The sequence below is a fragment of the Microbacterium sp. Se5.02b genome (assembly GCF_019464375.1).
In the GTDB taxonomy this organism is placed as follows: domain Bacteria; phylum Actinomycetota; class Actinomycetes; order Actinomycetales; family Microbacteriaceae; genus Microbacterium.
Genome location: NZ_CP080491.1, coordinates 3858081 through 3968860, shown reverse-complemented (window position 1 = coordinate 3968860; position 110780 = coordinate 3858081). Strand labels below are relative to the sequence as shown.

At 69.3% G+C, this 110780-nt stretch carries 108 protein-coding genes, 1 tRNA gene and 15 pseudogenes (1 of these 124 only partly in view); 67 read left to right on the top strand and 57 right to left on the bottom strand.

The genetic code is table 11. The features are described 5' to 3' along the window. Nucleotides 1-43 precede the first annotated feature (43 nt). Nucleotides 44-220, top strand: coding sequence for a hypothetical protein (locus tag K1X59_RS19915; protein WP_183151310.1), 177 nt, complete (start codon nucleotides 44-46; stop codon nucleotides 218-220). On the opposite strand, the gene K1X59_RS22170 is transcribed toward K1X59_RS19915, so the two are convergent. Further along, a complete protein-coding gene (locus K1X59_RS22170; RefSeq protein ID WP_258566958.1) occupies nucleotides 199-486 on the bottom strand; it encodes a hypothetical protein in 288 nt (95 codons plus the stop codon). The two genes, K1X59_RS19915 and K1X59_RS22170, sit on opposite strands and share 22 nt — an antisense overlap. After that, nucleotides 438-950 carry a DeoR/GlpR family DNA-binding transcription regulator gene (locus K1X59_RS19910; RefSeq protein WP_258566957.1) on the bottom strand — a complete coding sequence of 171 codons (513 nt, stop codon included), beginning with the start codon at nucleotides 948-950 and terminating at the stop codon, nucleotides 438-440. The genes K1X59_RS22170 and K1X59_RS19910 overlap by 49 nt, the downstream gene beginning before the upstream one ends. A gap of 54 nt (nucleotides 951-1004) precedes the next feature. Here K1X59_RS19910 and K1X59_RS19905 point away from each other — a divergent pair, with 54 nt between their 5' ends. Then, complete coding sequence (locus K1X59_RS19905; RefSeq protein WP_183151309.1) at nucleotides 1005-1370, top strand: DUF4406 domain-containing protein; 366 nt, start codon at nucleotides 1005-1007, stop codon at nucleotides 1368-1370. A 9-nt stretch (nucleotides 1371-1379) separates the two neighbouring features. Continuing rightward, on the top strand, nucleotides 1380-1556 hold the full coding sequence (locus tag K1X59_RS19900; protein WP_029264313.1) for a hypothetical protein: 177 nt from the start codon (nucleotides 1380-1382) through the stop codon (nucleotides 1554-1556). A gap of 10 nt (nucleotides 1557-1566) precedes the next feature. On the opposite strand, the pseudogene K1X59_RS19895 reads toward K1X59_RS19900, so the two are convergent. Then, nucleotides 1567-2507, bottom strand: a pseudogene (locus tag K1X59_RS19895) (SDR family oxidoreductase). Nucleotides 2508-2630: 123 nt separating this feature from the next. Between K1X59_RS19895 and K1X59_RS19890 the strand changes: the two are divergent. Continuing rightward, nucleotides 2631-3473: a helix-turn-helix transcriptional regulator gene (locus K1X59_RS19890; protein ID WP_220173776.1), complete on the top strand. Its 843-nt coding sequence runs from the start codon at nucleotides 2631-2633 to the stop codon at nucleotides 3471-3473. Nucleotides 3474-3551: 78 nt separating this feature from the next. On the opposite strand, the gene K1X59_RS19885 is transcribed toward K1X59_RS19890, so the two are convergent. From K1X59_RS19885 to K1X59_RS19875, 3 genes are all read right to left on the bottom strand, one after another. After that, the gene (locus K1X59_RS19885) at nucleotides 3552-4934 is read right to left on the bottom strand and encodes an LLM class flavin-dependent oxidoreductase (RefSeq protein WP_183151308.1); all 1383 of its coding nucleotides are present in this window, start codon (nucleotides 4932-4934) and stop codon (nucleotides 3552-3554) included. Between the two features lie 91 nt (nucleotides 4935-5025). Next, nucleotides 5026-5739 (bottom strand): nicotinamide riboside transporter PnuC, encoded by a 714-nt coding sequence (gene pnuC / locus K1X59_RS19880; protein ID WP_220173775.1) that lies wholly within the window; start codon nucleotides 5737-5739, stop codon nucleotides 5026-5028. Nucleotides 5740-5743: 4 nt separating this feature from the next. Next, nucleotides 5744-6271, bottom strand: coding sequence for a GNAT family N-acetyltransferase (locus K1X59_RS19875; protein ID WP_220173774.1), 528 nt, complete (start codon nucleotides 6269-6271; stop codon nucleotides 5744-5746). Between the two features lie 141 nt (nucleotides 6272-6412). On the opposite strand from K1X59_RS19875, the gene K1X59_RS22165 reads away from it, so the two are divergent. Then, entirely contained in the window at nucleotides 6413-6832 is a 420-nt protein-coding gene (locus K1X59_RS22165) for a hypothetical protein (RefSeq protein WP_258566956.1), read from the top strand. A 103-nt stretch (nucleotides 6833-6935) separates the two neighbouring features. Continuing rightward, nucleotides 6936-7760 carry a DUF222 domain-containing protein gene (locus K1X59_RS22160; RefSeq protein WP_258566955.1) on the top strand — a complete coding sequence of 275 codons (825 nt, stop codon included), beginning with the start codon at nucleotides 6936-6938 and terminating at the stop codon, nucleotides 7758-7760. Between the two features lie 83 nt (nucleotides 7761-7843). Here the strand turns inward: K1X59_RS22160 and K1X59_RS19865 are convergent, their stop codons facing one another. Beyond that, on the bottom strand, nucleotides 7844-8761 hold the full coding sequence (locus K1X59_RS19865) for a DUF808 domain-containing protein (protein ID WP_183151307.1): 918 nt from the start codon (nucleotides 8759-8761) through the stop codon (nucleotides 7844-7846). A gap of 157 nt (nucleotides 8762-8918) precedes the next feature. On the opposite strand from K1X59_RS19865, the gene msrB reads away from it, so the two are divergent. Together msrB and msrA are read left to right on the top strand one after the other, a co-directional pair. After that, complete coding sequence (gene msrB, locus K1X59_RS19860; protein WP_220173773.1) at nucleotides 8919-9410, top strand: peptide-methionine (R)-S-oxide reductase MsrB; 492 nt, start codon at nucleotides 8919-8921, stop codon at nucleotides 9408-9410. Continuing rightward, nucleotides 9407-9949 carry a peptide-methionine (S)-S-oxide reductase MsrA gene (gene msrA / locus K1X59_RS19855; RefSeq protein ID WP_183151305.1) on the top strand — a complete coding sequence of 181 codons (543 nt, stop codon included), beginning with the start codon at nucleotides 9407-9409 and terminating at the stop codon, nucleotides 9947-9949. Before msrB ends, msrA begins: the two co-directional genes overlap by 4 nt. Before the next feature lie 13 nt (nucleotides 9950-9962). Here msrA and K1X59_RS19850 read toward each other — a convergent pair whose 3' ends face one another. The 6 genes and pseudogenes from K1X59_RS19850 to K1X59_RS19825 all read right to left on the bottom strand — a co-directional run bounded on the left by K1X59_RS19850 (nucleotide 9963) and on the right by K1X59_RS19825 (nucleotide 15758). Next, the gene (locus K1X59_RS19850) at nucleotides 9963-10763 is read right to left on the bottom strand and encodes an alpha/beta fold hydrolase (protein WP_220173772.1); all 801 of its coding nucleotides are present in this window, start codon (nucleotides 10761-10763) and stop codon (nucleotides 9963-9965) included. 161 nt (nucleotides 10764-10924) lie between these two features. Continuing rightward, nucleotides 10925-12406 (bottom strand): catalase, encoded by a 1482-nt coding sequence (locus K1X59_RS19845; protein ID WP_183151303.1) that lies wholly within the window; start codon nucleotides 12404-12406, stop codon nucleotides 10925-10927. A 64-nt stretch (nucleotides 12407-12470) separates the two neighbouring features. Next, nucleotides 12471-12893, bottom strand: a complete 423-nt coding sequence (locus tag K1X59_RS19840; RefSeq protein WP_183151302.1) for a Fur family transcriptional regulator — start codon at nucleotides 12891-12893, stop codon at nucleotides 12471-12473. A gap of 197 nt (nucleotides 12894-13090) precedes the next feature. After that, nucleotides 13091-14010: pseudogene (locus K1X59_RS19835) on the bottom strand (J domain-containing protein). Between the two features lie 77 nt (nucleotides 14011-14087). Further along, nucleotides 14088-14741, bottom strand: coding sequence for a YigZ family protein (locus K1X59_RS19830; protein ID WP_183151301.1), 654 nt, complete (start codon nucleotides 14739-14741; stop codon nucleotides 14088-14090). A gap of 30 nt (nucleotides 14742-14771) precedes the next feature. Then, nucleotides 14772-15758, bottom strand: a complete 987-nt coding sequence (locus tag K1X59_RS19825) for an aldo/keto reductase (RefSeq protein WP_183151300.1) — start codon at nucleotides 15756-15758, stop codon at nucleotides 14772-14774. 177 nt (nucleotides 15759-15935) lie between these two features. Between K1X59_RS19825 and K1X59_RS19820 the strand changes: the two genes are divergently transcribed. After that, entirely contained in the window at nucleotides 15936-17273 is a 1338-nt protein-coding gene (locus K1X59_RS19820) for a sensor histidine kinase (RefSeq protein ID WP_220173771.1), read from the top strand. Beyond that, a pseudogene (locus K1X59_RS19815) lies at nucleotides 17194-17818 on the top strand (response regulator). The gene K1X59_RS19820 and the pseudogene K1X59_RS19815 overlap by 80 nt, the downstream one beginning before the upstream one ends. A gap of 19 nt (nucleotides 17819-17837) precedes the next feature. Here K1X59_RS19815 and K1X59_RS19810 read toward each other — a convergent pair. Further along, entirely contained in the window at nucleotides 17838-18446 is a 609-nt protein-coding gene (locus tag K1X59_RS19810; RefSeq protein ID WP_183151299.1) for a hypothetical protein, read from the bottom strand. A gap of 120 nt (nucleotides 18447-18566) precedes the next feature. On the opposite strand from K1X59_RS19810, the gene K1X59_RS19805 reads away from it, so the two are divergent. Beyond that, the gene (locus K1X59_RS19805) at nucleotides 18567-19010 is read left to right on the top strand and encodes a DUF2871 domain-containing protein (protein WP_183151298.1); all 444 of its coding nucleotides are present in this window, start codon (nucleotides 18567-18569) and stop codon (nucleotides 19008-19010) included. A 5-nt stretch (nucleotides 19011-19015) separates the two neighbouring features. Here the strand turns inward: K1X59_RS19805 and cycA are convergent, their stop codons facing one another. Beyond that, nucleotides 19016-20482: a D-serine/D-alanine/glycine transporter gene (gene cycA, locus K1X59_RS19800; protein WP_183151297.1), complete on the bottom strand. Its 1467-nt coding sequence runs from the start codon at nucleotides 20480-20482 to the stop codon at nucleotides 19016-19018. A 151-nt stretch (nucleotides 20483-20633) separates the two neighbouring features. Here cycA and K1X59_RS19795 point away from each other — a divergent pair, with 151 nt between their 5' ends. Beyond that, the gene (locus K1X59_RS19795; protein WP_220173770.1) at nucleotides 20634-22106 is read left to right on the top strand and encodes an MATE family efflux transporter; all 1473 of its coding nucleotides are present in this window, start codon (nucleotides 20634-20636) and stop codon (nucleotides 22104-22106) included. Between the two features lie 132 nt (nucleotides 22107-22238). After that, the gene (locus tag K1X59_RS19790; protein ID WP_183151296.1) at nucleotides 22239-22643 is read left to right on the top strand and encodes a hypothetical protein; all 405 of its coding nucleotides are present in this window, start codon (nucleotides 22239-22241) and stop codon (nucleotides 22641-22643) included. A gap of 4 nt (nucleotides 22644-22647) precedes the next feature. Here K1X59_RS19790 and K1X59_RS19785 read toward each other — a convergent pair whose 3' ends face one another. Together K1X59_RS19785 and K1X59_RS19780 are read right to left on the bottom strand one after the other, a co-directional pair. Next, nucleotides 22648-24357, bottom strand: coding sequence for an AMP-binding protein (locus K1X59_RS19785; RefSeq protein WP_183151295.1), 1710 nt, complete (start codon nucleotides 24355-24357; stop codon nucleotides 22648-22650). A 72-nt stretch (nucleotides 24358-24429) separates the two neighbouring features. After that, complete coding sequence (locus K1X59_RS19780; protein WP_244632228.1) at nucleotides 24430-24900, bottom strand: Lrp/AsnC family transcriptional regulator; 471 nt, start codon at nucleotides 24898-24900, stop codon at nucleotides 24430-24432. Between the two features lie 109 nt (nucleotides 24901-25009). Between K1X59_RS19780 and K1X59_RS19775 the strand changes: the two are divergent. Then, nucleotides 25010-26249: pseudogene (locus K1X59_RS19775) on the top strand (trans-sulfuration enzyme family protein). Here K1X59_RS19775 and K1X59_RS19770 read toward each other — a convergent pair. Continuing rightward, nucleotides 26183-26650, bottom strand: coding sequence for an acyl-CoA thioesterase (locus tag K1X59_RS19770; protein ID WP_183151293.1), 468 nt, complete (start codon nucleotides 26648-26650; stop codon nucleotides 26183-26185). The pseudogene K1X59_RS19775 and the gene K1X59_RS19770 overlap by 67 nt on opposite strands. Before the next feature lie 213 nt (nucleotides 26651-26863). On the opposite strand from K1X59_RS19770, the gene K1X59_RS22155 reads away from it, so the two are divergent. The 4 genes from K1X59_RS22155 (at nucleotide 26864) to K1X59_RS19750 (ending at nucleotide 29627) form a co-directional block, all read left to right on the top strand. After that, the gene (locus tag K1X59_RS22155) at nucleotides 26864-27442 is read left to right on the top strand and encodes a hypothetical protein (RefSeq protein WP_258566954.1); all 579 of its coding nucleotides are present in this window, start codon (nucleotides 26864-26866) and stop codon (nucleotides 27440-27442) included. Further along, nucleotides 27439-28290, top strand: a complete 852-nt coding sequence (locus tag K1X59_RS22150; RefSeq protein WP_309491664.1) for a hypothetical protein — start codon at nucleotides 27439-27441, stop codon at nucleotides 28288-28290. Before K1X59_RS22155 ends, K1X59_RS22150 begins: the two co-directional genes overlap by 4 nt. Nucleotides 28291-28422: 132 nt before the next feature. Next, complete coding sequence (locus K1X59_RS19755) at nucleotides 28423-29037, top strand: ClpP family protease (protein WP_220173768.1); 615 nt, start codon at nucleotides 28423-28425, stop codon at nucleotides 29035-29037. Then, nucleotides 29034-29627: a ClpP family protease gene (locus tag K1X59_RS19750; protein WP_183151291.1), complete on the top strand. Its 594-nt coding sequence runs from the start codon at nucleotides 29034-29036 to the stop codon at nucleotides 29625-29627. The genes K1X59_RS19755 and K1X59_RS19750 overlap by 4 nt, the downstream gene beginning before the upstream one ends. A 35-nt stretch (nucleotides 29628-29662) precedes the next feature. On the opposite strand, the gene K1X59_RS19745 is transcribed toward K1X59_RS19750, so the two are convergent. The 4 genes from K1X59_RS19745 to K1X59_RS19730 form a co-directional block, all read right to left on the bottom strand. Then, nucleotides 29663-30016 carry a helix-turn-helix domain-containing protein gene (locus K1X59_RS19745; RefSeq protein WP_220173767.1) on the bottom strand — a complete coding sequence of 118 codons (354 nt, stop codon included), beginning with the start codon at nucleotides 30014-30016 and terminating at the stop codon, nucleotides 29663-29665. Between the two features lie 78 nt (nucleotides 30017-30094). Further along, complete coding sequence (locus K1X59_RS19740) at nucleotides 30095-30565, bottom strand: MarR family winged helix-turn-helix transcriptional regulator (protein ID WP_220173766.1); 471 nt, start codon at nucleotides 30563-30565, stop codon at nucleotides 30095-30097. A gap of 17 nt (nucleotides 30566-30582) precedes the next feature. Then, on the bottom strand, nucleotides 30583-31242 hold the full coding sequence (gene ribA / locus K1X59_RS19735; protein WP_183151290.1) for a GTP cyclohydrolase II: 660 nt from the start codon (nucleotides 31240-31242) through the stop codon (nucleotides 30583-30585). Nucleotides 31243-31282: 40 nt separating this feature from the next. Next, the gene (locus tag K1X59_RS19730; protein ID WP_244632226.1) at nucleotides 31283-32179 is read right to left on the bottom strand and encodes a DMT family transporter; all 897 of its coding nucleotides are present in this window, start codon (nucleotides 32177-32179) and stop codon (nucleotides 31283-31285) included. 103 nt (nucleotides 32180-32282) lie between these two features. Here K1X59_RS19730 and K1X59_RS19725 point away from each other — a divergent pair, with 103 nt between their 5' ends. Continuing rightward, nucleotides 32283-33122, top strand: a complete 840-nt coding sequence (locus K1X59_RS19725) for a sulfurtransferase (protein ID WP_220173765.1) — start codon at nucleotides 32283-32285, stop codon at nucleotides 33120-33122. Here K1X59_RS19725 and K1X59_RS19720 read toward each other — a convergent pair. After that, entirely contained in the window at nucleotides 33110-34033 is a 924-nt protein-coding gene (locus K1X59_RS19720) for a hypothetical protein (RefSeq protein ID WP_183151289.1), read from the bottom strand. The genes K1X59_RS19725 and K1X59_RS19720 overlap by 13 nt on opposite strands. A 302-nt stretch (nucleotides 34034-34335) precedes the next feature. Between K1X59_RS19720 and K1X59_RS19715 the strand changes: the two genes are divergently transcribed. After that, nucleotides 34336-34986: an acyl-CoA synthetase gene (locus tag K1X59_RS19715; protein ID WP_183151288.1), complete on the top strand. Its 651-nt coding sequence runs from the start codon at nucleotides 34336-34338 to the stop codon at nucleotides 34984-34986. 386 nt (nucleotides 34987-35372) lie between these two features. Beyond that, complete coding sequence (locus K1X59_RS19710) at nucleotides 35373-36806, top strand: MFS transporter (RefSeq protein ID WP_183151286.1); 1434 nt, start codon at nucleotides 35373-35375, stop codon at nucleotides 36804-36806. Here K1X59_RS19710 and K1X59_RS19705 read toward each other — a convergent pair. From K1X59_RS19705 to K1X59_RS19680, 6 genes are read right to left on the bottom strand one after another with little or no spacing between them, the layout of a single operon-like run. Continuing rightward, on the bottom strand, nucleotides 36757-38949 hold the full coding sequence (locus K1X59_RS19705) for an alpha-N-acetylglucosaminidase (protein WP_220173764.1): 2193 nt from the start codon (nucleotides 38947-38949) through the stop codon (nucleotides 36757-36759). The genes K1X59_RS19710 and K1X59_RS19705 overlap by 50 nt on opposite strands. Continuing rightward, nucleotides 38946-39413, bottom strand: coding sequence for a hypothetical protein (locus tag K1X59_RS19700; protein ID WP_220173763.1), 468 nt, complete (start codon nucleotides 39411-39413; stop codon nucleotides 38946-38948). The genes K1X59_RS19705 and K1X59_RS19700 overlap by 4 nt, the downstream gene beginning before the upstream one ends. Beyond that, nucleotides 39410-40333: a Gfo/Idh/MocA family protein gene (locus tag K1X59_RS19695; protein ID WP_202045404.1), complete on the bottom strand. Its 924-nt coding sequence runs from the start codon at nucleotides 40331-40333 to the stop codon at nucleotides 39410-39412. The genes K1X59_RS19700 and K1X59_RS19695 overlap by 4 nt, the downstream gene beginning before the upstream one ends. Next, nucleotides 40330-41199 carry a carbohydrate ABC transporter permease gene (locus tag K1X59_RS19690; protein ID WP_183151282.1) on the bottom strand — a complete coding sequence of 290 codons (870 nt, stop codon included), beginning with the start codon at nucleotides 41197-41199 and terminating at the stop codon, nucleotides 40330-40332. The genes K1X59_RS19695 and K1X59_RS19690 overlap by 4 nt, the downstream gene beginning before the upstream one ends. After that, a complete protein-coding gene (locus K1X59_RS19685; protein ID WP_183151281.1) occupies nucleotides 41196-42155 on the bottom strand; it encodes a carbohydrate ABC transporter permease in 960 nt (319 codons plus the stop codon). The genes K1X59_RS19690 and K1X59_RS19685 overlap by 4 nt, the downstream gene beginning before the upstream one ends. Further along, on the bottom strand, nucleotides 42152-43411 hold the full coding sequence (locus K1X59_RS19680) for an ABC transporter substrate-binding protein (RefSeq protein WP_220173762.1): 1260 nt from the start codon (nucleotides 43409-43411) through the stop codon (nucleotides 42152-42154). The genes K1X59_RS19685 and K1X59_RS19680 overlap by 4 nt, the downstream gene beginning before the upstream one ends. Before the next feature lie 287 nt (nucleotides 43412-43698). Between K1X59_RS19680 and K1X59_RS19675 the strand changes: the two genes are divergently transcribed. Continuing rightward, complete coding sequence (locus tag K1X59_RS19675; protein ID WP_183151279.1) at nucleotides 43699-44709, top strand: Lrp/AsnC family transcriptional regulator; 1011 nt, start codon at nucleotides 43699-43701, stop codon at nucleotides 44707-44709. Between the two features lie 99 nt (nucleotides 44710-44808). Here the strand turns inward: K1X59_RS19675 and K1X59_RS19670 are convergent, their stop codons facing one another. Continuing rightward, complete coding sequence (locus tag K1X59_RS19670) at nucleotides 44809-46890, bottom strand: PQQ-binding-like beta-propeller repeat protein (protein WP_220173761.1); 2082 nt, start codon at nucleotides 46888-46890, stop codon at nucleotides 44809-44811. A gap of 319 nt (nucleotides 46891-47209) precedes the next feature. On the opposite strand from K1X59_RS19670, the gene K1X59_RS19665 reads away from it, so the two are divergent. Then, on the top strand, nucleotides 47210-48535 hold the full coding sequence (locus K1X59_RS19665) for an alkaline phosphatase family protein (RefSeq protein ID WP_183151277.1): 1326 nt from the start codon (nucleotides 47210-47212) through the stop codon (nucleotides 48533-48535). A 22-nt stretch (nucleotides 48536-48557) separates the two neighbouring features. Here K1X59_RS19665 and purB read toward each other — a convergent pair. Together purB and K1X59_RS19655 are read right to left on the bottom strand one after the other, a co-directional pair. After that, a pseudogene (purB, locus tag K1X59_RS19660) lies at nucleotides 48558-49939 on the bottom strand (adenylosuccinate lyase). Beyond that, nucleotides 49936-50410 (bottom strand): annotated as a pseudogene (locus K1X59_RS19655) (low molecular weight protein-tyrosine-phosphatase). Before K1X59_RS19655 ends, purB begins: the two co-directional pseudogenes overlap by 4 nt. Nucleotides 50411-50629: 219 nt before the next feature. Between K1X59_RS19655 and K1X59_RS19650 the strand changes: the two are divergent. From K1X59_RS19650 to K1X59_RS19640, 3 genes are read left to right on the top strand one after another with little or no spacing between them, the layout of a single operon-like run. Further along, nucleotides 50630-50893 (top strand): hypothetical protein, encoded by a 264-nt coding sequence (locus K1X59_RS19650; RefSeq protein ID WP_220173760.1) that lies wholly within the window; start codon nucleotides 50630-50632, stop codon nucleotides 50891-50893. Next, nucleotides 50890-51393 carry a hypothetical protein gene (locus K1X59_RS19645; protein ID WP_183151275.1) on the top strand — a complete coding sequence of 168 codons (504 nt, stop codon included), beginning with the start codon at nucleotides 50890-50892 and terminating at the stop codon, nucleotides 51391-51393. Before K1X59_RS19650 ends, K1X59_RS19645 begins: the two co-directional genes overlap by 4 nt. Continuing rightward, nucleotides 51351-52169 carry a hypothetical protein gene (locus K1X59_RS19640; RefSeq protein WP_220173759.1) on the top strand — a complete coding sequence of 273 codons (819 nt, stop codon included), beginning with the start codon at nucleotides 51351-51353 and terminating at the stop codon, nucleotides 52167-52169. Before K1X59_RS19645 ends, K1X59_RS19640 begins: the two co-directional genes overlap by 43 nt. Nucleotides 52170-52183: 14 nt before the next feature. Here K1X59_RS19640 and K1X59_RS19635 read toward each other — a convergent pair whose 3' ends face one another. The 3 genes from K1X59_RS19635 to K1X59_RS19625 are packed head-to-tail and all read right to left on the bottom strand — an operon-like array spanning nucleotide 52184 to nucleotide 53213. Further along, nucleotides 52184-52588 (bottom strand): phage holin family protein, encoded by a 405-nt coding sequence (locus K1X59_RS19635; protein WP_183151273.1) that lies wholly within the window; start codon nucleotides 52586-52588, stop codon nucleotides 52184-52186. Between the two features lie 34 nt (nucleotides 52589-52622). Continuing rightward, a complete protein-coding gene (locus K1X59_RS19630) occupies nucleotides 52623-53003 on the bottom strand; it encodes a type II toxin-antitoxin system death-on-curing family toxin (protein ID WP_183151272.1) in 381 nt (126 codons plus the stop codon). Between the two features lie 3 nt (nucleotides 53004-53006). After that, the gene (locus K1X59_RS19625) at nucleotides 53007-53213 is read right to left on the bottom strand and encodes a ribbon-helix-helix protein, CopG family (RefSeq protein ID WP_183151271.1); all 207 of its coding nucleotides are present in this window, start codon (nucleotides 53211-53213) and stop codon (nucleotides 53007-53009) included. Between the two features lie 83 nt (nucleotides 53214-53296). Here K1X59_RS19625 and K1X59_RS19620 point away from each other — a divergent pair. The 15 genes and pseudogenes from K1X59_RS19620 (at nucleotide 53297) to rpsN (ending at nucleotide 66553) form a co-directional block, all read left to right on the top strand. Then, nucleotides 53297-54363 (top strand): annotated as a pseudogene (locus K1X59_RS19620) (histidinol-phosphate transaminase). Nucleotides 54364-54480: 117 nt separating this feature from the next. After that, entirely contained in the window at nucleotides 54481-55608 is a 1128-nt protein-coding gene (locus K1X59_RS19615; RefSeq protein WP_183151269.1) for a thiamine pyrophosphate-dependent dehydrogenase E1 component subunit alpha, read from the top strand. A gap of 11 nt (nucleotides 55609-55619) precedes the next feature. After that, complete coding sequence (locus K1X59_RS19610) at nucleotides 55620-56585, top strand: alpha-ketoacid dehydrogenase subunit beta (protein WP_183152906.1); 966 nt, start codon at nucleotides 55620-55622, stop codon at nucleotides 56583-56585. A 28-nt stretch (nucleotides 56586-56613) separates the two neighbouring features. Beyond that, nucleotides 56614-57965 (top strand): annotated as a pseudogene (locus K1X59_RS19605) (dihydrolipoamide acetyltransferase family protein). A 58-nt stretch (nucleotides 57966-58023) separates the two neighbouring features. Continuing rightward, nucleotides 58024-59046, top strand: coding sequence for a metal ABC transporter solute-binding protein, Zn/Mn family (locus K1X59_RS19600; RefSeq protein ID WP_220173758.1), 1023 nt, complete (start codon nucleotides 58024-58026; stop codon nucleotides 59044-59046). Next, nucleotides 59043-59875, top strand: a pseudogene (locus tag K1X59_RS19595) (metal ABC transporter ATP-binding protein). Before K1X59_RS19600 ends, K1X59_RS19595 begins: the two are co-directional and overlap by 4 nt. Then, nucleotides 59872-60732 carry a metal ABC transporter permease gene (locus tag K1X59_RS19590; protein ID WP_183151268.1) on the top strand — a complete coding sequence of 287 codons (861 nt, stop codon included), beginning with the start codon at nucleotides 59872-59874 and terminating at the stop codon, nucleotides 60730-60732. Before K1X59_RS19595 ends, K1X59_RS19590 begins: the two are co-directional and overlap by 4 nt. Before the next feature lie 141 nt (nucleotides 60733-60873). Next, on the top strand, nucleotides 60874-61290 hold the full coding sequence (locus K1X59_RS19585) for a Fur family transcriptional regulator (protein ID WP_183151267.1): 417 nt from the start codon (nucleotides 60874-60876) through the stop codon (nucleotides 61288-61290). Further along, the gene (locus tag K1X59_RS19580; RefSeq protein ID WP_183151266.1) at nucleotides 61287-62327 is read left to right on the top strand and encodes a permease; all 1041 of its coding nucleotides are present in this window, start codon (nucleotides 61287-61289) and stop codon (nucleotides 62325-62327) included. Before K1X59_RS19585 ends, K1X59_RS19580 begins: the two co-directional genes overlap by 4 nt. After that, entirely contained in the window at nucleotides 62320-63126 is an 807-nt protein-coding gene (locus K1X59_RS19575; RefSeq protein WP_183151265.1) for a TIGR03943 family putative permease subunit, read from the top strand. The genes K1X59_RS19580 and K1X59_RS19575 overlap by 8 nt, the downstream gene beginning before the upstream one ends. Further along, entirely contained in the window at nucleotides 63116-64891 is a 1776-nt protein-coding gene (locus K1X59_RS19570) for a hypothetical protein (protein WP_244632225.1), read from the top strand. The genes K1X59_RS19575 and K1X59_RS19570 overlap by 11 nt, the downstream gene beginning before the upstream one ends. An 81-nt stretch (nucleotides 64892-64972) precedes the next feature. Further along, a pseudogene (locus K1X59_RS19565) lies at nucleotides 64973-65697 on the top strand (DNA-3-methyladenine glycosylase). Between the two features lie 140 nt (nucleotides 65698-65837). Then, nucleotides 65838-66074: a 50S ribosomal protein L28 gene (rpmB, locus tag K1X59_RS19560; RefSeq protein WP_017203559.1), complete on the top strand. Its 237-nt coding sequence runs from the start codon at nucleotides 65838-65840 to the stop codon at nucleotides 66072-66074. Next, nucleotides 66074-66244: a 50S ribosomal protein L33 gene (gene rpmG / locus K1X59_RS19555; RefSeq protein WP_017203558.1), complete on the top strand. Its 171-nt coding sequence runs from the start codon at nucleotides 66074-66076 to the stop codon at nucleotides 66242-66244. Before rpmB ends, rpmG begins: the two co-directional genes overlap by 1 nt. Nucleotides 66245-66247: 3 nt before the next feature. Continuing rightward, nucleotides 66248-66553, top strand: a complete 306-nt coding sequence (gene rpsN / locus K1X59_RS19550; RefSeq protein WP_017203557.1) for a 30S ribosomal protein S14 — start codon at nucleotides 66248-66250, stop codon at nucleotides 66551-66553. An 83-nt stretch (nucleotides 66554-66636) separates the two neighbouring features. Here the strand turns inward: rpsN and K1X59_RS22145 are convergent, their stop codons facing one another. Both K1X59_RS22145 and K1X59_RS22140 read right to left on the bottom strand, forming a co-directional pair. Next, entirely contained in the window at nucleotides 66637-66954 is a 318-nt protein-coding gene (locus K1X59_RS22145; protein ID WP_244632224.1) for a hypothetical protein, read from the bottom strand. Then, nucleotides 66951-67463: a triacylglycerol lipase gene (locus K1X59_RS22140; RefSeq protein ID WP_244632223.1), complete on the bottom strand. Its 513-nt coding sequence runs from the start codon at nucleotides 67461-67463 to the stop codon at nucleotides 66951-66953. The genes K1X59_RS22145 and K1X59_RS22140 overlap by 4 nt, the downstream gene beginning before the upstream one ends. A 150-nt stretch (nucleotides 67464-67613) precedes the next feature. On the opposite strand from K1X59_RS22140, the gene K1X59_RS19540 reads away from it, so the two are divergent. The 3 genes from K1X59_RS19540 to K1X59_RS19530 all read left to right on the top strand — a co-directional run bounded on the left by K1X59_RS19540 (nucleotide 67614) and on the right by K1X59_RS19530 (nucleotide 70877). Further along, nucleotides 67614-68210, top strand: a complete 597-nt coding sequence (locus tag K1X59_RS19540) for a TetR/AcrR family transcriptional regulator (RefSeq protein ID WP_183151264.1) — start codon at nucleotides 67614-67616, stop codon at nucleotides 68208-68210. 280 nt (nucleotides 68211-68490) lie between these two features. Further along, nucleotides 68491-68778, top strand: coding sequence for an HU family DNA-binding protein (locus K1X59_RS19535; RefSeq protein ID WP_017203554.1), 288 nt, complete (start codon nucleotides 68491-68493; stop codon nucleotides 68776-68778). A gap of 86 nt (nucleotides 68779-68864) precedes the next feature. Further along, complete coding sequence (locus K1X59_RS19530) at nucleotides 68865-70877, top strand: cytochrome c oxidase assembly protein (RefSeq protein WP_220173757.1); 2013 nt, start codon at nucleotides 68865-68867, stop codon at nucleotides 70875-70877. Nucleotides 70878-70895: 18 nt separating this feature from the next. Here K1X59_RS19530 and K1X59_RS19525 read toward each other — a convergent pair whose 3' ends face one another. Beyond that, on the bottom strand, nucleotides 70896-71978 hold the full coding sequence (locus tag K1X59_RS19525; RefSeq protein ID WP_220173756.1) for a hypothetical protein: 1083 nt from the start codon (nucleotides 71976-71978) through the stop codon (nucleotides 70896-70898). A 115-nt stretch (nucleotides 71979-72093) separates the two neighbouring features. Here K1X59_RS19525 and K1X59_RS22615 point away from each other — a divergent pair. Beyond that, nucleotides 72094-73478, top strand: a pseudogene (locus tag K1X59_RS22615) (ATP-dependent RecD-like DNA helicase). A gap of 6 nt (nucleotides 73479-73484) precedes the next feature. Here the strand turns inward: K1X59_RS22615 and K1X59_RS19515 are convergent. Together K1X59_RS19515 and K1X59_RS19510 are read right to left on the bottom strand one after the other, a co-directional pair. Further along, nucleotides 73485-74132, bottom strand: a complete 648-nt coding sequence (locus K1X59_RS19515; protein WP_183151263.1) for a heme oxygenase (biliverdin-producing) — start codon at nucleotides 74130-74132, stop codon at nucleotides 73485-73487. A 48-nt stretch (nucleotides 74133-74180) separates the two neighbouring features. Continuing rightward, nucleotides 74181-74492: a DUF2470 domain-containing protein gene (locus K1X59_RS19510; protein WP_183151262.1), complete on the bottom strand. Its 312-nt coding sequence runs from the start codon at nucleotides 74490-74492 to the stop codon at nucleotides 74181-74183. Nucleotides 74493-74590: 98 nt separating this feature from the next. On the opposite strand from K1X59_RS19510, the gene K1X59_RS19505 reads away from it, so the two are divergent. The 3 genes from K1X59_RS19505 (at nucleotide 74591) to K1X59_RS19495 (ending at nucleotide 77594) form a co-directional block, all read left to right on the top strand. Further along, nucleotides 74591-75883 (top strand): serine hydrolase, encoded by a 1293-nt coding sequence (locus K1X59_RS19505; protein WP_220173755.1) that lies wholly within the window; start codon nucleotides 74591-74593, stop codon nucleotides 75881-75883. A gap of 37 nt (nucleotides 75884-75920) precedes the next feature. Then, nucleotides 75921-76937: a magnesium/cobalt transporter CorA gene (corA, locus tag K1X59_RS19500; RefSeq protein WP_183151261.1), complete on the top strand. Its 1017-nt coding sequence runs from the start codon at nucleotides 75921-75923 to the stop codon at nucleotides 76935-76937. Nucleotides 76938-77018: 81 nt separating this feature from the next. Further along, nucleotides 77019-77594 (top strand): isochorismatase family protein, encoded by a 576-nt coding sequence (locus K1X59_RS19495; protein ID WP_183151260.1) that lies wholly within the window; start codon nucleotides 77019-77021, stop codon nucleotides 77592-77594. Between the two features lie 253 nt (nucleotides 77595-77847). On the opposite strand, the gene K1X59_RS19490 is transcribed toward K1X59_RS19495, so the two are convergent. Next, nucleotides 77848-79224, bottom strand: a complete 1377-nt coding sequence (locus K1X59_RS19490; protein ID WP_220173754.1) for an APC family permease — start codon at nucleotides 79222-79224, stop codon at nucleotides 77848-77850. Nucleotides 79225-79461: 237 nt separating this feature from the next. On the opposite strand from K1X59_RS19490, the gene K1X59_RS19485 reads away from it, so the two are divergent. Further along, a complete protein-coding gene (locus K1X59_RS19485; protein WP_183151259.1) occupies nucleotides 79462-80112 on the top strand; it encodes an MIP/aquaporin family protein in 651 nt (216 codons plus the stop codon). A 74-nt stretch (nucleotides 80113-80186) separates the two neighbouring features. On the opposite strand, the gene K1X59_RS19480 is transcribed toward K1X59_RS19485, so the two are convergent. Next, nucleotides 80187-81173, bottom strand: a complete 987-nt coding sequence (locus K1X59_RS19480; RefSeq protein WP_220173753.1) for a LacI family DNA-binding transcriptional regulator — start codon at nucleotides 81171-81173, stop codon at nucleotides 80187-80189. Between the two features lie 113 nt (nucleotides 81174-81286). Between K1X59_RS19480 and K1X59_RS19475 the strand changes: the two genes are divergently transcribed. Both K1X59_RS19475 and K1X59_RS19470 read left to right on the top strand, forming a co-directional pair. Beyond that, nucleotides 81287-82612: an MFS transporter gene (locus tag K1X59_RS19475; protein ID WP_220173752.1), complete on the top strand. Its 1326-nt coding sequence runs from the start codon at nucleotides 81287-81289 to the stop codon at nucleotides 82610-82612. After that, complete coding sequence (locus K1X59_RS19470; RefSeq protein ID WP_183151257.1) at nucleotides 82609-84378, top strand: glycoside hydrolase family 2 protein; 1770 nt, start codon at nucleotides 82609-82611, stop codon at nucleotides 84376-84378. The genes K1X59_RS19475 and K1X59_RS19470 overlap by 4 nt, the downstream gene beginning before the upstream one ends. Before the next feature lie 14 nt (nucleotides 84379-84392). On the opposite strand, the pseudogene K1X59_RS19465 reads toward K1X59_RS19470, so the two are convergent. The 5 genes and pseudogenes from K1X59_RS19465 to K1X59_RS19455 form a co-directional block, all read right to left on the bottom strand. Continuing rightward, a pseudogene (locus K1X59_RS19465) lies at nucleotides 84393-85573 on the bottom strand (thiolase family protein). Next, nucleotides 85570-85683 (bottom strand): SDR family oxidoreductase, encoded by a 114-nt coding sequence (locus K1X59_RS22125; RefSeq protein ID WP_258567239.1) that lies wholly within the window; start codon nucleotides 85681-85683, stop codon nucleotides 85570-85572. Before K1X59_RS22125 ends, K1X59_RS19465 begins: the two are co-directional and overlap by 4 nt. A gap of 115 nt (nucleotides 85684-85798) precedes the next feature. After that, nucleotides 85799-86140, bottom strand: a pseudogene (locus tag K1X59_RS22120) (SDR family NAD(P)-dependent oxidoreductase); the annotation flags it as partial. Continuing rightward, nucleotides 86137-86343, bottom strand: coding sequence for an SDR family NAD(P)-dependent oxidoreductase (locus tag K1X59_RS22115; RefSeq protein WP_258566953.1), 207 nt, complete (start codon nucleotides 86341-86343; stop codon nucleotides 86137-86139). The pseudogene K1X59_RS22120 and the gene K1X59_RS22115, both read right to left, overlap by 4 nt. Nucleotides 86344-86394: 51 nt before the next feature. Continuing rightward, a complete protein-coding gene (locus K1X59_RS19455; protein WP_183151256.1) occupies nucleotides 86395-87594 on the bottom strand; it encodes an acyl-CoA dehydrogenase family protein in 1200 nt (399 codons plus the stop codon). 119 nt (nucleotides 87595-87713) lie between these two features. Between K1X59_RS19455 and K1X59_RS19450 the strand changes: the two genes are divergently transcribed. From K1X59_RS19450 to K1X59_RS19415, 8 genes are all read left to right on the top strand, one after another. Next, a complete protein-coding gene (locus tag K1X59_RS19450; protein ID WP_258566952.1) occupies nucleotides 87714-88196 on the top strand; it encodes a MaoC family dehydratase in 483 nt (160 codons plus the stop codon). Then, nucleotides 88171-89346, top strand: a complete 1176-nt coding sequence (locus K1X59_RS19445; RefSeq protein ID WP_220173751.1) for a CaiB/BaiF CoA-transferase family protein — start codon at nucleotides 88171-88173, stop codon at nucleotides 89344-89346. Before K1X59_RS19450 ends, K1X59_RS19445 begins: the two co-directional genes overlap by 26 nt. After that, the gene (locus K1X59_RS19440) at nucleotides 89343-90515 is read left to right on the top strand and encodes an acyl-CoA dehydrogenase family protein (RefSeq protein WP_183151254.1); all 1173 of its coding nucleotides are present in this window, start codon (nucleotides 89343-89345) and stop codon (nucleotides 90513-90515) included. Before K1X59_RS19445 ends, K1X59_RS19440 begins: the two co-directional genes overlap by 4 nt. 8 nt (nucleotides 90516-90523) lie before the next feature. Next, nucleotides 90524-91495, top strand: a complete 972-nt coding sequence (locus K1X59_RS19435; RefSeq protein ID WP_183151253.1) for a sugar-binding transcriptional regulator — start codon at nucleotides 90524-90526, stop codon at nucleotides 91493-91495. A gap of 113 nt (nucleotides 91496-91608) precedes the next feature. Beyond that, complete coding sequence (locus K1X59_RS19430) at nucleotides 91609-92967, top strand: sugar ABC transporter substrate-binding protein (RefSeq protein WP_210274209.1); 1359 nt, start codon at nucleotides 91609-91611, stop codon at nucleotides 92965-92967. A gap of 39 nt (nucleotides 92968-93006) precedes the next feature. Next, nucleotides 93007-93891: a carbohydrate ABC transporter permease gene (locus K1X59_RS19425; RefSeq protein WP_202045398.1), complete on the top strand. Its 885-nt coding sequence runs from the start codon at nucleotides 93007-93009 to the stop codon at nucleotides 93889-93891. Further along, a complete protein-coding gene (locus tag K1X59_RS19420) occupies nucleotides 93888-94796 on the top strand; it encodes a carbohydrate ABC transporter permease (protein WP_202045396.1) in 909 nt (302 codons plus the stop codon). The genes K1X59_RS19425 and K1X59_RS19420 overlap by 4 nt, the downstream gene beginning before the upstream one ends. A gap of 4 nt (nucleotides 94797-94800) precedes the next feature. Further along, complete coding sequence (locus K1X59_RS19415) at nucleotides 94801-95820, top strand: DUF2804 domain-containing protein (RefSeq protein WP_183151251.1); 1020 nt, start codon at nucleotides 94801-94803, stop codon at nucleotides 95818-95820. 30 nt (nucleotides 95821-95850) lie between these two features. Here the strand turns inward: K1X59_RS19415 and K1X59_RS19410 are convergent, their stop codons facing one another. Together K1X59_RS19410 and K1X59_RS22110 are read right to left on the bottom strand one after the other, a co-directional pair. Next, nucleotides 95851-96573, bottom strand: coding sequence for a FadR/GntR family transcriptional regulator (locus K1X59_RS19410; RefSeq protein WP_220173750.1), 723 nt, complete (start codon nucleotides 96571-96573; stop codon nucleotides 95851-95853). A 23-nt stretch (nucleotides 96574-96596) separates the two neighbouring features. After that, a pseudogene (locus K1X59_RS22110) lies at nucleotides 96597-98053 on the bottom strand (NAD-dependent succinate-semialdehyde dehydrogenase). Nucleotides 98054-98355: 302 nt separating this feature from the next. Here K1X59_RS22110 and K1X59_RS19395 point away from each other — a divergent pair. After that, nucleotides 98356-99195: a sugar nucleotide-binding protein gene (locus K1X59_RS19395; protein ID WP_220173748.1), complete on the top strand. Its 840-nt coding sequence runs from the start codon at nucleotides 98356-98358 to the stop codon at nucleotides 99193-99195. 9 nt (nucleotides 99196-99204) lie between these two features. Further along, the gene (locus tag K1X59_RS19390; protein WP_183151249.1) at nucleotides 99205-99843 is read left to right on the top strand and encodes a DUF1684 domain-containing protein; all 639 of its coding nucleotides are present in this window, start codon (nucleotides 99205-99207) and stop codon (nucleotides 99841-99843) included. Nucleotides 99844-99880: 37 nt separating this feature from the next. On the opposite strand, the gene K1X59_RS19385 is transcribed toward K1X59_RS19390, so the two are convergent. The 4 genes from K1X59_RS19385 to K1X59_RS19370 form a co-directional block, all read right to left on the bottom strand. Then, nucleotides 99881-99954, bottom strand: a tRNA-Gly gene (locus K1X59_RS19385). An 80-nt stretch (nucleotides 99955-100034) separates the two neighbouring features. Beyond that, nucleotides 100035-101213, bottom strand: a complete 1179-nt coding sequence (rhmD, locus tag K1X59_RS19380) for an L-rhamnonate dehydratase (RefSeq protein ID WP_183151248.1) — start codon at nucleotides 101211-101213, stop codon at nucleotides 100035-100037. After that, complete coding sequence (locus K1X59_RS19375) at nucleotides 101210-102157, bottom strand: zinc-binding dehydrogenase (protein WP_210274208.1); 948 nt, start codon at nucleotides 102155-102157, stop codon at nucleotides 101210-101212. The genes rhmD and K1X59_RS19375 overlap by 4 nt, the downstream gene beginning before the upstream one ends. A gap of 118 nt (nucleotides 102158-102275) precedes the next feature. After that, the gene (locus tag K1X59_RS19370) at nucleotides 102276-103619 is read right to left on the bottom strand and encodes an MFS transporter (protein ID WP_183151247.1); all 1344 of its coding nucleotides are present in this window, start codon (nucleotides 103617-103619) and stop codon (nucleotides 102276-102278) included. Nucleotides 103620-103744: 125 nt separating this feature from the next. Between K1X59_RS19370 and K1X59_RS19365 the strand changes: the two genes are divergently transcribed. From K1X59_RS19365 to K1X59_RS22105, 4 genes are read left to right on the top strand one after another with little or no spacing between them, the layout of a single operon-like run. Then, complete coding sequence (locus K1X59_RS19365; protein WP_183151246.1) at nucleotides 103745-104545, top strand: IclR family transcriptional regulator; 801 nt, start codon at nucleotides 103745-103747, stop codon at nucleotides 104543-104545. A 9-nt stretch (nucleotides 104546-104554) separates the two neighbouring features. Continuing rightward, entirely contained in the window at nucleotides 104555-105160 is a 606-nt protein-coding gene (gene dcd / locus K1X59_RS19360; RefSeq protein WP_183151245.1) for a dCTP deaminase, read from the top strand. A 1-nt stretch (nucleotide 105161) separates the two neighbouring features. Beyond that, nucleotides 105162-105506, top strand: coding sequence for a hypothetical protein (locus K1X59_RS19355; RefSeq protein WP_220173747.1), 345 nt, complete (start codon nucleotides 105162-105164; stop codon nucleotides 105504-105506). Continuing rightward, a complete protein-coding gene (locus tag K1X59_RS22105) occupies nucleotides 105503-105634 on the top strand; it encodes a hypothetical protein (protein ID WP_258566951.1) in 132 nt (43 codons plus the stop codon). Before K1X59_RS19355 ends, K1X59_RS22105 begins: the two co-directional genes overlap by 4 nt. A gap of 24 nt (nucleotides 105635-105658) precedes the next feature. Here the strand turns inward: K1X59_RS22105 and K1X59_RS19350 are convergent, their stop codons facing one another. The 3 genes from K1X59_RS19350 to K1X59_RS19340 all read right to left on the bottom strand — a co-directional run bounded on the left by K1X59_RS19350 (nucleotide 105659) and on the right by K1X59_RS19340 (nucleotide 108655). Further along, entirely contained in the window at nucleotides 105659-106684 is a 1026-nt protein-coding gene (locus K1X59_RS19350; RefSeq protein WP_183151243.1) for an FUSC family protein, read from the bottom strand. Nucleotides 106685-106728: 44 nt separating this feature from the next. Next, complete coding sequence (locus tag K1X59_RS19345; protein ID WP_220173746.1) at nucleotides 106729-107133, bottom strand: hypothetical protein; 405 nt, start codon at nucleotides 107131-107133, stop codon at nucleotides 106729-106731. Between the two features lie 64 nt (nucleotides 107134-107197). After that, on the bottom strand, nucleotides 107198-108655 hold the full coding sequence (locus K1X59_RS19340; protein ID WP_220173745.1) for an MFS transporter: 1458 nt from the start codon (nucleotides 108653-108655) through the stop codon (nucleotides 107198-107200). A 95-nt stretch (nucleotides 108656-108750) separates the two neighbouring features. Between K1X59_RS19340 and soxR the strand changes: the two genes are divergently transcribed. Next, nucleotides 108751-109191, top strand: a complete 441-nt coding sequence (gene soxR, locus K1X59_RS19335) for a redox-sensitive transcriptional activator SoxR (protein WP_183151240.1) — start codon at nucleotides 108751-108753, stop codon at nucleotides 109189-109191. 30 nt (nucleotides 109192-109221) lie between these two features. Here soxR and K1X59_RS19330 read toward each other — a convergent pair whose 3' ends face one another. Next, on the bottom strand, nucleotides 109222-109632 hold the full coding sequence (locus tag K1X59_RS19330) for a helix-turn-helix domain-containing protein (protein WP_220173744.1): 411 nt from the start codon (nucleotides 109630-109632) through the stop codon (nucleotides 109222-109224). A gap of 44 nt (nucleotides 109633-109676) precedes the next feature. On the opposite strand from K1X59_RS19330, the pseudogene K1X59_RS22100 reads away from it, so the two are divergent. Next, nucleotides 109677-110780 (top strand): annotated as a pseudogene (locus K1X59_RS22100) (MFS transporter); its annotated part runs 99 nt beyond the window's last position; the annotation flags it as partial.

Genomic DNA, 110780 nt, shown 5'->3' with positions numbered 1-110780 from the left:
TGGCGGATCGCGACGCGAATGATGAGGCAAGCCGGAGGATGATGTGAATTCCGTCGCAGGAGTCGCGGGTTCCGCGACCGTGTTCGAGATCTCCAGCGAGGTGCTCTTCGTCATCCTGCTCGGCGTCGTCGCGTTCGTCCTCTGGCGGATCGACAGGACCGACCCTCCCCGGAAAGATGGGGAGAAGGTCGGCTCGGGTCACGGCCGAGGGAAGTCGTAGCGCGCCTCGAGTTCGGCGGCGAGAGGATTCGCGTCGAGCGGATCGGTGACGATCGCGGATACCGCGTCGAGCGGCAGGACCGGGTACCGCGGGGCGACACCGATCTTCTCCTCGCTGGCGAGCACCACCGTCTCGGTGCAGCGCGACGCGATCGCCCGCTTCGCCACGGCGTCGTCGATCTCGCCGGTGGTCAGGCCGTGCTCCGGGTCGACGCCGGTCACGCCGAGGAAGAACACATCCGCCGCGAGGTGCTGGAGCGCCTCCATGGCGAGCGCACCCCCGCGACCATCGAATGGCGGGAGAGCTCTCCACCGATCATGATCACCCTGGCGTCGGAGTGCTCCGCGACCGCGAGCGCCACGGCAGGACTGGCCGTGATGACGGTGAGGCCCTGGCCGGACGGCAGGGATCGCGCCATCGCGAGAGTCGTCGTCCCGGCGTCGAGCACGATGGTGGCACCGGGGCGGATGTGCTCGACCGCTCGGCGGGCGACGCGCTCCTTGCTCTCGGTGGCGACATCCCGACGTTCGCTCACGGGTCGTTCGACGGCGGGGGCCGGCAGAGCGCCTCCGTAGACCCGCAGGAGCTTCCCCTCCTCCGCGAGGTCGCGGAGGTCGCGGCGGATCGCATCCTCCGAGACGCCCAGCTCGTCGGCGACGGTCTTCGCCACCACGCGGCCGTCTCGGGCGAGCAGGGCGAGCAGGTGATCTTTGCGCTGAGCGGCAAGCATATGTTTCCTCACGAAGTTGCACGTTTATGCATGATTCAGATTACAGTGTCCCTCATGACAAAACCACTCCTGATCCTGATCGCCGGCCCCTACCGCTCCGGAACCGACGGCGATCCCGACCTCATCGCGCAGAACCTGGCCCGCCTCGAAGAGGCATCCGGTCCGATCTTCCGCCGGGGCCACGTGCCGATGATCGGCGAATGGGTCGCGCTGCCGGTGCTGCGGACCCTCGATGCCACCGAAGCCGGAGACGGCGACGTGATGTACGAGACGGCGCGCCGACTGCTGCAGCACTGCGACGCCGTCCTGCGCCTCCCCGGAGAATCCTCGGGTGCGGACAAGGACGTCGAGATCGCGCAGGAACTCGGGCTGCCGGTCTACTGGTCCCCGGAGGAGATCCCCACCGCTGCGACTCCGTAGGCTGGAGGCATGACCAAGAACATCTGGACCATCCTCGGCGTCATCCTCGCCGTCGTGATCGCGTGGTGGATCGTGAGCGCGCTGTTCTCGGTGCTCGCCTTCATCTTCAAGCTCGCGATCGTCGCGGTGGTGGCCGTGGTGGTCTTCCTCATCCTCCGCGGGATCTTCAGCCGCAGCGACGACTGAAAGCGGCCGCTCACCGCGGGTACGTGACGCCGCTCATCTGCTCCGAGAGATCCCAGCTGCGCGCGGCATCGACCGCACTTCGGAGCGGGCGGTACAGACTCTGCTCGGCCGGAGCCCCGCCCATGCGGCCCGGACCGCGCGGTCCGTACATGCGGCCGGGAAGCGCCGAGGAGAGGCCGCCGCATACAGGGCGGGCAGCGCGGCGCTCTCGGCCGTGCCGACGATCAGCCCGCGCTGCGAGGCCCACCGGATCACCCTCACCTCGACCGTGTCGTCCGCGCGTCCGAGCTCCGGGCGGGCGGCGAGCAGGCTCGTGGGGGCGACCCCGGGGTGGGACAGGTTCGACGTGAGGCCCCACTCGAGCTCCCGGCTGCGTCGATCGAGTTCGAGCCCGAACAGGCCGAACGCGATCTTCGACTGCCGGTAGGCCCGCATCCCGTCATAGGACTGCTCCCCGTTCGGGTCCTGCCAGTCGATCGATCCGCGGGCGGCGGCCACGCTCACCTGGGACGTCACGCGCGCCTGCCCTGCGCGGAGCAGGGGCAGGAGGTGTGCGACCAGGGCGAAGTGCCCGAGATGGTTCGTGCCGTACTGCACCTCGAAACCGTCGACCGTCGTCTGCCGGGCCGGAGGGTTCATCACACCCGCGTTGTTGATGAGCAGATGCACCGGGCTGCCGTCCCGCCGCATCGCCTCGCCGAACGCCGCCACGGAGTCGAGTGACGAGAGGTCGAGTGACGACGTCTGCACCTGCGCATCCGGCGCGGCCGCCCTGATGGTCGCGGCGGCGGCATCCCCCTTTCGCGGATTGCGCACCGGCAGCACGATCTCGGCACCGGCGCGGGCGAGACGGGTGGCGATGTGCAGGCCGATGCCGTCGCTCCCGCCCGTCACCACCGCCCGGCGGCCGGCGAGTGAGGGGATGCGGATGTCGGGGATGCGCGGATTCATGAGGTGCTCCTTCGGGTCTCTCCCAGCGTGCGTGCTGTGCGTCGCCGCAACCAGGACTCCTCATGCAGTGGATACACGCAGCGGCCGGATGCGAGGATCGGGACGTCGGGAGGAGGGCCGGACGTGGCCATCGACAGGACGGCGCTCGCAGGGTTCCTGCGGTTGCGACGAGACGATCTGCAACCGGAGGACGTGGGGTTGGCGCGGGGCACGCGACGCCGCACGGAAGGACTCCGTCGCGAAGAGGTGGCCGCGCTCAGCCACATGTCGGCCGACTACTACGCGCGACTCGAACGAGCAGACGGGCCGCTGCCCTCGGAGCAGATGCTCGCCGCGATCGCCCAGGGACTGCATCTCACGATCGACGAGCGCGACCATCTGTTCCGCCTCGCCGGACACCAGCCGCCCGCACGGGGAGGGGGCAGCGACCACATCGGACCGGGAATGCTGCGGATCCTCGACCGGCTGCAGGACACTCCGGCCGAGATCGTGAGCGAGCTCGGAGAGACCCTGCGCCAGACGCCCCTGGGTGTGGCGCTCACGGGTGACACGGCCCACCTCACCGGCATGGAGCGGAGCCTCGGCTATCGCTGGTTCCGCGACCCGTCGACCAGGGACCTGTACGACCCGGGCGAGCACGAGTTCCTGTCACGGCTGTGGGTGTCGGGTCTGCGCGAGGTCATCGCGCGGCGGGGTCCGTCGTCGCGGGCTGCCCGGATGGCCGATTCGCTGCAGGAGCACAGCGCCGAGTTCCGCGAGATCTGGGACCGTCACGAGGTCGGGTTGCGCCCCCGTGACGCGAAGCGCTTCGTGCATCCGAGCGTCGGGCCGCTCGAGCTGGCGTGTCAGAGTCTCATCGACCCCGAGCAGTCGCACTTCTTGCTCGTGTACACCGCGGCGCCGGGGTCACCCAGTCACGAGAAGCTCGCGCTGCTCTCCGCACTGGCCCCTCGCGCCCTCGTGTGACCTCGCGGGGCCTTCCGATCGCGCAGACTGCGGGGAACGACGCCCGAGGCGACCGGGTGCGCGATCGAGAGCGGCCGCTCACGCCCGAGCGAAGGCCCCGACGCGGTACTTCGCGGCGCGGTGCGAGTCCTGCACGCGGTCGCCGCGACCGTGGAGCTTGTTGCGGAGCGTGCCCGGTGCATACTCCTCCGGGTACGCTCCCCGTTCCCGCAGCACCGGGATCACGTGCTCGATGATGTCCTGCCACGTGCCGGGCGTGACCGCGTAGGCGAGGTTGAAACCGTCGATGTCGGTCTCGTCGACCCACGACTGCAGCTCGTCGGCGATCTCGACACCGGACCCGACGATGGTGGGGCCGAGGCCGCCGATCGCGTTGTGGCGGCCGAAGTCGCCGACGGTCCACTCGCGACCGAGATCGGCCTCCTCCTTCAGGTGCTGCAGCACCGACTGGATCGCGTTCGACTCGACGTTCCCCACCGGCTCGTCCTCGGCGTACTGCGACAGGTCCACGCCCATCCACCCCGACATGAAGGTGAGCGCCCCCTCCGGGCTCGCGTACGAGAGGTACTCGGCGTGCTTGGCGGTCGCCTCTTCGCTGGTGGCGGCGGTGATCACGGTGAGCAGGGTGTAGATGCGCGCGTCGTATCGGTCACGGCCCGCAGCCTCGAGGGCATCGCGGATGCGCTTCACGGTGCCGGCGAGCACCTCCTTCGACGGGGCCGCGACGAAGATGGCCTCGGCGTTCTCGGCCGCGAACTTCACGCCGCGCGGGCTCGCCCCGGCCTGGTAGATGACGGGGGTGCGCTGCGGTGAGGGCTCGGAGATGTGGATGCCGGGAACGCTGAAGTGCTTGCCCTCATGCCCGATGGGGTGCACCTTGGCGGGGTCGGTGAAGATGCCGCGTTCGCGGTCCTCGACCACGGCGTCGTCCTCCCACGAGCCCTCCCAGAGCTTGTAGAGCACCTCGACGTACTCGTCCGCGTGGTCGTAGCGGTCGTCGTGCGCGAGCTGGTCCTCCTGACCCATGTTTCGCGCGGCGCTGGGCAGGTATCCGGTCACGACGTTCCAGCCGATCCGGCCCTGTGTCAGGTGGTCGAGCGTGCTCAACCGGCGCGCGAACGGGTAGGGGTGCTCGAACGCGGTGCCCGCGGTGATGCCGAAGCCGAGGTTCTCGGTCACGGCGGCCATCGCGCTCACCAGCAGGATCGGGTCGTTCACGGGCACCTGGGCGCCGTTGCGGATCGCGGCCTCGTTCGTGCCGCCGTACACGTCGTAGGTGCCGAGCACGTCGGCGATGAAGATGCCGTCGAAGGTCGCGCTCTCCAGCAGCTTCGCCAGGTCGGTCCAGTACGAGATCGTGTTGTACTGACGGGAACGGTCGTCGGGGTGACGCCACAGGCCGGACGACTGGTGGGCGACGCAGTTCATGTCGAAGGCGTTGAAACGGATCTGACGGGTCATGGGGTCCATGAAACGACAGGTCGCATCGCGGGGTCGAGCCTCCCCGACACGCACGGACACATTCCGGGCCCCACATCCTGCGCGGGCGCCGTCAGCTCGTGGTTCCCTCGTCGGGTCGGCGGGGACTCGGATCGGGCGGCAGGATCTCGATCGGCTGCGCGGCCCTCCGCTGCGCGCGCCACCAGATGAAGAACCCGGTCGCGGTGAAGCCGCCGTAGAAGACGTACATGAGGCCCGTGGCGTAGTAGCCCGAGCTGAACAGGAGGGGCACCCCGACCACGTCGACGGCGATCCAGATGAGCCAGAACTCGGTCCACCCCTTGGCCATGCCGTACGTGGCGAGCAACGACCCGACGAAGGTCCAGGCGTCGGCCCACACCGGCTCCCATGATCCGAGCGCCCGGAAGAGCGGTGTCAGAGCGATCGTGCCGGCGATCATCACCACCACGAGGCCGATGCGGGCCCGGGTCGGCGCCCACCTCGGTACGACCCGTCCGCCCTCCGCGTTGCGCCAGCGCACCCATCCGTAGATCGCGACGGCGATGAACATGACCTGCCGGCCGGCTTGCCCGAGCAGATGCGGCAGGGAGGGATCGGGACTCAGCGCGGAGCCCAGGAAGACGGTGAGCAGCAGGACGTTGCCGACGATGCCGACCGGCCAGGCCCAGACCTTGCGCCGCATGCCCCCGAGAGCGCTCGCGAGACCGAAGGCGTTGCCGACGACCTCACGGACGAGGAGGGTCTGTCCGCCGGGAAGCACCCACTGCGAGGTGAAGGCCTCGACGAACCACTGCACCAGGTCCATCGGGTCAGGCTGCGGGGTCGGGCGAAGGGCGGTCGTCGAGCACGAGCTGCAGCATGCTCAGGTCGAGCCAGCGCCCGAACTTGGCACCGACCTGCGGCATCCGCCCGACCTCGACGAAGCCCAGGCGTTCGTGGAGGGCGATCGAGGCGGCGTTCCCGCTCTCGATGCCGGCGATCATGACGTGCATCCCTGCGGCGCGGGCGCGCTCGACGAGTGCGGCCATCAGCGCGGTGCCGATGCCGCGGCCCTGCTGGCCGTCGAGGACGTACACGGAGTGCTCGACCGTGTGCCGGTAGCCGCTGTGCGGACGCCACTGCGCGTATGACGCGTAGCCCAGCACGCCCGAATCGTCGGTCGCGACGATCACCGGGTAGCCGCGGGAGGTGCGGTCGGCGAGCCAGGCGATGCGGTCGGCGAGGTCGACCGCATCCTCGTTCCAGATCGCGGTGGTGTGCAGCACGGCGTGGTTGTGGATCGCGGTGATCGTGTCGAGGTCGGCGGTCTCGGCATCCCTGATTCGGACGTCTGTCATCGGCGGGTGGTCTCTCTTCTGCTGCACGGGGTGCGCATCGTGCTGCCGCGCTTCGGGTGCGCATCGCCGACGCTAGCAGGATGCCGGAACCTCGGGTTCCGCACCCTCCAGAATATCGAAGATATGTTCTAAACTGGGAGCATGGCGAACCCGCATCTGACCCCGCTTCTCGAGGCTGTGGAGCGCCTCGAGAGCGCATGGGCCGATGCCGGGAACGCGGCCGAGTTCTCCCGGGCGCAACTGCTCGAGGCCCACAGCGCGATGGGACTGGTGCAGCGTCGGCTCGACGGCATCCACGCCGAGCTGGCAGCGAGCATCGCGCGGGAATCCCGGCCCGAGCTGGGGGCGGCGAGCCTGGCGAAGGAACAGGGCTTCCGCAGCCCGGCCACCATGATCGCCGCGACGACGGGCGGATCCACGGGTGATGCGGCCCGACTGGTGAAGGTGGGTGAGGCGACGGCGCCGCGGGCGAACCTCATCGGCGAGGCGCTGCCGCCACGGTATCCCGAGGTGCAGCGCGCGATCGGCGAGGGGCGCTCAGCGCGGCAGCGGCGGCATTGATCGTCACCCTGCTCGACCGTGCGCGGCTGAAGGTCGACATCGAGCGGATCGGGAGGCCGAGCGCCTCCTGGTCGACAGGGCGGCGGGCCTGTCGCTCGACGACGTGCGCAAGCTTGTCGTGCACGCAGAGGCCTGGCTCGACCCCGACGGTGTGGCCCCGCGTGAAGACGAGGCGCGGTCCCGGCGGTCTCTGACGATGTTCGAGCGCGACGGATCGCTGCATCTGACGTTGCAGACCGATGTCGCCTCCGGCGCACCCGTGAAGGCCGCGATCCAGGCGTACGTCAGTGCGACGTTCCAGGCGCGATCGCACGTGCTCGATCCCGAGGCGCCGGATGCCGACCGGCGCACGGTCGCGATGCTGCAGGCCGATGCGCTCGCCGAGATCTGCGCGCACGTGAGCGGATGCGACAACGGCGGGCTTCCGGTGTCCGGCGCGACCGTCGTGGTGCGCGTCGGGCTCGACGACCTGACCGCCGGCACCGGCTTCGCGACGGTCGACGGTGTCGATGAGCCGGTCAGCATCTCCGCGTGTCGTCGGATGGCGGCCGGCGGGGGCATCATCCCGGCTGTCCTCGGCGGTGGCGGCGAGATCCTCGAGTGGGGCCGCGAGAAGCGCCTGTTCACCCGAGCCCAGCGGCTGGCGCTCGTGGAGCGCGACGGCGGGTGCGTGATGTGCGGACTGCCTCCGCAGATGACCAGGGCACATCATCTGCGTTGGTGGCAGCGCGACGCCGGACCGACCGACCTCGGCAACGGTGTGCTGCTCTGCGAGAGCTGTCACCACCGCATCCACGACAACGACTGGGAGATCAGGATCGAGGGATGCGGGTTCGCCGCGCGGGTGTGGCTGATCCCGCCGCCGAACGTCGACCCCGACCGCAGACCGAGGCTCGGGGGCAGGGCGCGCTACGACATCGCGGCGTGAGCGTGAGCTTGCGCGTGAGCGTCAGCGCGTGTGCGTGTGCGTGTGCGTGTGCGCGTGGGCTTGGGCGTGAGCGCGCGCCCGGTTCAGACGTGTACGTCGGTGGGCGATTCCTCGCCCTCGTGGAAGTTCGGCTCCTTGCCGAACAGCTTCGCGATACCCAGCACGATCCCGACGATGAGCAGCCCCAGGATGAGACCGGCGATCGCGGAGATGATCGTGTCGACGACCCAGACGACGACGGGGCCGAGGCCGTGGAGCGCGTGCTCCACCGCGTGCAGCACATCGACCGGGAAGTGCCAGCCGACCTCGCCCAGGTTCACGAGCACGAGGTGGCCGCCGACCCAGAGCATCGCGACCGTGCCGAGCACACTGATGAAGCGGAACACCGCGGGCATGGAGCGCACGATCCTGGTGCCGGTATGGCGCACCCGTCGCACCGGGTTCTTCGCCATCTTCAGCCCGATGTCGTCGATCTTCACCAGCAGCGCCACGGCGCCGTAGACCACGCCCGTCATCAGGAGCGCGATCACGGCGAGGATGGCGAGGGTCGCCCACACATCGAGCCCCTTCTCGAGGCTCGCCAGCGAGATGAGCATGATCTCGGTCGACAGGATCAGGTCGGTCCGCACCGCGCCCAGGACCAGCTTCTTCTCGTCGCGGGCGCCCTCATCGGCATGGCCGTGCTGCACACCGAACCACTCCAGCACCTTCTCGGCGCCCTCGAAGCACAGGTACGCTCCGCCGAGGATCAGCAGATAAGGGAGCACCCACGGCGCGAACGCGGTCAGCAGCAGCGCCGCCGGGATGATGATGAGGAACTTGTTCGCGAGCGAGCCGAGCGCGATCTTGCCGACCACCGGCAGCTCGCGCGCCGGGGTGATGCCCTGCACGTACTGCGGAGTGACCGCGGCGTCGTCGATCACGACGCCCGCCGCCTTGGCCGAGGCCTTCATCGCGGCGCTCAGGATGTCGTCGACGACGGCGAGCAGTCCTACGGACATGAGCGGTTCCCCCCGGGCGGTGTGCGGTGCGGAGGCAACTCTATCGACTCGGCAGAAACTCACAGCGCGCTCCCAGCCCTGAGGGACCAAAACAGCGCCGTCCGCGGTTCTCCTTCTGTGACGCCGCAGCCAGCGACGTCGGATAAGGAGTCAGATCATGTCGAACGACTACGGCAAGACCCCCGAGGCCGTCAGCGGCCTCACCGCGCTGCAGTACGAGGTGACGCAGCAGGACGCGACCGAACCGCCGTTCCGCAACGCCTACTGGAACAACCATGACGACGGCATCTACGTCGACGTCGTCTCCGGCGAGCCGCTGTTCTCGTCGACCGACAAGTTCGACAGCGGCACCGGGTGGCCGAGCTTCACCAAGCCGATCGACGCGGATGCCGTGACCACGCGGACCGACCGCTCGCTGTGGATGAAGCGCACCGAGGCGCGCTCCGCGGTCGCCGACAGCCACCTCGGGCACGTCTTCGACGACGGCCCCCGCGCCGAGGGAGGACTGCGCTACTGCATGAACTCCGCCGCCGCGCTCCGCTTCGTCCCGGCGGAGAACCTCGAGCAGGAGGGGTACGGTCGCTACAGCCCCCTCTTCGCACAGACACCAGACGCCGCGACCACCGACACCTCCGAGGAGCAGTCATGACCGACACCGGAACCATCACCCGCACACCAGGGACCGAGACCGCCGTTCTCGCCGGCGGCTGTTTCTGGGGCATGGAAGACCTGATCCGCCGCCAGCCCGGCGTGCTCGACACCCGCGTCGGCTACACCGGCGGCTCGAACGACCACGCGACCTACCGCAACCACCCCGGTCACGCCGAGGCCGTGGAGATCGTGTTCGACCCGACCAAGACGACGTACCGCGACATCCTCGCGTTCTTCTTCCAGATCCACGACCCGTCGACGAAGGACCGTCAGGGCAACGACATCGGCTCGAGCTACCGCTCGGCGATCTTCCCGCTCAGCCCCGAGCAGGAGACGGTCGCCCGCGACACGATCGCCGACGTCGACGCTTCGGGTCTGTGGCCGGGCAAGGCCGTCACCACGATCGAGCCGGCCGGCCCGTTCTGGCGGGCCGAGGAAGAGCACCAGGACTACCTGATCAAGTACCCCAACGGCTACACCTGCCACTTCCCGCGTGCGGGATGGGTGCTGCCGAAGCGCGACGAAGCCGTCGTCTGACGCCAGGCGACCGCTACCCCTCGGACAGGAAGGCCACCGCGGCCTCCTTGAAGTCCCGCGAGCCCGGAGCGTTGAAGTGATTCCGGTTCGGGATCTCGAAGAAGCGACCGTCGGGGGCCGCGTCCGCCAACGCGCGCGAGCCCTCGATGATCGCATCCTTCGAACCGGTGGCGAAGAGGATCGGTCGGACCGGCGCATCCGCGGGATCGGGGTCGATCATCCCCGACGATCGCATGCCCTCCGCGAGGGCGACCAACGCCTGCAGGTCGTTCCCCGGCACCCGCTCCGTCAGGGCGATGTAGTTCTGCGTCGTCGGGTCGGCGACCGGGGTGCCGTCGGCGATGTAGGCGCGCACCTGGTCGAGATCGAGCCGGGCGAGCGGGATGCCGTCGGGCACGCCGCCGAGCACCGCGCGTCCGATACGGTGCGGGAGTTCACGCACGACCTCCCAGCCCACACGCGCACCGAGTGAGTACCCGACGTAGACCGCGTCATCCACGAGGTACGTGTCCATGACGGTCTCGACATCGGTCACGAGCGTCCGGATGCGGTAGCCGGCCGGGTCGTGCGGCTTCTCGCTCATCCCGTGCCCGCGCTGGTCGAGCGCCAGCACGCGGTACCCGGCGCGAAGCAGCTCGCGCACCCAGCCGGTCAGGACCCAGTTGTCACGCGCGTTGGATGCGAAGCCGTGCACGATCACCACGACGGGCGCGTCGAGTTCGCCCCAGGTGTATGTCGCGAGGCGGGTGCCGTCGGCCGCGTACACGTGCTGCGGGTCGGGCATGCGGTTCAGGTCGGAGAGGGGGACGGCCACCTCTCCATCTTGGCCCTCTCGCCCGCCGCGGGGTCCGCGCAGCACGCCGAAGCCGATGACCCGGGTGCCGGGATCGCTCGCCTCGAACGCCGAGACCCCCTCCTGCGGGGTGCGGGAGGGGGTCTCGGCGAGAACGCGGCGTCTCGATGTGCCGCCGTCGGTCAGACGCGGTCGCGCAGCGCGGCGCCGAGCTCGGCGTCGACGTTCGTCCAGTACTGGAAGAACCGCTCACGGATCTCGTCGATCGTGATCGAACGGCCCTGACCGGTCAGCGTCTCGAGGAACCGGACGCGCTGCTCGCCGTCGAAGACCTCGCGATACAGGGTCCCGGCCTGGCCGAAGTCGTCGTCCTCGGCGTGCAGGGTCGCCGCCGAGCGCATGAGCTCGCCGTCGGCCTCCCAGCTCGCCTCGACGCCTGCCACGGGATCCGCTGCCGGACCGCCGGCCGCACCGTAGGAGTTCGGCGTGTACGTGCGGTGCTCCGCGGGATTGAAGCGGTACTGCATCTGACCCTCGTGCATGTAGTTGCGGGTCTCGGCGGCGTGGGGCTGGTTCACCGGAAGCTGGTTGTAGTTCGCACCGATGCGGTAGCGCTGCGCATCGGAGTACGCGAACACCCGCGCCATCAGCATCTTGTCGGGGGAGATCCCGGTGCCGGGCACCTGGTTCCCCGGCGAGAACGCGGCCTGCTCGATCTCGGCGAAGAAGTTCTGCGGATTGCGGTTCAGGGTGAACGTGCCCACCTTGATGCGCGGGTAGTCCTTCTTCGACCAGGTCTTCGTGAGGTCGAACGGGTTGAACCGGTAGGCCTTGGCCTCGTCGTAGGGCATGATCTGCACGTACATGTCCCACGACGGGTGCTCGCCGCGGCCGATCGCGTCGAACAGGTCGCGACGGTAGTGATCGGCATCCGATCCGGCGAGCTGCTCGGCCTCGTCGGCGCCCATGGCCTCGACGCCCTGCGCGGAGAGGAAGTGGTACTGCACCCAGAAGCGCTCGCCTGCGGCGTTCACCCACTGGTACGTGTGCGAGCCGTAGCCGTTCATGTGCCGCCAGCTGCGGGGGAGTCCGCGGTCACCCATGAGGTAGGTGACCTGGTGGGCGGTCTCGGGCGAGAGGGTCCAGAAGTCCCACTGCATGTCGGCGTCGCGGAGACCGGAGTCGCCGAGGCGCTTCTGCGAGTGGATGAAGTCCGGGAACTTCATGGCATCGCGGAGGAAGAACGTCGGGGTGTTGTTGCCGACGATGTCGAGGTTGCCCTCTGTCGAGTAGAAGCGCAGCGAGAAGCCGCGCACATCGCGCCAGGTGTCGGGGGATCCCTGCTCGCCGGCGACGGACGAGAAGCGGATGAGCGTCTCGCTCTCGGCTCCGGGCTGGAACACGGCAGCCCGCGTGTAGGCAGACACATCTTCGGTGACGACGAACGTGCCGAAGGCGCCGCCGCCCTTGGCGTGCGGGTTGCGCTCCGGCACCCGCTCGCGGTTGAACGAGGCGAGCTTCTCGACCAGGTAACGGTCGTGGAGCACGGTGGGGCCGTCGGCGCCGACCGTCAGGGAGTGCGCGTCGCTGGCGACCGGGGTGCCGGTCTGCGTCGTGGTGGCGGGTGTCGGAGCGGCAGGGTTCGGGGTGGCAGGGTTCGTCATGGTGTTCTCCTTCTCCGCGCAGGCGCGACGAACACCCCCTCTCGTGGAGGAGTGATCGGCCGGACTACTGCGCGGCGTTCTGGCAGCTGGGGCACAGGCCCCAGAAGGTGACTTCGGCTGTCTGGACGGTGAATCCCCCCGCTGATGACGGGGTGAGGCACGGCGCCTCGCCGACGACGCAGTCCACATCGCCGACGGCACCGCAGGAGGTGCAGACGACGTGGTGGTGGTTGTCGCCGATGCGCCGCTCATAGAGCGCTGCGGAGCCTGCCGGTTCGATCCGGCGGATGAGTCCCGCCGTCGTCAGGTCCGCGAGGATGTTGTGCACCGACTGGATCGACGTGGTCGGCAGCACTTCGGACACGCTGCGGTAGACCCGCTCCGCATCCGTATGGGCCATGGAGTCCAGAGCCTCGAGCACGGCGACGCGGCCCGCGGTCGCCCGAAGCCCGGCGTCGCGAAGCGCCGAGTCGAGTTCTGTCTCCATATCTCGAGCATACCCGTCTTTTGAATAGTTCAAAAGAACAGCATGCCGGGATGTCGTCGCGCCGGCGATGCGCACCGCGACGATTCGCCGAGGACACGACGATATGCCGAGGATTCGCCTCAAATCCGTCGGGAAGTGTCGGCGGGTCCGGGACTCGTCGGCAGGTCCGGGAATCGTCGGGGAGAGCCGGGGACGCGTCAGACGAAGCGCACGGTCTGCTGCAGCCGGGTGCGCACGTCGAACAGCTCGTTGCCGCCGATGGCCCTGGCCTGCGGGACGCCTTGGCGCAGCACCATCGCGAGGGCGCTCCGGCGCACGACGACGACCGGGACGCCACGGCTCGTTCCCAGGGGGTCACGGCCTGGGCGAGGTCGTCGTCGGGGAGCACGATGATCGCGCCGCTGAATCTGATCCGCGCCGCCTTCGCGATCGTGCGCATGCGGCCGAGCGCCGCCGTGACGGGTGCGCAGGTGCCGAGGCTCGGGCCGGTGATCTCGCCGCGGCGGAAGCCGACGACGCCGCCGAAGTCCTCCGACATCACGCCGTACAGACCGGAGGGGCCGAGCACCACATGGTCGAGCTTGTCGTCGGCCGTGGCCCCGGCCACCACGTCGTGCCACACCGTGAAGCCCATGCCCAGGTCGGAGACCGTCCGTGCGGTGGCCTCTTCCGCGAGGGCGTCGGCGAGGAGGCGGCGCAGATCCCGCGGGGCCGAACGCACCATCGCGGGGTCGTAGGGATCGGGCACGTCGACGCCGCGGCCCGCCCACTCGCGGATGAGAGCCAGGTAGCGCTCGCGGCGCCAGCCGCCTGGGTGGCCGTACGACCGGGCGCGTGGACGCGTGTCGGTGCGCGCGGCCTGCGGTCGCCACCCGCTCCATCCGGCCCCGGTCTCGTGGGTCACGCCGGTGCGCCGGTCGTAGGCGGCGCGACCCTCCACGGTGCCGATCAGCTCCCACGCACGCTGCACCTGGATGAAGATCGCCGCATCGCCGCCGGTGTCGGGGTGCGTCTGGCGCAACCGCAGACGGTAGGCGCGGCGCAGCTCGACGTCATCGACCGTGCGGTCGACGCCGAGGATCTCGTAGGCCGAGGCCGAGAGCGGACTGTCGAACATCGCTCTCCCTCCGCGACCGCGGCATCCAGGATATCCGCCGCTCTGTATGGGTGGGCTCGGAGCGCTCGCGGAAGGGGTCAGTCGGGCACGTCGACGATGCGTTCGACGCCGATGACGGGGACGACCGAACCGGCGGATGCCGCGGCCAGGTCGGCGGCGAGGCGAGCGAGTTCGGCCTCGGGCGCCCACAGCTCGAGCGTGGCGGTCGCCGCGTACGTCGGCTCGCCCAGCGTCGCGCCGTGATGCGACGCCCAGTCGCGCAGCAGGTTGTCGTAGCGCCCGGCGTCGGCATGCGGAACCTCGAGCGTCACCTGCCGGAGCGCCGCGCGACGTACGAGCGCGGCGAGGTCGAGAGCCTCCGACACCGCCGAGGAGTACGCGCGGACGAGACCGCCCGCCCCGAGCTTCACACCGCCGAAGTAGCGCGTCACCACCGCGACGACGTCGGTCAGCTCGCGCCGGCGCAGCACCTCGAGCATGGGGACACCAGCGGTCCCCGACGGCTCCCCGTCATCCGACGACCTCGCCTGGTCGCCGAGCAGCCCGGTGACCATCGCGGTGCAGTTGTGGTTGGCATCCCACGCGCGCCTGCGGATGCCGGCGATCACGACCTCGGCCTGTGCGACCGACGAGACGGGTTCGATGCGGGTGAGGAAGCGCGACTTGCGGATGACGCTCTCGTGCTCGACCGCGGCCGCGATGGTCGCGGGGTAGCTGCGAGCGGAGGTCACCCGCCTCACGATACCGACGCGTCGCGCGACTCACCGATCGAGGTAGGCCATGTGCTGTGGGGTGTAGCGCTCGCCGCGCACGCCGATGCGCGTGGCCAGGTCGGTGAGGTCGGCGACCTCATCGGCGGAGAGGGCGACCTTCGTGCTTTCGGCGTTCTCGGCGATGCGCGCCGTGCGCCGTGTCCCGGGGATGGGCACGATCCACGGCTGCCGGGCGAGCAGCCAGGCGAGCGCGATCTGCCCCGGAGCGACCTCTTTCGCCGCGGCGAGTCGGGCGACGTGGGCGACCAGCGCCTGGTTCGCGGCGCGGTTGTCCGCCGCGAAGCGCGGGAGCGTGGCGCGGATGTCGCCGGCGGTGAAGTCCGTGTCCTGGCCGACGGTGCCGGTGAGGAATCCCTTGCCGAGTGGACTGAACGGAACGAACCCGATGCCCAGCTCCGCCAGCACGGGCAGCACTTCGGCTTCGGGATCGCGGGTCCACAACGAGTACTCGCTCTGGAGCGCGGTGACCGGATGCACGGCGTGGGCGCGGCGGATGGTGTCTGCCGAGGCCTCGGAGAGTCCGAAGTGGCGGACCTTGCCCTCGCGGATCAGGTCGCCGACGGTTCCGGCGACGTCCTCGATCGGCACGTCCGGGTCGACGCGGTGCTGGTAGAAGAGGTCGATCACGTCGGTGCGCAGCCGGCGCAGCGATGCCTCGGCCACCCGCCTGATCTGATCCGGTCGACTGTTCAGACCGACGCTCTTCCCGTCCTGGATATCCCATCCGAACTTGGTCGCGAGCACGACACGGTCGCGGATCGGCTCCAGCGCCTCGCCGACGAGTTCCTCGTTCACGTAGGGTCCGTACACCTCGGCGGTGTCGAAGAAGTCCACACCGTGGTCGAGCGCCGACCGCAGCACCGCGATCATGTCGTCACGGCTTCCGGGGTTGGGGCCGTAACTCTGCGACATGCCCATGCAGCCGAGTCCGATGGCCGAGACTCGAAGGCCCTGTCCGAGTGTGCGTGCATGCATGTGCGGTCCTTTCGTCGTGGCCTCCGACGGGTCGGTGGCCGTGGGGTCGACGTTACGCGCGAGCGGGGCCGCGAGGGAGGGGTCTGTGAGTACCCCCTTTCCTCGGAGCCCCTCCGGCGGATCGGATCGACCGAACGATGGAGGTGCGGTCGGCGCGTTCGGGGGAAGAATGTGAGCATGCCGTCCATCGACCCCCCACCCCTGCGGCCCGCGCGCACCTGGGCGAGCCTGGTCGGGTCGATCCGGATCGGTCAGGCCCTCATCACCGTGGTGCTGGTGGTGATCGGCGCCTGGCGTGCGGTGGGCGACGGGGTGCCGTTGCCGTGGGTGCTCTCGCTCTCTCTCGTGTTCCTCGGCTGGTACGGCGGCGGTCTCCTGGTGAGCGATCGCACAGGCGATCGCACAGGCGATCGCACATCGGATCGCCGTCTGGCGACCTGGTGGCTGCTCGGACTGACCCTCATCTGGCTCGGAGCCGTCGTCGTGTCGCCGGAGTTCGTCTGGCTCGCGTTCCCGCTGTGGCTGCTCGCGGGATTCGTGATGCCGTTGCGGTGGGCCGTGGCGCTGAGCGTGTTGATCTTCGCCATCGTGGTCGCAGCACCCGTGGTGCACACGGGCGCGACGAGCTATGCGAACGTGATCGGTCCTCTCGTCGGCGGGGTCTTCGCGCTGGGCATCTCGCGCGGATATCTGGAGCTCGTACGCGACGGACGCGAACGACGTCAGCTGATCGCCTCGCTCGTGGCGACGCAGGAGGAGATGTCGGCGCTGCAGGACGAGCTCGCCCGCACGCAGCGCGAGTCCGGCGCCAGCGCGGAACGCACGCGGGTGTCGCGTGACATCCACGACACCGTCGCGCAGGGCCTGTCATCGATCGGCATGCTGGCGCGCTCGGCCCTCGCCTCCGACGACCCTTCGCAGCGCGCGCGTGCCCTGGGACAGATCGATGCGCTCGCCGCCGAGGGTCTCGCCGATGCACGGCGCATCGTGAACGCGCTGATGCCCGCGGAGCTCGAGTCCACCGCTCTGGGGGATGCCCTCGCCCGGATGCTCGAACGCCTCGCCGACGAGACCGGGATCGCGGTGACGCTCCACGCCGACGACGCCCTGCCGTCGCTCGGCATCGACGCGGAGATCGCCCTGCTGCGGACCGCGCAGTCCGCCCTCGCGAACGTCCGTACCCACGCCGACGCGTCGCGCGTCGTGGTCACCTTGGCCGACGCGGGCGACGCGGTGCGGCTCGACATCGTCGACGACGGGGTGGGCTTCGACGCCGCCCGCTGGGATGCCCGGGGCGGGGTGGGCGCCCGTGGGGGCGGCTACGGTCTGCGTTCGATGCGCGCGCGGCTCCGCGAGCTCGGCGGGGGCCTCGACGTCGAGAGCGCACCCGGTGACGGCACCGCGCTCTCAGCCCACCTTCCCTATCGGGGGTGTCATGACCGCCGTGCGGGTGCTGCTCGTCGACGATCATCCGATCGTGCGCGCGGGTGTGCGCTCGCTGTTCGACCGTCGTGACGACATCGACGTGGTCGGCGAGGCGTCCTCCGGGCGAGGAGGCCGTGGTGCTCGCACGGCATCTGCACCCGGATGTCGTGCTCTGCGACCTGCGGCTGGGAGAGGGGATGGACGGCGTGCAGACGACCGCTGCGCTGCGAGCGGACAGCCCGGCACCGGCCGTCATCATCCTGACGACGTTCGACCGCGACGCCGAGATCCTCGGGGCGATCGAGGCGGGTGCTGCCGGCTACCTCGTGAAAGACGTCGCTCCCGATGACATCGTGCGCGCGATCCGACAGGCGGCCTCGGGTGGGCTCGTGCTCACGCCGGAACTCAGTGAACGCGTCGTGCAGGTCCTGCGCGCGCCACGGGTGCGCCTGACCGATCGGGAGCTCGATGTGCTGCGGCTGCTCGACACCGGAGCCTCGAACCGCGAGATCGCGAAGACCCTGTTCGTCACAGAGGCGACTGTGAAGACCCACCTCGTGCACGTGTTCGAGAAGCTCGGCGCCGACAGTCGCGCCCGCGCTATCGCCATCGCCCGCGACACCGGACTGCTCTGACGCGGTCCGAGGATCCCGCTCAGTCCCAGAACCGCTGCACACGCGTGGCGAGTTCGCGCATCGCGGAGCCGTCGAGCACGATGCGCCGCTCATCGACGTCGAGCGCGGGCCACTGCATCACGAACTCGATCGGGCCCTCCGGCGGCAGGGGCCACAGCCACAGACGATCGGTCGACGAGTAGCTGTGGCTTCCGCCGCTCGCGCCCGCGCTGTTGCGCGAGAGGGAGTGCGCGGTCGTGTCCGACGCAGGCGCATCTCCGCCGAAGTACGGGAAGCCCTCCACGAGGACCTTCTCGCCGTCGCCGAGCACCAGGCCGAAGCGCAGGCGGCCGTCCGGGTTCGTCGGTCCGCCCATCGGGCCGTGTCCCACGAAATCGGCGCACAGCTCGTTCCATTCGGCCGCCGGAAGCCCGTCGCGTCGAAGCCGTCCCTCCAGCCGGAACTCCACCCCGTCGCTGTACACCGCGACGCCGATGAGCCCCAACGCCAGGTGGTCGTTGACCGCCAAGGTCTCCGAGACGGGAAGCAGCACCGGCAACTCGTCCTCGGGGGCCTGCCACCATGGCTGCCGCTCCGACTCGTTCTCCTCGGGCTCCGGGATCTCGGGGTCGGGAGGGAAGAAGGTCATGCCCACAGGTCACCACATCTCCTGTCGGGCGCGCAAGGGGCGGGCGCCGCGTCTCAACCGTTCGATGGATCCGTGACGCGCGCACGGCGCGGAGGCTGGAAGAGACTCGAAAGGACCACCATGCGCAGACTCTTCTACGCCGCGTTCGCCTCCATGCTCGTGGGCGTCGCCTCCGGACTCTTCTACCGGGAGTTCACCAAGATCAACGGCTTCCCGGAGGGGGAGTCCACGCAGTTGGGGCTCGTGCACACGCACCTGCTCGTGCTGGGCTTCGTCGTGCTGTTGATCGTGCTGCTGCTCGAGAAGGTTTTCGCGCTCTCCGAGAGCCGTCTGTTCGGCTGGTTCTTCTGGACCTATATCGCCGGACTCGTGCTGACCTCCGCGACGCTGTTCTGGCACGGCTGCCTCACGGTGCTCGGGCAGGAGTCGTCGAAGATGATCGCCGGCATCGCGGGCATGGGGCACATCCTGCTCAGCGCCGGGATGGTGCTGCTGTTCCTCGCTCTGCGCACGCGTCTGTCCGCCGCGAAGCCTGCCGTTCCGGCTGACTCTGTCCTTGCCTGATCGGACTACTCCTCGACGGACTCGTCGCGGAGGTGGGCGATGTGCGCCTCGTGGCGTGCGAGATGGTCCGGCGACCGGCGGACGAACAGCCACGCCACGATGAGCAGCACGAACCAGATCGGCGTCACGAGCAGCGCGGTCAGCGTGTCGGGCTGCGTCGTGAGAGCCCACAGGATGAACACGAAGAACGCGAACACGACGAAGACCATGAACACGCCGCCCGGCATCCGGAACGTCGATGCCGCGACCTTGTCCTTGCGGGTGCGCCGGTACACGAGGTAGCTGCACAGGAAGATCGTCCAGACGAACATGAAGCACAGCGCCGAGACCGTGGTGACCATGTCGAAGGCGGTGCCGATGTCTTTGCCCGCATAGAGCAGCACCACGCCGGACAGCAGCAGGATGCACGAGAGGAACAGGGCGTTCTGCGGCACGCGGCGGCGGGAGAGGCGGGCGAACACGCGCGGGGCGTCGCCGTCCCGAGCCAGGCCGAAGACCATGCGAGAGGTCGAGTAAATCCCGGAGTTCGCGCTCGACATCGCCGAGGTCAGCACCACGAGGTTCACGACGGTGGCGGCGATGCCGAGTCCGGCGAGGGCGAACATCGCGATGAACGGACTCTCGCCGGCCACGTACTCGGTCCATGGGGTGACGGACATCAGCACGATGAGCGCTCCCACGTAGAACAGCAGCACCCGGATCGGGATCGCGTTGATGGCCTTGGGGAGGTTGCGCTTCGGATCCTTCGTCTCGGCCGCGGCCGTGCCGACGAGCTCGATCCCGACGAACGCGAACACCGCGATTTGGAATCCGGCGACGAAACCCAGGAAGCCGTGCGGGAACATGCCTCCGTGATCCCACAGGTTCGAGAAGCTCGCGGTCCCGGCGCCATGCTGGAATCCGGTGAAGATCATCACGAGCCCCGTGAGGATGAGCGCCACGATCGCGACGATCTTGATCAGCGCGAACCAGAACTCCATCTCGCCGAACGCGGCGACCGTCGGCAGGTTGAGGGCCAGCAGGATCACGACCACCAGCACGCCGGGGATCCACAGCGGGATGCCGGGGATCAGCGCATCCGTATACCCGGCGATCGCGATCACGTCGGCCACGCCGGTCACGACCCAGCAGAACCAGTAGGTCCATCCCGTGAAGAATCCTGCCCACGGTCCGAGCAGGTCGCTCGCGAAGTCGCTGAACGACGTGTACTTCAGGTTCGACAGCAGCAGCTCGCCCATCGCCCGCATGACGAAGAACAGCATGAACCCGATGATCATGTAGACGAAGATCACCGACGGGCCCGCGACAGAGATCGTCTTCCCGCTGCCCATGAACAGGCCGGTGCCGATGGCTCCGCCGATCGCGAGCAGCTGGATGTGGCGGTTGCTCAGCGCTCGCCGCAGCTGCCGTCCCTCGCCGTCGTCCGTGGCGTCGCGGTCGCGTCCGGTCCCGCCGGTATGGTGCTTCGTCACGTGCTTCCTCCGGTCGTCGTCGACGGTGTCGCTCCGACGGTACCTGCGTCCGTCCGCGACCTTTCGAACCGCGATCCGGCATACTGCGCCGAAACGATTCGATAAGCTGGGACGGCCCCGATCCACCCCTCAGTTCTGCGAGCCTCCCTCCATGGCCACCTCCCTCACCACGGGCCGCCCGTGGCGCGTCATCCTTGCCTTCTCCATCCCGCTCCTCCTCGGCAACGTGGTGCAGCAGCTCTACCAGTTCGCCGACGCGATCGTCGTCGGCAGACACCTCGGCGTCACGTCGCTCGCCGCGGTCGGTGCGACCGGTAGCCTGCTGTTCCTGCTGCTGGGATTCGCCTGGGGTCTGACCAGCGGTTTCGCGATCCCGATCGCTCAGGCGTTCGGTGCCCGCGACGATGCCGCCGTGCGGCGATCCGTCGCGACGGGTGTGATCCTCAGCGCGATCACGAGCGTGATCCTGACGGTCGCCGCTCCGCTCCTCGCCGGGCCGATCCTGGCTCTTCTGCAGACGCCGGCCGAGCTCATGCCGGAGGCGACGGTCTTCACGCAGATCAGCTTCCTCGGCGCGAGCGCGACGATGTTCTTCAACTACCTCTCGGCGATCATCCGCGCGATCGGCGACTCCCGGACGCCGCTCGTCTTCCTCACCGTGTCCTGTGCACTCAACGTCGGCCTCGTGGTGCTGATGGTCGGTCCCCTCGAATGGGGCGTCGCCGGTGCAGCGCTGGCGACGGTGATCGCGCAGGCCGTCTCGGTCGCGCTCTGCCTGGAGTTCGTCCGCCGCCGCCTGCCGATGCTGCACCTGCGTCGCGCGGACTGGCGCGTCAGCCGCGCCGACATCGCCGAGCACCTGCGTCTCGGGCTGCCCATGGGGTTCCAGGCGTCGATCATCGCGATCGGAACGCTCACGGTGCAGGTGGCTCTGAACACCCTCGGCGCCGACGCCGTCGCCGCCTACACGACCGGATCCCGCGTCGACAGCCTCGCCGTGGCGCTGCTGTCTTCGCTCGGCCTCGCGGTCTCGATGTACGCGGCGCAGAACCACGGGGGCCGACGCCCCGATCGCATCCGTCGCGGTGTGGTCGAGGCGACCTGGATGTCGGTCGGCGCCGGCGTGGTGCTCGGCGGTCTGCTGATCGCTTTCGGCGCCCCCATGGTCCGCCTGTTCATCGGCGACGGCTCGGACGACGTGGTCGACATGGCGCACCGGATGCTCATCATCAACGGATGCGGCTACTGGGCGCTCGGCATGCTCTTCGTGCTGCGCGGCGCGCTCCAGGGCCTTGGCCACACGCTCGTGCCGACCGTGACGGGTGTGATCGAACTGGTCATGCGCGTCGGGGCGGCCATCGTGCTGGGCGCCTGGATCGGGTTCGACGGGGTGGCCCTCAGCAACCCGCTCGCGTGGGTCGGGGCGATCGTGCTGCTGGTGCCGGCGTACGTCCGCGCGCACCGGGCACTCGGCAGGCTGCCCATCGCCCCGGCGGAGGCGACCGAGACCTCGGCGATCGCGATCCTCGGGCCGACAGACGGCTCCATGGTCGTCGACGCCGTGGTCACCCAGCCGGTGCGGGTCGTGCGGCCGCGTCGTCTGCGCTGGCCGAGCCGCGGCTGAGCCCACGCCCGCGGCTCGCCGTCGCGCGGATATCCGTCTCGAGGATGATGCGGATGGGACTTGAGACGGATGGCCTTTCCGCGACACACTTCTACTGTCGAGGTAGCGGGGTTTCCGCTGACGGGGGTCGTCATGACGACAATGAGAGTGGCCAGCGATCTGGCTGCGGTGATGGTGCCGATCGGATACGTGGGAGCGGCAGTCGCCGGCGTCTGCGCGATCGTCGCGGCGGTCGCGATCATCCGCGGGTCCGGAGCGGTCACGGGCGGTGCTGTCGGGCTCTGGATCGTGGGTGCGCTGATGAGCGTCACGGCATCGTTCGCTCAGCAGTGGCTGCCGTTGATCCTGGCGTGCGCGGCGCTCGTCGCCATGCTGACGATCGGCGGCGTCGTGCGGGCCCTCGTGAACGCGTCGGGTGTCGAGCGCCCGCAGCGCACGCCCGACGAACCGCTCCCGGCCCCGGTGAAGCCGACCGTCGCCGTGTCCAAGCCCGCGCGAGCGACCACGGCGACCGCCTCGATCGCGATCGTGCCCTGAGCGCTCAGCGGTAGTCGCGGTCGCGGTGCTGTCCCGACTCGTCACCGGAGTCCACTCGCGCGGCTTCTCGTGCGCGCAGTTCGACACGACGGATCTTGCCGGAGATCGTCTTCGGCAGCTCGGGCACGAACTCGATGATCCGCACCCACAGGTGCGACGACAGTCGCTCGTGCGCGTAGGCGAAGATGGCGCGTGCCGCGTCCGACTCCGCAGCGCCGGCAGCGGGGGCCAGGCAGACGTAGGCCTTCGGCACGGCCAGCCGCGTGCGGTCCGGACTCGGGATCACAGCCGCCTCGACCACGAGGTCGTGCTCCAGCAGCACCGACTCGAGCTCGAACGGCGAGATCTTGTAGTCGGAGGCCTTGAACACGTCATCGGAGCGTCCGACATAGGTCAGGTATCCGTCGTCGTCGCGCACCGCGATATCACCCGTGTGGTGGAAGCCGCCGATACGTGACTCGGCGGTCTTCTCGGGGTCGTCGTAGTACCCGGCCATCAGCCCGAGCGGCGGGTGCGAGAGGTCGAGGGCGATCTCGCCCTCACCGTCGACCACTTCTCCGGTGACGGGATCGAGCAGGACGACCGGGTAGCCGGGCAGCGGTCGTCCCATGGATCCGACCTTGACGGTCTGGCCGGGGGAGTTCCCGATGCAGGCGGTCATCTCGGTCTGCCCGAACCCGTCGCGGATCGTGCCGCCCCAGGCGTCGCGCACGCGGTCGATGACCTCGGGGTTCAGGGGCTCGCCCGCGCCGACGAGTTCGCGCGGGGGATGACCGAGCCTGGTGAGGTCGGCCTGGATGAGCATCCGCCACACGGTCGGCGGCGCGCAGAACGTCGACACGTGGTGGGTGTCCATGACCTGCATGAGCGCGTTCGCGTCGAAGCGGTCGTAGTTGTAGACGAAGACCGTGGCCCCGGCGAGGAACGGCGAGTAGAAGCTCGACCATGCGTGCTTGGCCCAGCCGGGGGACGAGATGTTGAGGTGCACGTCGTCCGGCCGCACGCCGAGCCACCACATGGTGGACAGATGACCGATCGGATACGAGACGTGCGTGTGCTGCACGAGCTTGGGACGGTTGGTCGTTCCCGAGGTGAAGTACAGCAGTGCGGTGTCCGATGCCGGCGTCGGGCCGTCGGGCTCGAAGTCCGTCGGCGCGGAGGACGAGTCGTGGAAGCGCGCCCATCCGGCAGGGATGTCCGCGCCGACGCCGATGCGCAGGACGCGGCTGTCGATGCCGTCGAGGCGGTCGGCGAGTGTTCCGAGCGTCACGACCGCGCCGGCACGTCCGTGTTGCACGCGGTACTCGAGGTCGGAGGAGGAGAGCAGGGTGGAGGTCGGGATCGACACGGCGCCGACTTTCGTGATCGCCAGCATCACCTCCCACAGCTCGATGGTGTTGTTCAGCATCACGATCACGTGGTCGCCACGGCGGATGCCGAGTCCCGTGAGCCAGGCGGCGACCTGATCGGACCGGGTGGAGAGCTCCCCGTACGTCCAGGCGTGCAGGCTGAGGTCGGCCTCGACGATCTGCACCGCAGGGCGATCCGGCGCCTCGGCGGCCACCACGTCGAACCACTCCAGCGCGAAGTTGAACTCGTCGACGTCGGGCCAGGAGAAACCGGCGCGGGCTGCCGCGTAGTCGGTCGCATTCGCGAAGAGGAAGTCCCGCATCTCGCGGATCTTCGCGGTGGCTGCGGTGGCGCTGCGGCTCATGGTGCTCCTCTGCTCCTGTGCGGACGTGCATTCCATCTTCGCGCACGACGAGGACGCCGTGACATCCGGGCGTCAGGCGGGAAGGAGACCGGTGCCGTCGCGAAGCTCGAACACCAGCTGGGTCTCGGTGCCGCGCACCACAGGGTGGATCGTGATGTGCTCGAGCACGATGTCGCGGAGCGCCGTCGCGTCCTCCACCGCCACGTGCACGAGGAAGTCGTCGACACCGGCGACGTGGAACACCTGCAGCACCCGTGGGATGCCCGCGAGTGCGTCGAACAGTGCCGTGACCTTCGCGCCGGTGTGATTCGCCAGGCGCACCTTGATGATCGCCTGCAACGGGTAGCCGAGGGCGGCACCGTCCACCCGGATGCGGGTGTCGCGGATGACGCCTCGCTCGCGGAGCGCCCGCACGCGGTGGGCGCAGGTCGAGTCGGCGAGACCCAGCCGATGCGCGAGCGCCTTGTTCGTGATCTCGGCGTCGCGGGTGAGGACCGCGAGCAGCTCGAGGTCGATCTCGTCGAGTTGTGCTTTCGCCAACACGGTCCCCTTTCATCGGCCAGATCTCGCTCAGAATAGCGTCAGCGGGCAGATCTCCGGCGGCTTCTGTCGACTTCGTGCGGATTCATCGTGATTCCGGCAACGTGGAGGCATGACTGCACCGCTGCATCCTGACACCGTCGCCGTCCACAGCGGCCGCTCCGACCTCGAGGGTCTCGGAGTGCACGCGCTGCCGATCGACCTGTCGACGACGAACCCGCTGCCCGACATCGAACGCGGCGGCGACTCCTACGAGGCCATGGCAACGGGGGCCGACCGCCCGCCGACGGCAGCATGGTCTACGCGCGACTGTGGAACCCCACGGTCGCCCGCTTCGAGGCGGCTCTCGCCGAGCTCGAGCACGCCGAGGCCGCCGTGGCCTTCGCGTCGGGCATGGCCGCGATGACGGCGGTGATCCTCGCCCACACCGGCGCGTCCGGGGTGCGGCACGTGGTGGCCGTCCGCCCGCTCTACGGCGGCACCGACCACCTCCTCGGTTCCGGGCTGCTCGGCGTCGAGACCACCTACTGCCACCCCGATGAGGTGGCGGCGAGCATGCGCCCGGACACCGGGCTGGTCGTGGTGGAGACCCCGGCGAACCCCACGCTCGACATCGCCGACATCGCCGACGTCGTGCGCCAGGCCGGCGCCGTGCCTGTCGTGGTGGACAACACCTTCGCCACTCCGGTGCTGCAGAACCCGATCGACCTGGGCGCCGCGATGTCGCTGCACAGCGCCACGAAGTACCTCGGCGGGCACGGGGATGTGATCGCCGGCGTCGTCGCCTGCAGCGAAGAGACCGCCGAGGCGCTGCGCCGCGTGCGTGCGGTCACCGGGGGCTGCTGCATCCGCTCGGGGCGTACCTGCTGCACCGCGGACTCACGACCCTGCCGGTGCGGGTGCGCCACCAGCAGGAGAGCGCGCGGCGGGTGGTGCAGTGGCTGATCGACCGTCCGGAGGTCGCCGAGGTCTTCTATCCGGGGCTCGACGGTGACCCGCGCGGCATCCTCGACCGGCAGATGCGCGGGACGGGCGCGATGATCGCGATGCGGATGCGGGGCGGGTTCGCTGCGGCGTCAGCGGTGACGACGGCGACGTCGCTCTTCACGCACGCGGTGTCCCTCGGTGGGGTGGACTCGCTGATCCAGCATCCGGCCGCGCTCACGCACCGTCCGGTTCCGCCCGAGGCTCGCCCCGGCGCCGATGTGCTCCGCCTCTCGATCGGGCTGGAGGATGTGGACGACCTGATCGCCGACCTCGCCCGGGCCTTCCGGGCGCTCGACGCTCAGAGCGCCGGGAGCCGGATGGTGCCCGTCGCGACCCGTTCGGTCGGCATGCGGTCACGGTCGTAGGTGATCTCCCGATAGCCGTGCGGGGTCGGCGTCCCGTCGTCGTCGAGGCTCACGAACACGATCTTGTCGATCGTCAGGATGCGCCTGCGCGTGATCATGTTGCGCGCCACGGCGCGCATCGTGAGTGAGGTCGTGCCGAAGCGCGTGGCCTGCAGGCCGATCTCGATGAGGTCGCCCTGCACGGCCGACGCCTCGAAGTTGATCTCCGAGATGTGCTTCGTGACGGCGCGGTAGTTGCCGAGCTGCACGATCGCGTAGATCGCGGCCTCCTCGTCGATCCACTTGAGCAGGCTCCCGCCGAACAGCGAGCCGTTCGCATTGAGGTCCTCTGGGCGCACCCACTTGCGGGTGCGGAAGGTGAGTCCGTCTTCCGACCAGGCCGGTGTCTTCTGCTTCGCCATGGACACGAGGGTACGAGCCCCGTGAGTCGACGATGTTACGGGCCGTTTTCCTGGAGCGCACAGCCGTTTCGGACAGGAATTGTGCACTCACCACAAGAAACTGAGTATCGACTGTGGTGAGACTTGGTTTCGACCGGCAAATCCTGAAGGGGAGTGTCGGCGCGCCCATACAGTCGCCCGTGGCAACGACGCCACTGACCCTGGGAGTCCTCGATGACGAGTGCAAAACCCCACGCGCACGGAACCGGCATGCGCATCGCCGTGATCGTGCTCAGCCTGCTGCTGGCCGCGATGGTGATCCTGTTCCTCGTGACGACGAGCAAGATCGCCGCCGGAGCATCCGAGCTCGCCGACGGCACCGTGGCCGCGAAGGACGGCTCTGCCGACCTCGCCGCCGGAGCCGACGACCTCGCCGTCGGAGCCGACCGGCTCGCCGACGGCAGCGACGACCTCGCGGCGGGTGCCGCAGCCGCGCACTCCGGTTCGCAGAAGCTGAGCGATGGCGCCACGAAGGCGGCAGTCGGAGCGACCACCCTGGCCGAGGGTGCAGGAAACCTCGCGGCCGGTGCATCGACCGCCGTCGACGGCGCCGGCCGGGTCAGCGGGGAGCGCAGACGGCGCTCGCCGGGGCGCAGGAACTCTCGACCACGCTGGTGCAGGCCGACGCCGGTGCGGCGACGGTCGCGGCTGGGGCGGCGAAGCTCTCCGCAGGAGTCGACGGCGCACACCGCTACGCGAACGGTGTCCTCGCCGGTGCGAGCACGCTCAGCGACACTCTGCGCGCCGGTGTGACGCCGTCGGTGCTGACGCTCGCCCACCCCGACACGAAGGCCGCGCTCCAGGGCGTCGCCGCGACGGCGCCCGGTCACTCCCAGCAGCTCGCCGACGGCCTCGCCGGCCTTCTCTCAGCCGACCCCACGAACCCGCAGCTGCAGGCGCTCGCCCGGCTCGCGGCCGGCGTCGATCAGGAGGTCGACGCACTGGCGGTACCCGCAGCCGCAGCTCCCGCTCTCGCCCAGGGACTCGTCGGCGCGGCCGACGGTGCGGCGAAGGTCACCGCCGGTGTCGGGGCGATCGTGCATGGCGACCCCTCGAAGGGCTGGCCGGGAACCGTCGCACTCGTCGCTCCCGAGGGTGCTCCCGCACTCGCGGCCGGGGCGCAGAAACTCCACTCCGGAACCTCGCAGCTCTCCGCGGGCGCCGAGCGGTTGGCATCCGGGCTGCAGACGCTCTCCACCGGCGCGTCGGCCCTCTCCTCGGGAACCGTGAACCTCAGCGCGGGTGCGGCGCGCCTGAACGAGGGTGCGAGTGCGCTCGCCGTCGGGGTCGGAGAGCTGCAATCAGGCTCCGGCGCCCTCGACACGGGCATCGGGAAGCTCTCCGACGGCGCGACGACGCTCGCGGACGGCTCCGACGACCTCGCGGCAGGCGGGGACGCGCTGCAGGCCGGGGCGGCCGACCTCGCCGTCGGCACCGGCCTGATCGCGGACGGCTCCGGCGCCCTCGCCACCGCCACGGCCGGAGCGGCCCCGTCGACGCTGCCCTGGATCCTCGGCATCGCCCTGGCCGGACTGATCGCGATCGGCTTCTGGGTCGGCCACCGCATCTCCCATCGCCGCGCCCTGGCCCTGGCCGCCTGACCCCATCCCCTGACCCCTCCCCCACCCCACCCCCCGCCTGAGCGGATGCCGCCCCACCGGCATCCGCTCAGGGCAGAGCCGCCGAGGGCGGAAACGGCCGCGGGTGACCCGGCGCAGACGGATGCTGGGGGCATGAGCGAAGACAACTCCCTCCCGCAGTTCGGCCCCGAAGCCCGGCGCGCGCTGTTCCACGAGCGGGTGCTCGTGCTGGACGGCGCCCTCGACGACGACAACGGCACGCTGCTGATGACGCAGCTGCTCGCGCTGTCGGCCGAGGACCCGACGGCCGACATCGCCCTCTGGATCCACTCGCCGGGCGGCTCGGTGCCGTCGATGCTCGGAATCCGCGACATCATGCGACTCGTCCCCAACGACGTCGCGACACTCGCGCTCGGACTCGCGTGCAGCGCAGGGCAGTTCCTGCTCTCGGCCGGCACTCCGGGAAAACGCAGGGCACTCCCGCACGCACGCATCCTCATGCATCAGGGATCGGCGGGCATCGGCGGTTCGGCGGTCGAGATCGAGACGCAGGCCGACGACCTGCGACACATGCGCGACACGGTGCTCGGACTCATCGCCGACGACACCGGCCAGCCGATCGAGCGCATCTTCGAAGACTCCCTGCACGACCGCTGGTACACCGCAACGCAGGCGCGGGAGTACGGGTTCATCGACGAGATCGTCGCCTCGATCGGCGACGTGATGCCGCGTCGACGCGCGCACGTCGGGCTGGGGGCGGGCGCATGAGCGGCTACACGATCCCCAACGTCATCGCGCAGCACCCGCGGGGTGAGCGCATCATGGACGTCTACTCGCACCTGCTCGCCGAGCGCGTCATCTACCTCGGCACCGGGATCGACGCGGGGGTCGCGAACGCCCTGATCGCCCAGCTGCTGCACCTCGACGCGGACAGTCCCGAATCGGGCATCCAGTTCTACATCAACAGCGAGGGCGGTGATCCCGGCGCCGCGCTCGCGATCTACGACACCATGCAGCACATCCGTCCGGCCATCGCGACCACGTGCGTCGGACAGGCGATCGGCCCGGCTGCGCTGCTCGTCGCGGCGGGTGCTCCAGGGGAGCGTGCGGCCCTCTCGCACGCGCGCATCGTGCTGCACCAGCCGGCCGGGCAGTCGCGCGGTGCGATCCCCGACCTGATCCTCGCAGCGGACGAGGTGGTGCGGGTGCGCTCGGACATGGAGGAGATCCTCGCCAGGCACAGCGGCCGGACGGTCGAGGAGCTGCGTGCGGACACCGACCGTGACCGCGTGTTCACGGCATCCGCCGCGCAGGACTACGGCCTCATCGACAGGGTGCTCGGCGCGCGCACCGTGTGACCCCGGGAGCCAGGCGGACGGACGGAACGAACGGGTCAGGCGGCGAGGGCGAAGGAAGTGCGCGATGCCGACACGGCCGCGGATGCCGGAACCGTGGCGGAGCGGAGTTCGTCGGCCACGGCGCTCGTCAGCTCGATCAGGCTGGTGTCGAGTGCTCCGGCGATCGCGGCGATCATCTCGCTCGACGGCTCCTTCAGCCCGCGTTCGACCTCGGAGAGGTACTGGGGAGAGACGCCGGCCTTCTCCGCGGTCGCGGTGAGGGTCTCCTCACGATCGTGTCGACGTCGACGCAGCTGGTCGCCCAGGAGGTGGCGCCACAACGGCTCGGGGTCGTGGCGCTTCGGGCGGTCGGAGCGGGGAGCGGGCGGGAACGAGAGGAGGTCGGCCATGCCTCACGATATGCCGCCCGTTCCGGAGGCTTCGAGCGGTTCTGCTCAGAGCAGAACGCCGAAGCTCGGCCGATGCCGTCACAGGGCCGCGGTCACTCCTGGCAGCAGTTTGCCGAGGATCGACGCGAGCTGCTCCCGCTCCTCCGGGCTGAGCGGATCGAGCACCAGTTCCCGCACCTGTTCGACGTGCACGGGTGCGGCGGTGCGCAGCATCTCCCGGCCTTCCGGAGTGAGCGCGGCCGAGAGCGTGCGCTTGTCGGTGCCGCACGAGGTGCGCTCCACCCAGCCGCGCTCCTCCAGGGAGTCCAGGGCGTGGCTGAGACGCGAGCGGCTGAGGCCGGCGATGCGGGCGAGTTCCGTCATCGTGACGGCTCCCTCGCCTTGACCTGCGAGCGTGACGAGGATCGCGTACCTGGCGTGGTTGAGGCCGACCTCGTCCTTCAGGGTGCGGTCGAGCACCTGGGGCAGCAACTGTACGAACCGGATGACGGGGAGCCAGGTCGCCATCTCGGTGTCGTCGAGTCGCCGTCGATGCTGCTCCGCTGTCATGGTGCCCTCCTGGGGTGTCACGCCGCCGACAGGTCGAGGGTGTGCGCCGTGTGGTCGCGCTTGGCCTGGAGGTAGCGCGAGTTGGACTCCGACAGGTGCACCTCGGTGCGGACCCGCTCGGTCACGCGGATGCCGAGGGCCTCGAGCTGCACGGCCTTGTCGGGGTTGTTGCTGAGCAGACGGATGCCGTCGACGCCGACCGCGTTCAGCATCTGCGCTGCGACGGTGTAGTCGCGCTCGTCTTCGCCGTGGCCGAGGGCGACGTTCGCCTCGTACGTGTCGAGGCCCGCGTCCTGCAGGGCGTACGCGTCGAGCTTCGCGTACAGGCCGATACCGCGTCCCTCCTGCCGCAGGTAGAGCAGGAAGCCGCCCTCCGCCGCGATCCGCTCGGCGGCCTCGCGCAGCTGGGGACCGCAGTCGCAGCGCTCGGATCCGAACACGTCACCGGTCAGGCACTCGCTGTGAGGGCGCACGAGCGGCGCGTCTCCGCCGTCGCTCGCGCGTTCGAGTGCCGCGTGCCAGTCGCCGAGCCCGAGCAGCAGGTGCTCCCGTCCGTCGACGAGGCCGTCGAACGTGACCACGTCGGCCGTGGTGGAGAAGCCGTCGCCGAAGCGCAGCGGCACGCGGACGCGGGTGCGTTCCGTGGCGACCGGAGCGACGGTTGAAGTTTCAATCATGCCGGGTGCAACGCAGGAGGCGGGGGAGTATTCCCGAGGGCTAGGCCGAGGACTCTTCCTTCCGCCGCCGCACGAACCTCAGTTCGCTCGCCAGGATGCCGAGCACGACCAGAGCTCCGCCGACGAGCGCGGTCGCGGGCAGTCGCTCGCCGGCGATGCGTCCGATGACGCCGGCCCACACGGGTTCCCCGGCGTAGATGATGGTCGCGCGCGTCGGTGACACCGACTTCTGCGCCCAGTTCATGGTCAGTTGGATCAGACAGCTCGCCGCGCCGAGTCCGACGGCACAGCCGACCCAGATCCAGGAGAACTCGGGGACGGCCTCGCCGACCACCGGCATCGTCAGCAATCCCAGCACGCCGGCGGTCAGCAGCTGGACGACGGTGATGCGCCCGAGGTCGATCCTGCCCGCGAAGAGGCTGATCAGGATGATCTCTGCGGCGATGGGCAGGGTGCTGATCATGGTGACGATCTCGCCCGTGCCCAGCGTGAACGCGAATGCGTCGGGGCCCGCGATGAACAGCAGTCCCACGAACGCGAGGCCTGCTCCGACGAAGGCCATGGCGGGCGGACGTGTGCGGAAGACCGCCCACTGCGCGAAGGGGACGAGCGGCACGTACATGGCGGTGATGAACGCCGACGTGCTGCTGTCGATCGTCTGCAGCCCCAGCGTCTGCAGACCGTAGCCGAGGTAGATCATCACCCCGATCGCGACACCCGCCCCGATGTCGCGCCACCGCATGCCGCGCAGCGCACGACGGAAGATCAGCACGCTGAGGAGACCTGCGACGAGGAATCGGATGCCGACGAAGAACCACGGCCCGGAGTGCTCCATCGCCCAGTGCACCAGCAGGAACGTGCCGCCCCACACCGCGGTGATCGCGATGAGCGCGGCCTCCTGCGGGCGGAAGCGCATCCAGCGGAGACGAGAGGGCATCGTTGGCCTTTCTCGACGTTGCCGGATCGAGCATAGTCGTGGCGCATGACGGGAGAAGACGCCCGCGAGCCGGATGCCGCCGCCGACTCGGTAGCCTCGCAGGATGAGCGACTTCGTGAGTGCCGCAGAGCTGAACGACCTCCGGGAGCAGGGCGCGCCCGTGCGCGTGATCGACGTGCGGTGGCGGCTGGATCGCCCGGAGGCCGGGCACGGCGACTACCTCTCTGGCCACATCCCCGGCGCGGTGTTCGCCTCGCTCGACGCGGAGCTCTCCACCCACGGTGCGCCCGCCGAGGGGCGGCACCCGCTGCCCTCGACCGCGACGCTCCAGGCTGCGGCCCGCCGGTGGGGTGTCCGTGCGGGCGACACCGTCGTGGCGTACGACGACTCCAAGGGCATCTCGGCTGCGCGGGCGTGGTGGCTGCTGCGGCAGGGCGGGGTCGATGTCCGCGTGCTCACCGGCGGCATCCGGGCTTGGCGCGCCGCGGGGTTCGCGGTCGCGACGGATGATGTGATCCCCGAGCCCGGCGATGTCGTGCTCGACGAGATCGGCCGCGACGCCCTGTCGATCGATGAGGCGGCGGCGTTCCCCGCGTCGGGAGTGCTCCTCGACGTGCGCGCGCCGGAGCGCTACCGCGGCGACACCGAGCCGCTCGATCCGATCGCCGGTCACATCCCCGGTGCGCGCAATCTGCCGACGCTGCGGCACCTCGACGCTGAGGGCGGCATCCTCGATCGCGACACCGTGCTCGCGACCTTCGCCGAGGTCGGCGTGAACCCCGGAACCCCGGTCGCCGCGTACTGCGGATCGGGTGTCACGGCCGCGCATACGGCCCTGATCCTGCACGAGGTCGGCATCGACGCCAAAGTGTTCCCCGGATCGTGGAGTCAGTGGTCGAACACGCCGGGTCGTCCGGTCGCGACGGGAGATCAGCCGGGCTGATCCTCACGCGGTCCGTAGCCCCAGTGCAGACCGAGTGCCCCAGGACCGAAGGCTCTGCGCACCAGATGCACGGAGGTGCCCCTGGTCAGGGCGACGGGGGTGACCGTCACGCCATCAGGCGTCTCGACGTGCTCCTCGCACCAATCGGGGACGGCATCAGGATGGAACCGCGTCCACACCAGCAGCTCGCGGCACTTCTGTGCCAGGGCATGGCCCGTGTCACGCATCGGCGGGTAGTCGGACGGGTACTCGACCGACCATTCGACCATCGCCGTGTCGGGGGCGGTGAGCGGGAGATCGAGTTCGAACAGGATGCCGTGCACCTCGCCGTCCGGGTGCGAGTAGCGCGCGGCGATGCGCCCGCCGGACACGGCGTCGAGCAGGGGCGGCGGAGTGCTGACCCCCGGGGTGATCTCGAGGAAGGGTATCGCCGTTATCGTGCCGATGGTCGACTGCACGATGCTGCGCGTGATGCTGTAGGCGACGTTGCCCTGCGCGTTCACATCGGTCACAGAGTGTGTGGTGAGCTCCCGCGAGGTGTCGGGGTACGACGCACCCATCGCGTCGAACGCCAGCATGACCGCGCGTTCCAGCTCCTCCTCGTCCATGGGGAAGCGGTTCGGGCCCAGCGGCCCCGTGCGGTTGGTGGGTCCGAGGTGCCGTCGCAGTGCGCCGGCGTCGAGGCCGAGCAGCTCCTCGAGGTCGGCGAGTGCGGCCAGGGACTGCGCGCCCTCGGGGCGTCGCGCCCCCGAACGCCAATAGCTCAGCGTGGCCATCGAGACCCGGTTGCCTCGCGCGTTGAGCTGCTGCTGCAACCACGACAGCGTCACGTCCCTGGCGTTGACCGCATCGCGCAGCGCCGTCGCGAAACCGTCGGATCCGGACCTGCGTTCGTCATATTCGTAACTCATCACAGCCCCCGTCCGGTATGTGAAGACCACCGCCCTAAAGTGAGCATACGACCGCACGCGCGTACCTCAGGGGACCGGGTGGGCATGTGGGGTCACTTGGCCGTCTTCGTGGGCGGGTGCCCGACCCTGCGAGCTGCGGCCTGACGCAGTGATGCCCCCCTTGCTGCGTATGTCGTGAAGCCCGGCAATCGATCTGGGGAGATCCGCCGGGCTTCACGAATCCTCGGCCGCCGTGCTCGCGGCATCGCGGCTCCGTGGCCCCGCGTAGACTGGGGGAACACCCCGGAGGACTCTGGACCGTCATGCCTGCCCCTGCTCGCGCATTCACCCTGCGCCACGTGCAATTGCTGCGCGCACTGTTCGCCGCCGTCGCTGCGCTGATGATCACGTTCTCGTCGGACCACTCGGCGCCCATCGGCCTCGCGGTCTTCAGCGGCTTCGCGTTCGTGACCGCGCTGGTGCACCTGCTCGCCGCGTGGCTGGTGCTCCCCGCCGGGTCACGCTGGTCGGCCATCCTGCTCGCGGTGCTCGGCATCTTTGCGGGAGGGCTGAGCGGCATCCCCGCGCTGCGCTCGGACGACATGTTCTTCATCGTCGTCTCGAGCTGGGCCATCCTCAGCGGTGCGATCGAGCTGCTCGCAGGAATCCGTGCACGACGCACCCGTGACCCGCTGGCGCGCGACGCGATCACCGTCGGGGCGCTGGGCATCCTGCTCGGCGTCGTCCTGCTCTTGATCCCGTCCGGGTTCGTGCAGGAGTACACGATCGACGAGGCCGGGACCTTCGTGCTCTCCGGCATCATCCTGGGTGTCGGCATGTTCGGCGGCTATGCGGCGATCGTCGCGGTCTTCCTCGGCATCGCCGGGCTCACCCCGAAGAAGGTGGACGCTGCCGCCGCGGCCGACGAGTCAACGGGAAGCGCCGCCCCCTCGGTGCACGGAGGAGAACGATGAGCGACGAGAAGCCCACCCGTCGGGACATCCTGCGCCCCCTGCACCTCCTGCTCATCGCCCTGGGCTGCGGTGTCTTCGCCGCGGTGGTCACACTGGTCTCGACCGGCGCCTTCACCTCGCGCGTGAACACCGCGATCGCGAACGGCACCTACGACGGACTCACCCCTGTCGCGCTCGGCCTCGTGGTCGGTGGCGGGGCCTTCATCGTCACACTGCTGATCCTGGCGATGCTCATCCTCGCCGTCGACCCGGCCGACGTCACCAAGACCGTCGACCGTCCGGTGCTGTACGACCCGGAGCCCGAGGGCGACGCGGACGGCGAGAGCCGGGCCGCACCGCGTCATCGTGACCGGAATACCCGTGCGCCGCGCACGCTTGTCCCTGAGGTGACTGCCTCCGTCGACCGCGCCTCCATCGGATTCCGGTCGGCGCGAGGGCCGATCCTCGGGGCGCTGATGCTCGCCACCGGGCTCATCGCCATCGATGCCACCATCCTCGCGACAGCCGTGCCGAGCATCGTCCGCGATCTCGGCAGCTATCAGCAGTTCCCCTGGCTGTTCTCGGTGTACCTGCTCGCGCAGGCGGTGAGTGTTCCGATCTACTCCCGGTTCGCCGACACGGTCGGGCGCAAACCGATCATCCTCCTGGGCATCGCCCTGTTCCTCCTGGGCTCCGTGCTCTGCGGCTTCGCGTGGAGCATGCCGGCGCTGATCGTGTTCCGCATCATCCAAGGGCTCGGTGCCGGGGCCGTCGCGCCGATGGCGATGACGATCGTCGGCGACATCTACACGGTCGCCGAGCGTGCCAAGGTGCAGGGATACATCGCGAGCGTGTGGGCGATCTCGTCGGTCGTCGGTCCGGCCCTCGGCGGGGTGTTCGCACAGCTCGACGCCTGGCGGTGGATCTTCTGGGTGAACATCCCCCTGTGTCTCATCGCCGCGTGGATGCTGCAACTCAAGTACAAGGAGCAGAAGCAGACGAGTCGGCATCGGATCGACTATGCGGGCGCCGTGCTGCTGACGATCGGGCTGACCGGACTCATCCTCGGCATGCTGGAGGGCGGCAACGCCTGGGCATGGATCTCCGTCCAGAGCGCGCTCTGCTTCGGGATCGGGATCGTCGCCCTTGCGCTGTTCGCCGTCGTCGAGCGCCGCGTCGAGGAGCCCATCGTCGACCTCCGCCTCGTCGCCAGGCCGCTGATCCTGACGACCACGGTCGTGTCGCTCGGTGTCGGCGCACTCATGATCGGTGTCACGAGCTTCGCGCCTGCCTACCTCGAAGGCTCGCTCGGCATCGCGCCGTTGCTCTCAGGGCTCGCGGTCGCGGCACTGACCCTGGGGTGGCCGATCGCGGCCGCCAACGTCGGCCGCCTGTATCTGAGGATCGGCTTCCGTCGCACCACCATGATCGGGATGAGCATCACCACCCTCGCCGCGATCACCCTGGCAGCGGTGGCGTCATGGCCGCACCCGCTCATGGTCGCGGGCATCGCCTTCGTCCTCGGGTTCGGGCTCGGGTGGACTGCTGCTCCAACGCTCATCGCCGCCCAGTCCTCGGTCGAATGGGGTGAGCGAGGGGCCGTGACCGGGATGAACGCGTTCGCGCGCTCCGCCGGGAGTGCCGTCGGCGTCGCCGTGTTCGGGGCGATCTCGAACGCGGTCATCGCGCAGGGCGCAGGGACCGACGACCCGGACACGATCATCCACGCGTCGGTGTGGGTGTTCGTCGCCGTCGCCGCGACCGCCGTGCTCACCCTGGTCGCGGCCGCCTTCATGCCGCGCGACCGTCCGGAGTCGCACTCCGGGGAGATGCGCGCGTAGCGAGGATCCGCGCGGCGACGTCGAGGGGATCCTCGGACGAGACGTCGTCCGAGCCGGTGCCCGCGCGCCAGCGCTCCTCGATCTCGATGATGCGGCGATGCAGCACCGACTCGTCCGGGATTGCGTCTCGCTCCACCGATTCCGCCAGCCACCGGATCCATGCGTCCCAACGCGGAGCGTAGAGATCTCGGATCAGACCAGACCAATGCCGACCGGAGTAGTCGTGCAGCCCGCTGCTCTGATGACCCCAGACCGAGATCAGGCTGCGCGCGTCTCGCTCCATCGCATCGCGCTCCGCCGGGGTGTCACCCCACGCGCGCGCGTGATCGATCCAGGAGGATGCCCGGGAGTCCTCGCGCGTCGCCGCCAGCCGATCGAGGGCCAGCAGATCATCCTCCAAAGCGGCACCCTGGCGGCGCACCTCGGGCGCGTCTCCCGCAGCGAACGCCTCGAGCGCGCCGCGGATGCGGTAGCGGGTGCCCTGGGCGAGCACGTGCCCGGTCAACTCGACCACGTCCTTCTCCAGCGACTCTCGGGAGAGCGCGCGATCGGCGAGGGAGAGCAGCAGCTGCGCGGCGCGCGTGATCGCGGGGAGGTCGCCCAGTACCGCGGGATCGTTCTCGGCGTCGATGTTGGCCGACATGCGAGGCGGTCCCGCAGGGAGGGCCTCTCCGGCGAGACGCTGCGTCGCGAACGGGGCGCGCGCGCTCCACGGTCGCGCGATCACCGGTGAGGGGATCGATCGGGTGCGGCCGGGGCCGTAGAGAGTGGCGCCGAGCAGTCGCCATGCTTCGACCGCCGAGTCGTCGGCGACACCGTACCGCTGGACGGCGAAGTCTGCGAGCCAGGTGTCGATGTCCAGCGGTCCCCAGACCAGATCGGAGGCGGCCTCGTAGAACACGGTGTTGTTCTCGATCGCCTCGGGTGCGAGCCCGATGCCCTCCAGGCGGTCGGGGGCCGTCTCGATCAGCTCCGCCACGTCGCGTGCGAGACCGCGAAGGTCCCCGAAGAGCGCGAAACGGCCGCCGAAGTTGTGTACGGCCGTCCAGATCCATCGGCGCCCGTGCATGCCCTTGCGCCACATCGGCGCGTGCTCGCCCCAGAGATCGATCAGGAGGAGCCGGTCGTGGGGCACGCGAGACAGGTACGCGGCCACGCGCTCGTCCGTCCAGAATCCGCGGTGATAGTGGAACGGCCACCCCTGCAGAAGCCAGGTCGCCCGCGGATGCACGGCCGTGATGGCGTCGTGCACCCCCGCGCCGGCAGCGGCGAGGTCGGCGAGGTCACCGGACGGAGGCAGCGATTCGATGAAGGGATCGACGGCGAAGACGGGCGCGAAGCCCGGGTCTCCGAGGAGCTCCTCCTGCGTGTCGAGGAAGAGCTTCATGAAGCGGGCGAAGTCGGCGGAGGCGGGATCCATCAGGGGTGTGCGCCAGCCCTGCCACTCGATCTCGAGCGCGTCGGGACCGGCGACCGAGCGCGGGACGTGGCCTCCGGGAAGGGGCAGCACAGGCGTCATGCCCAGCTCGCGGGCGTGCGTCAGGATGCGACGTGCGAGCGCGATCCTCCGGTCGTCCCAGCGCTCAGGCAACGGGCCGCCGAAGTCGTGCATCCCGCCCATCGACATCCACGGCAGGTGTGCGGCGCTGCCGATCCACGCGCGCGCAGCGGTCGCATCCACGCCGGCTCGACGCAGCGTCTCCGCCAGGACCGACTCGTAGCCCGTGAGCAGCAGAGGATGCGTGACCCCGTGCAGCGCCATCCAGTCGAGCTCCCGCTCCCATCGGTCCTCATCCCAATAGGCCGTGGAGTATCCGTGCGTGACGACGTTCAGGTGGTATCTGACGGCGAAGGGCGTGCGCAGCTCGGTTCGCGGCGCATCGGGCCACCGCTCCCAAGGCGGGTCCAGTCGCGGCGCCTCCCATGTGATGCGACGCCCCTGACCGTGCAGGTACCGGGCGAACGCGCGTGCCGTCGACAGCACGTCCGTGCCGCGCAGTGTGAGCACGCCGTTCCCGGCCTCGAACCCTGCGACCGCGGCGTGGGTCTCCTCCGGCGGCAGCTCCTCCACGCGCACGTGCGACGTGTCGGCGCCCACCCGCTCCAGCAGGGCGAGCACCACCGACTCCGGGTGCTCCGTCACCGGCGGATCCCCTCATCGAGCGGCAGTGCCATCCGCTGCGCCCAGGAGGCGAAGTCGATGGGCTCACCCGTTCGTCGCGATTCCTCCGCGCCGAACGCCATGAGATGGCTGTCGAGTGCCGTCTCGAAGGAGAGCTCGCCCGTGCCGACCATGCCGAGCCGCACCGCTTCGACGAACTCGGCCATCAGCCCTGCGTCCCCTCCGCCATGACCGGCGTGATCGCCGAGGTCGGGGTTGGGCAAGGCCACCCGCAGAGTGTGGCGCTCGTGCGCCAGGACGGATTTGGGACTGATGTCGTGCGCGTCGAGGGGCAAGCCCTCCGGGATCCGGCCATCGGGTGAGAACAGATCCACCACGATCTCTCCACTCTCCATGTGTCCTGACAACTGGCCGGCCGAACCCGTGATCGTGACGTTGCGGGTGTTCTCGGCGGTGAAGGCCGAGGCCGTGAGCGTTGCGGTCACCCCTCGGGGGAACCGCATCGTGGTCTGCTGATGGTCTGCCACGTCGTTGTCGCTGCGGAAGACGCAGCGGCCGTAGTCGCCCTCGCGCAACGCGCGCATGCGGCCGGCGGGGAGATGTCGTCGCCCAGCAGATGCACGGGGTGGCCCGTGACCCCCGCGAGTGCGTCGACGTAGTACCGAGGGGCGAAGAAGGGGCAGCTGTCGGCGACGGGACAGCCCTGCACGCAGAACTCCGGCGCGCCGGCGGGAGCGTTCTCGGCGCGGAACCAGCTCAACTCCCCGATGCTGTAGACCGTCTCCGGCGCTGCGCCGACGAGCCAGCGGATGATGTCGAGGTCGTGCGACGTCTTCGTCAGAGCCATCGGGCCCGAGGTCGTGCTGTTCCGCCAATTGCCCCGCACGTAGGAGTGCGCGAAGTGCCAGTAGCCGACGTTCTCGCGAACCTCGAGGGTGATCATGCGTCCGATGGCGCCGGAGTCGAGGATGCGCTTCACCGAACGCCAGAACGGCGTGAAGCGCAGCACGTGGCCGATGGCGAGGGCCGACGATGTGCGACGGGCGTGCTGTGCGAGTCGGCGGAGTTCCTCGACGCTCGGCGCGGCGGGCTTCTCGAGCAGGAAGGGCAGCCCTGCGTCGGCGACGGCGATCGCGACATCGACATGAAGGGCATCAGGCACGGCGATCACGACGGCGTCGGCCTGAAGCAGCCCGAGGTCGGCGATCGCGCCCCGCCAGTCCTCGTAGGTGCGCGCGCCTCCGGCCGCGGCGGCCAACGCCTCACGCCGATCTGGGGCCGGGTCGGCCACCGCCACGATCCGTGCGCGGTCGGGGTGCTCGATCGCCCATCGCCCGTAGGCGTCGCGACCTCGGCCGCCCGCGCCGATGATGACGATGCGCTGGGGTCCCGCTGACGTGCTCATTTCTCGGCTCCTGCCGTCAGTCCCTCGACGAGGTAGCGCTGCGCGAGGAAGAAGAGGATGACGATGGGGACGGTCACCGCGATGGATCCGGACAGCAGCACGGTCACCGGGACGTTGAAGTCGGCCAGCTGCGAGATGCCGAGCGGCGCCGTCCACTGCGCGCGGTCGCGCACGAGGAAGAGCAGGGCGTAGAAGTACTCGTTCCAGGCGATCATGAACACGTAGATCGAGGTCGCGACGACCCCCGGGAGCGCGATCGGCAGCACGACGCTGCGCAGCATCTGCGGGAGCGAGGCCCCATCGACGATCGCTGCCTCCTCGACGCTCTCCGGCAGCGCCTGGAAGTAGTTGCGCAGCATGTAGATCGACACCGGAACCGTGGTCGCGACGTAGACGAGGAACAACCCGATGAGCGAACCAGTGAGGCCCGCCCTGGCGAGGAGCACGAAGAGCGGCACCGAGAGCACGATCCCGGGGAACAGGTAGACCGCGAGGATGATCGCGTTCATCCCGCGCCGACCGCGGTAGCGCAGACGTGCGGCGGCGTACGCACCCAGGATCGAGACGAGGATCGACAGGACCACGGTGCCGAGTCCCACGAGGAGGGAGTTGAGCACGAAGCGTCCCAGGCCGAAGCCGCCCTGCTCCGGGTCGAGCATCGCCGTGGTGTACCCCGAGAAGTCGAGCTCGCCGAGGGCGGGGAACAGATCGAGCGGCGCCTGGACGATCGAGGAGTACGGACGCACCGACAGGAGGAATCCGTACAGCACAGGACCGATCGCGAACAGGAGGGCGACGGCGATGAGGATCGTCCGACCCACGATCGCGGCGGGGCGCGGACGCAACGGCGAGCGACGGCGGGTCATTCGGTGTCCACCTTTCTGCGGGTGGCGAGGACGTAGACGGTGAGCAGCACGATCAGCACCACCGACATGAGCAGTCCGTAGGCGGAGGCGCTGCCGATGTCGGCGCGGGTGACCAGCTCGGTGTAGACCTTGAGCGCCATGAGCTGAGTCCCTCCGGCGCCCTCGGTGAGCAGATAGACCTCGCTGAAGCTCTGGAACGTCCAGATGAACCGCAGCAGGCACAGCAGCAGGATGACGCCCTTGAGCTGAGGCATGACGATGCGCCAGAGGATCTGCATGCGGTTCGCGCCGTCGAGCGCGGCTGCTTCCTCGATGCTGGGAGAGACGCCCTGCAGCCGCGCGGTGATGAACAGGAATGCGAGCGGGGCGGAGGTCCAGATCTCGAACGCCACGACCACCAGCAACGACAGCGGCACCGGAACCCCGAAGACCTCGGTCGAGGAGGTGTTGAGGAAGCCGATCGCCTGATCCCATCCCAGGACCTGACGGCCGAAGGCGTTCACGATGCCGTACTGCGGGTTGAGCATGGTCTGCCAGATGGTGACGGCGGCGATCAGCGGGAGCACGTACGGGACGAGCAGGAGTGCACGCACGATCCCTCGACCTCGGAACGGACTCCGCAGCGCGAGGGCCAGCACCAGGCCGACGCCGACCGAGCCGATCATCGTCAGCGTGGAGTACAGGAGCGTGGTGCCCAGAGCGCGCCAGAAGGCGGGGTTCTCTATCGCGCGCCGGAAGTTGTCGAGCGTCCAGTCGATCGGCTCTGTGCCCAGGCGCGGGATGTCGACGAGCCTGACCTCGCTGAACGCGAAGACGATCACGAGCAGGAGCGGGATGACCGACGCGAGCAGGATGACGAGGAACGTCGGGGCGGTGAGCAGGAGTCCGTTGCGGTCGTCCCGGCGGGAGCGGCGGGTGTGCCGCTCCCGACGGTGACGGAGAGGTGCCGTGCTCACAGGCCCGCCTGGACCTCCTCGACGGCCGCCTTCATGGCGGCGGTCACGTCGGCGGGGGACGAGCCGTTGTAGAGCTGCTCGATCTGGTTGGCGAGCACGCCCTGGCTGAACACCAGCCCGGCGAGCGTGGCGTCGTCCGTGCCCATGCCCCACAGGTAGATCGAGTTGATGCCCTCGCTCATGCCGTCCACGAACTCGTCGCCGTAGATCTCGGCCGAGGTGCGGTCGTGGGCCGGTCCGATGCCCAGCTCACCCCACGCGGCGGCGAATGCCTCGGGGTCGTCGGCCGTCCCGTTGCGCAGCGGCACCCGCCCCTCGGTGGCGACGCCCAGAGTGTCGGCATAACCCTCGTCCAGCACGTACTCGATGTACTGCTGGGCGGCCTCCGTGTTCGCACCCGTCGGGATGCCGTAGCCGAGCACGGCGCCATACTGTCGCGGCTCCTCGCCGAGCACGGTGATGAAGCCGGTGTTGTCGGCGAGGAAGGTCGGCGTCGCCGCGCAGTCGGGGCAGGTGGCGGGGGTGGCGGGGTCGAGTCCGGCCAGCTCGTCGAGGATGTGGGTGGAGAAGAGGAGCATCGCCGCGTCGCCGTTCATGTAGGCGGCGCGTGCGCTGGTCACGTCGAAGTCTCCCGCGGTCGACGAGTTGCGCAGGGCCAGGAACTGCTCCGCGGCCTCGGTGCACGCGTCGGAGTCGATGGTGACCTCGCCGTCGGTCACGAGTTCGCATCCGGCGCTCTGGAACAGGGACTGGATGCCCTCGGTGGCCGATGCGGTGCCTGCTTGCGTGCCGAAGGCCAGCCCGGTGATGCCGAGTTCCTCCTTGACCGTGGTCGCTGCGTCGGCGAGCTCTTCGACCGAGGTGGGCACATCGACCCCTGCCTGCTCGAGGAGGTCGGTGCGGTAGGCGATCACGTGCGACCAGCCGTCGCTGGGAACCGCGGAGATCTGCCCGTCGATCGTGACGGCTTCGAGCGCGTTCGCGTTGAACGTGTCGGGGCCGAGCGCGTCGACTGCGGCGGTCGCGGCCTGAGTGTCGAGGAGGCCCTGCGAACTCCACGCCCCGGTCTGCGTCGAGGCGTGCAGGATCACGTCGGGCACATCCCCGCTGGCGGCACCTGTCACGAGCGCCTGATCCTGATCCGCGCCGGCCATCGGCACGACCTCGACCTCGATGCCCGTCTTCTCGGTGAAGGCGGTGGCGACCTCCTCCTGAGCGGCGAGTCGCTCGGGAGTCGTCTGCGGGGTCCAGAACACGATGCTCTGGTCCTCGGCCTCCGGCGAGTCTTCGGCAGCGGAACAGCCGGCGAGCAGGGACAGTGCGGCGAGGGCCGCAAGGGGGCCGCGATGCGCGGCGCTGACATACGGGTCACGTCAACACTCCTCGGGTCATGGCGCAGCGCGCCGGGGGGAGAAACGCCGAGGCGGCGGTGCCGCGGCAGTGGTGCGATCCTCCCGTGAAGCGAGCGATTCTAGTGAGATTGTTCAGATCGATGCAAAGAATCGTCTTCTGGAACGGTCATAGTGAAGGTATCGTACGATCCGTGGATGATCTCGACCGCCGCATCGTCGGGGCGCTGCTGGCCAACCCGCGCGCCACCAACGCCCAGATCAGCGATGCGGTGTTCACCTCCGAGGCAACGGCGTCACGCCGGGTGGCCCGGCTGATCCGCGAGGGCGCCGTCCGCGTGATCGGCGTGCTCGACGGCGAGGCCACCGCGCGCTCGCGCTCTCTGTTCGTGCGGCTGCGATGCCGCCCCGGCGACGGCAACCGGTCGGCGCAGCGGCTGGCCGCCTGGCCGGAGTGCGGCTCGGTCAAGCTCGTCACGGGAAGCGTCGACTGCATCGCCGAGATCAACTACACATCCAACGATCACCTGCTCGCCATCACGCTCGAGCAGCTGCCCTCGCTCGATGGCGTGCTGGCGGTCTGGAGCAACCAGGTCGTGCGCCGCTTCGCCACGCCGCACAGCTGGCTGCCTGCGCTGCTGTCCGAGGAGATCGCGTCGCAGCTGCGGTCGCAGCGGCTCGATCCGTGGCGGGACCCCCTGCCCGGCGAGCCGGTTCGTCTGGACGCCCTCGACGAGCGGATCGCCGATGCGCTCGCGGGCGACGGACGCCTCGGCTGGCAGCAGTTGGCCGACCGCTGCGACGCGAGTGCCGTCACCGTGCGGCGTCGCGCAGAGGCGATGCTCGGATCGGGAGCTCTGCGCATGCGAGCCGTCGTCGACCCCGAGACAGTCGGCTTGGCCGTGAACGCCTTCATCTCGTTGAGCGTGAATCCGACGCAGCTCGGTCGGGCGGGCGAGATGCTGGCGCAGCACCCGTCCATGCTGATGATCTCGGCCACCACGGGCGACCGGAATCTGTGCGGTGAGGTGGCGCTCGCGTCGGATGCCGCGCTGTACGAGTTCATCTCCGCGACGATCGGCGGTCTCCCCGGACTCCAGCACGCCGATGTGGCGGTCGCATTGCGGTCGGTCAAGCGTGCGGGTCTCCTCCGCGAAGTCGCCGCGGTGGAGCCGCACAGCATGGCCGCGCCGCTTATACGGTGAAGGCGCGCAGGACACCGTCCTGCGCTGCGACGACGAGCTTGTCGGCTGCCATCACCGGCGTCGAGAACGTGTTCGCGGTGAACAGCTGCCGATCGATCGTCACGACCCCATCGGTGGGACGCACCTCGGCGAGCAGCCCTCCGACCGACACCAACCACGCCGCACCCGTGCGCGGATCGATGACCGGCCCGGCGTTGACGACACGCGGGACCGCCTGGGCACTCCACCGTGGGCCCCCGTGGCTTGGTCCACGACGGTGACCACGCCCCATTCGGAGGTGAGCAGCAGCCCGCCGTCGGCAAGCGGCAGGCTCGGGGCGAAGATGTAGCTTCCGGGTGAGCGCCAGATCTCCTCCCCGGTGCGCGGGTCGACGGCGATGGCGTCGACGACGGTGCTGAAGACCACGGCGCCCGTCGGGAGCACCTCGACCCAGTCGTCCCACGGGCCGTAGATGAGCTGTCGGTACCGGTCGGGACGGTCGGTCGTGAGGACCGACCAGAGCACGGCGCCGGTGCGCAGGTCGTAGGCGTACCCGCGTCCGTCGCCGGCTCCGACGTACACGCGATCGCCGTCGCAGGCCGCGCGGCCCGCGGTGCGCACGGGCACCGGAGCCTCCCACAGGGTCGCACCGTCCAGGTCGAGGCACCGCAGCGTGTCCTCGGCCGAAATGAGGATGCGGCCGTCGTCGCCATCGGTCCCGGCCACGAGCGGCGTGGTGAGGACGGGCTTGTCGAAGTGGCTGGTCCACACCGCATGACCGGAGCGCGCGTCGAGCGCCAGCAGACGGCCGTCCGCGCCGGGCACGACGACTCGGTTGCCGTCGGGCGTGAACGCGGCGCCCCGATGCACGGCTCCGGCGTCGGCGGTCCAGAGGGGTCTGACTCTGCCCCGTCTCGACGCATCCACCGCTGTGACACGACCCGACGTGGAGCATGCGACCACTGTCGTGCCGTTGACCGCCAGCGCTCCCTGGAGTTGTCCGCCGATGTCGAGCTCCCACGCGAGGCGAGCGCGCGTGGAACCGGGGAGCTCGACCTCCGCCCACTCTTCTCGGCGCATGCCGGAGGCGTCGACGGCCCGCACCTGCACCCGCTGTGCGCCGGCGGCGACCCCGGTGCGGTCGACCGCACCGTGCCAGGAACGGCCGCGGGCCACGAGGGGGATCCACGCGGTCTCGTCCCGCGCGCCGAACACGGCTTGCGGGTGCAGGCGCGCCTCGACCGAGACGGCGGTACGGTCCGGCACCGCGGTGAGGGCGATCTCGGTGTCGCCGGGGCGCGGGGCGATGCGGATCGCCTCGGTGCGCCTCGACGGCGCCTCCAGCGGGATCTCGGCGAGCGACTCGACGGTCGGAACGTCGGCGTCGGTCGTGCCGAGGGTCACGTGCTCGACGTGCAGTGCACGCCCCTGCTGGCCCCGCCGCTCGGTGACGCGGAGGTAGAAGGGGCCCTGCCTGGCGGCGTTGGTGGTCACCTGGGTGAGGCCGTTGAAGCGATCCACCTCGTTGAGGTGGCGGTGCCCGGCGAAGATGCCGCGCACCGGGAACGGTGCGATCGTGCGCAGCAGCGCATCCGTGTCATTCACGTAGTAGTTGGCGCCGCCGAGCGGATAGTGCAGGAACAGAATCGACGGCCGGTCCTTCACCTCGCTCAGCTCCTCCTTCAGGGCTGCGAGGTCGTCGGCGAAGAGACCGGGCTCCTGCAGCAGCTGCGTCGGATCGAGCGCCATGAAATGCACGCCACCGGCGTCGAAGCCGTAGCTCGTGGGGCCCAACCAGTGCTGGAACCGCCGGCGGGCACTCGTGTCCCAGCGGATCTCGTGGTTGCCCGGCACGTGCCGGAGACGGCTCCAGAGCGCCGCGGGTATGAGGTCGCGGTAGGCCTCGAACGCGTCGTCGCTGCCGTAGTCCGTGATGTCGCCGCAGTGCAGCACGAATTGCGGATCTTCCGCCTCGATCGCGGCGAAGACCCGGCGCAGGTTGGTCATCCGAGCCGACTCGTCCTCGTTGGCGTGGGTGTCGGTGAGGACGGCGAAGCGCAGAGCGCCCTCCGAGGTCTCTTCCGTCGATGCGGACGCCATCTCGCCACCCGGCCAGGGGCCCCAGCCCGCGGCCGCTCCGAGGGCGATGCCCGCGGTCGTCACACCGAGGAATCCTCGCCTGGTCAGCGGCGTCTCTGTCACGGGTCTGTTCGGTGTTGTGTGCTCCACTGTCCGCTCCTCCTCGTCGTGGGCGTTCCTGCAGCACCCAATCGAGACGGCGACCGCCATGTCCCGTGAGCACGGCGGAATGCGAGGGATCGACACCCCGGCGGCTCGGCTCGCAAGAAACCGATCATCTGACGGGTCGCCCATCCTGCCGGAATCACTCAGCAGGCGTGAGCGGATGGGCGATCTCTTGCACCCGGCCGCCCGTGCCTTGATCCTTCCCGCCGGATGTCGACACCGTCGTACGCAGTCGGTCGACGAGAGGCGTCGGGCGTGCGACGTGAGGAGAGGCAGCATGAGCGGGTTCACGACGAGGAGCAGGACGCGTGCGGCAGGGGGTCTCGGCCTGCTCGCCACGGTGGCCCTGGCTGCGGGCGCCACGGTCGGCGCGGCTCCGGCGGCCGCGATGGCGGGCGGTGACCGGGGCGAGCGGCCTCCGTTGGCCGATCACGTGGTGCTCATCGCCCTGGACGGCTTCGACCCCGACTATCTCGCCGGCGACGCGATGCCGAACCTCCGCGCGCTCGCGACGCGCGGTGCGATCAGCGAGTCGACCGGAGTGATGACCTCCATCACGAACCCATCCTGGTCATCGATCGCGACGGGCGCCTGGCCGGAGACCCACGACAACGCGGCCTACTTCTACGACCCGGCAACGGGCGTGGCGGTGGCCCAGCAGCGTGACCTGGCGGTGCCGACCATCGCGGAGTCGATCAGGGAGCAGGGTGGGACGGTGCTGTCCTCGCAGTGGTTCATCGTGCAGAACCACGGAACCGCGTTCGGCGATCCCCAGGGGCTGTACACGCAGCCGGGCGGGGACTGCGCACGGCGCACCGATGACGCGGTCGCCGTGATCGAGGGCCGCCCCGTGATGAGCGCGGGGGCGGCCGTGCAGATGTCCGGCGTCCCGGACCTCATCGCGGTGTACTGCGATCGGCTCGATGCCCTCGGTCATGCCGACGGAAAGGACGCTCCGGGTATGCCGGCGGCCGTAGCCGAGGTCGATGCGCAGATCGGCCGTCTCGTGCAGGCGACCAAGGACGCCGGGATCTTCGGCCGAACGGCGTTCGTGGTGACCGGTGACCACGGCATGGAGACGTTCACGCAGGGTATGCGCGACGAACTGCTCTCGACGATCTCCGGCGCCGGCTATCAGGCCGAGCTGCTCACCGCGGGGCAGTCGCCACGCCCCGAGACCGACGCGGTGATCGTCGTGGGCGGCGTCGGGTCGCTGCATCTCGTCGGCGAAGCGGCGGGTGATCCGACGGCCGCGGCGGCCATCGATGCGGCGGTCTCCGCGATGCCGCACATCTCCGCCGTGTACGACGAGGTCGAACAGCAGGCGATGCACATGTCGGCGAAGTACGGCGAGCTGGTGATCGAGCCCGACGAGGGCTGGAGTCTCGGCGCCGCCCCGTCGGACGGCGTGTCCGGCGTGCACGGGGTCTCGCGCACCAGGCAGACCGTGCTCGTGCTCGCCGGCTCCGGGGTGCGTCCGAACCACGTCGCTCATGCCCCGCGGCATGTCGACATCGCACCGACGATCGCCGCTCTGCTGGGCATGGACGCGCCGGCCGCCGCCGAGGGCCGCGTGCTCACGGAGGCGATCCGTCGGGGCTGACGGGCCGGAACGGGGCGTCTCGCTAGTGGGCGAGGCGCTCCGCGATGCCGGTGTACGTCGCAGGGGTCAACGCCAGCAGGCGCTGCTTGGCGGCGTCCCCGATCTCGAGCTGCTCGACGAAGGTGGCGAGGTCGGTGGCGCCCACCCGGTGTCCGCGTGTCAGCTCCTTGAGGAGCGCGTACGGGTCGGTGATCGTCGAACGGCCGGCGACGACCTCGGCGCGGATGACGGTCTGGATGGCCTCGGCAAGCACCTCCCAGTTCACGTCGAGGTCGGCGAGCAGCACATCGCGGAGAGGGAGATCGCATTCAACCCGCGGCGCAGGTTGTCGAGGGCGAGCAGCGAGTGGCCGAACGCCACGCCGATGTTGCGCTGCGTCGTGGAGTCGGTGAGGTCGCGCTGCATCCGGCTGGTGACGAGCGTCTGGCCGAGCGAGGCGAGCAGCGCGCCCGAGATCTCGAGGTTGGCCTCGGCGTTCTCGAACCGGATGGGGTTGATCTTGTGCGGCATCGTCGACGAACCGGTGGCACCGGCGACAGGGATCTGCGCGAAGTAGCCGAGCGAGATGTAGGTCCAGATGTCGGTGGCGAGGTTGTGCAGGATGCCGCCGGCGTGACGCACGCGGTCGTACAGCTCGACCTGCCAGTCGTGCGACTCGATCTGCGTGGTGAGGATGTTGAACCCGAGGCCGAGGCCCTCGATGTACTCGCGGGCGATGGTCGGCCAGTCGGCGTCGGGGTCGGCTGCGAGATGCGCCGACCACGTGCCGGTCGCGCCGGAGAACTTGGCGAGGTACTCGGATGCCGCGATCTGGGAGCGCACGCGCTCGAGGCGCCACGCGAAGACCGCGAGCTCCTTGCCCATCGTCGAGGGCGTCGCGGGCTGGCCGTGCGTGCGGGAGAGCATGGCGGCGTCGGCGTGCTCGACCGCGAGTTCGCGGAGCTTCGAGATCACGGTGTCGAGGGCCGGGAGCCAGACCTCCTCGACGGCGCGCTTGACGGTCAGGGCGTAGGCCGCGGAGTTGATGTCCTCGCTCGTGCACGCGAAGTGCGTGAGCTCGGCGATGGCGTCGAGGTCGAGCGTGGAGAGCCGGTCGCGCACGAGGTACTCGATGGCCTTCACATCGTGCTGGGTGACGGCCTCCTTCTCGGCGAGCCAGTCGATCTCGGCCTGTCCGAAGTCGCGGTACAGCGCGCGCAGACGCTCCTTGTTGGCGTCGGACAGCGGAGTCGTCTCGAACAGCGAGCGGTCGGTGAGGGCGATGAGCCACTCCACCTCGACCTCGACGCGTGCGCGGTTCAGGCCCGCCTCGGAGAGGAAGTCGGCGAGACCTGCGACGGCGCCGCGATAGCGACCGTCGAGAGGGCTGAGCGGCTGCGGCGGGAGCGAGGGCTGGAAAGTCAGGGGAGTCCTCCTGATGGGGCCCCGAAGGTCCGGGGCGTGCGGGGGAGACGAAGAGCGGGTTCGAGCTGGCGGAACAGGCCCCGAGTCGCCGTCTCAATCATACCGAGCACCGAATCGAACATCTCCGCGCCCGCGTAGTACGGATCGGGGACATCGTGTGTCGACGCGTTCGGGTCGAAAGCGAGCAGGAGGGTGACCTTGCCCTCTTCGTCCTCGTCGTGGGCCCACTCGCGGAGGATGCGCTCGTGGGTGCGGTCGAGGGCGACCACGAGGTCGTTCTCGGCGAAGGTCGCCGCCGTGAACTGCCGCGCGCGGTGCTGCGAGCCGTCGTACCCACGGCGCGCGAGCGAGTCGATCGTGCGGTGGTCGGCGCTCACCGAGGTGCCAGTCTCCCGTTCCTGCGCTGCGCGAGACGATGCGCTGGCCGAGGCCCTGCTTCTCCGCCAGGTCGCGGAAGACGACCTCGGCCATGGGGGACCGGCAGATGTTCCCCGTGCACACGAAGATCACGCGGAAGGGAACCGGGGACGTCACAGGTACATTCTGCCCGCCTCGGGCGTTCCTGCACAGCGCGCGCGGGAGCGCGGGCCTTTTCTGCACACGCAGATCCGCACGTCGGCTCTGCACTGCTCGTGTGTTTCCGAGGGGAGCATCGCGCCCGCGAACGTCACGATCCGGGAACCTGAAGCCATGCACCCCGTCGCACGAGATCACATCGTCGCCTCCGACGACCTCTGGGCCCGCCTCGTCATCCATCGCGAGATCATGGCGGCGCTGTCGACCGTCGAGGAGGCAGGCGCTGCGCTGGTGCGGCTCGTCGACGAGGCCGACTGGCGATCCGAGGGGTTCCGCGCACTGCATGCGCTGCTCGTCCGGATGCGCGACGACACCGGCGCCGAGTTCGGGAGGCTGAACGTGCGTGCGTGGGAATCGAGTGCGGGAGGCAGGGGATGAGCGCACTGGAGATCGATCACGGAGGGGCCATCGCTGTCGACACCGGGCAGTTGCGCGACGTCGGAGCACGGATGCGGGCGGTGACGGCGCAGTACGAGGAGGCTCGTGATGCGGTGGGTCGCGCGCTCCGTGCCGCCGCAGCGCAACAGACCGCCTGCCCGCACCTCGATGCCTCGGCGTTGCAGCGGAGCGACGAGCACCTCGAGGCGCTGCGCACCGAACTCGACAGCGCCTGCACCGGGGTGATGCTGATGGCCGACGCGTTCGAGGTGGTCGAGCTGCGCGCCAGAGCGGAAGCGCTCGCCCTGACCGACGCGGCCGCAGCAGATGCCGCCAGCGCCCGTGCCGACCGACTCGTGGCGGCCGACGGAAGGGTCGCCGACATGGCGGACTATCTGGTGGCGGGATGGGAGGAACGGCGTTTCGATGGGCTGGGCGAGCAGTTCGACGCCGGGGGTTGCTGCCGCCGCTGTTCCTGGCCGGGGCGCTCGTGGGGGTGACCTCCGGGGCTGGAAAGCTGGTTCCCGGCATGACGCTGCACGGATCGGCCGACCCGGTGCGGGTGACGGCGGTGAAGACATCGACCCCCGAAGCGCCGCAGAGCCTTGCCGGAGCACTGCGGCGGATCCCGTCATCCGACGCGCAGGTGGCCGTCGAGAAGTACACGATGCGCGACGGTGCGCCTCGTTATGTGGCCTACGTCACGGGGACCCGAGACTCCGCGCCGTGGCGGGCGGGAGAGGAGGAGCCGTGGGACATGAAGTCCAACGTCGAGCTGTATCAGGGGCGGGAGTCGGCGTCCTACGAGGCGACGCTGGATGCGCTCGAGGCCGCGGGGGCGGAGGGCGGCGCGCGGGTCGACGTCGTCGCGTACTCGCAGGGCGGGATGATCGCCGCGCATCTGGCGATGGAGAGCCCGTACGAGGTGACGATGCAGCTGACCGCGGGAAGCCCGCAGGAGCCGACGATCGGCGACGACCAGACGCTCGTTCAGCTCCGGCACACCGACGATGTCGTCTCCGCGCTCGCGGGAGGTGGGTCGGCGGCGGGCACGGGGTCAGGTGACAGCTTCACCGCGTCGCGGGTCGGCGATCCGCGAGCGGGCGTCGAAGACCTGAAGCTCCAGGCGCACGCGCTCGAGACGTACATCGAGACCGCGGAGATGGTGGATGCGTCGCCGGATCCGCGCGCCGAGGCGCTCGACGCGTACTGGGCAGAACTCGGCGAAGCGGTCGACGTCGAGCGCACCGAGTTCCACGCGGAGCGGACGGGATGACCACAATGGTCGGGTCAGTCGCGGCGGGACTTCTTGCTCTGCGGACGCAGGATGAACCCGAAGATGCCGTTGATGACCGAGATGATGAGCGCGGCGAGAACTCCCCACCAGAAGTCGCCGACCGCGAGTCCCCATCCGAAACCGCTCGTGATCCACGCGGTCAGCCACAGCAGGAAGCCGTTGATCAGGAAGCCGATGAGCCCGAACGTGATGATGTAGAGCGGGAACGCCACGATCTTGACGACGGTGCCGATGATCGTGTTCACGAGCGCGAAGATCGCGGCCACGGCGAGCAGCGTCAGCACGAGCTGCAGGGTCTCGCCGGGAGGGAAGGCCGTGATCGTGACCTGCAGGGCGGGGATCAGCGTGACGACCCACAGAGCGAAGGCGTTGACGACGACGCGGATGATGAAGCGCATAGTCCGACCAGTGTCGCACGGACGCCCGCGAGAGTCAGCCTTCGGCGGCTTCCCGGATATGCGAGGCGAGGACCTGCGCGATCTCCTTCAGGTCCAGCCGGCTCTGAGCGACGTCGAGGACGAAGTCGAACGCCTCGTCGTTCGTGAAGGTGACGTCGTACTCGTTGAGCCGGATGAAGATGAACGTCAGGTACAGGGAGATGCGCTTGTTGCCGTCGAACAACGCATGATTCTGTGCCACCGAACTGATCAGTGCCGCGGCCTTCTCTTCGAAGGTCGGATAGGCGTCGACGCCGAACATCCCGGCTGCAGGGCGAGCCAGTGCAGAGAAGAGCAGCCCCTCATCGCGGACGTGCAGCCCGAGCTTCGCGATCAGAGCGAGTGCCTGCTCGGGCTCGATGTACTCGGTCGCCATCTGTCAGGCGTCTTCGAGCCGCCGGAGAGTGTCGGCGTAGCGCTCGGTGACTTCGGCGGCGAGGGAGAGCACTCGATCCGTCTTGGACTCGCTGTTCGCGAACCGCGCGGCGGCCTCGATGATCACCGCGTGCTTGGAGGTGTGCCGCGCACGCGCGATCGCCTCGAGCTGGGCATCGAGTTCTTCCGGGAGTCGCACCGTCATCGCCATACCAAAATGGTACCACCGCAGTTCGCGTGTCGACAGAGGAGACCCGGACTCGCGCTGCGAACTCCCCTCGTAGACTCGGTCTCGTGACCGAGCCGATCCTGCCCCGCATCCGCCCCGCCATCGCCGCCCTCGCGCCGTACCGGCAGGGCAAGCAGGCAGGGCCCGACGCTTTCAAGCTCTCGAGCAATGAGAATCCGTTCGATCCGCTGCCCGCGGTGCTCGACGCGCTGCAGCGCACCACCCCCATCAACCGCTACCCGGACGCCACCGCCGCTCGGCTGCGCGAACGACTCGGCGCGCGCTACGGCGTCGACCCCGACCAGGTGCACGTCGCCTCGGGCAGTGTCTCGATCCTGCACCAGCTGATCCTCGCGACGGCGTCCGTGGGCGACGAGGTCGTGTACGCCTGGCGTTCCTTCGAGGCGTACCCCAGCCTGCCGCTCGTCGCCGGGGCGACCGGTGTGCAGGTCCCCCTCACCGCCGAGTCCCGTCACGACCTCGACGCGATGCTGGAGGCCGTGACGGAACGCACCCGCGCGATCATTCTGTGCACCCCGAACAATCCGACCGGCCCGATCATCACGAGCGCCGAGTTCGCCGCCTTCGTCGAGCGCGTGCCGAACGACATCCTGATCATCCTCGACGAGGCGTACGCCGAGTTCGTCACGGCCCCCGATGCGGTCGACGGTCTCGCCGAGCGGGTGTTCGAGGAGCACCCGAACGTCGTGGTGCTCCGTACGTTCTCGAAGGCCTACGGTCTCGCCGGCCTGCGGGTCGGCTACGCGATCGGTCACGAGAAGGTGCTGGATGCGGCGCGGACGACCGGCATCCCGCTCTCGGTGACCTCGGCCGCCGAGAACGCCGCGATCGCGAGCCTCGACGCCGAAGCGGAGCTCCTCGAGCGCGTCGCCGTGATCGTCGAGCGGCGCACCCGTCTCGTCGCCGGCCTCCGCGCGCAGGGCTGGGATGTCCCTGACTCCCAGGCGAACTTCGTCTGGCTGCCGGCGGGGAGCGCACCGACGACGTCGCGGCCGCCTTCGTGGAGAACGACCTCGTCGTCAGACCCTTCTCGGGCGACGGCATCCGCATCTCGGTCGGCGAAGAGGACTCCATCGACCGCGTGCTCGAGGTCGCTGCGGCCGCCCGCTGACCTGCCGCCACCGTCGCGCCGCGCCCCGTTTCGCCCGGAATTCTCCGGTTTCCGGGCAGTTATGTGGGCGTCCTAGGTATGCGTGACCTGGCATGCGGGCGCGGGTAGCGTGAGACCGTGACCACCTCCGAGACACCCCTTGTGAGCGTTCTGGACGAGACCGGGACCTTCGCGCCCAGCCCCGCCGCCGAGCCGTATCTCCCGCTGATCGAGGCGATCGGCGATGCAGAGCTCGAGCAGTTCTACCGAGACATGGTCGTCATCCGCGCGATCGACACCCAGGCGACGAACCTGCAGCGGCAGGGGCAGCTGGCCCTGTGGCCGCCGAGCCGCGGACAGGAGGCGGCGCAGGTCGGCTCGGGTCGTGCCGCCCGCGCGCAGGACACGATCTTCCCGTCCTACCGGGAACACGCCGTCACGCGCATCCGTGGCGTCGATCCGGTAGACATCATCAAGCTGATGCGTGGCGTCTCGCACGGTGGGTGGGACCCGACCGACCCCAAGAACGGCAACACCCGGTTGTACACCCTCGTGCTCGGGTCGCAGGTGCTGCACGCCGCCGGATACGGGATGGGGCTCGCCTTCGACGGCCGCACCGCCACCGGCGACAAGGACCGTGACGAGGCCGTCATCGTCTACTACGGCGACGGGGCGTCGAGCCAGGGCGACGTGCACGAGGCGATGGTCTTCGCCGCGAGCTACCAGGCACCGACCGTGTTCTTCCTCCAGAACAACCACTGGGCCATCTCGGTGCCCGTCTCGACGCAGTCGCGGGTGCCGCTCGTCCAGCGCAGCGCCGGCTACGGAATCCCGAGTGTCCGTGTCGACGGCAACGACGTGCTCGCCAGCTACGCGGTCTCCCGGGTGGCCCTCGACGACGCCCGCAGCGGCAAGGGCCCGCAGGCGATCGAGGCGGTCACCTACCGGCTCGGCGCGCACACCACCAGCGACGACCCGACCAAGTACCGCGGCAACGACGAGGAGCTGATGTGGGCCGGTCGTGACCCGATCGTCCGGATGCGCGCCTTCCTCGAAGGGCGCGGTGCCTCGGCGCAGCTGTTCGCCGACGTGGAGGCCGAGGCGGCGGATGCCGCGGAAGACCTCCGAGCGCGCACCGTCGAGCTCGGACCGCCCAGCGCCGACAAGATGTTCGACCACGTGTACAGCGAGCCGCATCCGCTGATCGACGAGCAGAAGGCCTGGCGCGCCCGCTATGAGGCGTCGTTCGAAGGAGGAGCACAGTGACCCTCGAGACGATGCCGCTCAGCAAGGCCCTGAACGCCGGCATGCGCAAGGCGATGGAGGACGACCCGAAGGTCCTGCTCATGGGCGAGGACATCGGCAAGCTCGGCGGTGTCTTCCGTGTGACCGAGCACCTGCAGCGCGACTTCGGCGACCGCCGGGTGCTCGACACCCCGCTCGCGGAGTCCGGGATCGTGGGGACCGCGATCGGCATGGCCATGGTCGGCTACCGTCCGGTCATCGAGATCCAGTTCGACGGCTTCGTGTTCCCGGCGTTCGACCAGATCACGACGCAGCTCGCGAAGCTGACGAACCGGCACGAAGGCGCGCTGAGCATGCCGATCGTGATCCGCATCCCCTACGGCGGGCACATCGGCGCGGTCGAGCACCATCAGGAGAGCCCCGAGGCGTACTTCGCGCACACTCCGGGTCTTCGCGTCGTCTCGCCGTCGACTCCCAACGACGCGTACTGGATGATCCAGGAGGCGATCGCCTCGAACGACCCGGTGATCTTCATGGAGCCGAAGAGCCGCTACTGGCAGAAGGGCGAGGTCGAGCTCGATGCGCCGGCCGTCCCGCTGCACTCTTCTCGTGTGGTGCGCACCGGGACGGATGTGACCCTCGTCGGTCACGGCGCCATGGTCACCACGCTCCTGCAGGCGGCGGCGCTCGCCGAGGCGGAGGGCACGAGTTGCGAGGTCGTCGACGTGCGCTCGCTGTCGCCGGTCGACTACGAACCCATCCTCGGCTCGATCCGCAAGACCGGACGCATGGTCTACGCGCAGGAGGCGCAGGGCTTCGGCAGCATCGGCGGCGAGATCGCGGCGACCGTCATGGAGCGCGCGTTCTATGCCCTCGAGGCTCCGGTGCTGCGCGTCTCCGGCTACGACACCCCGTTCCCCCCTGCCAAGCTCGAAGGCGCGTACCTTCCGGATGCCGACCGCATCCTCGAGGCCGTCGACCGCTCGCTGGCCTACTGACACCGTCGCTCGGCCGAAAGGACTCGTCATGAGCACCCAGAACTTCAACCTCCCCGACGTCGGCGAAGGTCTGACCGAGGCCGAGATCGTGGCATGGAAGGTCGCCCCCGGTGACACCGTCGCGATCAACGACGTGGTGTGCGAGATCGAGACGGCGAAGTCGCTCGTCGAGCTGCCGTCACCGCACGCCGGGGTGGTGGGCGAACTCCTCGTCGAGGAGGGGGCGACGGTCGAGGTGGGCACGCCCATCATCACGTTCGTGACCGACGCGCGTGACGATGCAGGCCCGGGTGTCGTCGTCACCGCGGAGGCTCCGGCGCCGGAAGAGGGCGGTGGCTCGGTGCTGGTCGGCTACGGCACGGGCGGCGGAGCGACCTCTCGTCGCAAGCGCCCGGCCGAGCGTCCTGTGCGCTCTTCCGTCGGCGTGATCGCCAAGCCGCCGATCCGCAAGCTCGCCCGCGACCTCGGCGTCGACCTCACCACGGTCGCGCCCACCGGCGCCGATGGGGAGGTCACCCGCGACGACGTGGTCAAGCACGCCTCGCAGGCCAGCGTCTTCCGCAACATCGAGACGCCGGAGTGGGGGCCGTGCGCGAGGAGACCGTTCCCGCGCCGCAGAGCGCACCTGCGGGGCTCGCGCGCGGCCTCGCGCCGACCCGTCCGTCGGCGGCCGGCGACGACCGCACGGAGTCGATCCCGGTGAAGGGCGTGCGCAAGGCCACCTCCTCCGCGATGGTGCAGAGCGCGTACTCGGCCCCGCACGTGACCGTGTGGAAGGAGATCGATGCGAGCCGCACGATGGAGCTCGTGAAGCGGCTCAAGGCCTCGCCCGACTACGCCGACATCCGGGTGTCGCCGCTGCTGATCATGGCGCGCGCCGTGATCTGGGCCGCACGTCGCACCCCGATGGTCAATGCCGCCTGGATCGAGACGGATGCCGGAGCCGAGATCGCCGTGCGCCACTACGTGAACCTCGGCATCGCGGCGGCGACCCCGCGCGGCCTGCTGGTGCCCAACATCAAGGACGCGCAGGACCTGAGCATGAAGGACCTGGCTCGTGCGCTGAACCGCTTGACCCTCACGGCGCGCGAGGGCAAGACCTCACCCGCGGACCAGCAGGGCGGCACCATCACGATCACGAACATCGGCGTCTTCGGGATGGATGCCGGAACCCCGATCATCAACCCCGGCGAGGCCGGCATCGTGGCGATGGGCACGATCAGCCAGAAGCCGTGGGTGGTCGACGGCGAGGTGCGTCCTCGGTGGGTGACCACGGTCGCCGGTTCCTTCGACCACCGGGTGATCGACGGCGACGGCATGAGCCGCTTCATCGCCGATGTGGCGTCGATCCTCGAGGAGCCCGCTCTGCTCGTCGACTGAGGAGACGCGCGGAACAGCTGATTTGATAATGGTTCTCATTAGCGTTTAGAGTGAGAGCATGAAGAAGCCCGTCCTCGCTCTCGCCCTCGCATCCGTCGCCGCCCTCACGCTGGCCGGATGCTCCACCCCGGCAGCGGGAGAGGGCGACGACGGCACCATCACCGTCGTCGCGAGCACCAACGTGTACGGCGACATCGCCGCGCAGATCGGCGGCGACCGGGTCGATGTCGAAGCGATCATCACGTCCGCCACCCAGGACCCGCACTCCTACGAGGCGAGCGCGCGCGACCGGCTCACCGTGCAGAAGGCCGACCTCGTGATCGAGAACGGCGGCGGCTACGACGCATTCGTCGACACCCTGTTGCAGGATGCGCAGGACCCGCACGTCGTCACGGCCGTCGAGTACTCGCACGACTTCCCCGGCAACGAGGGGCACGAGGAGGACGCCGACCACGATCACGCGGACGAGTCGGCCACCGACGCCCCCGAAGAGGACGCACACGACCACGACCACGCCGAGGGCGAAGAAGGTCACGAAGGACACGACCACATCGAGGGCTTCAACGAGCACGTGTGGTTCGACCCGCACACGATGATCCACGTCGTCGAGGCGATCGCCGACGAACTGTCCGAGCTCGACCCGGACGGCGCGAAGGAGTTCACCGCGAACGCCGACGCGATCGTCGCCGACCTGGAGGGCTTCGAGGCCGACCTCGAGACCATCAAGACGGATGCCGCGGGCGCCACGGTCTTCATGACAGAACCGCTGCCGGGCTACCTCGCCGCCGCGGCCGGCCTGACCGACGTCACTCCCGAGGGGTTCGCCGAGTCGGTCGAGGAGGGCACGGACGTCGCGCCCGCCGTGCTGCTCGAGGCGCTGAAGGTGATCGAAGACGGACAGGCCACCGCGCTGCTGACCAACGCCCAGACCGGCGGGGCCGAGACCGAACGCGTCGAGGTCGCGGCGAAGGACGCCGGCATCCCCGTCGTCGCCTTCACGGAGCTGCTCGAGGACGGATCGTCGTACTCTGAGTGGATGAGTGACGCGATCCAGAGCCTCGCCGCCGCCGTCCAGTCGTGAGCGGCGCTGCACAGCGCGAGAGTCCGGTCCTCGAGATCACCGACGCGGCCCTGCACCGCGGAGACCGCGAACTCTGGTCGGGACTCGACCTCACGGTGCAGCCGGGGAGTTCATCGCGGTGCTCGGTCCGTCGGGGTCGGGCAAGACCACTCTGCTGCGGAGCATCCTGGGCCTGCAGCCGCTCTCGTCGGGGGCGATCCGGGTGGCCGGGGAGCCCGTGCATCGCGGAAACCCCCGCATCGGCTACATCCCGCAGCAGCGCACGCTCGCCCCCGACACGAGCATGCGTGCGCGCGACCTCGTCGCTCTGGGGGTGCAGGGCAGCCGGTTCGGATTTCCCATCCCGCATCGCGGCGACCGGGCGAAGGTCGACCGTCTCCTCGAGGCGGTCGGGGCCTCGCACTTCGCCGACCGCCGCGTCGGTCTGCTGTCGGGTGGTGAGCAGCAGCGACTGCGCGTGGGTCAGGCGCTCGCCGACGAACCCACCCTGCTGCTGTGCGACGAACCGCTGTCGAACCTCGACCTCGCGAACCAGCTCGCCGTGACCGACATCATCGACCGTCAGCGTCGTGAGCGCGAGGCGGCGGTGCTCTTCGTGACGCACGACATCAACCCGATCCTCGGCCGCGTGGACCGCATCCTCTACATCGCCGGCGGACGCTTCCTGCTCGGAACGCCGGACGAGGTGCTGCAGACCCGGGTGCTCACCGACCTCTACGGCACTCCGGTGTTCGTGCTGCGCGCCGGAGACCGTCTGGTCGTCGTCGGCGTCCCGGATGCCGAGCCCCACCACGACCACGGCGGCCACGAGCACGGAGGCGCGGCATGAGGCCTCTCCTCGACTGGAGCGACATCTTCTCGTTCCAGGACTACGGCGAGCTCGTCGCCCTGCTCTCGAACTCGATCATCGCGGGCGCCGTGCTCGGCATCGTCGGCGGTCTGATCGGCGTCTTCGTGATGCAGCGCGATCTCGCGTTCGCGGTGCACGGCGTGAGCGAACTGTCGTTCGCCGGAGCCGCTGCCGCGCTCCTCTTCGGCGGCAGCGTCGTCGCCGGGTCCCTCGGCGGGGCGCTCGTGGCCGCGATCCTCATCGGCATCCTCGGCGCCAAGGCGCGCGACCGCAACTCGGTGGTCGGCGTGCTGATGCCGTTCGGCCTCGGCCTCGGCATCCTGTTCCTCTCGCTCTACGACGGGCGCAGCGCCAACCGGTTCAGCCTGCTCACCGGCCAGATCGTGTCGGTGTCGAGCCCCGACCTCGGCTGGCTCATCGGCATCAGCATCGTCGTGCTGCTCGGGCTGCTGATCATGTGGAACCCGCTGCGGTTCGACTCGCTCGACCCCGAGTCGGCTGCCGCCCGCGGGGTCCCGACCCGCGCCGTGAGCCTGCTGTTCATGGTGCTGCTCGGACTCATCGTCGCCGTCAGCGTGCACATCATCGGGGCACTGCTCGTGATGGCGCTCCTGGTGACACCGGCCGCCGCCGCGATGCGCGTGACCGCCGGTCCCATCGCGGTGCCGCTGCTGGCCGCGCTGTTCGGGTTCGTCTCGGCGGTCGGCGGCATCCTGCTCGCCCTCGCGGGGACGCTGCCGGTGAGCCCGTACATCACCACGCTGTCGTTCACGATCTACGTCGTGTGCTGGATCGTGCAGAAGACGCGGGCGCGTGTGCGGCGTGTCCCTGCCTGACGATTCACCGACGGCATGACGATCCGCCGAGGCATTCGGCCGGATCGTCGGTGGATCGTCGCAACCTCGGCGGATGGTCGGTCCGGTGCCGTCGAATCGGGCTCCCAGCCCTCGCCAACCCCCGCGGCCTAGACTCGACGTATGGCTCAGCGGAACACCTGGCAGCGCGAACGTGTACGCGAAGCGCTCGCCGACGCGCGCGGCTTCGTGAGCGCCCAATCGCTGCATGCCTCGCTGCGCGACGACAACACGGGCATCGGCCTCGCCACGGTCTACCGCGCACTGGCAGGTCTCGCGGCGTCGGGAGATGCCGACTCGCTGCAGAGCCCCGAGGGTGAAGCGCTGTACCGTGCGTGCACCACTCAGGGACACCACCACCACCTCATCTGCCGCAACTGCGGTCTCACGGTCGAGATCGAGGCCAAGGACGTCGAGCAGTGGGCGCACCGCACCGCGGCCCTGCACGGATTCACGGAAGCCGCGCACGTCGTCGACATCTTCGGACTGTGCACTCCGTGCGCGAACAAGCGCGATGCCGAAAGGGCTGCGAACGCGTGAGCCCCTCGGCAGGCACGGCGACCCGACACGGTCACACGCACCGCCCGAGCGCCTCGCCGCGCTCGGCATGGATCGGTCTCGGCCTCGGTGCCGTCATCATCGCTGCGCTGTTCCTGATCGACGCCTTCCTGCCGACCCTCTTCCCCGCCTCCTTGCCTACTCGCGCGCAGGACGGCCTGACCCTCGCTCTCAGCGTCCTGATCGAGGCCCTGCCCTTCGTGGTCCTCGGCGTGCTGCTGTCGATCGTGGTGCAGGTGTGGCTGCCGGCCGACGTGATCCACCGCTGGCTGCCGAAACGCGCCTGGGCCCGACGCGCTGTGCTGTCGCTGCTGGGCATGCTGATCCCGGTGTGCGAGTGCGGCAACGTGCCCTTCGCCCGCGGACTCATGATGCGCGGGCTCGCACCGGCCGAGGCCATGACGTTCCTGATCGCGGCGCCCATCGTCAACCCGATCGTGATCCTCACCACGCACGCGGCGTTCGGGTGGGACGGCGGCATCCTGGTGGCGCGCCTGGTGGGCGGATACCTCATCGCGAACCTGATCGGCTGGATCTACAGTCGGCACCCCGACCCCGACGGCATGCTCACGCAGCGGTTCGTCGACACGTGCGACCGTGTGACGCACGAACCGGGCACGCCGGTGCGCCGCAGCCTCACGCAGTTCCTCGTCGAGCTGCGCGCCGTGATGCCCGCCCTCGTGATCGGATCCGCGCTCGCCGGGGCCGTCCAGGTGCTGATCCCGCGAGAGATGCTGCTCGCGATCGGGTCGAACCCGGTGCTGTCGATCGTCGCGATGATGGTCCTCGCGATGACCGTCGCCATCTGCTCGAACGTCGATGCCTTCTTCGCGCTGTCGTTCGCATCGACGTTCTCCTCCGGGGCGATCGTCGCGTTCCTTCTGGTCGGACCCCTGGTCGACATCAAGATGCTCGCGCTCATGCGCACGACCTTCACCGGCCGCACGCTCGTCGGGATCGTCGGCATCGTCCTCGCCTCGGCCTTCGCGATCGGGATCGGGGTGAACGTCTTTGTCTGAGCAGACCAGGACGCGTGCCCGCGCACTCGGCACCCGCTGGCTGGGTGTGGGGCTCGCCGCCGTCATCTCGGTCGTCACGCTCGGGCTCGGACTCACCGGACGGCTGACCCTCTACATCAGCCCCGAGTCGGTGTGGTTCGCCTGTGCCGCAGCCGTCGTCACCCTCGCCGGCGCGATCTGGTCCTGCACGCTCCCCCTCGGTGAAGAGGGTGACCACGGGCACGATCACGGACCGGTCGCCGAGGCCGCGGAGCACCCCGACCACGGCGATCATCGCCCCACGTCTTCGGCCCGGCGGTCTCTGTCCGGTGTCACGGCGATCGCCGGTGGTGTGATCGCCACGGGAGTCGTCGCGGCAGCGCTCGTGCTTCCTCCGGCATCGCTGTCGGTCCAACTCGCCATGTCTCGCGCGGGGGAGCAGACCGCGCTGTTCGCGGGCGCCGACACGGTCGCGCTCGGTGCGGCCGACACCTCCACGTTCGGGGTCGGCGACTGGGCCGCCGTCTTCGCGGCGTCCACGAACACGGCGGCGTACGACGGCACCGCGGTGACGCTCACGGGCTTCGTGACGCCGGGGTCCTCCGGCGACGACGTGAACCTCACGCGCCTGGTCATCACGCACTGCGTGATCGATGCGCAGACCGCCGCCCTGCCGGTCGACGTCGACAAGGGCGACTATGCGACGGGCCAGTGGGTCGAGGTCACGGGGACAGTGCGGGCCGATGCCGATGGCAAGCTCCGCATCGAACCGACCGACGTCGTCGCGATCGACGAGCCCGGGGACCCCTATGAGTATTGACGACGAGCGCCCCGAGGTGCCCGCCGTGCCGCGCACGCGTGCGGAGCTGCGTGCCGCGCGCGAGGCCGCCGAGCGCGAGGAGGCCGAGCGGATCGAGCGCGCGGCCGCGACGTCGGGTCTCGCCGCCCACGGCGACGAGCAGTCGGATGCCCGCGCCGCGTCGGATGCCGACGCCGACGAGGCGGCGGATGACGAATCCGCTGCGCGTGAGGCGGCAGCGCGCGAGGCCGCCGTCCGTGAGGCCGGCGACCGTGAGGTCGCGGAGCAGGAGGCCGCCGCGCGCAAGATGGCGGCGTTCGAGGCCGCGGCCCGAGAGGATGCCGAGGCGACGGCGCTTCCGGCTGTCCCGCTCGCCACCGACCCCGTCTTCGTGGGCGCGACCCCGGTCGACCCCGCCGAAGAGGAGCGGCCAGACGTCGACTCGGAACAGCCGGCGCCCCGCATCCCCTCCGCCGAATCGGTCACGCGCACCTCCGTGCCGCCCCGACGCTTCGTCCTCACGCTCGCGGCGGTGCTCGGGGTCCTGGTGCTCGTCGGCACCGGGCTCGGCATCGCGAGCCTGCTGCAGGGTCCGCGGATCAGCGACGTGCAGGTCGATGCGGCTCAGGCGATCGAGTCGTCGGGGAGCCGTGTCATCCTGACCGCGAATCAGGCGCTCGCCGACATCGATCCGAAGCAGGTGACGGTCGATCCCGCCGTGCCGTTCACGGTCGATGCCTCCGGTCGCGGTGTCGGCGTGCGGTTCACGGTGCCGCTCGACGACGCGACCGAATACACGATCCGGGTCGCAGGCGTGAGCGGTGCCGGCGGCGGGCCGACGACCACGTTGACGACGACCTTCAGCACTCCGGCATCCTCCATCTTCCTGCTGCGCCGCGATGTCGAGGGCAAGGACAAGATCTTCCTCACCGATCTCAGCGGCGAGAAGGCGGTGCCGGTCTACGAGAACGACAAGATCAACGACTTCCGTGCCACGTCGACGCAGCTGGTGGTCTCGGTCGGCGACGAAGACGGCTCTCAGCTGCTCGTGATGGACCGCGACGGGAAGAACCAGCGCGAACTGACGCTCCCGGGCGACGGCCACGTCGGTGCGATCCAGGTGTCGGAGCGCGGTGGGCTCGTCGGCTACAGCTACTCCGACCGTGAGCTGAGCGACGACGAGGGCCGGGCGAGCGTGCTGGTCACGCAGTCGTTGAGCGGCAAGGACGCACCGCAGATCATCGAGGTCGCCGGCGCGGAGGCCAGCGTCTTCGTGTGGCAGTTCGTTCCCGACAGTGCTGCCGTGCTGTTCATCGACTTCGACGGGGCGCTGTCGCTCGTCGACCGCTCGAGCGACGCGGGCGTGCAGTCGCTGGGCCTCGCGGCGACGATCCAGGGCATCTCCCGAGGAACCTATACGGCGATCGTGGAACGGCTCGACGGGTCGGTGGTCGAGCTCGACCTCGCCGACGGGTCGGAGCAGCCGCTCGCGGCATCCGACCCCGACTACGGCACGGCCACCTCGATCACGCCGTACCCCGGGGGACACTCCGCCACGTCGTCGCGCGCGACGATGCGGGACTCCCGGTCGGACAGGCCGTCATCCGGGTCGACGACGACGGCACGGCCACGCCCCTGGTCGAGGTCGGCTCGACGGACTCGATCCTGCAGGCATGCGCGTCGCCGAGCGGCCAGTACGCCGCGGTCGTCGTCGCCCCTGACCTGGCCAACAACGCCTACGACGGGATGCTGCTGCCGCTCCCCGAGAACGTCGAGACGCACCTGATCGACATGGAGTCGGGCAAGGAGATCGTGGCCCTGACCGGCTTCGACGCGTCCTGGTGCCAGACGGCTCCGCGGTTCTGAGATGCCCGCGCCGGAAGCACTGCGTCGAGCGACCAGAGACGACGTCGGGGGCTCGGCCGTCGAGGTCGCTCCGTCGCTCCTCGGTGGAGAGCTGCGGACCGTCGTGGTCGAGCACGGACGGGCGGTCGAGGTGCGGGTGCGCATCACCGAGGTCGAGGCCTACCACGGACAGGGCACGGGGGACCGTGCCGATCCGGGGTCGCATGCGCGGATGGGGCGGACGGCGCGCAACGCCACGATGTGGGGGAGCCGGGGCATCTGTACGTGTACCTGAGCCACGGCATCCACTCCTGCATCAACGTCGCCTGCGGACCGGAGGGGCAGGGCGACGGTGTGCTGCTGCGGGCGGGCGAGATCGTGTCCGGTGTGGATGCGGCAGCGCGGCGCCGGAACGCGACCGCGCCGCTGAGCCGCGCGACGCTCCGAGACCTGGCCCGCGGTCCCGGTCGGCTCGGACAGGCGGTCGGACTCCGGCATCCGATCCACGACGGTATCGATGCGATCACGGCTCTCGAACGGCACGGAGCCACGGCCGAGCTGTGGCTGGGGTCCCGGCGCAGCGACGTGGCCACGGGCCCGCGGGTCGGTGTGGCCGGCATCGCAGGAACCGCGGCGTTCCCCTGGCGCTTCTGGATCGACGGCGACCCCACGGTCTCGTCGTTCCGATGGGGTCGCGGTGCCAAGGAGGCGGCGGCTCTCGGGGTGTCCGGCGCCGTGCTAGACTGACTCTTCGTCTGCGCACACTCCTGTGCGCAGTTCGCGTGCTTCCCCCTCAGTGACCGAGAGATCGGGCGTGGTGGGGTTGCGTGCAGACAAGGGATCTTGGGTGAGGCCGTCCGGTCTCACGGTATAGAAGGAGTCACATCATGGCAGCAGTGTGCCAGGTGACCGGAGCTGTTCCCGGCTTCGGACACAACGTCTCGCACTCGCACCGCCGGACGAAGCGTCGCTTCGACCCGAACGTGCAGAAGAAGACGTATTTCGTCCCGTCGCTCGGTCGTAAGATCACGCTCAACGTGTCCGCCAAGGGCATCAAGGTGATCGACGTCCGCGGCATCGAGAACGTCGTCAAGGACCTCCAGGCGAAGGGTGTGAAGCTCTAATGGCCAAGAAGGCTCAGGACGTCCGTCCGATCATCAAGCTGCGTTCGACGGCGGGTACGGGTTACACGTACGTGACCAAGAAGAACCGCCGCAACACCCCCGACCGCCTCGTGCTCAAGAAGTACGACCCGGTCATCCGTCAGCACGTCGAATTCCGAGAGGAGCGTTGATCCATGGCTAAGAAGAGCAAGATCGCGCGCAACGAGCAGCGCAAGGTCATCGTCGAGCGCTACGCCGAGCGTCGTGCCGAGCTGAAGAAGACCCTGATCGACCCGAACGCCACCGACGAGGCCCGCGAGGCCGCCCGCGTCGGCCTGCAGAAGCTGCCGCGCAACGCGTCGCCGGCTCGCGTGCGTTCGCGCGACGTCATCGACGGCCGCCCCCGCGGTGTCCTCACGAAGTTCGGCATCTCGCGTGTCCGCTTCCGTGACATGGCGCACCGTGGCGAGCTGCCCGGCGTGACCAAGTCGAGCTGGTAAGTCGCAACTGAAAGGGCGAGGATCTTCGGATCCTCGCCCTTTTCGCGTCTCCCGGCCCGGCGCGCCCTCTCCGGTTCCCGACGTCACGCGACGGATGTCGTGGTGTGTGCGACCGCCCAGGCGAGGGCGTCATCGGCGATCTCCTCCCACCCTTCCTGGCTGACCAGCCGGTGCGTGCGGCCGGGGTACTCCTTGTGGTCGACGGTCGCGGGACTCCCCGTCGAGCGGTACTTGCGCACGATCGCGCGGCCGATGGCCGGCGGCACGACATGGTCGATCTCGCCCGTGATGATGTAGAGCGGGGCGCGGTCGGCGCGGGCGTAGTCGACGTGCGTCACGCCGCCCTTCTCGTCGAACGCCGATGTCACGCCCTCGAAGAAGACCCGGTTGTAGGAGTTCACCGCGAACTCCTCCCAGAGGCGGTCGGACGCGGCGCGGCTGAGGTCGTTGCCGAACGTGAAGTGGAAGTGGCGCTTCGACAGCGGCTTGGCGCCGTTGCGGCCGAAGGGGTTCGAGAGGATCGGGGTGCCCGTCCACAGCGTCGACAGGGGAGGGTCGTGATTCCTGCCGTCTGGCCAGGGGCGACGCCCACGTAGGCGGCCCCGACGCCGCGGTCGGCGAGCATCTGGGTGATCACCCCGCCGAACGAGTGGCCCATGATGATCGGCTTCACCGGGAGGGCGCGGATGATGTGCTCGTAGTGGTCGACGATCTGCGTCAGGCCGATGCCCTTCAGGGCGGACGGGTCGCGGCGGATGTCCTCCACTGAGCGGTCGTCGATGCCGGGCCACCCGGGGACGATGACCTCGTGCCCCTCGGCGCGGTACCGCTCGGCCCAGGTGTTCCAGCTCGCGGGGGTCATCCAGAGCCCGTGGATGAGGACGATGGGGGTCTTGGTTGCCGTGTTCATGATCTTCTTCTCTCTGTTCGGCCTCCCGCTCCGGGAGTGCGTTACGCTGATAGTAGACCGAACGTTCTATCTACTGCAAGGTATTCCCCGAATCCCTGAAGTCGTCGATCGGATGTCGCGGTTCGGATGCCACGATGAGGGAGGACCATCATGAACACCACGACGAAGCACGCCTCGACGAAGCGCCCCAGCCCCGCCCGCGCCCGGCTGGTCGACGCCGCCACCCGCCTCTTCTACGAGGAGGGCATCCATACGGTCGGGGTCGACCGCGTGATCGAGGAGGCGGGCGTCACCAGGGCCACCCTGTACAAGCAGTTCGGCGGCAAGGAGAACCTCGTGCTCGCGTACCTCGGCGGCGAGGACGAGATGCTGCGCGCGATGTTCACCGCGGCGGGCGAGAGCGTCACCGACCCCGACGCCCTGCTCGACGCCGTGGTCCAGGGCATCGCCACCGACATCCATGAACGACACACGCGCGGGTGTCCCTTCATCAACGCGGCCGCCGAGTACCCCGACGCGGACGGCCCTGTGCGCCGACTCATCGACGAGCACCGGGAGTGGTTCCGCGGCACGCTGCAGTCCGTGGCCGAGGGCGCCGGGCTGACGGACCCCGTGGATGTCGCGGCCTCCCTGGTCCTTCTCAGAGACGCCGCACTGGTCGGCGGATATCTGGACGGCGACGACCGGGTGCGTCCGGCCTTCGCACGCACGGCGCAGTCGGTGATCGAGGCGCACCGGCCGCGTTGACCGCACCGGGGAGGAGATCCGCGTATCGGAGGAGGGATTCCGGGACAGGTCCCTCCGTTGTGCAGATACCCTCCGGAAGGCGGCTCCGGGTCAGGAAACCCCCTCGAAAACTGTGACTGGAGTGACGAAAGTGACGCGACACGCCAGGTAATTGCCCAAAACCCGCGAAATGACGCGGAAAACAGGGTGGTCGTTGATACATTCAAGGCGGTCGACAGACCAGGAGCATCCGCTCCGATACCCACAACGATGCGACGGTCCTTCGTCGCTGGAGGATGACATGGCTGACAAGTCCATCACCAAGACCGAGCTCGTCGCGAGCATCGCTTCCGCCACCGGCCAGAGCCAGGCCACCGTCTCCGGTGTCCTCGACTCGCTGTTCGCCACGGTCTCCGACGCTGTTGCCAAGGGCAGCAAGGTCTCCATCCCGGGCTGGATCTCCTTCGAGCAGGTCGACACGGCAGCTCGCACTGGTCGCAACCCGCAGACCGGCGCCGAGATCAAGATCCCGGCCGGCAAGCGCGTCAAGGTGACCGCTGGCTCCAAGCTCAAGGCTGCCGTCAAGTAATCAGGCCGCACCTTCCGAAGGCCGCCCCCGTTCTGCGGGGGCGGCCTTCGTGCGTTCTCACTCCGGGGCGCGCCTAGGCTGGAGGGGTGAGTTCCCGCAGCGAGTCGACGAGTCGGAGTTCGGCGTATCGAATCGCCGGGATCGTCATCCTCCTCGCCGCGGCCCTGGTGGCCCTCGTGCTGGCCCTCCTCGTCGGCGGTGGTGCCGAGCCGCCGCTCCTGCAGGACCCCGGAGCCTTCGTGCTCTGGGGCACGCCGGTGGCCAAGCTCGTGATGAACATCTCGGGTGCCGTGATGCTCGGCTCGCTCGTCCTCGCCCTGTTCGGCTTGCGCGCGGGCGACCGGTCGTTCGACGCGGCGCTGAACATCGCCTCGGTCGGCGCCGCGGTCTTCACGGTCTCCGCCGGCCTCGCCGGGTTCCTCGCCTTCATGGCGGCCTTCAACCCGAAGCTCAGCATCGAGCGCGAGTTCGGCACGCAGCTCGGCCGGTTCCTGCTCGAGCTGCCACTGGGTCAGTCCTGGCTCATCACCACCATCTTCGGCGCGATCATCACCGTGCTCGCGTTCGCGTGGCGCTCGTGGACCCCCACGCTCATCACGGCGCTGCTCGCGGCGGTCTCGTTCCTCCCGCTCGCCACACAGGGGCACGCCGGCGACCTCGACGGCCACAACATGGCGGTCAACTCGATCCTGCTGCACACGGTCGGAGCCGCGGTCTGGCTCGGCGGTCTGCTGCTCCTCGTGCTGCTGCGCGGGCGTGGCGACGTCGACGTCCCCCGCCTCGTCGCGCGCTACTCGTCGCTCGCGATCGCGGCGTTCGCCGTGGTCGCCGTCTCGGGCGTCACTCGTTCGATCGTGGCCGTGGGCAGCTGGGATGCGCTGTGGACCACCCCGTACGGCTGGATCGTGCTCGCGAAGGTCGCACTGCTGAGCGGGATGGGGCTGCTCGGCGCGTGGTACCGTGCCCGCCTCATCCCGAAGCTCCACGGTGCGCGGGCCGCCGGGTGGTTCTGGCTCCTCGTGTTGTGCGAGGTCGCGCTGATGGGACTCGCCTCGGGTGCCGCCGCCGCGCTCGCCCGCACCCCTCCGCCCACCGGGGAGACCGCGGCGTTCTCGCAGACCCCCGCGCAGATCCTCACCGGCTCGGTGCTGCCGCCGGAGCTCACGCTCGAGCGCTGGTTCACCGCATGGGACATCGACGTGCTCTGGCTCGTGGCTGCCGGCTTCGGACTGTTCTTCTACCTCGCGGGTGTCCGGCGTCTCCGCCTGCGCGGCGACCGCTGGCCGATCCATCGCACGGTGTTCTGGGTGCTCGGGATGCTGATGCTCGTCTGGGTCACGGGCGGCCCGATCAACGCGTACCAGGAGTACCTGTTCAGCATCCACATGCTCGGGCACATGATGCTGTCGATGGCCATCCCGCTGCTGCTGGTCTCCGGAGCCCCGATCACTCTGGCCCTTCGTGCCATCCACAAGCGCGACGACGGCACCAGGGGCGGGCGCGAATGGATCATGTGGGCCGTGCACTCGCCGTTCGCGCGCGTCGTGACGCATCCGTTCGTCGCGGCGGCGATCTTCATCCTGTCGCTGTGGGCCTTCTACTTCACCGATCTCGTGCGGTGGTCGATGTTCGAGCACCTCGGGCACGAGTGGATGGTCATCCACTTCCTGCTCTCGGGATACCTGTTCGTGATGAGCCTGATCGGCGTCGACCCCGTCCCGTACCGGCTGCCCTACCCCGGGCGTCTGATCACCCTGATCGCCGTGATGGCCATGCATGCGTTCTTCGGCATCGCCATCATGATGCAAGAGGGTCTCATGGTCGCCGACTGGTTCGGAGCCATGGGCCGCGACTGGGGTGCGAGCCCCCTCGAAGACCAGTACGTGGGGGGTGGCATCGCCTGGTCGATCGGCGAGATCCCGACCCTCATCCTCGCGATCACGGTGGCGATCCAGTGGAGCCGCAGCGACACCAAGCTGCAGAAGCGCCGCGACCGGCACGCGGATCGCACCGGGGATGCCGAGCTCGAGGAGTACAACGCCGAGCTCGCCAGGCTCGCGGCGGACGATCAGCGTCGCGAGGAGCGCGGAGGCCGCTGAGGCGCCGACCTCGACCGGTCAGTCGACCGGGGGTTCGCTCGGCGAGCCGACCCTGATGGATGCCGAGCCGTCGGGGAGGATCACGATGCTGCCGTTGAGCTGGAACGGGACATCCTCCGACAGCGGTGAGATGGACCCGTCGAACAGCGACTTGATCTCCACGTCGACATGCGCCACGGCATCCGTCGTCGGGATCTGCCAGTGACCGCCGTCGGGGACGACCGTGACCTGCGGCTGACTCGCGATGGACCACTTCGGGGGTGCAGTGATGCGGTTCGTCACCCGCAGCCCGAACGGACACGCGGTCGGCTGGAGCACCTCCTGCGTGGTGCACTTCATGAGGAACTCCTGGACGCGCTGCTGCACGACCTCGACGAACTCCTCGGTCGGCGTCGTCTGCACGTCGAGCGGAGTGACGGCGAGGGGCGTATCGGCGAGCACGCCGTGGCCGGATGCGGTCGCGATCGGCGTCTCCACCGTCACGGAGTACAGCCCGGGCGTGAACACGAGCAGGGGCAGCGGGTCGAGGGGCTCGGCGTCGGCTCCGGCGGCGGACACCTGTCGGCGATCGACCTCGAACCCATTGACGGCGAACTGATCCGCACCGCGCACCGTCAGCTCCACGACGGCGAGCGGACTGGTGGTGAAGCGCCAGTTCGGTGTGACACCCGCCCATCCGTCCTGCTCGATCAGGAAGGTGCTGGTCCCGGCGTGGCCGCTGGCCTCATAGCTGACGGTCACGGCGGTACCGCCCTCGGCGGGCTTCTCGGATTCCACCTTCACGTCGGTGAGCGGCGCGAGCGCGGAACGGCGCAGCAGCGCCTCGGAGGCCGAAGGGGCGATGCCGGCCTTCTCGAGCGTCTCGCGGTCGATCGCCACGCCGGGCACGCGCAGGGCGTCGGCAGCCATCCCCGACGAGAGCAGGTCGAGGTACCGGACCACGAACGCGGACGGGCCGTAGAACTGCTGGTACAGCGTCGCGCCGCCCGCGCCGAGTGCCGCGACGAGCATCAGGCCGACGACGACGAGCAACGCCAGATCGACCCCCAGGCGTGCACGCCGAGGCGTGCGCGGGGGCGCGCTCGTCCTGGCCCGCTCCATGGCGTCAGTCTAGAAGGCGGGTCCTGAGGGGACGCCGAGCGTCGGCGGTCCGCACCGGAGCCCTGGACGTAGCATGGGGGGCGCCCCGTTTCCGCCTGCTTCCCCTGTGAGTGCCGTGTCCCTTCCCGCCCTGTCCGAGGAGCAGCAAGAGCTGTTCCGGCTCATCGAGGACACCGGCGAGCACGTCTTCATCACCGGGCGCGCCGGGACGGGCAAGTCGACGCTGCTGCAGTACTTCGCCTGGAACACGAAGAAGCAGATCGCGATCTGCGCGCCGACCGGTGTCGCCGCCCTGAACGTCGAAGGTCAGACGATCCACTCGCTGTTCCGCCTGCCGATCGGCCTGATCGGCGACGCCGACATCGACCAGAACGATGCGACCCGCCGGATCCTGAACGCCATCGAGACGCTCGTGATCGACGAGATCTCGATGGTCAACGCCGACCTGATGGACGCGATCGACCGCTCGCTGCGACAGGCCAGGGGCGCCGCGGCGAGCCGTTCGGCGGCGTGCAGGTCGTCATGTTCGGCGACCCCTACCAGCTCGCACCGGTGCCGCCGCGGGGCGACGAGGCGCGGTACGTGCAGGACCACTACCGGTCGTTCTGGTTCTTCGATGCGAAGGTGTGGGCCGGCGGCTCCGGGCTCTCCGATCAGGAGGGCCTGTTCCAGGTCGACACCCGCGCAGAGCTGCACGTCAGGGAGCTGGTGCAGATCCACCGTCAGTCCGACGACGGGTTCAAGTCGATGCTCAACGCCGTCCGCTACGGGCGGGTGACCGCCGAGATCGCCGGGGTCCTGAACACCCAGGGCGCGCGAACGCCGCCGGAGCCGGAGCCGGGCGAGGTGCCGATGATCACCCTCGCCACGCGCAACGACATCGTGAACAGCATCAACAGCCGCCACCTCGCGGCCCTCCCGGGCAAGGAGCAGACGGCGCGGGCCGAGGTCAGCGGAGACTTCGGGCGCGGGGAGGCCGCGTTGCCCGCCGAGTCGGAGCTGAAGCTCAAGGTCGGCGCGCAGGTGATGTTCCTCCGCAACGACACGGCCATGTCCGGCGAGCCGCCCCGCTGGGTGAACGGCACCATCGGCACGGTGACGCGCATCCTCGGGGGAGCGGTGCGCGTGGACATCGACGGCGAGGAGGTCGACGTCGAGCCGGCCGTCTGGGAACGGTTCCGGTATGCCTACGACCAGAACACCAAGAAGCTCACCCGCGACGTCGTCGCCGAGTTCACCCAGTTCCCGCTGCGACTCGCGTGGGCGGTCACGATCCACAAGTCGCAGGGCAAGACGTACGAGCGGGCGATCATCGACCTCGGCTCCGGCGCGTTCGCGCCTGGGCAGACGTACGTGGCGCTGAGCAGGCTGACCTCGTTGGAGGGGCTCTATCTCTCGCGGGCGTTGCGGCCCCGCGACATCCGCGTGGATGAGGACGTGCGCCGGTTCATGCGCGATGCCTGGCTGGCGGCGTCGACTCCGGAACTCCCAGGGGCCTGAGCCTGCTCAGGCGGCCACACGTGCGCGGTCGAGGTCTTCGAAGAGCTCGGTGTTGAAGCGGTAGGCGAGGAGCACCTCGTCGATCACCCGCTCGCGTTCGGCGTCGTCCCACGGTGCGGCGTCGAGCTGCTCGCGGTAGACGTCTTTGAAAGCGGCGGGGTCGGCGATGTCGTCGAACAGGTAGAAGCCGATGCCGTTGGTCTCGAACCCGAAGCGCCGGGCCATGACCCGGCCGATGAAGATGCCTCCGGAGAGGTCGCCGAGGTAGCGGGTGTAGTGGTGGGCGACGAAGCCGCCGACCCAGGTGGCGCCGACCTGCTGGATGCGCTCGACGTACCGCTGCGTGCTCGGCAGGGGCACGATCTGCGCCCGCCAGTCCTGCCCGAGGAGGAACTCCAGGTCGGCCTCGAGGGCCGGCAGGCGGGTGAGCTTGTCGCTGATGAACACCGCGGCGACCGGGTCGTGGCGCATACGGTCGCCGGCGCTCTCGAGCGCTTCGTAGATGAAGTAGTGCTGGGCCACGAGCGAGATGTAGTCCTCGCGTGAGCCCTCGCCCTTCAGGAGGTCGGACATGAAGCCGGCGGTCTCGCTGCGGGAGTGCGATCCGGACGAGCGCTCGCGCAGGGCGGCGGAGAAGGAGAGGATCTCGGACATGCACTCAGTGTAAGGCTTGCCTTACCTCAGGTGGAAGCCCGGATGTCGTCAGGCGTGCGGTCGAGGTTCCACACCGAGGCGTGCGCAGGCCTCGTCGTAGAGCGCGACGACCTCGCGGCGGACGGCGGGGCGGTCGGCGATCGGGCCTCCAGGCCACGGGACGCGCAGCTCGGAGACCGCGCCATCGGCCGTGATCTCCCACACCCCGCCCTCGCCGTCGAAGCCGGTCATCGTGGAGTCCGTGATCTCGGCGGCGGACGGGCCGAAGGCCCGCGCGATGAGGAGATTGTCGTCGGTGTGGTCGCCGTTCATGTGGCGGAGGACAGCGGTGATCACGTCGGCGTCGAAGAGGTGGGGCACGTTTCACACCCTACGCGGACACGAGAGCCGGCCGACACGATGCCGTCTTTCAGGATCGGCGTTCTAGACTCGGGAGACACATCCTCGGGGGTTCCTTCATGCAGCTTCTCTCGTCGCGCCGTCGGCGCGCCGTAGCGGCCAGTGCGGCCGGTGCGGCGCTGTTCGCTCTCATCCTCACCGGATGCACCCCCGACGACTCCTTCAGCTACACGCCACCCGCGCAGGTCGACGGTGCCCTGCCCGACGACACGGTCGCCGCGATGCAGGGGGCCGTCGACAATGCGCTCGTCGCGTCCGGGGCCTCCGGTGCGATCGTCGGCGTCTGGGTGCCATGGAGCGGCAGCTGGGTCACGGCCTTCGGCACGCAGGGCCGCGACGGCGGCGAGGTGACCACCGACATGTCGTTCCGGATCGCGGATGTGACCCGTCTGATGACGTGCGACGTCCTCTACGCCCTCGCCGACGAGGGGACCGTCGAGCTCGACGCGAACGTCGCGGACTACGTCTCGGGCGTCGGCGGCATGCGAGAAGAGGGCATCACCCTCCTCGACCTGTGCAACGGGACCAGTGGCGCCGGCTCCTCCGAGTCGAGCGTGCGTCCCGCGTGGCTCAACACCCCTGACCGGGTGTGGGCGCCGCTGGAACTGGCGGGCTTCGGTCTCGCCCGCGAGCGTGTGGCTCCGCACACCACCTTCCGCGACTCGGATTCCGGATACCTCCTGCTCGGGCTCGCTCTCGAGCGCGCATCGGGTCTGAGCGCATCGGAGCTCATCGCGGAGTACGTCACGGATCCCCTCGAGCTCACCGGCACCTCGCTGCCCGGCCCTGCCGCTGCCGCGCCCGGCGACGACCCGATGAACGGGTACTACATGCCGGGCGTCGACGGCGGGTACGCCTGCGCGACGCCGACCGACATCACCACCCTGTCCTCCAGCACCGGATTCACGGATTCCGGTGTCGTCTCGACCATCGCCGACCTGGGCCGCTACGCCCAGGCGGAGGCGAAGCAGGCGCTGCGTACGGAGGACAAGCCGGACCGCTTCGGCGCACCCCTGCCGGCCGCCGACGGCGCGCCGTCGTGGTACCAGGCCACCGGGGGCGCCTACCTCGTGGGGTCGATGATCGGCCAGCACGGGTGGGTTCCCGGGTACGCGACCGCCGCGTACTCCGACCCTGCGACCGGATTCACGGTGGCCGTGGTGTTGAACGACTCGACCCTGGGCGCACAGTTCGCGCAGCAGCTCTCCTGGGAGCTCGCGGCGATCGCGTCCAAGGCCCCGGCTGCTTCCGGGCAGACGGTGCCGGAGTTCGGGCTGCCGTTCACGGCTGAGCAGTACCACAAGGCGATCACGGATGCCGCGGTCGTCTGCGTCGAGCCGGCCGCGGGATGACGACGCCCTGATCGGCGGTCGAAGCGGGAGGGCGACGATGGCCATCATCGACAACGCGATCTACGTCGACGGCGTGCGCACGGAGAATCCGCAGAGCCTCAGTGAGACGTTCGAGCGCATGCGGGAACGTGGCGGGATGAGCTGGATCGGCCTCTACCGGCCGAGCGAAGACGAGATCCGCGAGGTCGCGGACGAGTTCGGGATCCACGCCCTGGTCGTCGAGGATGCGCTGGCCGGACATCAGCGCGCCAAACTCGAGCGCTACGGCGATGTGCTGTTCATGGTGCTGCGTCCGGCCCGCTACCTCGACGACCTCGAGGAGGTGGAGTTCGGTGAGGTGCATGTGCTCGTCGGACCCGATTTCGTGGTGACCATCCGCCATGCGGAGTCTCCCGACCTCGCACGGGTGCGCCGACGCCTCGAGAACGATCCGGCGCTGCTCTCGCACGGACCCGAAGCCGTGCTCTACGCCATCCTCGACGAGGTCGTCGACGAGTACGCCCCCGTGCTCGCCGGTCTCGAGAACGACATCGACGAGATCGAGAGCCAGCTGTTCGAAGAGGACACCGATGCGACGCAGCGCATCTACGACCTGGGCAGGGAGGTCATCGACTTCCAACGGGCCACCCAACCGCTGGCGGCGATGCTGGAGGCACTGCTGCGCGGCTCGGACAAGTACCGCGTCGGCGAGGAACTGCAGCGGTACCTGCGTGATGTGCTGGACCACACCCTGCGCGTGAGCGACCGCGCCACCACGTTCCGCACCGTGCTCGACAACGCCCTCACGGTCGAGTCGACGATCGTCGCGCGGCGGCAGAACGAGGAGATGCGGCGGATGACGGAGCTCAGCATCCGCCAGAACGACGAGGTCAAGAAGATCTCGGGATGGGCGGCGATCCTGTTCGCCCCGACGCTGGTCGGCACGATCTACGGGATGAACTTCGATCACATGCCCGAGCTGCACTGGGTGCTCGGCTACCCCATGGCGATCGGCCTGATGGTCGCGCTGGGTTTCGGCCTGTACGCCGCCTTCAAGGGCAAGGGGTGGCTCTAGCGCGTACGACGGCGGGAAGCCGCTGCTTCCTGGCAGAGGAGCGTCTTGCCCGCGCGGGCACACAGACGCGACGATGAGCGTATGACCTCATCGACCGACACCGCTCTGCTCGTGATCGATGCACAGGAGTCCTTCCGCCGACGAGCCGACGACTGGGCGGAGACGGCGAACCCCGCGGTGCTCGACAACATCGCACTCCTCGTGGCGCACGCCCGTGGGGTGGGCGACCCGGTCGTGTGGATCACGCACTCCGAGCCGGGCAGCGGTGGAGTCTTCGACCCCGCGCAGGGGTTCGTGCGGGTGATCTCCGAGCTCGGTCCCCATGAGTCCGAAGCGGCGATCACCAAGACCACGATCAACGCCTTCGCCTCGACCGATCTGCACGAGCGGCTTCAGCGCGCGGGTGTCCGCCGCGTCGTGATCTGCGGCATCCGCACGGAGCAGTGCTGTGAGACGACCGCACGCGTCGCGGCCGATCTCGGCTACGAGGTGGAGTTCGTCACGGATGCCACCACGACCTCGGCCATCCCGGCGGACGGCGCTCTCGAGGCCGTCTCGGGCGGCGACATCATGCGTCGCACCGAGAGCATCCTCTCCGCCCGCGGATTCGCCACGATCGTCCGCACGCGCACACGGGTCGGCGCCGCAGCCGTGTGAGGGCTGCGGCGCGACGCGGGTGGCTCAGTCCTCGGAATCGGCGTCCTCGGGGTCGGCCTCGGGCATTCCCGGCCCGGGACCCGGCCGCACCGCCGCCTCCGGGGCGATGTCGATGCGCGTGTTGCCGTCGTGCTCGCTGACCTCGATGCGGGGGCCGCGTCGGCTTCGGTGGCGTCCGGGGCCGTGGTCAGCTGGTCGTGGCGGTTCTCCGCACTCGTGACCTCGTCGTCGGGTGTGTGTGCAGGCGTGGTGTTCATGAGGTTCCCTCCTGGTTGTCGACGGCGACGCCGCCGGGCCGGTTGTTGCGCTTCTCGGCGTGCTTCCTGCTCCAGCGGGCGACCACGTAGAGCACACCACCCACTGCGAGCAGGATCGCGCCGAAGAGCCAGACGATCGGACGCTGCTGCGTGAGCAGCAGGATGCAGGATGCGACGCCGAGCACGGGGACGAACGTCCACACCCGGAAGTGATCCTGTTCGACACGGTCGCGTCGCAGGACCAGGACCGATACGTTCACGCTGAGGAAGACGACCAAGAGCAGCAGCACGACCGTCTCGGCGAGTGTCGCCAGATCACCGACGAGGGTGAGTCCCATCGCGACGAGGGTCGTGGTGAGGATCGCCACCCACGGCGTCTTGCGCTTCGGCAGCACCCGCCCGAGCGCGGACGGCAGCAGGCCCTGCTCGGCCATGCCGTAGGTGAGCCTGCTGACCATGATCATCGTGAGCAGGGCGCCGTTCGCGACGGCGATGAGGGCGATCAGGCTGAAGAGCCAGGACGGGATGCTGACGCCCGTGGCCTCGACCACGGCGAGCAGGGGTCCGCTCGACTCCTGGAGCTCTGCGGGTGGCAGGGCGATCGAACTCGCCAGGCCGACCAGCACGTAGACGGCTCCCGCCGTGAAGAGGGCTCCGAAGAGGGCGCGGGGATAGGTGCGCCGCGGGTCCTTGACCTCTTCGATCATGTTCGCCGACGTCTCGAAGCCGACGAAGGAGTAGTACGCGATGACCGCGCCAGAGAGGACCGCGACGGCGACGCTCGTCCCTTCCGGCGCCTGCGTCACACGCGACACGTCGCCACCGCCCCCGCCGACGAAGATCGCGACCACGGCGACGACGATCACGAGCCCGCTGAGCTCGATCGCCGTCATCACCAGGTTCGCGCCCATCGATTCGCGGATGCCGCGGGCGTTCAGAAGCGCGACGACCGCGAGGAACACGATCGCGACCGGGATGGTGGGCAGATCGACGAAGGTGCTCAGGTAGTCGCCCGAGAACGCGATCGCGAGACCCGCGGCGCTCGTGACGCCGGCGGCGAGCATGCTGAATCCCACCAGGAACGACACGAGAGGGCTGCGGAAGGCCCGCTCCGCGAAGACGGCGGCACCCCCGGCGCGCGGATACTTCGTCACGAGCTCTGCGTAGGAACCCGCCGTGAGCAGTGCGAGCAGCAGCGCCAGCAGCAGCGGGGCCCACAGCATCCCGCCGACCTTCGCCGAGAGCACGCCCATGAGCGCGTAGATCCCGGCGCCGAGCACGTCGCCGAGGATGAAGGCGAAGAGGAGGGGGCCGGTGATGGCCCTGCGCAACCGGGTCGGTGTCTCGGCTCTGGGCGCGATCTCGGTCGTCATCCTTGCACGCTACGAGTGCGCCAGACGCCCCGCCACGGGGTTGACATCCACCGGCGCGGCCCTGCTCCTGCCGGCGATCGCCCGGGTTCAGCGGATTCACAGCGTTCCCGCGCGGCATCCTCTCGCGGATGCGAGCCCAGCGATATCCTCAGTGCCGCAACGGGGGGTGTGTCGACCGGGGTTCGCGGGGCGAACGGGTGACCTCCTCACTACGGAATCCCAGAGAAAAGGGCTCTCATGACTGGTACGGCACGCAAAGCGCTCGCAGAGGCGATCGCCACCTTCCTCTTCGTCCTCGCCATCATCGCGGCGGTGAACAGCGACAGCCCGCTGACGCCGCTCGCGATCGGCTTCACCCTGATGGTGCTCGTGTTCTCCACGGGGCACATCTCGGGTGCTCACCTCAACCCGGCCGTATCGGTCGGCGTGTTCCTGCGCGGCGGTCTCAGCGTCGCCGACTTCATCGCGTACCTCATCGCACAGTTCGTCGGTGGCGCGGTGGCTGCACTCGTCAGCATGACGGTCTGGCCGGTCGGCGAGGAGGCCATGGTCATCGAGGTCGGTCCGGCCTTCCTCGTCGAGGCGCTGTTCACGCTGATCCTCGTGTGGGTCGTGCTCAACACCGCGACGTCGAAGGACACCGCCGGCAACTCCTTCTACGGTCTCGCGATCGGTGCGACCGTGTTCGTCGGCGCGGCGACGGTCGGCTCGATCTCGGGCGGCGGGTTCAACCCGGCCGTGGCGCTGGGCCTCTCGGTCAGCGGCCACTTCGCCTGGAGCTCGCTGTGGCTCTACATCGTCGCTCCCGTCGTGGGTGCGGTGATCGCCGCGATCCTGTTCCGCGTGCTGAACACCGACGACGCCAAGAAGATCGCTGCGGCGGAGTAACTCCCGCTGCACGCACGAAGCGCCGCATCCTCCCCGGAGGGTGCGGCGCTTCTATGTTCCCCGGTGGTCATCGCTCAGTCGACCTGTGAGCTCTCGCGCTCCTCGATCGTGAAAGCGACGGCGTCCACCCGCGGCACCTCACCGCGCACCGACGCGACGGCTCGTCGGGCGATCTCATGCTTGTCGGGCGACACGGTCGTCAGCCGGGGCGTGGAGTAGCGTCCTTCTGTGATGTCGTCGAACCCGGCGACGGCGATGTCGGCGGGAACTCTGAGGCCGCCGTCGTGCAGCGCCCTGAGCACACCGATGGCGACTTCGTCGGTGACGCAGAACACGGCGTCGATGTCTTCCCCTGCCGCGATCCGACGGACGAGCCCCATGCCGGCGTCGTAGCCGTCTCGGGTCGTGAAATCCTCTGCGTCGGCCTCGGCCACAGCGGGCAGCTCGGCCGCGCTCAAGGCGGAGAGGTAGCCCGTCCGGCGCAGCTCGTTGAACCGAGGCGCGGGGCCCGCGACCCCGACGTACGCGATCCTCTCGCGTCCTGAACGGATCAGGTGCTCCACCACCGCGGTGGTCGCGGCGACGTTGTCGATCGCGATCGAGGCGGTCTCGGTGCCGGCGAAGTGCTCTCCGATCAATGCCAGGCTGATACGTGCGCTGATGGTCTCGATGTCGGCGGGCGTGAGCTCGAGGGGGCTGGCGATCATCCCGTCCGGCTGGAGGGCGATGACGCGCTCGATCTCGGCCAACTCGCGCGATCGCGAGCCGTGGGTCTGGGCGACGACGGTACCCATCCCGTGGGCCGCGGCTTCTTCGACGATCAGGTTGCACAGCTCGCCGAAGTACCCGACGCCCACTTCCGGGATGATGAGCGCGACCACGTCGCTGCGGCCAGTGCGCAACTGACGGGCCGCGTGGTTGGGGACGTAGCCGAGTTCCTCGATCGCTCGCTGGACCCGTGCGCGCACGTCGTCGCTCACGTACGGGAATCCGGTGACGACGTTCGACACGGTTCGTCTCGCCACGCCCGCACGGCGGGCGACGTCCATCTGGGTGACCACGGCATCTCCTCTGACGCCGACAGTAGCAACTCGCGTGGCTCATGCCGAACCGGCTATCGTTGGCGGGTATTGCCACGTGGCAATACCCGCTGATCCTGCGAAGAGGAACGACGATGAAGTCATCTCCGGCCCCCTCGGGCCCCCCGCCGACGGGTGGTGTGGATCGACGCCTCGGAGGGCGTGTGTGGGCTGCCCTCCTGGTCATCGGGCTGGTAGGTCAGATCGCGTGGACCGTCGAGAACATGTACCTCAACGTGTTCGTGTACGAGCGGATCACTCAGGATCCGACGATCATCGCCCTCATGGTCTCTCTGAGTGCGATCGCCGCCACCGTCGCCACCCTCATCGTCGGTGCGTGGTCGGACAGGATGGGCAAGCGGCGGGCCTTCGTCGCCGTCGGATACGTGGTGTGGGGCGCCTGCACGGCGGCTTTCGGGTTGCTCTCCCCGGAGGAGGGCGTCGTCGCGGCTCCGTACGTGTTCGCCGCCGTCATCGGGATCGTGGCGCTCGACTGCCTCATGAGCATGATCGGATCCGGGGCGAACAACGCCGCTTTCGGCGCGTGGGTGACCGACGTGACCACTCCGCAGACGCGTGGCCGTGCCGACGCGGTGCTCGCGGCACTTCCCCTGATCGCGATGCTCCTCGTCTTCGGCGCGCTCGACGGGTTCAGCCGTGCGGGGGAGTGGCGGGCGTTCTTCGGGATCGTGGGCGTCGTGACGGCGATCTCCGGGATGATCGCCTGGGCGCTGATGCGCGATGCGGGGCAGCTGGGCGGCGCAGCAGGCACTGCCTCGCTGAGCACCCGGCTCCTCCTCGGATTCCGTCCTTCGACCGTCCGGGCGAACGCCCCGCTGTACCTGTCGCTCGGGATGCTGGCGGTCATCGGAACAGCGGCCCAGGTGTTCCTGCCCTACGTGATCATCTACCTCCAGTACGGGCTGCAGGTCGAGTCGTACGCACTCATCCTCGGTGTCTCGCTCGTCGCGGCAGCGGCGATCAGCGTGCTCGGCGGCATCCTGATGGACCGGATCGGGAAGAGCCGGCTGCTGCTGCCGGCGACGATGCTCTTCGCGGGCGGGCTCGTCCTGATGTTCTTCGCGAAGGACACGGTGTCCGTGATCATCGCTGCTGCTCTGGCACTGGGTGGCATGATGCTGGCGACCGCGTCCGTCTCGGCGACGGCGCGTGACGAGACCCCGGACGGACAGGCGGGAATGGTCCAGGGGCTCCGGATGGTGATGGGCACCATGATCCCGATGGTCGTCGGGCCGTTCATCGGAGCCTGGGCGATCGTCAGCGCGGGGAGCACCTACGTCGACCTCGGCGTCGCGCGCCCGGTACCCGGTCCCACGATGTTCGTCGCGGCCGCCGCCGTGCTCCTCGTGCTCCCGCTGCTGGCGACCTGGCGCGCCCGACTCGAGAGGCGATCCCGATGACGGAAGCCGTTCCGTTGAGCGAGTATCCGCGTCCCCAGCTGCGGCGCGACGGTCATACCGTGCTCAACGGATGGTGGGACTGCGCCTTCACCCCGGCCGGGGTGGCACCCGACGAGTGGGATCAGCGCATCCTCGTGCCGTTCTCCCCGGAGACCGTCCGGTCCGGGGTCGGACGCCAGCTGCAACCCCACGAGGCCCTCTGGTACCGTCGCCGCTTCACGCACACGGCACACGACGGGCATCGTACGATACTCCATTTCGGTGCTGTCGACCAGTCGTGCCGCGTGCTCGTCGACGGTGTCGAGGTCGCCGCTCATGTCGGGGGCTACCTGCCGTTCGCGATCGATGTCACCCAAGTGTTGCGTGAGGGAACCGCGCACGAGATCGTCGTCGAGGTGCGCGACCTGAGCGAGACCTCGCATCACGCGACCGGGAAGCAGCGGCTGCGTCGTGGCGGCATCTGGTACACCGCCCAGTCGGGCATCTGGCAGACGGTCTGGATGGAGCAGGTGCCGCAGGTGCACGTGGTCGGCCTCCGGTTGCGGACGCCCGATGTGCGGACCGGGATGTCGACGGCCATCGTCGAGGTCTCCGTCGAATCCTCCGACGGCTCAGCCGCACCGTCGTCGGTCACCGTGCGCGCGGGGAGTCGGATCATCGCCGCTGTCGACGCGACATCGGGTTCGACGGTGAGAATCCCGATCGATCAGCCGCGGCTGTGGACGCCCGAGGACCCCTTCCTCTACGACATCGATGTGGTCCTGGGCTCCGACCGGGTCGCGAGCTATGTCGGAGTGCGCAGCGTCGATGTCGCTCCCGACCCGAAGGGCATGCCGAGACTCCGGCTGAACGGCGACCCCTACCCCCACATCGGGGTGCTCGATCAGGGGTACTGGGAGGATTCGCTGTACACGGCACCGGACGACGACGCCCTCGTGCGTGACATCGTGTCGATGAAGGAGCTGGGCTTCACGATGCTCCGCAAGCACATCAAGGTCGAGTCCTTGCGCTGGTACCACCACTGCGATCGGCTCGGGATGCTGGTGTGGCAGGACGCGGTGAACGGAGGGGCGGCCTATCGGCCCTGGGTCATCACGACCCCGGTCGTCTCGCCCCGCATCCGCCTCACGGACCGGTGGCATCGGATCTTCGGCCGCGCCGATGGTGCAGGTCGTCGGCAGTTCCTGCACGAGCTCGACGAGATGGTTGCCCTGCTCCGCAACTCTCCCTCGGTCGTGACGTGGGTGCCGTTCAACGAGGGCTGGGGGCAGTTCGATGCGGCGCGCGTGGTGGAGCGTCTGCGTCGCGGCGACCCTGACCGCGTGATCGATCATGCCAGCGGATGGCATGACCAGCGCGCGGGAGATCTGCGGAGCCTGCATGTGTACTTCCAGCCGATCCGTCCCGCCCGGTGGTGGGGACGTGACGGCCGCGCACTCGTCGTGTCGGAGTTCGGCGGATACAGTCTGAGGCTCCCGGGGCATCGCTACCCGCAGCGGGAATTCGGTTACCGGCGCACCCGCTCCCGCGAGGAGTTCACGCGCGCGTACGAGGAACTGCACAGACGCGAGGTGCTCCCGGCGATCGAGCAAGGCCTCTCGGCGACCGTCTACACGCAGCTCGCGGACGTCGAGGACGAGTCGAACGGGCTGCTGACGGCTGATCGCACCGCGCTGAAGCCGGACGGCGACACGGTGCGCGCTCTCAACGCGGAGTTCCGTGCGACTTTCGCCGCGGCGACTCGAGAACCGGTCCGCCGATCATGACCGGAGGCGGTAGGTCATCGTTCGATCAGCAGCGCCGTGCCCTGGCCCACGCCGACACACAGGGTCGCTGCGCCGCGGAAGTGATCCGCCTCCATCATGCGCGAGAGCAGCGTGACCACGATCCGGGCACCCGACGAACCGAGCGGATGCCCGAGGGCGATCGCACCGCCCCACTCGTTCACGAGAGACGGATCGAGCCCGAGCTGATCGATGCAGGCGAGAGCCTGAGATGCGAACGCCTCGTTCACCTCCACGGCTGCGAGGGAGTCGGTGCTCCATCCGGCTCTGTCGAGCGCCTTCCTCGTCGCCTCGACCGGACCCATGCCCATGATCTCGGGGTGGACCCCGGATGCGGCATGCGTGACGATCCGAGCCAGCGGCGTCAGTCCGTGGGCGCGGACGGCGGCCTCGCTCGCGAGCAGGAGGGCGGACGCGCCGTCGTTGAGGAGCTGGCGTTGCCGGCGGTGACGACGTGGCCGCCGGTGACCACGGGACGCAGCCGGGCGAGCGCCGCCGCACTCGTGTCGGCGCGGGGGCCCTCATCGCTCTTGACGAGTCCGTCGGGGGTCGGGACCGGGACGATCTCGCCCGAGAAGAGGCCGCTCGCCGTCGCGGAGAGCGCGCGGCGATGGCTCTCGAGCGCGAAGGCATCGGCACGTTCCCTGTCGATGCCGAATCGTTCGGCGACGAGTTCGGCGGTCTCCGGCATGCTGAGCGTGACCCCGTCCTGCGAGGCGAAGCGAGGGTTCACGAATCGCCAGCCGATGGACGTGTCGAATTGGGTTCCCGGCCCGGCGAACGCGCGCTGCGGTCTCGCCTGCACCCACGGGGCGCGCGACATCGACTCGACGCCTCCCGCGATCATCACCTCCGCTGCGCCCGACGAGATCAGAGCGTGCGCCGTGGTGATCGCCGTCATTCCCGAGGCGCAGAGTCGATTGACCGTGAAAGCGGGAAGCGACACCGGCAGCGCGGCGAGCAGCACCGCCATCCGCGCCACGTTGCGGTTGTCCTCTCCGGCCTGGTTCGCTGCGCCGAGGACGACCTCGTCGATGGCGTCAGGGTCGATACCGGAACGCTCGACCACGGCCCGGACCGCGAGGGCCGCGAGATCGTCCGGTCGCACGGCCGAGAGGCTGCCTCCGAAGCGGCCGACGGGTGTTCGTACGCCCGCGACGATATAGACAGCGGTCATCGTGCGCCTCCGTTCACGTACAGGGTCTGGCCGGAGACGTACGCGGCGTCGTCGCTCGCGAGGAAAGCGATCACGGCCGCGACATCCTCCGGACTCCCGACGCGCCTCAGGGGCGTCTGCGCGGCGGCGCGCTCCTGATGTGCGGCGGCATCCGGTCCCGACCCGCTCTGCGGTCTGCGCGGTCATCGACGTGGCGATGTATCCGGGCGCCACCGCGTTCACCCTGATGCCGAACGGACCGAGTTCGATCGCGGCGGTCGCGGTCAAGCCCTGGATCCCCGCCTTCGCCGCGGCGTAGTTCGCCTGGCCGCGGTTGCCCAGAGCGGAGCGGCTGGAGAGGTTCACGATGGCTCCCGTCTTGCCGGGTGTCATCCTGCGCTGGGCCGCCTGGATGCCGTGGAAGGCGGAGGTGAGGTTCGTGCTCAGCACGAAGTCCCAGTCGGCCGGATCCATGCGGAACAGCAGATCGTCGCGTGTCGCTCCGGCGTTGTTGACGAACACGTCAAGGCGGCCTTCCTGGTCGACGAAGGCATCGACGGCTCGTTCGACCTGCGCGGGGTCGGTCATGTCCGCACCGAGCCCGATCGCGAATCCCCGGCCGCCCTGACCGGTGCCGTGCGGGTGATCGCGGCTGCCGCATCGACGGCCGCGTGACGGTCGAGGTCGACGATCGCCACGCGAGCCCCCTCCGAGGCGAGACGGAGGGCGCTCGCGCGACCGATCCCTCGGGCGGCGCCCGTGATCATCGCGGTTCTTCCGATGAAGCGCATCGAGATTCTGCTTTCTGTGCGGGTCGTGCTCTGGCAGGGAGGGGGCTGACTTCAGCGGAACGCCGACATCCCGGTGATCTCGCGACCGATGATCAGGGATTGCACGGTATCGGTGCCCTCGTACGTGTAGACGACCTCCATGTCCGTGAGGTGGCGCGCGACGTGGTTCTCGAGCAGGAGGCCGTTACCGCCCAGGATGTCGCGCGCCTCCGAGCAGACCCAGCGACCGCGCTCGGCCGTGAACATCTTGGCGATCGAGGCCATCGGACCGGTGAGGGAACCCTGCTCCTGGAGCTCGGCGAGGCGGAAGCACATGAGCTGCATCGCCGTGATCTCGGCGAGCATCTTCGCGAGTCGTTGCTGCACGATCTGGTGCGCTCCGAGCGGCTTTCCGAACTGGACCCGAGTGCGGGCGTATTCCACCGCGATCTCGTACGACGCCATCGCGTGCCCTGTGGCCTCCCACGAGGCGCCCGACCTGGTGCGCGCCAGCACGGCACTGGCGTCGCGGAACGAGGTCGAACGGGCGAGCAGGTTCGCCGCGGGGACACGCACGTCGTCCAACACGATGTCGGGCTGCAGGATGGCGCGCTTGCCGATCTTGCCGGTGATCACCTCGGTTCGATAGCCCGCGGGATGGCGTCCGTCGGCCCCCTTCTCGATGATGAACGCCTTGACCTTGTCGTCGGCGGTGTCCCGCGCCCAGAGCACCACGACGTCGGCGATGTGACCGTTTCCGATCCATCGCTTGGCTCCGGCGAGAACGTACTCGTCGCCGACCCTGGTCGCGCTGGTCTCCAGAGCGACGGAGTCCGAGCCGTGGTCGGGTTCGGTCAGGGCGAACGCGCCGATCTTCTCGAGGCGGGCCATAGGAGGAAGCCAGCGCTCCTTCTGCTCCGTCGACCCGAGCAGGTCGATCGTGCCCATCGCGAGTCCGGACTGCACGCCGAGGAACGTGTTGATGCTGCCGTCTCCGCGGGACATCTCCAAAGCGACGAGACCGGCGGCGAGCGGGCTGAGGCCTGGGCAGCCGTGACCGCGGATGGCCGTGCCGATGACCCCGAGTCCCGCGAGATCTGGAACGAGCTCGAAGGGGAACTCCGCACGTTCCCAGTACTGGTTGATCAGGGGGAGGACCCGGTCGTCCACGAAGCGCCGGACACGCTCGACGACCTCGCGCTCACGATCGTCGAGGCGGTCGTACAGGCGTAGGGGGTCGGTCGTCGACCGGGCTGCGGTGAGTAGAGACATGTCGTCGTCCTTCAGAGCTTGCATTCCGATGCTTTCGGTGTAATCCTTACACTAAATACCCGTAACCCCCGCATTCGGCACAAACGTGCACGGACCTGCAGATTTCGATGAGGATTCGCATGCCCACGACCTTCGCTGTCGACGACCTGGACCATGCGGTGGGCTCCCCGCTCGGCGTGAGTCCCTGGCGCACGGTCGATCAGGAGCGCATCGCCCGTTTCGCGCTCGCCACCGACGACGACCAGTGGATACACACCGACCCGGTGCGCGCCGCGCAGGGTCCGTTCGGCTCGGCGGTCGCCCACGGCCTGCTCACGCTGTCTCTCCTGCCCGCCATGGCCGCCGAGGTGTACACCGTGACCGGAGCAGCCGGTCGCGTCAACTACGGCTACGAGCGCGTCCGTTTCCCCGCCCCCGTCCGCGCGGGGAGCCGCGTGCGCGACCGCATCGTCCTCGATGCCGTCGACCATCTGCCCGGAGCGGTGCGCCTGCGAGCGACGCACACGGTCGAGATCGACGGGGGCAGCGCCCGGCCTGCGTCGCGCAGTCGATCACCCAGTTCGTCCTCGATGCCGCATGAACGCCAACCCGCTCGCCGATGAGCGACCAGGTCCCCTCCAGGGCGTCGTCGTCGCCGACCTGTCGCGCATTCTGGCGGGGCCCTACTGCACCATGCTCCTGGCCGACATGGGCGCCACCGTCATCAAGATCGAGAGCCCGGACGGAGACGACACCCGTCGCTTCGCCCCGCCGGTGCACGAGGATGTGGCGACCTACTTCCAGTCGGCCAATCGCAACAAGCGCTCCCTCGTGCTCGACTTCGCCCAGGCCGATGACCTGGCCACCGCCAAGGCCGTCATCGCACGCGCCGATGTGGTCGTGGAGAACTTCAAGGCGGGCGGACTGCGCCGCTTCGGACTCGACTACGAATCGCTCGCCCCCGACCGGCCCGAACTCGTCTACGCCTCGATCACCGGATTCGGCACCGGTGACGGCGCGCACCTCGCCGGATACGACCTGATGGTCCAGGCGCTGAGCGGCTTCATGGACACGACCGGTGCGCAGCACGGTGAGCCCTTCCGCGGCGGATTCGCCCTGTTCGACGTCCTCACCGGACTCCACACCGCCCTGGGGATCCTCGCCGCACTCCGACACCGAGAGCGCAGCGGGACCGGACAGCTCGTCGAGACCAATCTGCTTTCTGCCGCACTGTCGTCGATGGTGAATCAGACACAGGCCTTCGCGGCAGCCGGCGTCGTCCCGCGACGCATGGGCAACCAGCATCCGAGTCTCTATCCCTACGAGCCGTTCCCGACCGCCGACCTGCCTCTCGTGATCGCCGTCGGCAACGACGCGCAGTTCGCGCGGCTGTGCGTCGCTGTGGGCCGGAGCGACCTCGTCCTCGACCCGAGGTTCGCGGCACCCGCTCTGCGCAACGAACACCGCGATGCTCTGCGCCCCGAGATCGTCGCCGCGCTCGCCGACCGGGGCGCCGCCGAGTGGTTCGACCTGCTGACGTCGGTCGGAGTCCCCAGCGCGCCCATCCAGACCATCGAAGACGGCATCCGCTTCGCCGAACGGATCGGGCTCGAGCCGATCGCTCTCGCGGGCAGGACCCTGCCGATCGTGCGCAACCCGCTCACGTTCTCGCAGACTCCCGTCGATTACCCCATCGCCCCGCCCGCGCTAGGAGAGGGCGGGCAGGAACTGCTCGACCGGATGTCCGCACCCGCGAAGAAGAGGAACCCATGAACACGTCCGCATACGACACCGTCGACGCGCTGCTGGATCTCGAGGGGAGGATCAGTTCCGAGGACAGGGCGTGGGGCGAGCGCGCGGCGGCCGTCGCGGCCGAGGTCGTCCGCCCGACGATCGACGCCGACTTCGAGGAGGCGCGATTCCGGTCGGAGATCATCCCGGCCTTCGCGGACGCCGGCCTGCTGGGCATGCACCTCGATGCGCCGGGGTGCGCGGGCGCGAGTCCGACCGCCTATGGTCTCGCCTGCGCCGCGATCGAAGCGGCCGACAGCGGATGGCGCACGCTCGTCTCAGTGCAGGGGTCGCTGGCGATGACGGCGATCGATCGGTTCGGCTCCGAGAGGCAGCGCGAGACCCTGCTGCCGGAGATGGCCGCCGGCCGCCTGCTCGGCTGCTTCGCGCTGACCGAGCCGCAGGGCGGCAGCGATCCCGGCGCCATGACGACCGTGGCCGTGCGTGACGGCGCCGACTGGGTGATCTCCGGCGTGAAGCGCTGGATCGGTCTGGCCTCGGTGGCGGACATCGCGATCGTCTGGGCGAAGACCGCCGAGGGCATCCGCGGCTTCGTCGTCCCGACGGACGCCGTGGGCTTCACGGCCACGCCGATCCTCCTCAAGCACGCGATGCGCGCCTCGATCCAGTGCGATGTCAGTCTCGACGCCGTGCGGGTCCCCTCCGACGCGGTCCTGGAGCGCTCACAGGGGCTCCGGTCTCCGCTCACCTGCTTGAACGAAGCGCGTTTCGGCATCGCCTGGGGAGTCATGGGTGTCGCCAGGGAATGCCTCGCTCTGAGCGTGGAGTACGCCGGTCGCCGACAGTCCTTCGGCACGGAGCTCGCCGGGAAGCAGCTCGTGCAGGCGCGCTTGGCCGAGATGATGCTCGCCTACCAGGGCGGAATGCTCACCGCGATCCACCTCGCCGAGCGGAAGGCGGCCGGACGCATGCAGCCTGCGCAGGTGAGCATCGCGAAGCTCGGCAACGTCCGGGCGGCGATCGCGGTCGCCCGGTCGGCACGCGAACTGCTCGGGGGAGACGGCGTCACGGCCGAGTACCCGGTGATGCGGCACATGGCGAACCTCGAAGCCGTGCGGACCTACGAGGGCACGGACGACATCCATGCTCTTTCGATCGGGCGGGCGCTCACCGGCGTCGCCGCCTTCTAGGAGTCGACATGACAGACATCGCGGATCGAACCAAGCTCGCCCTGCGTGCCGCCCAGCTCTACTACCTGCGTGACCTGAAGATGAAGGCGATCGCCGACTCCCTGAACATGAGCCGGTCGTCGGTCTCGCGTCTACTGTCATACGCCCGCGACACCGGGCTCGTCGACATCCGCATCAAGCAGCCCATCGACGGCATCTCCCGGTTGCAGCACGAGATCCGCATGCGCGACGGGGTGACGGCGTACATCATCCCCGCATCCACGGGGATGAGCGCGCGAGAGCGCGGCACGCAGGTCGCGCGCCATGCGGGGCGCATCCTCTCGGCGATGATCGAGTCCTCGACCGTGATCGGCGTCGCGTGGGGCAACACCATGGCCGGAGTGAGCCGACACCTCGTCGGCCGGCCGCTGACCGACGTCACCGTGGTGCAGCTGAACGGCGCCGCCTACGGCGAGAACTTCGGGCTCGGATACGTGGGCGACATCCTGGAGCGTTTCGCCGAGGCGTACAACGCGCACGTCGAGCCGCTCCCGGTGCCCGCGTTCTTCGACGATCCGCAGACGAAGACGGTGCTCTGGCGCGAGCGCAGCATCGCCCGGATCCTGGCGCTGCAGCAGCGCATCGACGTCGCCGTCTTCGGGGTGGGCGACCCGCATTCGGAGATCCCGGGTCACGTGTACCGCAACGGATACCTCAGCCCCTCCGATCACGAAGAACTCGCGGCCGCCGACGTCGTGGGCGACGTGGCCACCGTCTTCCTGCGCGGCGACGGCACGCACGCGGGCATCCGGCTCAACGAGCGCTCCAGCGGCCCCGACCTCGACACCCTCAGACGCGCGCCGCGTCGTGTCTGCATCGTGAGCGATCCCGGCCGGATCCCTGCCCTGCGGGGAGCTCTCGCCGCCGGACTCGTGACCGACCTCATCATCGACGAACACACCGCCAGAGGGATCGCCAGCACGTATGTGCAGGGCGCTTGACCTTTCGAATCGCTCGCCGCGAGCATGACCAAGCCCTGTGACCACACCCACAGGTACCGCCTCCCGAAGGCGGCACCCGAGAGAAAGAGAATGCAATGATGCAACGACGCAGGATGCGTTCGCGCCGGTCGATCACCCTCGCCGGCGGGGCGATCGCCCTCACCACCGTCCTCCTCGCCGGCTGCGCCGGCGGTGGCGGTGCGGAGACTCCGAGCACGGACGGCGGCGGGCTCGGCACCGCTGACGAGAAGATCGATCTCAAGATCCTCGTCAACGACGCCTACGCCAGCCAATGGCAGGAGCAGCTGATCCCGGAGTTCGCGAAGGACTACCCGAACATCGACATCACGATCGACGGGGTCCCGTACAACGACCAGCTCGCGAAGACGATGCTCGAACTCACGAACACGGACGCGACGTACGACATCGTCATGGCCGACGACAACTGGACTCCGCAGCTCGCCTCGACCGGCGGGCTCATGGACCTGCGGGGCGACGTGCTCGAGCAGTGGACGGCCGATGACTACGACTGGGACGACTTCTACCCGGCCGCCCTCGCCGCCGGAGAGTTCGACGGCACGCAGTACGCCGTGCCCGCCCGGTCGAACATCCTCATGATGCTGGTCAACAAGTCTCTCTACGAGTCGGCCGGTGTGCCCCTTCCGACACCGGACCTGACCTGGGACGAGTACCTGGAGCAGGCGCCCGACCTCGTGCAGGACCTCGACGGCGACGGCAAGGACGACGCCTGGGCGGTCGGCACCTACTTCGTCCGTGACGGGCTGACCCCCACCATCTGGCAGACGATCATGAACTCCGACGGGGGCCAGATCCTCAACGACGACAACACCGCGGGCGACCTCGGAGACGACGCCGTCGAGGCGCTCGAGATCCACCAGAAGCTGCTCGACGTCGCGCCCCCAGGGGCCGTCAGCTGGCAGTTCAACGAACCGCTCGAAGCGTTCCGGCAGGGGCGCCTCGCGACGCTCTTCACCTGGGGTTCGGTCTACCGCGGTTCGGCGGTCGACCCGGCCACGACCACGCTGACTCCCGACCAGGTCGGAATCCAGACTCTGCCGGCAGGGAGCGAGGGCCCCGGTGCGCACCGTGGCGTGTGGTCGATGGGCGTGAATTCGAAGACCGACGTTCCCGAGGCGGCCTGGACGTTCGTGCAGTGGCTGACCTCGAAGAAGGGCGAGCAGTGGCAGACCAACACGCTCGGTGTCTTCCCGGCACGCGCCAGCACGCTCGAGACGACGCCGGAGCAGGAATGGTTGTCGCCGGTGTACGAGGCGCTCGAGGTCGCATGGCCCGCTATCGAGGCCGGGCAGATGTGGCGGCCGCACATCGTCGAGTCCGACGCCGTGCAGCAGGTGCTGGCCACGGAGACAGGTGAGTTCATCCCCGGCAACATCACGGCGGAAGATGCCGTGAAGCGGATGAATGACGGCATCGACGACCTCCTCGAGTAAGACGGAAGACGACTGGTGATGAGAACTCCCCGACGACGCATGACCAAGTACGGTCTCATCGATCTGGCGAACAGGTGGACCTTCATCCTCCCCGCCGTGGTCCTGATGGCGGCTCTGCTCGGTTACCCCATCCTGTACACCTTGCAGATCAGCTTCACGGAGCTGGATCTCGCCACCTTCACTCCGAAGGAGTGGGTGGGGTGGGAGCACTACGTCGAGGCGTTCACCGACGAGAAGTTCCACAACTCACTGGTGGTGACGGGCATCTACCTCGTGTTCGCCCTCCCCATCCAGATGGTGTTGGGATTCGGCATCGCCTTCCTCGTCAACGCCGAGTGGAGAGGGCGCGGCCTCATCCGCGCCCTCTTCCTCGTGCCCCTCGCCGTCGCCCCGGTGGTGGCGGGTGGCGTGTGGAAGATGCTCCTCGATCCGCTCTGGGGTGTCTTCAACTGGGTGGGCGGGCTGTTCGGCCTTCCCGCGGTCGACTGGCTGGGCGACCCGACCATGGCGATGGCGACGGTGATCATCATCGACACGTGGCGCTGGACCCCGTTCATCATCCTGGTGGCGTCGGCCGCGTTGCTCACGCTCCCCGGCGACGTGCTCGAGGCGGCTTCCGTCGACGGTGCGAACTGGTGGCACAAGCTGTGGCACGTCTCGCTGCCGCTGCTGGCGCCGATCATCGCCGCGACATTCGTCGTCCGGTGGCTCGGGGCGATGAAGATGTTCGACATCGCCCTCGTGGCGACCCGCGGCGGACCGGGTCAGGCGACCAACGTGGTGAACCTGTACATCTACGAGCAGGCCTTCCGCTCGCTGCACTTCGGTGAGTCCGCCGCGATGGCCGTGATCGTCCTCGTCATCACCATGATCCTGATGTTCGTGTTCCTGCGTGGAACCCGCAAGCTGGAGGAGAAGTTTTGAACTCGTCGACCATCGCCCCCGCGGACACAGCAGACACCGCGACCGCCATCGGTGCGATCCGACCCGAGCGGGCCCGTCGGTCGCGGCGCCGGCTCGGCCATCGGGTCCGCATCACCGCGGGCATCGTGATCTGCGTGCTGTTCCTGCTGCCGGTGATCTGGATGATCCTGACATCGTTCAAACTCCCGCGCGACATCTTCACCACGCCGCCGACGCTGTTCACAGAACCCACGCTCGACAACTACATAAACCTCTCGAACTACGACATCCCTCGGCGGATGCTGAACACGGTGATCGTGTCGCTCGGCGCTGGCCTGCTCGCCGTCTTCGTCGGATCCATGGCGGGATACGGCATCGCGCGGATGAAGATCGCCGGCGGGGGGATGATCGGCGCACTGATCCTCGCCACCCGAGGCGTGCCGCCGATCGCGCTCGCGGTTCCGCTGTTCCTCGTGGCGCGCAATCTGGGGATGACGGACCAGCACCTCACCCTCATCCTGGCCTACTCGACCTTCCTCATCCCGTACGTCATGTGGCTGATGCGGTCGTTCTTCCTCGCCATCCCGAAGGAGCTCGAGGAGTCGGCCATGATCGACGGCACGTCGCGGCTGGGGGCCTACTTCCGCATCATCCTTCCGATCCTCACCCCTGCCCTGGTGTCCTCGCTGATCTTCAGCGTGATGATGGCCTACGAGGAACTGCTCTTCGCGCTCGTGCTCACCAACCGCAACGCCTCGACGATCCCGGTGGCCATTCAGGGCATGGCCGTCGACACGGAGAGCGGGGGGATGTGGGGGCTGCTCACCGCGGCAGGCACCGTGACCGTGATCCCTGTGGTGATCTTCACCCTGCTGCTGCAGAAGTATCTGATCAAGGGCCTGGCCGACGGCGCGACGAAGGGCTGACATCGTGACGGTGTTCGATCGACATGTTCCGAAGTCCGAGCGCGAGCACACCGGGCCCCGGGTGGATCTGTGCCTGCCGAACGGTCGGCTCGACCCGGCCGCCGTGAGCTGGTCGCGGCTGCCGCATCTGCGTGCCAACCTGCGGTGGTGGGGACGGCGCAAGCGCTTCGAGTACTGGGCGATATCGACCCCTGAACTGGTGTTCGCCTTCAGCTTCTCGCACGCCGACTACCGGGGAGGACTCGCGATCTACGTGCTCGACCTCGTCACGGGGGTCGAGGTGAACGATGGCGAGGCCGTGTGGTTCCCCCGGACGGTGGACCTGCCGGAGACCAGCGGCGATGCGGCGATGAGTCGACGCAGCGCCCGCTCCTCCGTGTCGATCACCCCGAACGCGGAGGGCACGCTCCTCGAGGTGCAGGGTGTGCGGGTCAGCGCTCGCATCCAGGTCATCGAGGAGGACGGTCATGAGTCGATGGGTGTGGTCGTTCCGTGGACCCCGCGCCGATTCCAGTACACCCGCAAGGACAACTGCCTGCACGCCGAAGGCTGGGTGGAGGTCGACGGCGTGCGACGACCGATCGCCGCGACCGAGTCGTGGGCGGCGCTCGACCATGGACGCGGCAAGTGGCCGGCGAAGGTCGTCTGGAACTGGGGGAGCGGTGCCGGCGTCACCGACGGCCACGAGATCGGCATCCAACTCGGGGCGAAGTGGACCGACGGGTCTCCGTCGACCGAGAACGCGCTGCGCGTCGACGGCGTGATCGAGAAGCTCAGCCACGACGTCGAATGGTCGTACGACACCGAGGACTTCATGAAGCCGTGGACGTTCCGCGGACCGCAGGTCGACCTCACCTTCACGCCCGCGCACCATCGCCACTCGCTGACCAGGAAGCTGCTCTTCATGAGCCGGGAGGACCAGAGCTTCGGACGCTGGGACGGCGAGATCCGGTCCTCCTCCGGAAAGGCATACCGAGTCGAGAACGTGTTCGGGTGGGCGGAAGAGGTCCAGCGCCGCTGGTGAGCGCCCTGAGCCCCACGCGTCCGGTGCGTCTCAGCTCCAGGCCGATGCCCTGATCACCGGTCGGCCGAGGTTCCCGCGATCCGCGACGATGCGTTCGAACGCTTCGAGGTGCCGATCCATCGCCCGTGCCGCACCCTCGCCGTCGCGGTCGAGGATCCGCTGGACGATCTTGGCGTGCGCGGCCTTCGCGAAGACGAGATCATGATCGTCGAGACCTTCGTCTGGCGTGTGCCAGCCCGCGATCGACACGACGATCTTCTGCGCGACGCGGAAGAACTCGTTGCCGGTGCATTCGGCGATCAGGTCGTGGAAGTCGATGACCTCCGACAGGGGATGAGGTTCATCGGCGATAGCCTTCCGCAGACGTTCCCGCTGTTCGTCCGTGGCGTTCGCTGCGGCGAGACGTGCGCATTCCCGCTCGATCAGGCGGCGGAAAGCGAAGGTGTCGCCGAGGGTCGCCTCGCTCATGGCGAGGTGCACGGCGATCGTGCGCACGGTCGACTGCAGGTCGAGCTGCCCGACCCGAAGTCCGCCCCCGGGGCCGCGGCGGGAGACGATGAGCCCCTCGGTCTCGAGCAGTCGCAGCGCTTCGCGCACCGTGGCCCTGCTGAGACCCGAGCTCTCGATGATCTCGGCTTCCGAGGGGAAGGGGGTTCCGGCCTCGAGCTTCCCGCGCACGATCGACGTGCGCAGCTCGTTCGCCAGGATGCTGCTCGCCTTCGGCACGGTCGTTCGCGGCGGGGCGTTCTCCATCCCAGCCCCGTTCCGGAGGCCCGTCACGACAGCTCCGCCGGGAACCCGGTGACGACACTCTTGGGATGCAGGTAATGCTCGATGCCCTCGGTGCCGTTCTCGGCGCCGAGCCCGCTCAGGCCGACACCGGAGAACGGCGCCACGGCTGTGCTGACCAGGAAACTGTTGATCCCGAGCATGCCGGCGCGCACCCGATCGCTGAGCAGGCGTGCACGATCGAGGGATGTCGTGAAGATGTATCCCGCGAGGCCGTAGTCGGTGGAGTTCGCGCGGGCGACGGCGTCGTCAAGATCGTCGTACTCGATGACGAGGGCGACCGGACCGAACGGCTCTTCAGTGAGGATCCGTGCGCCCGCAGGGATGTCGTGCAGCACGGTGGGTTCGTAGAAGTGGCCGCCGAGTGCGTGCGCGACAGAGCGTGCGCCGGCAGTGGCGACGGCTCCCTGCGCGACGGCGTCGTCGACGAGTGCAGCGAAATCATCGTGTCGGCGACGGCTGCACAGGGGCCCGACGTCGACGGCGTCCGCGGTGCCATCGCCCAGGGTGAGCTCGCGGGCGACTTCGGTGAACACCGACAGGAACTCGTCGTGGATGCTGCTCGGCACGAGGAACCGCGTCGGGGAGATGCACACCTGACCCGCATTGCGGAACTTCGTCAGGGCGCACAGCCGGGCGACTGCGGCGACGTCGACGTCGTCGCAGATGATGACCGGACCGTGTCCGCCGAGCTCGAGGGAGATGGCGGCCATGTTCCTCGCGGCGAGTCCCATGAGGTGCTGCCCGACACGTACCGAGCCGGTGAGCGACACCTTGCGGATCGTCGGAGAGGAGATGAGGTGCTCGCTGATCGCCGCGGGGTCGCCCGTGACAGCGGCGACGACTCCCGCCGGCACCCCCGCGTCCTGGATGGCGCGGACCATCGCCAGGCACGCGGACGGGGCTTCCTCGGCCGGCTTGAGGATGATCGGGCACCCTGCGGCGAGGGCAGGAGCGAGCTTGCGGGCGGCGAGCATGACCGGGAAGTTCCAGGGGTGAAGGCGGCGACGGGGCCGATCGGCTCCTTGCGCACCTCGATGCGGGTGCCGGCGGTCGTGCCCTCGACGATGCGTCCGTAGATGCGTCGGGCTTCGTCGGCGTACCACTCGAACTGCTCCGCGGCGGAGCGGACCTCGGCGCGCGACTCGCGCAATGGCTTTCCCTGTTCCGCCGTGAGAAGGGCGGCGATGTGCTCGGTCCGCTCGGTGATGAGTGCGGCTGCGGCCCTCAGCAGGTCGGAGCGTTCCCACGCCGGAGTGCGCGCCCACGGCTCGCGCGCCCGCTCGGCCGCTGCGAGCGCATCGTCGAGGTCCTTCGCCGTCGCGACCGGGACAGTCGCCACGATGGAGAGGTCAGCGGGGTTCTCGACGTCGAGCGTCCCGCCGTCGGAGGCTGCGCGCCAGACGCCGTCGATCAGAATCGACTCGGATCGGATGGGGTTCATCGCAACTCTCCTTCGGCGTATCCTCCCATTCAGCCACAGAGACGCCCGAAATCGTTGTACGGCGGCGTGCACGTGTGTGCAAGAAGTGCGCAGGAGCTCGGCTCCGGAGCGACGGATTCCTAGGATTGCAGAGACGCCCGGCCGGGGGTCATCGAGTGCCGTCGCGGCGAATTCATGACGTACCGATGAGCTGTTTACTGACCTTTCCAGCTCATGACCGGCCGGGCGTCTTCTCATCGCGACCCTATCGCGGCGACCCGCGCGAGGACGAGTGCCGCTGCTCGTGTGCGACATTGGGACGGATGAACGCCTCCTCCGCTCCCGTACCGCGCCGTACGCTCCTCGTCGGTTCCGGCAAGCTCGCCGCTCGTCTCGCCCCGCGCCTGATCGACTCGGGCGGCGAGGTGTTCGCGCTGCGTCGGAGCGAGGGACCGCTGCCCGAGGGCGTGTCCGGCATCCGGGCGGATCTGTCGCTCCCGCCGATCCCGCCCCTGCCGACCGTCGACGCGATGGTGATCACCCTGCCGCCGAGCGGTGAGGTCACCGGCTACCGCACGGCTCTGACGCATCTCGCGGCGGCCCTGGCGAGAGTCCCCGCACGCACGGTGTTCGTCTCGTCCACCGGGGTGTTCGACGGAGCGGGGTCGAAGCATCCGCTCACCGAGCGCGACGAGCCTGCGCCGACCACCGATCGCTCCCGCGGCCTCCGTGACGGCGAGCGTGCCGCGATCGAGCTGTTCGACGCGGTCGTGGTGCGACCCGCGGGCATCTACGGCCCTGGCCGCGACTTCCTCGTCCGGCGGGTGCGCGAGGGTGCGGCCGTGGATCATGCGCGACGTACGAACCGGATCCACGAGACCGACCTGGTGCGTGTGCTCGACGTGCTGCTGCGGATGGATGCTCCTCCGCGCCTCGTGCACGCGGTCGACGAGGACCCAGCGCCGCTGGGTGAGGTGGTGCGGTTCATCGCCGCGCGGATGGGGGTGGACGTGCCGCCCGCGCTCGACTCCGACGGTCCGACCGGGTTCGTCTACGACGGGGCGCTGCTTCACTCGCTGCTCGGCACGCTCGAGTATCCGACCTATGAGGCGGGATACGCGGAGATGATCGACGTGCGGCCCCGCCCTGACGGCCACGGGTAGCCTGGCGTCATGCCGACCACGAACGCACGCACGGCCGTCGAGGTCGTCGACTGGCGCCGTCGCGTCTTCGCCCTGTACGACGCGGTGCGTCTGGCCGAGTCTCCGGAGGAGGCGCACGAGCTGTGGCGGATCGAGCGCGACGACCTGATGCTGCGGCATCCGGCGACGCCGCTGCTGTCGGCGGATCGGGCGCTGTTCGAGGGGCTGCCGATCGCGCCATACGACCCGGCGTGGCGGTTCGAGCTGCCGATTCTCCCGGCCGAGCCCGGTGGCTTCGAGTTCGCGACCGGCACCGATGGCGTCGTGCCGTTCGAACGGGTCGGCCGCGTCGACGTCCCGGATGCCGGGTCGCTCGACGTGTGGCGCCTGATGTCGTACGGCGGCGGGCTGTTCATCCCGGTGCGCGACGGGCTCGCAGGGCGCCCCGGCGGCACCTACGGCGGCGGCCGCTACCTGGTCGACACGATCAAGGGCGCCGATCTGGGATCGGATGCGGTGCGCGGCACGATCGTGCTCGACTTCAACTTCGCCTATAACCCGTCCTGCGCCTACGATCCCGCGTGGGCCTGTCCGCTCGCGCAGCCCGGCAACGTGCTGGACGTGCCGGTGCCGGTGGGCGAGCTGTACGCGGCTGGTGCGCACGGCTGACGCCGAAACACGGGGCTGCGCCGTCGGGGTGACGATGTGGAGGGGCTGACGGGAATCGAACCCGCGCTGTCTGCTTGGGAAGCAGAAGTTCTACCATTGAACTACAGCCCCGAACCCGCCCGAGAGCAGGTGAAGGCAAGCCTACCTGCCGCACGGGCGTGAGCCAAAGCGCGATCGGCGTCGCGCGTCGATCAGTGCGTGTACGGGCGGTGCTTCTCGATCTCGTCGGAGAGCTCGACGCCGAAGCCCGGCGTCTCCGGGACGGTGAGACGTCCGTTCACGGGCACCGGCTCGCCGACGAGCATCGGCGAGAACATCGGCACGACTTCTTCCGCGGTGGGGTGCATCATCAGGAACTCCGCGAACGGGCTGTTGGTCCGCGTCACCACGAAGTGATACGAGTACACCGACGAGCCGTGGGGGACGACCATGGTGCCGTGCGCATCGGCCAGGGTTGAGATCTTGATCAGCTCCGTGATGCCACCGCACCAGCCCACGTCGGGCTGGATCAGGTCGACCCCGGTCTCGAGCAGCTGGCGGAAGCCCCACCGCGTCGCCTCGTGCTCGCCCGTCGTGATGAGCATCGACGAGGGGGCGCGCTTGCGCAGTTCGGCGTATCCCCAGTAGTCGTCGGGGATGAGCGCCTCTTCGAGCCACTTGAGCCCGTAGTCGGCGGCGGCGTGCGCGAGCCTCGTGGCGTAGTCGACGTCGAGCGACATCCAGCAGTCGTACATGAGCCAGAAGTCGTCTCCGACCTTCTCGCGCATGTCGGCGAGCAGCTCGATGTTCTTGCGGAGCCCCTCCTCGCCTTCGGCCGGACCGTGATGCAGCGGCATCTTGCCGCCGATGAAACCCAGTTCCTTCGCGCGGTCGGGGCGTGCGCCGGTCGCGTAGAACTGCAGCTCGTCACGGACGGGGCCGCCCAGCAGCTCGAACACCGGGACCTGACGGATACGGCCGAGAAGGTCGTACAGGGCCAGGTCGACACCGCTGATGGCGTTGAGCACCACGCCGCGCCGACCGTAGTAGAGGGTCGACTTGTACATCTGATCCCAGATGCGCTCGATGTCGGTGACGGCGCGACCCTCGAGGAATCGGGCGAGGTGCCTCTCGACGATGAATGCGCCGATCTCGCCGGCGGTCGTGACCGAGAAGCCGACGGTGCCGTCGCTGGCCTCGATCTCGACCACGAGGGTGCCGAGCACGTTGACGCCGAAGCTCTGCCGCGACTGCCGGTATTCGGGGTAGACGCTCATCGGCGTCGCGATGTGGTCGTCGATCCAGTGCTCCGCGCCCTGGTCGTGGTAGTCGGCGCCGCCACCGCGCACGGTGTAGGCGCGGACTTCGCGGATGGTCGGGGTGCCGGTCATCGGGTCTGTTCCTCTCGGTCGAACCGGACAAGGACCTTGCCCGGTGTGCCGTCGCCCGCCGCGAGGGCGGAGAAGGCGGAGTCTGCATCGATCACATCGATCTCGCGGCTGATCAGCGCGCGGTACACGTCGGGTTCGGCGCCGATGATCTCGGTCGCGTCGGTGAAGTCCTCGGAACCATAGGTGAAGCTGCCGATGAGCGACCGCTCCTCGGTGCTCACCAGGAACGCATCCAGCGCCACCTGCGGCGCCCCCATGCCGACGAGGCAGATCGGTGCGCCGAGCACGGTGCTGGTGAGGGCGTCGCGGAGCGTCGGGGTGATCCCGACCGCGTCGAGCGCCGCGTCGGCGAGGCCGCCGCGTTCACGGAGCTGCTCGGCCACGGGACCTGCTGCGGGATCGATGGTCTCGGCGCCGAGGCGCTGCACGAGCTCGCGCCGCGCGGCATCCATCTCGCTGACGATCACGGTTCCGGCCCCCGCGTCGCGGAGAGCGATCACGATCGACTGGCCGATGGGTCCGCCGCCGATCACCAGCACGCGGCCCAGGCTCTCCTGCGGCAGCCGCCGCACGGCGTGCACGGCCACGGCGAGCGGCTCGATCAGGGCGCCGAGCTCGATCGGCAACCCGTCGGGGAGCGGCACGATGTTGCGTGCCGGCACCACGACGTAGTCGGCGAAGGCGGCGGGGATGTCGGCCGCCACCCCGATCACGTGCTTGCGGGGGTGGTGCTGTTCGCGTCCCGCATAGGCCGCGGCGTCCTCGGCCGGCACGACGACCGGGTTGAACGTCACGGGAGTCCCGACCGCGAGCCCGCCCCCACCCGAGCCGATGGCAGCGATCGTGCCGCTCGACTCGTGCCCCATCACCTGGCCGGGGAAGCGTCGACCGTTCTCTCCCGTGTAGCCGTGCACGTCGGATCCGCAGATCCCGGTGGCGGCCACCCGGATGAGCACCTCGTCGGGCCCGGGGACGGTGTCGGTGCGTCGCGGACGTCAAGGCGTCCGATCTCGGTGAGGACGAGCTCGCGCATGGGCGGTCTCCTTGGTTCTGCTGACCGGGTCAGCGCTGGCGGGCGGGGATGGTCGTGTCGAGTCCGACGCCGTCGGTCTCGCGGACCGCGGGGCTGACGACCCGGCTGAGGGCGATGAGCACGGCGCCGAGCAGGGCGATCGCGGCGAGGACGACGAGACCGGCGCTGTCGCCGAACGTGGTGTCGGCCCAGTTCTTCAGGATCGGCGCGAGGAACCCGCCCAGGCTGCCGAGCGAGTTGATGAGGGCGATGCCGCTCGCTGCCGCCGCTCCGAGCAGGAACGACGTCGGCAGGGTCCAGAACACGGGCTGCACGGAGATGAAGCCGGCGGCGCCGATGCTGAGGGCGGCGAGCGCGATGATCGGATCCTGGATGACGGCCGACAGGACGATGCCCACGCCGGCCGCCGCGAGGGCGCAGGTCGCGATCAGGCGCCGCTGACCGGTGCTGTCGGCGAGGCGGGAGAGCACGAACGTGACGATGAGGGCGAACGTCCACGGCACGGCGGTGAGCAGACCCACCTCGAGTCCGACGGGCTTGCCGACGATCGTGGCGATCTGGGTGGGCAGATAGAAGGTCACGCCGTAGACGCTCATCTGGATCGTGAGGTAGATCGCGGCGAAGTACAGCACGATCGGATTGCCGAGCGCACGCAGGGCTCCGCGCGGCGAGTGGTTCTCCTTGGCGCTGTCCTCGGCCTCCAGTGCGCCGAGCAGCGTCGAGCGCTCACCGTCGCTCAGCCACTTCGCATCCTTCGGCCCGTTGTCGAGGTAGAAGAACGCGACGATGCCGACGAGGACCGTGAGGATGCCGGTCACGAGGAACATGAGCTGCCAGCCGTGGATGCCGACCTTGCCGTCGAGGTCGAGCAGCATGCCGGAGAGCGGGCCGCCGAAGATGAAGGCGAGCGGAGCGCCGAAGTAGAAGAGGCCGTTGACGCGGGCGCGGAACTTCAGGGGGATCCAGTAGGTGAGGAACAGGATCACGCCGGGGAAGAAGCCGGCTTCGGTGATGCCCAGCAGCACGCGCAGGACGTAGAAGATCCACTCGTTGGTCGCGAAGACCATGAGCGCGGAGACGATGCCCCACGAGACCATGATGCGGGCGAGCCAGATCTTCGCACCGACCTTGCGCATGATGAGGTTCGACGGCACCTCGAAGAGCGCGTAGCCGAGGAAGAAGATCCCGGCTCCGAGCGCATAGGCGGCATCCGAGATGCCGGTGTCGGCCTGCCAGGCGACCTTCGCGAAGCCGAGGTTGGCGCGGTCCAGGAACGCGAGGATGTACATGAGGAGCAGGATCGGGATCAGCCGGAGCGTGACCTTGCGGACGATCGCGGCGAGTTCGGGCCGCGTGGAGGACTGAGTGGACATCGGGGCATCTCCATTGACGAGGGGTATCCAATGCGTTCACGTATGTGAATCGACTGTCTCAGACCTGAACGCGCGATAGTGTGACACACGATCGCGTCCGGCACAATTCAGCCAACGGGGGAGACATGACAGACATCGATCAGGCGCCGAGTGCCGTGAAATCCGCCGGTCGGGCGCTCGAGATCATCGAGCACCTCGCCGAAACGGAGGCGCAGACGTTCCCCGAGCTGCTCAGTGCGCTGGGGCTTCCGCGGTCGAGTGCACACGGCCTGCTCCGAACCCTGGTCGCCGCGGGCTGGGTCGAGCTCGATCCGGTGAGCAAGCGTTATTCCCTCGGCCTCAAGGCGTGGCAGATCGGACAGCGCTACGACGGGCACCGCCTTCTGCTCGAGTCCGGCCCCGCCCTCATGCGCGCCCTCACCGACCAGACCGGGGAGACCGTGCAGATGGCGCGGCTCGACGGCGTGGAGAACGTCTACATCGCGATCAGCCCCTCCCCGAACCCGATGCGGTTGGCCTCGAACGTGGGGATGCGGCTGCATGCGCACGCCACGGGGATCGGGAAGGCGCTGCTGAGCACGCTCGACGACGACGACGCCTCTCGTCGGCTCCGTCAGGTCGCGATCCCGCGGCTGACGAGTCGGACGATCACCGATCCCGACGACATCCTCGCCGTGATCGCGAAGGGGCGCGATGTGGGCTTCTTCGTCGACGACGAGGAGTTCATCGACGGATGCCGGTGCGTCGCGATGCCGTTGACATGGCCGGACGAGACCGGGGTCGCTGCCGCGCTGAGCGTGACGATGCCGACCAGCCGCACCGACGATCGCTGGCCGCACTCGATGGTCGAGCCGCTGCGCCGCACGGTGCTGCGCATGCGCGAGGAGATGCACCTTCCGGGCATCGCGCGCGTGCATGGTGACTAGGCTGGTGCCGTGCTTCTCAGCGATCGCGACATCAGGGCAGAACTCGCATCCGGCCGCATCGGCCTCGAACCGCACGAGCAGGAGATGATCCAGCCGTCGAGCATCGATGTGCGCCTCGACCGCTATTTCCGGCTGTTCGACAACCACAAGTACCCGTTCATCGACCCGTCGGTGGATCAGCCGGAGCTCACGCGTCTGATCGAGGTCGACCCCGATGAGCCGTTCATCCTGCATCCGGGCGAGTTCGCCCTGGGGGCGACCTTCGAGCAGGTGACGCTTCCGGACGATGTCGCCGCCCGACTCGAGGGCAAGTCGTCGCTCGGCCGGCTCGGCCTGATCACGCACTCCACGGCGGGTTTCATCGACCCCGGGTTCACCGGGCACGTCACGCTCGAGCTCGCGAACGTCGCGACGCTGCCCATCAAGCTGTGGCCGGGCATGAAGATCGGGCAGCTCTGCTTCTTCCGCCTGACGTCGCCCGCCGAGAACCCCTACGGCTCCGGCCCGTACGGCAACCGCTACCAGGGGCAGCGCGGGCCGACGGCTTCGCGATCTTTCCAGAACTTCCATCGGACGGATGTCGGCGTGACCGATGTCGGAGCAGTCGGAGGCTGACATGAGCGACGGCAGCGGCAGCACCCCGGAACAACCCGCCACTCCCGAGGAGTCGACGGTCCCCGAAGAGGCGCTGATCCCGCCGGACGATGCCGTCATCCCGCCGCCTCCGCCCGAGATCCCGATTCCCGAGGGCCTGCTGACGCCGCCGTCGGCCGACATCCCTGATGCGGATGTCGTGATCCCGCCGCCTCCGGCCGACACGCTCCGCCGCTCCGACCGGGTCCGCCCGACGCCCCGCATCCTCGACGGCGAGGCCCCGGCCGCGGTCGCCGAGGACTGGGCGCAGCCGTCGGTCGCTCCGGAGGTCCCGACGTCCGGGGTTACGGCGGGTTCGTCGCCGTGATCTTCGCGTTCCTGCTGCTGCTCCTGGTCGCGGCGATCGTCCTCATCGTGGTGCTGCTGAACACGGTCGGGCTGCCCTTCGCGGGCGGAGCCGTCGTGCTCCCGTCGACTTTCGCGCTCCTGATCTGACGCCGCTTCAGGCCTGAATCCGCCTCAGCTCTTCGTCTGCCGTCGCCGGAGTGCCGCCGACGCCACGGCGACCGCGGTTCCGACGGCGACGCCGATCACGGTCTCGATCGCGCGGTCCTGCAGGAGCACGTCGACCGGTGCGGGCGCGGCGAGATGCACCATGAGCAGGGCGAGCGGGGTGATGAACACCATCGCGATGCCGTAGTTGCGGCCGACGAACAGCTCGGCCGCGGCCTGCAGCAGGACGACGAGTGCGATGACGGCGAGCGGCGGCAGATCGACCGCGAGCATTCCCGCCGCGACCAGGATGCCGAGCAGGGTGCCGACGAGGCGCTGGATGCCGCGGATCACGCGGGCGTTGAGCTGGGGTCCGCTGACCGCGGCGACCGCGCCGACCGCCGCCCAGTACCAGTGCGAATCCAGGAGCAGGAATCCCGCGAAGCCCGCCCCGACGATCGCGACGGCGACGGTTGCGGCCATCTCCCACGCGATCGGTCCCACTGGCTGCCGCGACCGGGGCGGTGCCTCCCGAGTGCCGCGTGTGAACAGGCCGATGATCGCGGTGACGGCCAGCCCGAAGATCACGCTCGCGCCGCCGACCAGGAGTACGTCGCCGAAGGAGGCTGCGGTAGCGGGGATGGTGGCGCACGCGCCGACCGCGAACACCGGGAACAGCGGCCCGGGCGGGTGCCATCTCATCGTGTACGCGAGCAGGGTGACGGCCGACGCGATGACGGCGAGCACGAGGATGCTGACGGCGGCGGGTGCGGATGCGACCGAGAGCACGGTACCGATGAGCATCGCGGCGAGCAGGACTCCGCCGGCGCTCGCCTGCATCCGGATGCGGTCGCGGAACACGTCGTGGCGCCCGTACAGTGCGGCGAAGGCGCCGAAGCTGGCGTAGATGCTCAGGTCGAGACGCCCCAGCATCCACAGCACGAGGAGAGGGACGGCGACGCTGATCGCGGCTCGGAGCGCCACGCGGTGGTCGCCCCGGTGCGGTCCGACGCGCAGGACACCCGTCCACACTCGTCCCTGGGAATCCGCCACCGATCCAGCCTACGTCCGACCGCGGCCGGGCCGAAGCCGAGGGGTCACCTGCCCGCCGTGCGCAGAAGCGTCAAGCTCCGTTCGAGGACGAGGTTCAGCACCCGGGTCGCGACCTCCGCATCCTCGCCCTCGATCTCGCGCCACAAGGGTGCGGTGAGGGCGGCGATGTCCTGGCCGATCTCGGCGACCAGGGCGCTGCCCTCGGGGGTGAGCGCAGCGTCGGTGAGAAACCCGCGGTCGCGGAGTGCGGCGGTCAGGCGGCCGGCATCCGGGGCATGGAGCCGTTCGGCGACGAAGCCGTCGAGGTCGGGGGTGCCGTCGAACTGCGAGGCGAGTCTCAGTGCGACCCACTCACGTTCGGTGAGGTCGCGGCCGGCGAGGACGGTCTGGAGCAGGGCGTTCAACGCCTTCTCCGTCTGGCCGATGAGTTGTGGACCGAACGGGATCATGATTCTCCATTTCGTTGGTGTGGATTTCGTCGGTGTGGACTTCGTCGATGTGGTGTCTTTTCCCTCAGTCGGATGCCGGAGTGGCGGGCCGTGCGTCCTCGCGGGCGAGTCCGATGCCCCAGCTCGCGCCTCGCGCGACGAACGTGCCGAGAACGGTGATGCCCGCGAACACGAGCATCAGCAGGCGGGCGGCATCCACGACGTCGGGCATCGCGAGGTTGACCAGGACCCCGGCCATCGCCGAGCTGAACGCGCTCGCGATGATGAAGACGGTGTTCACAGCCGCAGCCGCCTTGGCGCCTTCCTCTTCGCCGGCTGTGCTGCCGAGTGCGGCGACGGTCAGGTGCGGGAATCCGAGGCCGATGCCGGCGCCGGCGAGGAACAGGGTGGCGAACCACAGCGCGATGACGAGCGTGGAGGGGCCCTCATGCTGGAGCAGCCCGTACGCGGCGAGACCGATGGCGACGACGACGGGACCGAGGGTGATGAGCACGCGGCGCGAGCGGATGCCGGTGGCGTTGGCCGTGAACACCTGGGTGATAGACCAGCCGAGGGACAGGGCGGCGCCGAGCAGCCCGGCGACGAACGGCATCAGTCCACCGATCTCCTGCCCGAAGAGCGGGATGAACGCCTCGGTGCCGATCGCGAACGCCAACACCGCGACCGTGACGTAGACCCAGCCCAGCGAGGAACCGGGGGCGAAAGTGACCCGGGGAAGGATGCCGGTGCGACCGCGGCGCTCGTGACGCAGGAACCAAGCGCCCAGGACCACGCCGACCATGATGGCGACCCCGGTGCCGAGACCGCTGGGGACGACGCTCGCGATGCCCACCGCGGCGACGCCGCCGGAGAGGAGCACGAGAGACCCCCACGGCACGGATTCGCTCGAGCGGGCGCGGGTGGTCCTCGGCAGCGCACGCACCACGACGATGCCGATGAGCGCGGAGACGACGGCGAGGCCGACGAACGTCACCCGCCAGGCGTCCAGCTGCGCGAACACGCCGCCCACGACGGGGCCGACGATGTTGCCCACACCCCACATCGCCGAGACGAGTGCCGCTCCTCGCGCCCACAGCCGCTCGGGGAGGGCGCGCTGGATGAGCGCGTAGCCGAGTCCCGCGAGCAGCCCGCCGCCGAGGCCCTGCACCGCGCGGCCGGAGAGCAGCGCCCACATCCACGGGCTCGCGGCGCACAGCAGCGAGCCGAGGGCGAACAAGCCGAGGGCGAGCAGGTAGGCGCGCACGGCGCCCTGCTGCGTGAGGATCCGGCTCACCATCATCGAACTGACGACCGATGCCAGGAGGAAGGTCATCATCGTCCACGCGTAGAACTCCGCGCCGCCGATGTCGCCGACGATCGTGGGGAGCAGGCTGGTGGTCAGATACACGTTGCTCGCCTCGAGCAGCACGCCGCCCGCGAGGACCGAGGCGATCGGGGCGTAGCGACTGCCGAGGAGTTCGCGCCAGCTCCCCGCGGTGGCGGTGCGCTCGGGGTGTGCGTCATGGGGTGCCCTTCGTGACATCGGAGCAGGCGGTCCTCCGCCCGGCGGCGCCGTTCCCCGGCGACCGATCGTCACGCTAATACCTCGAGTAAACTCGAGGTCAAGAGGGGGTGCAGATGTCGTTGGAACCCGATGATCTGCTGGCGATCGGCGAAGTCGTCCGCCGCAGCGGCGTGCCGGCGACGGCGTTGCACTTCTATGAGCAGCTCGGACTCATCGTGTCCACTCGCACTGCAGGCAACCAGCGCCGCTATCGGCGGCACATGCTGCGGCGGATCTCACTGATCGTGGTCGCGAAGCGCCTCGGCATCCCTCTCACCGACGTGCACGAGGTGTTCCAGAGCCTGCCCACGGACGAGCCGCCGTCGCAGCACGACTGGCAGCGGGTGGCGAAGCTGTGGCGAGAGCAGCTCGATCTCCGCCGTACGCAGCTCGAGCATCTGCGGCGCGAGCTCACCGGATGCATCGGCTGCGGCTGCCTGTCGATGAAGGCGTGCCGGCTGCTGAACCCCGAGGATGCGCTCGGCACCGATGGTCCCGGCCCGCGCCGGATCTGAGGGCGCGTCCTCAGGTCACGACACAGGTGATCACGCGGTCGCCTGGCTCGGCGGCGCGCTCGCGGGCTCCGCGACGCTCCCCGCTTGCGCGTCGACACGCTGGCGGGCGGCGTAGAGCGTGCCCCAGCGGGTCAGCTCCGTCAGCAGCTGCCCCGAACTCGCGCCGAGTTCGCTGAGCCGGTACTCGACCTTGGGTGGCACCTCCCGGTAGACGGTGCGGGTGATGAGGCCGTCTTCCTCGAGCTCGCGCAGCTGCCGGGTGAGCACGCGAGCGGTCGGGTTCTCCAGGAGGCGCCCGAGCTCGCCGAAGCGCAGCACCTCGTGCTCACCGAGAAGGGTCAGGATGCTGGGCTTCCAGGCCCCGCCGAGCACCGCGATCGACACCTCGGCGTCGCAGGTCTCGGTCCAGTCGCGGATGATCCGCTCGGTCTTCTCCCGCACGCCACGGCCCCCTTCGGTATCCGAACTGTCAGTACGTATCAGAAATGACCGTACTTGTGGCTTCTGTCTGTACTTTACAGACTGAGATCGTGACGGACACCCCCACTCTCGACGGCACACGCTCCTCCCTTCGCCTCTGGTTCGCGATGGTCCCCCTCCTGCTCGGAGTGCTCATCGGTGCCCTCGCGATCAGCAGCGTCTCGACCGCCCTTCCCGCGATCCGTGGCGAGCTGGGCCTGACCGACACCGAGGGGCTCTGGCTGGTCGATGTGTATGCGCTGTCGCTGGCCGCGACGCTGATCGTCGCCGCGCGGATCGGCGATGCATACGGGCGCAAGACCGTCATCCTCATCGGCCTGGCCGGGTTCGCCGTCCTCAACGCGGTCGGCGGGCTCGCCTCCAGCGGCCTGGTGCTCATCGTCGTGCGTGCGCTGCTCGGTGTCGCCGAAGCCTTCGTCATCGCGGGCGTGGTCGCGACGATCGGCGCCAAGTTCCAGGCGCGCGAACGCGTGCTCGCGTACGGGCTGTGGACAGCGACCTTCGGCACCGGAAGCGCGCTCGGTCCGGTGCTCGGCGGAGTGCTCGCCGAGGGGCCGGGATGGCGCTGGCTGCTCCTGGGGAGTGTTCCGCTCGCGGTGGTCGCCGGCGTGCTGGCCGTGTGGCTCGTGCCCGACTCGCGCAGCTCGCAGTCGCCGTCGTGGGATGTGCTCAGCATCCTCTCGTCGATCGTCGCGCTCGGTGCCCTGGTCTTCGCGCTGCACGAGGCGCTCGCTGCGCCGATGTCGGCGGTGTTCGCTGCCGTGGTCGCCATCCTGAGCCTGGTGTTCTTCGTGCGCAGGCAGCAGCGCCTCCGCGCTCCTCTCATCGACACCGGGCTGTTCGGCATGCCCGGGTTCAGCCCCGCGATCATCCGGATCATCGTGAGCAGCGGGGTTTCATCGGCCTCCGTGCTGCTGGTGAGCCTGCACCTGCAGGACTCGCGCGGGCAGACTGCGGCCGAGGCGGGCATCGCCCTGCTGCCGCAGGCGGTGGCGATCGCCATCGGCGGTGTCGTGGCACCCCTCGCCCTGCGCTGGCTCTCGGCGAACGCCCTCACCGTCCTGGCGCTGATGCTGCAGGCGGTCGGGCTCGTCTGGCTCGCACTCGAC

Coding starts and splice junctions, on each gene's coding strand:
- K1X59_RS22170 (WP_258566958.1), bottom strand. CDS start 486: ATGGAGGCGCTCCAGCACCTCGCGGCGGATGTGTTCTTCCTCGGCGTG.
- K1X59_RS19910 (WP_258566957.1), bottom strand. CDS start 950: ATGCTTGCCGCTCAGCGCAAAGATCACCTGCTCGCCCTGCTCGCCCGA.
- K1X59_RS19905 (WP_183151309.1), top strand. CDS start 1,005: ATGACAAAACCACTCCTGATCCTGATCGCCGGCCCCTACCGCTCCGGA.
- K1X59_RS19900 (WP_029264313.1), top strand. CDS start 1,380: ATGACCAAGAACATCTGGACCATCCTCGGCGTCATCCTCGCCGTCGTG.
- K1X59_RS19885 (WP_183151308.1), bottom strand. CDS start 4,934: ATGACCCGTCAGATCCGTTTCAACGCCTTCGACATGAACTGCGTCGCC.
- pnuC (WP_220173775.1), bottom strand. CDS start 5,739: ATGGACCTGGTGCAGTGGTTCGTCGAGGCCTTCACCTCGCAGTGGGTG.
- K1X59_RS19875 (WP_220173774.1), bottom strand. CDS start 6,271: ATGACAGACGTCCGAATCAGGGATGCCGAGACCGCCGACCTCGACACG.
- K1X59_RS22165 (WP_258566956.1), top strand. CDS start 6,413: ATGGCGAACCCGCATCTGACCCCGCTTCTCGAGGCTGTGGAGCGCCTC.
- K1X59_RS19865 (WP_183151307.1), bottom strand. CDS start 8,761: ATGTCCGTAGGACTGCTCGCCGTCGTCGACGACATCCTGAGCGCCGCG.
- msrB (WP_220173773.1), top strand. CDS start 8,919: ATGTCGAACGACTACGGCAAGACCCCCGAGGCCGTCAGCGGCCTCACC.
- msrA (WP_183151305.1), top strand. CDS start 9,407: ATGACCGACACCGGAACCATCACCCGCACACCAGGGACCGAGACCGCC.
- K1X59_RS19845 (WP_183151303.1), bottom strand. CDS start 12,406: ATGACGAACCCTGCCACCCCGAACCCTGCCGCTCCGACACCCGCCACC.
- K1X59_RS19840 (WP_183151302.1), bottom strand. CDS start 12,893: ATGGAGACAGAACTCGACTCGGCGCTTCGCGACGCCGGGCTTCGGGCG.
- K1X59_RS19825 (WP_183151300.1), bottom strand. CDS start 15,758: ATGCATGCACGCACACTCGGACAGGGCCTTCGAGTCTCGGCCATCGGA.
- K1X59_RS19820 (WP_220173771.1), top strand. CDS start 15,936: ATGCCGTCCATCGACCCCCCACCCCTGCGGCCCGCGCGCACCTGGGCG.
- K1X59_RS19810 (WP_183151299.1), bottom strand. CDS start 18,446: ATGACCTTCTTCCCTCCCGACCCCGAGATCCCGGAGCCCGAGGAGAAC.
- K1X59_RS19805 (WP_183151298.1), top strand. CDS start 18,567: ATGCGCAGACTCTTCTACGCCGCGTTCGCCTCCATGCTCGTGGGCGTC.
- K1X59_RS19795 (WP_220173770.1), top strand. CDS start 20,634: ATGGCCACCTCCCTCACCACGGGCCGCCCGTGGCGCGTCATCCTTGCC.
- K1X59_RS19790 (WP_183151296.1), top strand. CDS start 22,239: ATGACGACAATGAGAGTGGCCAGCGATCTGGCTGCGGTGATGGTGCCG.
- K1X59_RS19785 (WP_183151295.1), bottom strand. CDS start 24,357: ATGAGCCGCAGCGCCACCGCAGCCACCGCGAAGATCCGCGAGATGCGG.
- K1X59_RS19770 (WP_183151293.1), bottom strand. CDS start 26,650: ATGGCGAAGCAGAAGACACCGGCCTGGTCGGAAGACGGACTCACCTTC.
- K1X59_RS22155 (WP_258566954.1), top strand. CDS start 26,864: ATGACGAGTGCAAAACCCCACGCGCACGGAACCGGCATGCGCATCGCC.
- K1X59_RS19755 (WP_220173768.1), top strand. CDS start 28,423: ATGAGCGAAGACAACTCCCTCCCGCAGTTCGGCCCCGAAGCCCGGCGC.
- K1X59_RS19750 (WP_183151291.1), top strand. CDS start 29,034: ATGAGCGGCTACACGATCCCCAACGTCATCGCGCAGCACCCGCGGGGT.
- K1X59_RS19745 (WP_220173767.1), bottom strand. CDS start 30,016: ATGGCCGACCTCCTCTCGTTCCCGCCCGCTCCCCGCTCCGACCGCCCG.
- K1X59_RS19740 (WP_220173766.1), bottom strand. CDS start 30,565: ATGACAGCGGAGCAGCATCGACGGCGACTCGACGACACCGAGATGGCG.
- ribA (WP_183151290.1), bottom strand. CDS start 31,242: ATGATTGAAACTTCAACCGTCGCTCCGGTCGCCACGGAACGCACCCGC.
- K1X59_RS19730 (WP_244632226.1), bottom strand. CDS start 32,179: ATGCCCTCTCGTCTCCGCTGGATGCGCTTCCGCCCGCAGGAGGCCGCG.
- K1X59_RS19725 (WP_220173765.1), top strand. CDS start 32,283: ATGAGCGACTTCGTGAGTGCCGCAGAGCTGAACGACCTCCGGGAGCAG.
- K1X59_RS19720 (WP_183151289.1), bottom strand. CDS start 34,033: ATGAGTTACGAATATGACGAACGCAGGTCCGGATCCGACGGTTTCGCG.
- K1X59_RS19715 (WP_183151288.1), top strand. CDS start 34,336: ATGCCTGCCCCTGCTCGCGCATTCACCCTGCGCCACGTGCAATTGCTG.
- K1X59_RS19695 (WP_202045404.1), bottom strand. CDS start 40,333: ATGAGCACGTCAGCGGGACCCCAGCGCATCGTCATCATCGGCGCGGGC.
- K1X59_RS19690 (WP_183151282.1), bottom strand. CDS start 41,199: ATGACCCGCCGTCGCTCGCCGTTGCGTCCGCGCCCCGCCGCGATCGTG.
- K1X59_RS19665 (WP_183151277.1), top strand. CDS start 47,210: ATGAGCGGGTTCACGACGAGGAGCAGGACGCGTGCGGCAGGGGGTCTC.
- K1X59_RS19650 (WP_220173760.1), top strand. CDS start 50,630: ATGCACCCCGTCGCACGAGATCACATCGTCGCCTCCGACGACCTCTGG.
- K1X59_RS19645 (WP_183151275.1), top strand. CDS start 50,890: ATGAGCGCACTGGAGATCGATCACGGAGGGGCCATCGCTGTCGACACC.
- K1X59_RS19635 (WP_183151273.1), bottom strand. CDS start 52,588: ATGCGCTTCATCATCCGCGTCGTCGTCAACGCCTTCGCTCTGTGGGTC.
- K1X59_RS19630 (WP_183151272.1), bottom strand. CDS start 53,003: ATGGCGACCGAGTACATCGAGCCCGAGCAGGCACTCGCTCTGATCGCG.
- K1X59_RS19625 (WP_183151271.1), bottom strand. CDS start 53,213: ATGGCGATGACGGTGCGACTCCCGGAAGAACTCGATGCCCAGCTCGAG.
- K1X59_RS19610 (WP_183152906.1), top strand. CDS start 55,620: ATGCCGCTCAGCAAGGCCCTGAACGCCGGCATGCGCAAGGCGATGGAG.
- K1X59_RS19600 (WP_220173758.1), top strand. CDS start 58,024: ATGAAGAAGCCCGTCCTCGCTCTCGCCCTCGCATCCGTCGCCGCCCTC.
- K1X59_RS19590 (WP_183151268.1), top strand. CDS start 59,872: ATGAGGCCTCTCCTCGACTGGAGCGACATCTTCTCGTTCCAGGACTAC.
- K1X59_RS19585 (WP_183151267.1), top strand. CDS start 60,874: ATGGCTCAGCGGAACACCTGGCAGCGCGAACGTGTACGCGAAGCGCTC.
- K1X59_RS19570 (WP_244632225.1), top strand. CDS start 63,116: ATGAGTATTGACGACGAGCGCCCCGAGGTGCCCGCCGTGCCGCGCACG.
- rpmB (WP_017203559.1), top strand. CDS start 65,838: ATGGCAGCAGTGTGCCAGGTGACCGGAGCTGTTCCCGGCTTCGGACAC.
- rpmG (WP_017203558.1), top strand. CDS start 66,074: ATGGCCAAGAAGGCTCAGGACGTCCGTCCGATCATCAAGCTGCGTTCG.
- rpsN (WP_017203557.1), top strand. CDS start 66,248: ATGGCTAAGAAGAGCAAGATCGCGCGCAACGAGCAGCGCAAGGTCATC.
- K1X59_RS22140 (WP_244632223.1), bottom strand. CDS start 67,463: ATGAACACGGCAACCAAGACCCCCATCGTCCTCATCCACGGGCTCTGG.
- K1X59_RS19540 (WP_183151264.1), top strand. CDS start 67,614: ATGAACACCACGACGAAGCACGCCTCGACGAAGCGCCCCAGCCCCGCC.
- K1X59_RS19535 (WP_017203554.1), top strand. CDS start 68,491: ATGGCTGACAAGTCCATCACCAAGACCGAGCTCGTCGCGAGCATCGCT.
- K1X59_RS19525 (WP_220173756.1), bottom strand. CDS start 71,978: ATGGAGCGGGCCAGGACGAGCGCGCCCCCGCGCACGCCTCGGCGTGCA.
- K1X59_RS19515 (WP_183151263.1), bottom strand. CDS start 74,132: ATGTCCGAGATCCTCTCCTTCTCCGCCGCCCTGCGCGAGCGCTCGTCC.
- K1X59_RS19505 (WP_220173755.1), top strand. CDS start 74,591: ATGCAGCTTCTCTCGTCGCGCCGTCGGCGCGCCGTAGCGGCCAGTGCG.
- corA (WP_183151261.1), top strand. CDS start 75,921: ATGGCCATCATCGACAACGCGATCTACGTCGACGGCGTGCGCACGGAG.
- K1X59_RS19495 (WP_183151260.1), top strand. CDS start 77,019: ATGACCTCATCGACCGACACCGCTCTGCTCGTGATCGATGCACAGGAG.
- K1X59_RS19490 (WP_220173754.1), bottom strand. CDS start 79,224: ATGACGACCGAGATCGCGCCCAGAGCCGAGACACCGACCCGGTTGCGC.
- K1X59_RS19485 (WP_183151259.1), top strand. CDS start 79,462: ATGACTGGTACGGCACGCAAAGCGCTCGCAGAGGCGATCGCCACCTTC.
- K1X59_RS19475 (WP_220173752.1), top strand. CDS start 81,287: ATGAAGTCATCTCCGGCCCCCTCGGGCCCCCCGCCGACGGGTGGTGTG.
- K1X59_RS19470 (WP_183151257.1), top strand. CDS start 82,609: ATGACGGAAGCCGTTCCGTTGAGCGAGTATCCGCGTCCCCAGCTGCGG.
- K1X59_RS22115 (WP_258566953.1), bottom strand. CDS start 86,343: ATGCGCTTCATCGGAAGAACCGCGATGATCACGGGCGCCGCCCGAGGG.
- K1X59_RS19455 (WP_183151256.1), bottom strand. CDS start 87,594: ATGTCTCTACTCACCGCAGCCCGGTCGACGACCGACCCCCTACGCCTG.
- K1X59_RS19450 (WP_258566952.1), top strand. CDS start 87,714: ATGCCCACGACCTTCGCTGTCGACGACCTGGACCATGCGGTGGGCTCC.
- K1X59_RS19445 (WP_220173751.1), top strand. CDS start 88,171: ATGAACGCCAACCCGCTCGCCGATGAGCGACCAGGTCCCCTCCAGGGC.
- K1X59_RS19440 (WP_183151254.1), top strand. CDS start 89,343: ATGAACACGTCCGCATACGACACCGTCGACGCGCTGCTGGATCTCGAG.
- K1X59_RS19435 (WP_183151253.1), top strand. CDS start 90,524: ATGACAGACATCGCGGATCGAACCAAGCTCGCCCTGCGTGCCGCCCAG.
- K1X59_RS19430 (WP_210274209.1), top strand. CDS start 91,609: ATGCGTTCGCGCCGGTCGATCACCCTCGCCGGCGGGGCGATCGCCCTC.
- K1X59_RS19425 (WP_202045398.1), top strand. CDS start 93,007: ATGACCAAGTACGGTCTCATCGATCTGGCGAACAGGTGGACCTTCATC.
- K1X59_RS19410 (WP_220173750.1), bottom strand. CDS start 96,573: ATGGAGAACGCCCCGCCGCGAACGACCGTGCCGAAGGCGAGCAGCATC.
- K1X59_RS19395 (WP_220173748.1), top strand. CDS start 98,356: ATGAACGCCTCCTCCGCTCCCGTACCGCGCCGTACGCTCCTCGTCGGT.
- K1X59_RS19390 (WP_183151249.1), top strand. CDS start 99,205: ATGCCGACCACGAACGCACGCACGGCCGTCGAGGTCGTCGACTGGCGC.
- rhmD (WP_183151248.1), bottom strand. CDS start 101,213: ATGACCGGCACCCCGACCATCCGCGAAGTCCGCGCCTACACCGTGCGC.
- K1X59_RS19370 (WP_183151247.1), bottom strand. CDS start 103,619: ATGTCCACTCAGTCCTCCACGCGGCCCGAACTCGCCGCGATCGTCCGC.
- K1X59_RS19365 (WP_183151246.1), top strand. CDS start 103,745: ATGACAGACATCGATCAGGCGCCGAGTGCCGTGAAATCCGCCGGTCGG.
- K1X59_RS19355 (WP_220173747.1), top strand. CDS start 105,162: ATGAGCGACGGCAGCGGCAGCACCCCGGAACAACCCGCCACTCCCGAG.
- K1X59_RS19345 (WP_220173746.1), bottom strand. CDS start 107,133: ATGATCCCGTTCGGTCCACAACTCATCGGCCAGACGGAGAAGGCGTTG.
- K1X59_RS19340 (WP_220173745.1), bottom strand. CDS start 108,655: ATGTCACGAAGGGCACCCCATGACGCACACCCCGAGCGCACCGCCACC.
- soxR (WP_183151240.1), top strand. CDS start 108,751: ATGTCGTTGGAACCCGATGATCTGCTGGCGATCGGCGAAGTCGTCCGC.